The organism is Hydrogenophaga sp. (assembly GCF_030651625.1).
Taxonomy (GTDB): Bacteria; Pseudomonadota; Gammaproteobacteria; order Burkholderiales; family Burkholderiaceae_C; genus Hydrogenophaga.
The window spans coordinates 1-111,197 of sequence record NZ_JAUSCF010000035.1 but is presented as its reverse complement, the minus strand read 5'-3'; the positions used below and the strand labels follow the sequence as shown (position 1 = coordinate 111,197).

The following is a 111,197-nucleotide window of genomic DNA, read 5'->3' as shown; positions in this document are numbered from 1 at the left end:
TGATCACGCCCGCGCTTCTGCAGGAGTGGCTGCCTGCGCCAGATGCGGTGCAGGCGCTGGTGGAAAGCAGCCGCAAAGCCATCTCGCAGGTGCTGCACGGGCGCGACGACCGCCTGATCGTGGTGGTGGGTCCGTGCTCCATCCACGATCACGACCAGGCCATGGCGTACGCGCGCCAGCTGAAGGCACAGACCGATGCGCACGCCAGCGAACTGCTCATCGTCATGCGCGTGTACTTTGAAAAACCACGTACCACCGTGGGCTGGAAGGGCTACATCAACGACCCGCACCTGGATGGCAGCTTCGCGATCAACGAAGGACTGGAAATGGCCCGCCAGCTGCTGCTGGACGTGCTGGCGCTGGGCCTGCCGGTGGGCACCGAATTCCTGGATCTGTTGAGCCCGCAGTTCATCAGCGATCTGGTGAGCTGGGGTGCCATCGGCGCGCGCACCACCGAGAGCCAGAGTCACCGCCAGCTCGCCAGCGGCCTGAGCTGCCCGGTTGGCTTCAAGAACGGCACCGACGGGGGTGTGAAAGTGGCCAGCGACGCTATCCTGGCCGCGCAGGCGCCACACGCGTTCATGGGCATGACCAAGATGGGCCAGGCCGCCATCTTCGAGACGCGCGGCAATGCCGATTGCCATGTCATCCTGCGCGGCGGCAAGGCGCCGAACTACAGCGCAGACGATGTGAATGCGACCTGCGCCGTGCTCAAGGCCGGAGGGCTGCGTGAACAGGTGATGATCGATGTGTCACATGCCAACAGCAGCAAGCAGCACCGCAAGCAGATCGAGGTGGCGGCCGACGTGGCGAGGCAGATCGCCGCAGGTGACCACCGCATCACCGGGCTGATGATCGAGAGCCATATCAACGAAGGGCGGCAGGACATCGTGCCCGGCCAGCCGCTCAAGCAAGGCGTGAGCGTGACCGACGCCTGCATCGGTTTCGAGCAGACCGTGCCGGTGCTGCAAGCACTCGCCGATGCGGTACGGACAAGGAGGGGATGAACAGATCCAGCCTCGGGCTCAGGAAGCAGCATCATGGATCCTGCTCCTTGCATTGCAGTCCAGCAAGCATGCGAACATGGAAAGTTCAAGGACCGAAAGACCGACATGCGACTGCCCTGGCGAGCGAGCACCCCACCCACGTTGAACCTGGCACTGCAGGGCGGCGGTGCGCATGGCGCCTTCACCTGGGGGGTGCTCGATGCCTTGCTGGAGGACGGCAGGCTGGGCTTTGACGGGGTGAGTGGCACCAGTGCCGGGGCGATGAACGCGGTGGTGCTGGCCCAGGGGTTGATGACGGGTGGAAACGAAGGAGCTCGAGAGGCCCTGCGCAGCTTCTGGACGGCCGTTGCCAGCAGCCTGCCGTTTGAGGGTGCCGTACCCACGGCCGATGGCCTGGGCTTCCGGCTCGCCCCGGCCATGCGACTGATGCTGCAGTGGACACACTACCTGTCGCCCGAGCAGCTCAACCCCTTTGACCACAATCCGCTGCGCGATGTGATCAAGACGCAGATCGATTTTGAACAACTGCGCGTCCGTTCACCAGTGAGGCTGTTCATTGCGGCCACCGAAGCCAACACCGGCCGGCTGCGTCTGTTCCAGAACCCGGAGATCAGCCTGGACGCGCTGCTGGCCTCGGCCTGCCTGCCCCGGCTGCACCGCAGCGTGCTGATCGACGGCCAGCCACATTGGGACGGCGGCTATTCAGCCAATCCTGCCGTCTATCCGCTGCTGCTGGATTGCCAGGCTCGCGACACGCTGCTGATCTTGCTCACGCCACTGACCTGGGGAGACGCGCCCAAGTCGGCCAAGGACATCGATCAGCGCACGATGGAACTGGCTTTCAATGCCACGTTTCTACGGGAAATGCGCCTGATTGCCCAATTGGGCTCGCGCGCCCTGGACACCCCTCGGTGGCGCCGGGGCCAGCTGGAAAACCGACTGGCTCAGGCCCGGTTTCACGCCATCGAGCCCGGTGAACTGATGCGTGAACTGGGCTCTGAAACGAAGGCGGCGGCGGGGCAGCGCTTTTTCGAAATGCTGTTCACGCTGGGGCGGGAACACGGACAGCGCTGGCTTCTGGACCATTTTTCCGACGTGGGCGCGCACAGCTCGGCAGACTTGAAGCAGCTTTTCGGCTGAACTGCCAACCTCGTTGCGAGCAAGGGCATCCCCCAGCCAACGCGCGAAGGTGTCAAATCCGACAGGGGCGGTGCGATCAAGGATTTCCCGGTGGATAAAGTCGCGGATTTCAGGCGTACTTAATGAGCGCCACACAACACCACACAGGAGCAACCCATGTCGACATTCAACCTTCAGGGACGAGCGGCATTGGTTACTGGCGGGGCTCGCGGGCTGGGTGCGGGAATGGCCCGGGCACTCGCGCAGGCTGGTGCAGCGGTGATGATTGGCGACGTGCGGGTGGATGAGGGTCGTCAGGCCACGCGCGAACTGGGAGCGGCCGGAGGCGATGTCGCATTCATTGAACTGGACGTGACGGACGAGGCACAGTGGCTGGTTGCCGCCAACGCCATGCTGGAGAACTTCGGACGATTTGACATCCTGATCAACAACGCCGGCATCGAAGAGACCGCCTTGCTGGTCAACCTGGACCCCGAGGCCCTGCGCTGCATGCTGGACGTGAACATCGTGGGCACCGCCCTGGGCCTCAAACACGCGTTTCGGGTGATGCGCCCGGGCGGTGAAGCCGGCAAGGGAGGTGTTGTGGTGAACATCGCGTCTGTGGCGGCCACCATCGCATTTCCGGCGATTGCCGGCTATTCGGCCACCAAGTCGGCCGTGGACCGCCTCACCCGCGTGGCGGCCATGGAATCAGGCAAGCTGGGTTACGGGGTGCGCGTGAACGCCATTTATCCCGGTCTGGTGCCCACCGACATGGGCATGAAGCTCGCCAGCGACGTCGTGGCGGCCGGGCTGTTTGCCTCGCCAGCAGCGGCGGTGGCCGCCATCGTCGATCAGACACCGCTGGGACGCCTGGGCACGGTGGAAGACATGGCCGATGCCGTGGCATTCCTGTGTTCGGACGCGGCAAAGTTCATCACCGGCGTGGGCCTGCCGGTGGATGGGGGCATGGGCATGTGATACCACCCCCTGGGAGCTTGGCCGATCAAACGCCCGGCCAGCTCAGAAGACCCCGTTCAGCGCGGCTTGCGCGGCACCATCGGGCCGCGGCCCTCGATGTGGCGGAAGTTGATGCGGCCCTTGGTCAGGTCGTAGGGCGAGAGTTCAAGAGAAACCCGGTCACCCGCCAGGATGCGGATGTGGTTTTTCTTCATCTTGCCCGCTGAGTAAGCAATCAACTGGTGCCCGTTGTCCAGCGTCACGCGAAAACGCGTGTCTGGCAGCACTTCGTTGACGATGCCCATCATGTCAATCAGTTCTTCTTTGGCCATGGTGTTTTCCTTTTCCTGAAGTATCGGTCAGTTCGGTCGCACCGACAGGCGCGCTGTGTCGTGCACCCAGTCAATGCCTTGCGCGAGGGCGTAGTCGACCGCCGCGTCGTGTGTGGGAAATGCACTGTCAAAGCGCATGAGGCGGGCAGTGGATGCGCTGCCGCTGCCGCTGGCGATGGACACCTGCGCGGCAAACAATCCGCCCGGCAGTGGACGGGGGCAGGCCGCAATGCGGTACTTGCCCAAGGTGAGTGGCGAGAGTCTCGTCGTTTTAATCGTTGTCGTATGAATCATCAAAAAGCACTGAAGGGCTGGATTCGCAGCAACCGCCGCAAAACCGGATACGCCCACAAAAAACACATTGGCAGCCCCAGGCGCCGGGGTACCCTACTGAATCATCCGGATATGACGAGGTGTTGACACACCTCGCCAGAACCGGCGCACGAGCCTCGGCAGGGGCATCGGCGACAGGAGGGAGGTATTGCCACGGCGCCGGGCTTGCAAAGGCACGGGGCTGGCATGGCCCGCCATGGAGGGGCTTGACTGGCAAACCCTCTGCCGGGGTTCATGCATCGGTTCATCAAGACCCGGACGCGGCCAGTCGCTCAAGGCGAACCAGTTAATGTAACACCGGTGCGAAAAACGTGCCACCCCCCGTTGTTTACCAATACAACGGGGCTTCATCAACATTTCAGCGCAAATTGTTGATCCCGAGCCGCCTTGCGTCTCTCCCGGATTCGGTCCTGTTGCCAGGCCGTCAGCGGCTGGCGGGCCCAGGCATCCAGATGCACGATTTCGTCGTTCAGCGCTTTGCACTGCCTGGCTTTGGCACCGCTCCCTGTTGCCGTGGCCACGCTGGATGGCGCAATCGCTGAACTCGGTGGCCTCGCGGCACGCCGTTGTTCCTCTGCCTCATGGACCTGCTGTTCGAAAGGAATGCCCGCCGATACCGTGGCGTAGCGGTCCACTTGCGCCAGCCGCTGCCGACAAGGGGAGGCAGACCAGAAATAGCGGTTGTCGCTGGTCTTGCATCGCTCGATCGTCGTACGCCCAGCGCTTGACGATCCTGTCCAGCCGCTGTTGGGCATGAGGTTGACGGCCTCCACCTGGGCCAAGGCTGGGCAGTCCCCATCGGTGTAGCTGACCTGACCGTTGAGGGTGCAGCGCTTCATGGCCATGGTCTGAGGGACAGAGGGAGATAGCGGCGCCACAACAGCTTGCGCCGCATCGGGCGTGGGCAGCTGTGGCGAAACGGGAGGCACGGCAGGTGGCGCTGCGACAGGTACCAGAGTGGAGGTCTCCTGAAAACTGCGAAAACCAAACCATGCTGCGGCCACCAGCACCAGCACCAGAAGCATCCAAGGGTAAAAAGGCCGGGGCGCCGGCGGCGAGAACGGCTGCTCACCCGCACGGGATGCAAAGGACTTGCGGTCTTCAGAGGTCGTCATAAGGCTGCTATGAGACCCGGTGCGGTCAGGGTGCTCACACGTCGCGCCCCCGGCTGCTGCGCCAGATGGCGCGGATCAGCCACAGGCCACACACCACCGCCCCGGCAAAGCCCAGAAACCCGAACACCGGCAGACCAAACAGCGTGGGCCCACCTTGCACCGTCATGACGATGGACGAACCGATCACCAGTGAAGCAATGACCAGGGCCATGGCGAGGCGGTTGGCTGCGCGATCGATCTGGTCACCCACGCGCTTGAGGTGCGCCAGTTCGATGCCCACCTGCACGCGGCCGCGTCGTGCGTTGCGCAGCAGCCGCGAAACATCGTGCGGCAGCTGTTCGGCCACCGCCAGCGTGCGCCGCAAGGTGTGCCAGGCACGGGTGGCCATGGCCTTGGGCTCGTAGCGGGCGCGCACCACCTGCTGCAGCATGGGCAGGGCTTCGGTGGTCATGTGGAAGTCCGGGTCCAGGTTGCGACCCATGCCTTCGAGCGTGATGAAGGCCTTGATGAGCAGTGCCATGTCGCTGGGCAGGCCCAGGTGGTGTTCGCGCAGCAGCGCGGTCACGTCGGCCAGCATCTGGCCCAGGTTCAGCTGCGCCAGCGGCGTGCCGTGGTACTGGTCGACAAAGGCTTCGATCTCTGTCTCCAGCAATGCCGGCTGCACGATGTGATCGTCGCCGGCCCAGTCCAGCAACACGTCGGCCACGGCCTGGGCGTTGCGCTCGACCAGGCCCAGCAGCAGGGCAAGCAGTTCATCACGGCGCCGCTGCGAGAGGCGGCCGATCATGCCGAAGTCGATGAAGGCGATGCGGTTGTCAGGCAGGTAGAACACGTTGCCCGGATGCGGATCGGCATGAAAAAGGCCGTCTTCCACGATCATCTTCAGCACAGCCTGACTGCCCCTGCTCGCCAGCAGCTTGCGGTTCAGCCCTTCGGCGTCCAGGCGGCCCAAGTCGTGCCCTGGCACACCGTCGATGAAGTCCTGCACGTTGACACGCTCGGAGGTGTGTGCCCAGTGCACGCGTGGCACCACGATCCAGGGCTGGTCAGCGAAGTTGGCGGCCACGCGTTCGGCGTTCCTGCATTCGCTGGCCAGATCCAGCTCACGCTTGAGCGAGCGCGCGAGTTCACGCACCAGTTGCCGGGGTCGGTAAGGCTTGAGGTAGGGCAGCTCGGTCTCGGCCACCGTGGCCATGCGCTCCAGCAGGCGAAGGTCGGCTGCGATGATGGTGACAATGCCCGGGCGGCGGATCTTCACGATCACCTCGGTGCCGTCGTGCAATTGCGCGCGGTGGACCTGCGCGATGGACGCTGCGGCCAGGGGCACGGGATCGAATCGGGCAAACACGGTCTCGGGTTCGCCGCCCAGGTCTTCAGCCAGCTGGGATCGCAGCGTTTCCAGGGGCACGGCAGGCACATGGCTGTGCAGCTTTTCAAACTCGGCGATCCACTCGGGGCCGAAGAGGTCCGCACGGCCCGCCAGCACCTGCCCCAGTTTCACAAAGGCCGGGCCAAGCTCTTCGAGTGCCAGCCGCACCTGCACCGGCGGCTCCAGCCGGGCCAGGTCGGCCGCGTGGTCCCAGCGCAAGGCATGACCGGCTTTCTCCAGACTGTCTGCCAGGCCAAGCCGGCGCACGCTGTCACCAAACCCGTGGCGAATGAGCACACCCAGGATGGCGTTGAGACGCCCCATGTCGCGAGCGGCGCCCAGGGTTTCGATCAGCATGGCCGGATCATAGTGCCAGCCCGGGTGGTGCTCCTTTGCTCAGGGCACCGGCAAGAGTTGGGCTGTCTGGGTCAGGAAGGCCGGTGGCACTGGTGCGACCTTGCTGGTCTGCAGGTCGACGAAAACGATGCCGATCTTGCCGCGGGCCACCTCGCGGCCGGTGTCGACACAGTCCATGCAGTAAACGAGGTCGAAGCCGTAGCGGTTGAAGTCCTGCGGGACCATGCGCACCCGCATGGTTTCGCCGTGGAAGCCTTCGGACTTGTATTGCGCCACCAGGTCACCCACCACGATGGGACAGCCTGCCACATTCGATTCGCGGTAGCCGAGCGACTTGAAAAAGCGCACACGCGCTTCGGACACCAGGGTCAGCAGCTGCGCGTTGTCCAGGTGCCCACCCTGGTTCACATGACTGATGTAGATCTGGATGTCGGTCGCAAAAACGAAGCGATCGGGCAGGTCGAACTGGAGTCGGGGCATTTGCAAAAGGCCTTGGAGGCCGGGTGATTCACTTGCGGTCGGGCAGCTCGATCTTCACTTCCAGCACGTCCAGATTGTCCTGGCGGTCGAGCTGCACCTTGATGTCGTCTGGATTGATCTTGATGTACTTGCTGATCACGGCGACCAGTTCGCGCTGGAGTGCGGGCAAGTAATCGGGCTCAGAGGCGCTGCGGCCGCTGCGCTCGTGCGCCAGAATGATCTGCAGGCGCTCCTTGGCGACGCTGGCGGTCTTCTTCTTTTCGCCGAGCAGGAAGGAAAAAATCGACATGCGTCATTTCCCCCCGAACAGGCGCTTGAAGAAACCGGCTTTTTCGGCTTCGATGAAGCGCAGCGGTTTTTCGGCGCCCAGAAAACGGTCGATCACGTCGCTGTAGGCTTCGGCCACGTCGGTGCCCTTGAGGTGGATCGCCGGCATGCCCTGGTTGGATGCGGTGAGCACGTTTTCGCTCTCGGGGATCACGCCGATGAGCTTGATGCGCAGGATGTCCTGAATGTCTTCGAGCGAAAGCATCTGGCCGTCGGCCACGCGCGTGGGGTTGTAGCGCGTGATCAGCAGGTGTTCCTTGATCGGTTCCTTGCCTTCAATGGCGCGTTGGGTCTTGCTGCCCAGCATGCCCAGGATGCGGTCGGAGTCGCGCACGCTGGAGACTTCCGGGTTGGTCACGATGAGCGCTTCGTCGGCGTAATGCATGGCCATGAGCGCACCCGTCTCGATGCCGGCGGGCGAATCGCAGACGATGTATTCGAATCCCATCTCCGACAGGTCGGTCAGCACCTTGTGCACGCCCTCCTGGCTCAGTGCGTCCTTGTCACGTGTCTGGCTGGCGGCCAGAACGAACAGGTTCTCACACTGCTTGTCCTTGATGAGCGCCTGGTTCAGATTGGCCTCTCCCTGGATCACATTGATCAGGTCGTACACCACGCGGCGCTCACAACCCATGATGAGGTCGAGGTTGCGCAGGCCGACGTCGAAGTCGATCACGGCGGTCTTGTAGCCGCGAAGGGCAAGGCCGGAAGCGAAGCTGGCGCTGGTGGTGGTCTTGCCCACACCGCCTTTGCCGGAAGTGACGACAACGATTTTGGTCATGGTGAAAGGTCTTTCAGAATCAGGATGGGTGAGCGGTGAAGCAGCATCTGCCTCACACCGACAGAGGATCGATCACAAGCTTGTCGCCGTCCGGGCCCGGCACCAGCCGAACCTGGGCCGCCTTGCCCTGGATGCTCTGAGGCAAGGGTACTTCGCTGGTGCGGTAAATGCCGGCAATGGAGATGAGTTCAGGCGCCATGGCCAGTGCAAAGATGCGTGCGTCGCCGTTGCCACGGGCCCCGGCGATGGCCTTGCCGCGCAGCGGCGCATACACGTGGATATGGCCATCGGCAATCACTTCGGCGCCGGGGTTGACCATGGCCATGACCACCAGGTCGCGCCCGCGCGCATAGACCTGCTGACCGGAGCGCAAGGGCTTGTCGATGACAAGCGCGCCGGGTGCCGGCAATGGCTGGGCCACCGGCTCTGGCACTGGCTGCGGGGCGATGGGTTCGGGCGACTGGGCAGGAACAGCGCGCTGCAAGGTAGCGTCGGGCGCTGGGATGAGACCGGCATCCATGGCCTGCGCCATCTGGACATCGTCGCCGCCGCGCACCGCGATCGGATGGAGACGGTAGCTTCGCAACAGGGCCAGCAGGGCGGTGAAGTCGGTGTCGGCGCCGGGTTCGGCCTGCTGCAGTGGACCCAGGTCGATCACCATGGGGTCATGATCGAAAAAATCGGGGATTTCGCCGAACCGCTGGGCGAATTCGGCGCTGAGCCGGTTCAGATCGGCGGATTTGAGCAGCAGCGCCACCAGGGGAAGGTTGGCGCTTTTGATTTCGAAGCTGGTGGGCGCGTTGGCGGCGAGGGCAACGGACATGAGGCAAGGGGTCTCGGGAAGCCGACAAGGCTGGGGCAGCCGGCGGATGCGGCTGAACAGCCGTGCATCTTAGCAGCCGGGGTAAGCCACAGAAGCGCGATACCGTGACGGGTTGTGACAATGCTCAGGGACTGTCCGACAGGCAACAAGCTGGCGCTCACTTCATCGAAAAGACTTCCAGGCGCTGTCGATGAGCTGGCGTTCTTCTGCTGTGTCGAGCACCACACCCGCACCCAGGCGATCAAGCACCGTGGCCAGGGCATCGGCTTCGCCGCTGGCCGGGGCGAAGGCCGGCATTTCACCCAGCGGGCCGTTGGCTGGCCCACGGTCCAGCACCACGCGCGCCACCCACTGGCTGTCGACCCGGCAGGCCACCCCGTGCGCCAGACGGCCTTGCATTTCCTGCTCGAACTCGCGGCAGGCCTGCCCGTCTGCGGCGCGAAAGCTCGCGACCGGCATCACCTGCACCCCGCCCTGGACCAGTGTTTCGCCGCTCGGCAGGGTTTGCAAGGCACGCTGGAAGACTTGTGCCACATCGGAACCCGCGCTGGATTGCTGTCCCCACCAGTGACCGGTGGTCAGACCGACCGCCATGGCCAGGCAGGCCGCAGCGGCCATGCGTGGCCAGTAAGAAGGGGTGTTGGCAGCAGCGCGCGTTGCGTTCACCACCCCGGGGTCGGCAGCCACACGCGTCAAAGGTGGCGCGGCAGGAGAGGCCGACGCACCACCCATGGGGTGGTGGCGCACGGTATCGATCAAACGCTGAGGCACGGGTTCGTTGAGCAGGTCGTCCAGGCCCGGTGCCAGGTCGGCGCGCGTCTGGCGAAAGCGCTCCACCATGGCGCGTGCGTCGGCGTCGCTGGCCAGCAGGGCTTGCACCTCGCGGACCTGAGTGGCGTCGAGTTCGCCGTCGGCGTAGGCCATGAGGGTTTCAATGTCGGTCTCATTCATGGCTTGCCCTTCTAGCCCGCCACCTGTGGCGGACTCAGATTGTCCTGGAGTTGCAGCCGGGCGCGGGCGAGGCGGCTCATGACGGTGCCCACCGGAATCTGCAAGATCTTGGCCGCTTCCTTGTACGAACACGCCTCGACACAGACTAGCATCAGCACCTCGCGGTGTTCCGGCCTGAGCGCGTCAAGTTGGGCCAATACGTGGGCGAAGGTATCGCGGACTTCAGGGAGGCGGTGTGCGTTTTCGTCGGTCTGGAGCTCCAGTGCCGATTCGTCGTATTGCTCACCACGCACCTTGCGGCTGCGCAGGCGATCAAACCACAGGTTCTGGATGATGCGGAACATCCAGCTGTCCAGCCGGGTACCTGGGGACCACTGGTCGACGCGTTCCAGCGCGCGCTCGCAAGCCGCCTGCACGAGGTCATCGGCGTCCTCGCGGTGCGCGGCAAGTCCGTAGGCAAATCGCCTCAGTCGCGGTAAGAGTTCCACCAGTTCCTCGCGGAAATCGTTCATCATGAAAAAGATGTCTGTGGGTATAACGCGCGAGCCGATGGAATATTCCGGCCGCCAAAGACGTTGTATTTGCCAGCAATGCCGCTGGCACTGGCGGCGGAAAAATTATGTTTGTCAGTTTAGGGCCTGTTCCGATGACCCCTTTGCACTCCTTGAACATCGTGATGCTGTACGCAGCGCTGGCGCTGCTGCCCGCAGGACTGCAAACCATCTGGCCTTCGCTGCCGGATGCTGGCCTGTCTGCAGCTTGGGCAGATGATGACGACGACGACGACGACGACGATGACGACGACGACGACGACGACGACGACGATGACGATGACTCTTCGTCCCAGCCGCCAGTCATCAACATGGTGGTCAACAACGTGCAGGGCACCGAGGTGGTGCGTGGCGAGGTGATCGGCATCGACCTCACGCGGGCCCAGATCGCGGCGGTGGTGCAGCGCGGCTACACCATCATCCAGTCGCAGGCGCTGGGCCAGCTGGGCGTGAACTACACCCGGTTTGGCGTGCCCTCAGGCGTGAGCGAGTTGCAGGCGGTGGCCACGCTCAACAGCCAGGTCGCAGCCGACCGTTTTGACCTCAACCACACCTACCGGCTCACGCAGGCGATATGCACCGGCGAGCGTTGCAACGGTCGCCGGCTCGTGGGCTGGCCGGTGGACCAGACCGAGCGCTGCCGGGTGGTCGTGCGCGTGGGCATGATCGATACCGCTGTGAGCCCGAAAGCATCTGGTGTGGCTCGCGCCCGCCTGGTCACGCGTTCCTTCCATGGTGGCAGCCAGCGCTCAGACACCGGGCATGGCAGCGCGGTGGCTGCCCTGCTCTCAGGCAGTGCACACGCAGTGCCTGGGCTGCTGCCCTACAGCCGGCTGTACGCGGCAGACGTGTTCGCGCTGCTGGAAGACGGCCGGCAGATGACATCGGCCGCCTTCATCGCCAACGGCATCGACTGGCTGGTGAACTTCCGGGTCGAGGTGATCAATGTGAGTCTGGCAGGTCCCGCCAACCGGCTGTTGCAGCGCGCCATCGAACGCGCGGTGGCACGCAATGTCCTGGTGGTGGCCTCGGTGGGCAACGACGGCCCGCGCGCCCGGCCCGCATATCCAGCCGCTTACCCGCAAGTGATTGCCGTGACCGCTGTCGATTCCCGGCGCCGGCTCTACCCCCAGGCTGTGCGCGGCCAACACGTCACGCTGGCCGCACCCGGGGTGTCGGTGTACGCGCCCACCGAAGGCGAAGGCGGCTACCACACCGGTACTTCATTCGCAGCGCCTTTCGTGACCGCGAGCGTGGCGGTCCTGCGGGCCCAGGGCACCACAGACCTGCAGCGCATCAGCACGGCGTTGCAGGCAACAGCCACCGACCTTGGCGCGCGCGGGCGCGACCCCATGTTCGGCTGGGGGCTGCTCAGTGCCCCGCCCAAATGCCGCTGACACGTTGCCCTGCAAGGGCACTGAACCTGCTCGTGCTCGCCTTGTTGTGCTTTCTGTGCCCGCCAGCACGTGCCACGCAGGACCTGGCGTCGTCCATCCACGCGGCAGCTGCTCACCTGCACAGCAGCATTGCGCCGGACGGACGTCTTCGCTACCGACAGCACGCGCTCACGGGTCAGATCATCGAAGGACGCTACAACGTGCTGCGGCATGCTGGCAGCCTGCTGGCACTGGCCGAATACCACCAGACCCACGCACCCAGCCTGGCTCAGATCGAGGCCATCGACAGCGCCTTTGGCTTCTTGCGCAACTGCTGTCTGGCGCCCGCTGGAGTGGGCGATGAAACGGATGATCGTCTTGCCGTGTGGTCCCCTCCCGAACTGGTCGGAGGATCGCGCCGATACGCGGTAGCCAAACTGGGCGGTGCCGGGCTCACACTCGCCGCTCTCGTCCAGTGGCGGCTTGTAAGACCCGAGGCAGTGGCGATGGAAGAGATGCGCGCACTGGCCCGTTTCATCGTGTCGCAGCAGCGGGCCGATGGCGGCTTCCGGTCGCTTCACGCACACAGGTCCGGTCAGCACGATCCGCACTGGGAATCGCTGTACTACCCGGGCGAAGCTGCGCTGGGACTGGTTCTGTTGCACGAACTCGACCGCAGCGGTGGCTGGCTGGTGCCTGCCATGGATGCGTTGCGATACCTCGCACGGCAACGCGAAGGACAGGCCTCGCAGGCACCGGATCACTGGGCCTTGATCGCCACGGCCCGGCTGTTCGCTCAGCCAGCCACAGATCTGCAGCAGGCATTGCCGCCCGGTTTCTCCTGGGAGCACGCGCCTGGGCATGGGCATGTAGCCGTCAAAGCTTTGCTGCAGGTGCACGCGCAGGCGGTGGTCCGGCACATGCTGGGTGAACAGGGTCCGCCCACCGAAGCCTGTGCCATCGGTGCTTTCACAACCGATGGACGCACCACTCCCACCGCCACCCGCCTCGAAGGCCTGGTCGCCATCGCACCCTGGCTGCCACGCGCTACAGAGCGCGATGCGGCAGAACATCAGGCGGTGGTCGACGCCGTGGCTGCCGGCGTGACTTTTCTGCGGGCCGCCCAGCTCGCATCGGGGCTGGCTCGCGGTGGCTTTTCCCGGGTGTCGCCACGCTGCCCGACCACAGATGTGCGCGCGCATGAGGTTCGGGTGGACCAGACACAGCACGCCCTGTCGGCCCTGTTGGGACACCGCGCGCTGCTGAAGACCGGGGCCGGGGCGCCCTGAGGCCGGGGCAAGGCGCAGGCGCCTGGCTTCAGCTGCGTGGGCGCTGCTGCCCTATCGCAGGCATGCCAGGATCAGCGGCGGTGGTTTCCTCGGCGATGCAGGGACGGTAGTCGACACCGAACGCGCGCGCCATGTGCACCATGACCGCCGCTTCGGCGATGCGACGCTGTGCAAACTGAGGACCTTCGGTGAGCCTCTGCGAAAAGCCGAGCGAGAGTTTCCGGTCGCCGTCCTCCACCTTCAGGTCCATGCCTGCACGGCCGGAATGCACCACCACGCTGATCGCCGCAGCATGGGCCACCCGGCCTCCTCTGGAGGACACAAAATCGCCAGCAATCACGTCGAAGGAGCGTCTGGCGCCCAGGTCGAGCACCACCTTGGGAATCCATGCCTTGATGCCAGCTTCCTGACGACCCAGTTCCAGGTCGTCCTGGGTCCAGGCGCCCGACAACACCAGATGCGATGGGTTCCTCGGGTCGGCCCTGGAACCGTCTTCAGTGACGATGCGCACGTTGGCAGCGTTGAGCTTCTGCAGCGCGGTGAGCAACCACCACTTGCCTCCGCTGCTCAGGCGCCGTTCTTCGTAGTTGCGCGGCACGGTCTGGTCGGCGATGGGGTCGACATGCACCAGCAGGGGAGGACGGCCGCTGCGGTCAATGCGCTTGCCGAGACAGCTCAGACCGAGCGAGTAGTCGGTATCGACCGCTGCTACCTGACCCACCGGCAGCAACGCTGTTCCGTCGGACAAGGTGGCGCAACCACTGAGCAATGACACGGCCATGGCGGCGCCAATCAAGGGGATCTTTCTCATGTTGGAACTCCTGAACAGGTGGACATCGGAGTGGGTTATCCGCTCTCTGTGCCTACAACGTTTTCAGGGTCCGCGTATTCCCGGTCGCTGTCTCATTTGTTGCTGAAATGCGGCGAATGCTCAGAAAGATCCACCAGCAGGAACACCGTGTCCGTGCCCTTCTTGCCGCCGTTGTCGCTGGCCAGCAGCACCAGACCGCGCCCCAGATAGGCCATGCCTTCATAGTTTTCGGCCCCGCCTTCGCGGTCGATGTGCAGCAAGGTTTTCGCGACACATGGCGTGCGAACCTTGCAGGTATCCAGATCGGCAAGCCGCAGTGCATTGACCAGGCGCTTGCCGCTGCCAGATCGCTCCAGCACCAGAAGGTGGCCGCTCTCCATCACTTCCATCGCCTTCAGCCGTGCGTCATGAGGATCCAGCGCTTCAATGTTCCAGTGGCGATCCAGCGCGTGAATGCAATGGCCCTGCTGAGGATCTTCGCCACGCAGCGGCCGCTCGGGTGCCACGAGCAGGCCATGAACAGGATGCACCGCCACCGCTTCCAGCATGGTGTTGCGAGCCTGGTAGTTTTTTGCCTCCGCCAGGCCAGGTGGCAGCTCCAGTGATTCCAGCACCTTGCCGTCAAGGTTCACCCGCCAGACCCTGGGTCTGCCTTCGGTGGCCACGAGCAGTTCCACCTGCTGGGTGTTGACACCGGGCACCCGGCGCAATGTCAGTCCTTCGGCATCGAAGTCGGCCGGCTTGCCCAGGGTACCGTCCGCGTGCTGAAGAACCACGGCCGACGCTGCCACCACCGCACGCAACGTGCCGCCTTCAAGTTTCAGGCGAAAGCGGAACAGATGGCCGCTGTCTGACACCGCGTGCAGAGCCTGCTCGTGCGGGTCCCAGGCGAGCCCGGAAATCTCCGACACCAGAATGCCGTTCACCCGGGTGTTTGCCGGCAGCGACACACTGCTGAACGGGGTGTGCGTCTTCTGCGCTGCGGCAGAAGACGCAGGGTCTGCCATCACGGCCGGGGCAGACAGCAGGGCAGCCATCAACAGGAACACGCTCAAAAACACACCTCCAGCCTGGCGGTTGCCCGCCGGCACCCAGGGAAAGGGCACCTTGAATCAGGGATTCTGCAACGAAGCGTCCCGATGCGGCAGGGCATCGACCGTCTGGCCTTCGTCATGCGCCTGTACCGGGGCTGATTTCAAGCCATTCACACTTGGAAAAATGGTCTTGACAGGCCCCAGCTTGCGCAGCGCAGGCAGGAACTTGTTGTGTCGATCCACGTTTTGCAAAGCTGCCATGCCCACACAGTATTTGGAACAGCTTCTGGTGGGATGCTGGTGCAGGCTGCGCAAGATCTTGTCGGCCACCCCGTTCCCGTTGGACGACTTGGTCTCCACCACAAACACATCCGGACCGGTGGTGCAGGTTCTGTCATTGGCCTGAAACCGCAAATGGCAGTCGATGGTCATGCGTTCACCTCCTTCGCGTGCCACCAGGGTGATGCGCTGGTAGCGCATTTCGATCACCGGCGCCAGCCTGTGGGGAAAGGCCTCTCCGTACAGGGCTTCGTAGGAGTGGCAGATGTGGCTCCATGCGCTGTCGTCGAGCATTCCGTATTTATCCAGGCTGTATTTCAGGCGCTTCTTCACCGTGAGCCCGCGCTTGTCCTTGAGTTTGACCTCCACAAAACACAACTGGGCGTCGGTGTATTTCCGCACCCTGACCTTGCATCGACGGCGGCGCCCCTGGTGGTGGTCGAAGTAGCTGTGCAACGCTTCGTCGTCGAAGTAGCAGGTCTCGTAGGTGAAGGCACGTGTGCCGTCCATGTCGAGGATCTCGAAACGCGTGACGAGGTCTTCGATGGCCTGTTTCAGCACTTCAGACCGCACCACATATTTGTTGTCCAGCCGCTCCAGCATCGAGGCCTTGTGGTTGAGCTGGTCCAGCGAGATGGGGGCGAAAGGTGCCACCAGCCAAGGGTGCGCCGTGGGCATTTCCAAAGCGGACGGGTTGGTCGATATGGTCATCTCAGGCAGCCCGGTTGGATCGGTAGAACACATTGATGCGGGCCATGTCGTTGATGTAGTCCAACGCGGTAATCTGATACGACATGACTTCCACACCCAGGCGCGAAGACAGTTCTGCACGCATGGCTTCGGGGTCGGAGAGGGCGTGCGGGTCGATTTTGTCCAGCGTGAGCTTGATGCCGTCGGACGACCGCAGTACCGAAGGGTGATCGATGACCCAGGCGCCGAGCAGGATCAGCACCACCACCAGCGAGACGAAGGGCAGGGTGGTGCCCTGCACCGAACAGATCACTGCAATGGAGATGCTGCCGAAGAAGTAGGTGATTTCGGTCTTGCTGATCTGCTCGGAGCGCAGTGAGAAGAGCGCAAGGATGGCAAAGAGGCCGAAGCCGGCGGCGATGCTGAATTCCACCGTGGAGAGGATGGTGAGCACGGCGAACGCAAAGAGATTGAACATCGCAGCAGCCGTGACCAGCTCCTTGTCGCGGTAGCGCTGGTAGTACATGCCAAAGACGAGCAAGACCATGGCCAGCAGGTCGATGGCGAAACGGGCCAGCAGTTCAAGGTAGGGCAATGCAGACAAGGGGAAGGTCACGGGGGCGCTCCTGATGGGTTGAAAGCGAAACGCAGCGGTTCATGACGTTTCCGTGACAACACAACGCCAGCCACCCGGGTTTATTCCGGGCGGGGATGTAAACACTTGCAACACCACGGCACGGCCCGTGTACCTTTCCCCCAAAGTCTGTGTATAACTTTTTAACAACACCTATGTTATCCACAGACTGTGACTAAAGTGAGAGGTTGTCCCTGTGGGCGGTTTTCAGGACCGGGGGGGTCCACACAGGGTTGTGCGCTCGCCAAGTGCTTGTCAGGCTTGAAGAAAAAGGGCTTTTCCACAAAATGAAGCGCCTTCTACTACCACTACTAATTTGAATTAAAGCTATAGAAGAATAAGAAAGCCCAAGCGCCGAACCTCCTTTGCGCCCTGCCAGAAACCCTTTTGTCTTGAAAAAACGGGGTAGAAAATTCAAAGCGGATGGCTGGCAATCATGAAATCAGGGTCTTCCGCGAAGCGCTTGACTGTGAATCCCAGGCCCTTCATGAGCTTGAGCATGCTGGGGTTGTTGGCCAGCACCATCCCTTCGATTTCGGTCAGGCCCTTTTCCCGTGCCGCCTCCATGATGCTGAGCATCAGGCGCGAGCCCAGGCCCTTGCCATTGAAATCGTCGGCCACGACCAGCGAGAACTCGGCGCTGGCCTTGTCGGGGTTGGTGATGTAGCGCGACACGCCAACGATGCGCTCGGTTTCAATGGTTTCACCGCTGGTCCCCGTCTTGGTTTCACGGTGGATGGCCACCAGGGCCATTTCGCGGTCGTAGTCGATCAGGGTCAGGCGCGACAACATGGCCGGCGGAAGTTCGCGCAAGGCGGATACGAAGCGGAAATACCGGCTTTCCGGTGACAGGCTCTGCACCAGGTCCTGCAGCATCTGGGCGTCGTCGGGGTGGATGGGGCGGATGGTGTACTCCCCGCCCCCGCGCATGGGCCACACATGTTCGTAACGGGCTGGGTAGGGCAGGATCGCCAGGTGGCTGTGGTTGCGTGCGGCCGCTGGGGTGTTGGCGACCACGATGCGGGCATCCACCGCCACCGCACCAGCAGCGTCGACGATGATGGGGTTGATGTCCATCTCGCGCAGTTGCGGCAGTTCGCACACCATTTCGGACACCCGCAGCAGCACGTGTTCCAGTGCGTTGCGGTCGACGGCACTGGCGCCCCGCCATTCGCCCAGGGTTTGATTCACGCGCGAGCGCTGGATCAGCCGGCGCGCCAGGAACTGGTTGAGTGGCGGCAGCTCCATGGCGCGGTCGTTGATCAGTTCGATCATGGTGCCGCCTGCGCCAAAAGCGATCACCGGGCCAAAGGGATCGTCGGTGACCAGGCCGATGTAGAGTTCGCGACCGCGGTGGTTGCGCGCCATTTTCTGGATCGTGACGCCGTTGATGCGTGCGCCGGGTTGCAGCTTGGCCACGGTCTGCATCATGGTGAGGAACACATCGCGCACGCCCACGGCGTTCATGACGTTGAGCGCCACACCGCTCACGTCCGACTTGTGGGTCACGTCTGGTGAATCGATCTTGAGTGCCACCGGGTAGCCCAGCTGGGTGGCAATCATCATGGCCTCCACCGGATTGCGCGCCAGAATGGTCTGGGTGACGGGAATGTGGAAGGCCGACAACAAGGCCTTGGACTCCATTTCGGTGAGCACCTGGCGGCGCTCGGCCAGTACGTTTTCGATCAGCAACCTCGCGCCTTCGATGTCGGGCTGGGCCAGAGTGGACAGGGGTGGAGGCGTCTGCTGCAGCAGTTGCTGGTTTTCGTAGAAGCTGGCGATGTTGCCGAACGCGCCCACGGCGGCTTCGGGCGTGCGAAAAGAGGGGATGCCAGCCCCTGCCAGCACCTCGCGCGCTTCACCCACCGACGCGTCACCCATCCAGCAGCACAGCAACGGCTTGCCCAGATGGTCTTTCAGGTCGGCCATGGCGTGGGCCACCTCGGCGGCGTTCACGCCCGATTTGGGTGAATGCACCACCAGAACGCCGTCGACCGAGCGCTCTTTGCCGGCGGTTTCAATGGCGGCACGGTAGTGCGTGGCCGTGGCTTCTTCAGACAGGTCGATCAGGTCGGTCAGTGAGGCCAGAGGTGCCAGTTGGGCCTGAAGCGCCTGCGCGGTCTCTCTGGACAACACGCCAAGTTCGAGCTCGATTTCGCTGACCCAGTCGGCCGCCAGCACACCTGGCCCGCCGCCATTGGTGACGATGGCCAGGCGCTTGCCCACAGGCCGGTAGCGTGAGGCCAAGCACTTTGCAGCCGAAAACAGTTCCACGAACGAACGCACGCGCACCGCACCGGCCCGGCGCAGGGCGGCATCGAACACGTCGTCGCTGCCCACGATGGCCCCGCTGTGGGTCTGTGCGGCCTTGTTGCCGGCGGCTTTTCGACCGGCTTTGAGCACCACCACCGGCTTGGCGTTGGCTGCTGCACGCAAGGCGCTCATGAAGCGCCGTGCGCTGGAGATGCCCTCCAGATACACCACGATGCTGTGGGTGTGCGGGTCGGCTGCCAGGAAGTCGAGCACCTGCGCAATGTCCACACAGGTGTTGGGTCCGAGCGAGACCACGGTGGAAAAACCGACGCTGTTCTGGCTCGACCAGTCCAGGATCGACGCGGTGAGTGCCCCCGACTGCGACACCAGGGCCAGCGATCCCGCGGCCGCCAGGGGACCGGCCACGCTGGCGTTGAGCAGGCGCTGTGGGCGCTGGAAGCCCAGGCTGTTGGGCCCCAGCAGGTACATGCCGTGGCGCTGCGCCGTGCGGTGCATGGCGGTGGCCACATCGGCCGGTGTGCCGCTGCCGATCACCAGTGCCGCACGGCACTTGATGCGCCCGGCCACCTCCAGCGCTTCCAGGGCTTCGGCAGGCGGCAGGCAGATGATCGCGAGATCGGCCCGTGTCTGGGCCAGGTCGGCCAGGGTGCCGGTGGTGTGCACGTCCAGAAACACCAGGGTGCCGGCGAAACGCTGGGCCCGCAACGCATCCATGAGCTGTCTGGCCTGCGGGCCGGGCAACTCCGCATCGGTTGCGGAGCCGGTGAACACCGCAATGGTGTCGGGTTGAAAAAGAGGGGTGAGGTAGTGTTTGTCCATGGGGTTCGCTGGTTCGGCGCGCTGCGGGGGAAACGTTGGGCGAGAGTCCGTTGAAAGACAGAAGGCAGGATCGGTCAAACGCTTGTGCACCACATGATGCCCCCAGCTTGTGTCGGACGGCAACCGGCCTGGTTGCATCCGCAGGCCTGAGCCCATCAGAGGACGAAAAAAAGCCCCGGTGGACCGGGGCTTGAGCACCAAATACCTTTTCAGCTCTGAGGTGTGGCCGGGGTCTGCACGCCCATGCCACGGTGACCTTTGCCGTCATGGTGATGCTTGTGTCCACCTTTCTGGTGACCGCCTTTCATGCCGGCCCGGTGGAAGGATCCCATGCGCTGGCTGTCAAAGACCTTTTGCTGTTCGATGTTGAGGTTGGCGTAGAAGCTTTTGATGGCATCAAAACGCTGGCTCGTTGCGGCTTCGCGTTCGGCCATGCGGGCCTGCATCTTGTCGAGCCGTTCTGGCGTGGTCAGCTCTGACCAGTTGGTCCGCTCGCGCTGACCGCGTTGGACACGAGCAGCTTTGCTCGCCTCCATGCGCGCCACGAAGGCGTTCCACGCAGGTTCCTGTGCGGCGCTGAGGTTCAGATCTGCCTTGAGTTTGGCCTGTCGTTCGGCCATCCGGGCCTGCATGCGTTCGATCCGCTCGCTGCGGTCCATGCGGTGCGCACGGCGCTCGCGGTTGGGCTTGGCACTGTCGGTGGCAATGGCGTCCACGTTCTGTGTGACCTGAGCGGCTTGTGCCAGCTGGACCACCTCGGGTGCGATGTGGCTGCGATGGGCGAGGTGCTGAGCGTGCAGGTCGCTGTTCATGGCGCCTGGGTTGCTTGCGATGGCGGTGGCCGATACGCCAACGATTGCGGTTGCGATGGCGGCGATGACAAAGGTGCGTTGGGGAAACAGTTTCATGTTCACTCCTGTTGGGTTGAAGGTCTACCGCAAACTCGACAGGGTGTCGGGCTGTGGAATGGCTTCAGTGTGTCCGTCCCCTGTTTCCGCTTTGTGCGGTTGCGCTGCTGATATGTAAAGTTATGTGGCGGTTCTTGTCGGCAAGCCTGCACAGGCTCCTACCCGATGCCAGCGTGTCAATGATCCCGGTGCGCCGGATAAAGGGGGAAGCCGCGAAGCGGCGCAGGGTGTGCTCTGCCTATCCGGCGCAGCGGGTGTACTCTTTGTTCAGGTTGTCAAGGATCGGACAGTCAGGGCGGCTGTCACCAGGGCACTGGTGCAACAACTGGGACAGCGTGCGCCGCATGGTCTGCAGCGCTTCAATGCGCGCATCAAGGTCGCCCAGGTGTTTGCGAGCCACCTTTTTGACGCTGGCGCTGCTGCGCTGGCGGTCGTGCCACAGGCTGACCAGTTCGGCAATGGCGTCCAGGCCGAAGCCCATGTCGCGCGAACGCCGGATGAAGCACAGGGTGTGCACATCGCTTTCGTTGTACTGGCGGTAGTTGCTTCCGGTGCGTGCCACCTCGCCCAGCAGGCCCAGCGCCTCATAGTGGCGCAGCATCTTGGGCGAAATGCCGCTGAGCTGCGCGGCCTGACCGATGCTCACCGGCCAGGCAGGAACTTCCGGTGCCTGGTTCGTTTGCTGGCGTGTCTGCGGCCGTGTGTGAGCGACGGGGGTGGGTTTCATGTGGTGACGGTGTAACCCTCTTCGCGAATGACCTCGGCAATGGCCTGTGCTGGCTGATCGGACGCGACCTCCACTGTGTTGGCCGCGCGATCGATGCGCACTTCCGCTGTGGGGTCAAGGGTCTTGATGGCGGTGGTCACCGCTTTTTCACAATGGCCGCAGGTCATGCCCTGCACGTTGAAGGTCTGGTTCATGGCGTTCTCTTTGAAATCAAGGGTTGATTGGATAAAGCGTAGTTTCAGCCTTGACATGATGTCAAGGTCAAGCGCCGGCCTTGTCACAGTTGGCAACAAGCCTTGTCTTGACCTTCCCATGGGGGTAAAGCTTATGCTCTACCTATGGAATCTGTGATCGATCTGGGCATTGGTGGCATGACGTGCGCGTCGTGTGTGTCGCGCGTGGAGCGTGTGCTCAAGAAACAGCAGGGTGTGACGGGGGCCACGGTCAACCTGGCCACCGAGTCGGCGCGCGTCACATTCGAGGGCGAGACCGACTGGAAGAACCTCGCGCTGATCAAGCGCGCCGTGCGTGACGCGGGTTACGAAGCCCGCAGCCCTGAAGCCGCCGACGAAGCACCCCCCACCGGCCCCCTGGGCATCGCCCGGGATGCCTGGCCGGTGATTCTGGGCGTGCTGCTCTCCGCCCCCCTGGCCCTGCCCATGGTGGGCGACCTGTTCGGCAAGCACTGGATGCTGCCGGCCTGGATCCAGTTCTTGCTGGCCACGCCGGTTCAGTTCGTGCTGGGCGCGCGCTTCTACCGGGCAGGCTGGCACGCGCTCAAGGCCTACACCGGCAACATGGAACTGCTGGTGGCGATTGGCACCACGGCGGGTTGGGCGCTGTCCACCTGGTTGTGGTTGAGTGCCGAACCCGGTGAGATGGTGCACCTGTATTACGAGGGCGCGGCGGTGGTGATCACGCTGGTGCTGCTGGGCAAGTGGCTGGAAGCCCGTGCCAAGCGCCAGACCACCAGCGCCATTCGCGCGTTGCACGCGCTGCGTCCTGAAAAAGCGCACCTGATGCCCGATGGCATCAAGCGCACCGAAGCCGTTGACGTGCCGGTGGAAGAACTGTTGCCGGGCGACCGGGTGCGGGTGCTGCCTGGTGAGCGCTTCGCCGCTGACGGCACGGTGATGGTGGGTCAGACCCAGGCCGATGAATCGATGCTGACCGGCGAGGCCATGCCAGTGCCCAAGCAAGCGGGCGACTTCGTCACGGGCGGCGCCATCAACGGCGAAGGCGCGGTGGAAGTGGAAGTGCGTGCCATCGGGGCACAGAGCGTGCTGTCGCAGATCATCGCCATGGTGCAGGACGCGCAGGCCACCAAGGCGCCGGTGCAGCGAATGGTGGACCAGGTGGCGGCGGTGTTCGTGCCGGTGGTGCTGGTGATCGCCCTGGTCACGCTGGTGGTGTGGCTGCAGATGGGCGTGCCGGTGGAAGAGGCGGTGCGCAACGCGGTGTCGGTGCTGGTGATTGCCTGCCCTTGCGCGCTGGGTCTGGCCACGCCCACGGCCATCATGGCCGGTACCGGTGTGGCGGCACGGCACGGCATTCTGATCAAGGATGTGCAGGCGCTGGAGATCGCGCACCGGGTGGACACGGTGGTGTTCGACAAAACCGGCACGCTCACCGAAGGGCACCCCCGCCTGCGCCTGATCGAGGCCGCTGCGGGCGTGGACGAGGAGGCCGTGCTGCAAGCGGCGGCGTCGCTGCAAGCCCAAAGTGCCCACCCACTGGCCCGTGCGGTCATGGATGCCGCTCAGGCGCGTGGCCTGGTCCTCATTGAGGACGCCGCGCAAGATGTGCAGTCGGTGACCGGTCGCGGCACACAAGGCAAGGTGCAGGGCGCACTGCTGGCGCTGGGCAGCCTGCGCTGGATGGCCGAGCTGGGCGCGGCCATGGGTGGTCTTGCGGCGCGTGCGCAGGTGCTGCAGAACGAGGGTGCCACGGTCTCGGTTCTGGCCGCTGCCAATGGAGAGGGTGCCTGGGCGCCGCTGGCCCTGCTGGCCTTCGCTGACGAGCCCAAAGCCGGGGCCCTGGCAGCGCTGGAGACGCTGCGCGGGCAAGGCCTGCGGCTGGTCATGATTTCGGGCGACAACCGGGGCGCTGCCATGGCCGTGGCCCATACCCTGGGCCTCAAGGACGACGAGGTGATGGCCGAGGTGTTACCAGGCGACAAGGCCGCCGCGGTGCATCGCCTCAAACAGGGGACGCCGCTCGCGCCCCCCAGCGTGTCCATGGCCGAACAGGAAGGCCTGGCCCCGGAGGCCTGGACCACCAAGGGCGAGTTCAACCCGGTGGCCGATCGCGATGCGCAGGCGGCGCCTGTACCTGACCACAGGCGAGCCCATACCGTGGCCATGGTGGGAGATGGCGTCAACGACGCACCGGCGCTGGCTGCAGCCGATGTGGGCCTGGCCATGAGCCATGCGCAGGGAGGCGGTTCTGACGTGGCCATGCATGCGGCTGGCATCACGCTGATGCGGGGCGATGTGGCACTGGTGGCCGCCGCGCTGGACATCTCACGCCGCACGGTCAGCAAGATCCGCCAGAACCTGTTCTGGGCATTCATTTACAACGCCGCCGGCATTCCGCTGGCGGCGATGGGCTACCTGAGCCCGGTGATGGCGGGCGCGGCCATGGCGCTGAGTTCGGTGAGCGTGGTGGGCAACGCGTTGCTGCTCAAGCGCTGGAAGCCCCCAGCCCGTCGCTAGGAGCCTGCGCTCGGCCGGCTGTCCATCTGTGGGCAGCGGTGCTCTGCTTGCTTGATGTGCGTCAATGCCTGCGGCAAGCGTTTGCCTGAAGCTCAGGGCATGCGCCGAGCGTCGTCGTCATGATTGGCAGGCGCGTGGCGTGCGGCCCAGAACGGAGACAAGCTCATGAAACACGAAGCCTTGCGCGTGATACGCGACGAACACGCCACCCTGGCGGCGATGCTGCAATCGCTCACCCAGATGGTCAAGCGAGGGCCCGACCCTGAGGGCAAGGACCAGCACGAGTTGTACTTTGACGTATTGCGGGCGATGTTGTTCTACATCGACGAATTTCCGGAGAAGTTGCACCACCCCAAGGAATCGGACCTGCTGTTCCCGCGCGTGGCACGCGCTGCACCCCAGGTGATGGCCACCATCGACCAGCTGGAGCGCGACCACATCAGCGGCGAGGTAAGGGTGCGTGAACTCATGCACCTGCTCATGGCCTGGGAATACCTGGGCGAGACGCGGCGCCAGGCTTTTGAAGATGAAGTGACCCGGTACGTGGATTTCTACCTGCACCACATGCGGCTGGAGGAAACCGAGGTGCTCCCTGCAGCAGAAAAGCACCTCACCGACGCCGACTGGCATGCCCTCAACGCCGCGTTCGCCACCAACCTGGACCCGCTGAACACCCGCATCCCGCGTGATCCGCAGTTCGATCGCCTGTTCACACAGATCGTGATGCGTGCACCCGCACCCGTGGGCCTGGGCGACAGCTGACCGGCGTCGTCGCCGCCCCCCCTGGTGGCGAAAGCATTGCGTTTGAAGAGCGTGCATGATCGGGCGTCACAACGCCCTTCGCCCCGCCTTGACATCCCCACGCCCCCACGTCTCATCAGACACCGACGGCACCCCCTGGTTGCGACTCGCACTGGCGCTGTCGCTGGGCGCTGCCGTGTCATTGGGCATCACACGCTTCGCCTATGGATTGCTGCTGCCGCCCATGCGCGACGACCTTGGCTGGAGCTACACGCTCGCGGGTGCCATGAACACCTTCAATGCCGTGGGCTATCTGGTGGGCGCACTGCTCACGCCCTGGCTGATGCGCCGCGCGTCTCCCGGGGCGTTGCTGTTGTGGGGTTCGGTGCTGGCATCGGTCTTCATGGGCTTGAGCGGATTTTTCACCACCGCCACCCCGTTGCTTGCACAAAGGTTGCTGGCAGGGGTGGCCAGTGCCTTCGTGTTCATTGCTGGTGGGCTGCTGGCGGCCCGCCTGGGTGCCTTGCAGCCGCAGCGTGCGGGTTTTCTCGTGGGGCTGTACTACGGCGGTACCGGTCTGGGCATCGTCGTGTCGGCGCTGGGGGTGCCGCTGGTGCTCGCTGCCGCTTCCGGGCAACCCCACGGGTGGGCATGGGCCTGGTGGGCTCTGGCGGCGGTGTGTCTGCTGGCCACCGCGTGCATGTGGTGGCCAGCCAGGGTGCTTGCGCGCATGGAGGCCGCCCGTCCGGCCGCATCGATCGCCACAGCGGCTCACAACCGCGTGTTCCGGGTTCGCGACTTTGCTTTTGGTTTGCTGGGCTACGCGGGTTTCGGCGTGGGCTACATCGGCTACATGACGTTTGTGATTGCCCTGTTGCGTGAACAGGGCAGCAGCCCCAGCGCTGTCACTGCCTTTTACGCGCTGCTGGGTGTGGCGGTGCTGGCTTCCTCGCGCATCTGGGCCGGTCTGCTGGACCGGCACCACAACGGTCAGGCCCTGGCCCGCCTGAATGCCCTGCTGGGCCTGGCCGTCATCGTACCGGCGCTCACCGCATGGTGGCCGCTGCTGCTGGGCTCTGGCCTGCTGTTCGGTGCGGTGTTCCTGTCGGTGGTGGCATCCACCACCGCTCTGGTGCGTCACAACCTGCCGCCTGCGCAGTGGGCGGCAGGAATCAGCGCATTCACCATCGTCTTTGCAGCCGGGCAGATTGTCGGTCCCACGGTGGTCGGTTTCATTGCCGACGGGCCCGGCGGACTGGCGCGCGGCCTCGTGTTCTCAGCGCTGGCGCTCTGGGTAGGTGCCGCGCTGGCGTTGCGGCAACGGGCCTTGTGAGGCGAACAGCCGATGTGGCCGGGATTTCAGTCCCGGTAGCGTGCGAGGTGACGAGTCCTCCTTTCGGTCTGTTTGTATGGGTGGATGGAGTGGCGACCACGGAATTGGACCTTTCGGGACGGCTGCTGAGGGGTATCTTCCGGATCCAATGTCTGGACTCATGGTCCCAGCTTCCTCGTCATTCCCTTACAGAAATCGCACGCCATGGCCCTGGGACAGTTCGCCTACGCCAGCAACACCAACCGCTTCCTGGCTGCCTCGCCGTTGGCCGACCAGCCTTTTGCCGTGGCCGGCATACCCTTTGACGGTGTGGTGACCAACCGACCCGGTGCGCGCTTCGGGCCGCAGGCCATCCGCAGTGCGAGTCTGATGCTGTGCGACGGCATTCACCCGGTGTTTGATGTGTCCCCGCTGGATCATGTGGGTGACGCGCTGGACATGCGTTTGCCGAATGCCTCGCCACTACCGGAGGTGCGCCGCCATATCGAGGCGCAGGCGGCAGCTCTGATGGCCAGGCACCATTGCGTGTTCCTGGGTGGCGATCACTCCGTGACCTTGTCGCTGCTGCGTGCTGCCCGCGCGCAATATGGCCAGGGTGAACCGCTGGCCTGTGTGCATTTCGATGCGCACTGCGACACCTGGACCGACCATTTTGGCGAGCCCTCGGGTCATGGGACCTGGACGTATGAAGCGCTGCAGGAAGGCCTGATCCGTCCTGAGCAGACGGTGCAGATCGGCATCCGCTCCAGCGGTGAGCGGGCGGCGCGCGAGTATGTGGCCGATCAGGGCGGTCAGATTTTCACCGCGCGGTCCTTGCGAGGGCTGGACGGAGCGGGGCTGAATTCAGCCATCGAAGCCATTCGCACGCGCATCGGCCAGCGGCCGTGTTACCTCACGCTGGACATCGACGTGCTGGACCCGGCCTTTGCGCCCGGCACCGGCACGCCCGAGCCGGGAGGTTTGACCAGTTCGCAGGTGCTGACGTTTCTGGAATCGCTGGCCGACCTGAACTGGGTGGGTATGGACTGCGTGGAAGTGGCGCCGGCCTACGACCATGCCGAGCTCACCAGCAATGCCGCCGCCAGTTTCGTGTGGACCTATCTCAGCGGGCAGGTGGCCAAGCGGACGGGCCTGTTGCCATCGCGCGGAGCTTGAACATGTTCCAGCGTTCGATTGCGGATTCCGACACCCAGCTCAACCGGAAGAGCTATTACGAGGCCAGTGTGCAACGCCCCGCACCGGCGCCGTGTCTGCAGGAGCCCATCGAGGCCGATGTGGTGGTGGTGGGCGCGGGTTTTTCCGGCCTGTCTGCGGCGCTGGAAATGGCCCAGAAGGGGCTGAGCGTGGTGGTGCTGGAGGCGGACCGGGTGGGCAGTGGTGCCAGCGGGCGCAACGGCGGGCAGGCGATCGTGGGCTATGCGAGCGGTCTGGGACCATTTCAGGAACAGCTGGGTGCGGCCGATGCGCGGCGCGCCTGGGACATGTCGCTGGAAGCGCTGGACCTGATCGAGCAGCGCATGGCGGCTCACCAGATCGACTGCGACTGGGTCAGGGGTTATGTGTATGTGGCCGAGTCGGCCCGCAAGGCACGTGCATTGCGGGCCGAAATCGACGCCATGCAACAGCTGGGCGTGGCCTGCGACTGGGCCGAAGGCGCAGAAGTTCGCCGCCATATCGACAGCCCGCGCTATGTGGCTGCGGCGTACGAGAACCGCTCCGGCCATCTGCACCCGCTGAAGTACGCGCTGGGCCTGGCCCGTGCTGCACAGGCGGCAGGTGTGCGCATTTTTGAAGGCTCTGCCGTGACCGGGCTGCAGCGCGGCAGCCACTTGGTGGCCACGACCGCACAAGGGCAGGTGACGGCGCGCTTTGGTGTGCTGGCGGGCAACTGCATGCTGCCGGAGTTCGGTCCACAGGTGGCGCCGGAAATCGCACCGCGCATCATGCCGGTGGGTACCTACATGGTGAGCACGCAACCGCTGGACCCGGCGCTGTGCGCGCGATTGATTCCCTCAAATGCGGCGGTGTGCGACAACAATTTCGTGCTCGACTACTTCCGCTTCAGTGCCGACCACCGCATGCTGTTTGGTGGCCGGGTGAGCTACACGACGCGAACGCCGGGCGACCTCGAAGCCACCATGCACGAGCGCATGGCCCAGGTGTTTCCAGACCTGCGCGGCATGTCCGTCGAACATGTGTGGGGCGGGTTCGTGGACATCAGCATGAACCGCGCGCCGGACTTCGGCCGGCTGGGTGACAATTTGTATTACTTGCAAGGTTTCAGCGGACACGGCGTGGCGCTGACCGGGCTGGCGGGGCAACTGGTGGCTGAAGCCGTGGCCGGTCAGGCTGGTCGGTTCGATGTGTTTGCGCGTTTGCAGCACCACCACTTTCCAGGCGGCGCACTCTTGCGCACGCCCAGCCTGGCGCTGGGTATGTGGTGGCACCGCTTGCGCGATATGCTTTAAAGAAAGCCCGGGAGCCTGCGCGGCAGCGAGCGCTGCCAGTGACTGGCAGCGCCCCCTTCACGCTCACTGGCGGGGTTCGCCCTGGTCGTTCACCGTGATGGTGCGGCCCGCCGGGGCCTCGGCCATCTGGATGTTGTGCTGGCGGCCCCGGAATTCGTAGGACACATCCCAGTACGCAGGTTGTGCGCCACCCGGCAGGTTCTCGCAGCGTTGCACGTCCTGCGTGCCAGCCGGCTGGCCGTTGCGGCCGTACTGGGAACCCAGGGCGGCGCCTGCAACCACGCCACCCACGGTCGCGATGTCCTTGCCGCTGCCGCCGCCCACCTGGTGACCCAGTATGCCGCCGAGGAGCGCGCCGGCGATGGCGGCGGGCACATTGGCTTCACCGCGCACCTGGGGCAGGCGTTCCTGCTCCACCCAGCAGCGCTGACCGGAGGTGGCCAATACCGCGCGTGCGGAGGTGATGTCGGCTTCGAAGAGGCGCTCGCCACGGCGGCGGCGGCTGTCGTAGACCGGCACGGGTTCGGGTGCGTAGCGGTTGTTGGCAACGCGGGCGTCCCAAGCCACTTCGCGCAGTGAAGAGATCTGACCGCTCAAGCCCATGGCTTCCAGCGAAGGGTAGCGCCCGGGGCGCAGCACCACACAGCGGCCGCGAAACTGGGCGTTGTCGCAGACTTCCCAGCGTTCGCCCAGCACCACGGCCGATTCGGCGCGGTCGTTGAAACCCGTGCGCTGCAGGTTGGGCACGTTGGCTTCGGTGGTGTAGGTCTGGCCGCGAAAGTTCTCTCGCGCATAAAAGGTGAGTTGCGCCGCCACCGGTTCCGGTGCGTAGCGGTTGTCGGCGATGCGCTCGTTGTCGGGCAACGCACGCGCGGAGGCCACGCGGCTGGTCAGGCCCATGGACGCTGGCGTGGGGTATCGCCCCGGACGCAGCACCATGCAGTTGCCGCGGAAACGGTCTTCATCACAGACCTCCCAGCGCTTGCCCTTGGCCACCACCGCGGACTCGGCATCCTGGTTGAAGCCCTGGCGTCCCATGTTGCGCACCTGTTCGGTGACGACCAGGGATTGGCCCGCGAAGGCCGGGCCCTCATAAAAGGACGCTTGCGCGACCGCCTGTGTGGCGAAAGTGGAGGTGGCCATGGCTACGGAAGCCATGAAAAACTGGAACGAAGGGGTTCGAACACTCATGATGATTCTCCTGAAGGTGGGCCGAGACTGCGAGCTTTGTGAAAGTCCGTCTGTGCGCTGTCACACACTCCAAATATCACGCTGCTGGCCGGTTTGGACAGGGGTCTGGACGGTCGCGATTCCCCGGTTCTTCTCCTGCTGGCGTGGGTGTTCTCAATCAGGTGTGCAGGCGCTGATCGCCAGAAAGCCGACCGAATGGCGCCGCAAACCGATCAGGCCAGCGCAGTACCCAGCTCGCGCTGCACGGCCGCGGCCAGCAGCGGACCGCAGCGACGGATGTCGGCCAGTGGCGCGTAGCCGTAGCCGATCACCAGGCCCTTGAGGTCGGTGCGCTGCAGGCAGTAGGCTGAGAGCGGGCGCACCGTCAGGCCCTGCTGCGCGATGCGCTGGGCCAGGGCCTTGTCGTCCGTGTGCGCGGGCAGGCGCAGACACAGGTGCAGGCCCTGTTCGGCGCCGCTGATGCTCGGGCCTTTGCCAGAGTCTGACAGCACGGGTTTGAGTGCGGTGAGCAGACACTGCCGCCTCTCGGCGTAATTCTGTCGGGCGCGGCGCAGGGCGCTGGCGAAGTGGCCCATTTCAATGAATTCGGCCAGCGCGGCCTGCACCGGCATCTGGCCTGGGCGGTTCAGGTCATAGTGCGCCTGCTTGAACGGCTCCACCAGCGGCTTGGGCACCACCAGGTAGCCCAGCTTCAGCCCGGGGTACATCACCTTGGAGAAGGTGCCCATGTAGAGCACGCGGCCGTCGGGGTCCAGGCCTTCCAGGCTGGAGATGGGTGGGCCGCTGAAGCGGTATTCGCTGTCGTAGTCGTCTTCCAGCACCCAGGCGCTGTGCCGGCGTGCATTGGCCAGCAACTGGTGGCGCCGGGGCAGCGACATCACCGCGCCCGTGGGGTACTGGTGCGACGGCGTCAGGTAGATCAGCCTGGGTGGGTAGTTGTCGTCGCCCATGTCGGGGCAGATGCCCTGATCGTCCACCGGCACGGGGTGGATGGTGAGACCGCTGGCCATGAAGGCCTTGGCCGCGCCCCAGTAGGCGGGGTCTTCCACCCAGACGGTGTCGCCGTGGTCGGCCAGCAGGCGGGCGCAGAGTTCAAGCGACTGCTGGGTGCCGGTGGTGACGATGACCTGGTCGGCATCCAGGTGCACGCTGCGGAATACGCGCAGGTAGTCGGCGATGGCCCGGCGCAGCGGTGCGTAGCCGCCCGAGGTGTTGTAGTCTAGCATGTCCGGGTAGGTCATGCGCCAGTGCTTGTTCTGCAGCCGCTGCCACAACGTGAGCGGGAAGGCGCTGAAGTCGGCAATGCCGGGAGTGAAGGGTTGCACCTCGAGTTCGGTGGCGCAGAAGCGGCTGGTCAGGGCCAGCCCCCTGGCGGACAGGCGACCCTGCGGCACGGTGCTGGCGCGACCGGCCGAGCGCCGGCCGTTCTGCCCGGGCGCCGCACGCGGCACGCTGTCGTTCACATAGGTGCCACTGCCCACCCGGCTGGCGAGATACCCCTCCACACTGAGCTGGTTGATGGCGGCCACCACTGTGTTGCGCGAGAGTTGCAGATCCTGCGCCAGATCGCGGCTGGAAGGCAGGCGCTCGCCCGCGCCCAGCTTGCCGTCGAGCATGGCGCGGCGCAGCGCTTCGTAGAGCTGGCGGTGCAGCGGCAGCGCATCGTTGGCGCCCAGACGGTTCATCTCACTCAGCAGAAATTCAGAAAGCATGGGCTGGCGGCTTATTCGATTTGCAAATCGGAGAGTGATGCCCGATCAAGGCGCACCGTGGAACCGGCTTTGCCGGGCCACCAATGCGGTCCCCCTTTCCAAGGGGGGAAGACGCGTGAGCGGCGCAGGGGGGATTTCTAAAATGGCACCATGAGGTGGTGCCAACTGGCTCCGATTGTGATCCAATTTGGCGTTCAGAATCAAGTGTTGAGTCCACCCCAGCCACCGGAGCGAGCACCGCGACGAGTGCAGCAACGCCCATCCAAGGGCACCGAGGATCCGGCTCTGCCGGTCCCTTGAGGGGGGCGCGCGCAGCGCGGCGGGGGTGTTTCTTTGTTATTGGGATGGTTCCGAAGGAACAACAATGTCTTTTTCATGCATGGTCTGGCTACCGGCCGACCACCGCCTCATGGGCGATCACGGGCACCAGATGCCGTTTCTGCTGCTGGGCGACAAGTACGCACGGGCGGTGAAGGAGGGTGCGCAGGCCCAGCCGGTGATGTTCCCGCTGGCCGATGTCGACCAGATCGGTGAACTGCTGTCGCTGGTCGACGGCGTGATGCTGACCGGCTCACCCTCGAACGTGCATCCTTCCCACTTTGAAGAAGAAGTGGCCGACCCGAGTTTGCCGATGGATCCGGCGCGCGACCTGCTCACGCTGGCGCTGGTGCGGGCCTGCGTGCAGGAGGGGGTGCCGCTGCTGGGCGTCTGCCGGGGTTTTCAGGAAATCAATGTGGCGCTGGGCGGCACCTTGCATCAACGGGTGCACGACGTGCCCGGCCTGATGGACCACCGCGAACCCAAAACCGCTCCTCCTGACGAACAGTACGCTCCCCGCCATGCCGTGCGCTTCGTGCCGGGCAGCCCGTTTGCGGAATGGGCCGGGTCGGAGGCAACCGAGGTGAATTCGCTGCACGGACAAGGCATCAACAGGCTGGCGGAAGGCCTGGACGCCATGGCGCATGCCCCCGACGGGCTGGTCGAAGCGTTTGCAGTTCGCGGTGCGCGCACTTTTGCGTATGCTGTGCAGTGGCATCCCGAATGGCGCTGCCGCGACACCCCGTTTTACGCCGCGATCTTCGAGGCCTTTGGACGGGCCTGTCGCCAGCGCATGAGTCTGCGCCTGCAGGCGGCCGATCTGGCCCGGCACTGAAGCCACAGCAACGCAGTTCAACAAGACACAACAGAAGACAACACACCATGGAAGAACGGCGTATGAATGCCCCCCAAAATTTCAATGATCTGGAGCAGTGGCTCAACCGCAACCGCGTCACCGAAGTGGAATGCCTGGTCCCTGACCTGACCGGCGTGGCGCGCGGCAAGATCCTGCCGCGTGAGAAGTTCACCGAAGACCGCGGCATGCGGTTGCCGCACGCCATCGTGGCCATGAGCGTGACGGGTGAGCAGCCTGCCAGCGGCGCGTACTTCGATGTGATCGAGCCCACCGACCGCGACATGCAGCTGCGGCCCGACCCGAGCACGGTGCGCATCGTCCCCTGGGCCACCGACCCCACCGCGCAGGTGATCCACGACTGTTTTGACCATGCCGGCAAGCTCGTGCCCTACGCGCCGCGCAGCGTGTTGCGCAAGATCTGCTCTTTGTACGAAGCCGAGGGCTGGGACCCGGTGATCGCACCCGAACTCGAGTTCTACCTGACCGCCCGCAACACCGATCCCAACACCCTGCTGCGCCCGCCCGTGGGCCGCAGTGGCCGCGCCGAGACCTCGCGCCAGGCGTACAGCATCGACGCGGTGAACGAGTTCGATCCACTGTTTGAAGAAATCTACGATTACTCGAACAAGATGGAGCTCAACGTGGACACGCTGATCCACGAGGTGGGCGCCGGGCAGATGGAAATCAACTTCTTTCACGCCCATCCGCTGGGTCTGGCCGACGAGGTGTTTTTCTTCAAGCGCACGGTGCGCGAAGCCGCGTTGCGCCACGACATGTACGCCACCTTCATGGCCAAGCCGATTGCCGGTGAACCCGGCAGCGCGATGCACATCCACCAGAGCATCGTCGACAAGAACACCGGCAAGAACATCTTCAGCAATCCGGATGGCAGCGCGTCAGAGGCCTTTTTTCACTACATCGGCGGTCTGCAACGCTACATCCCGGCCGCCATGGTGCTGGTGGCGCCTTATGTGAACAGCTACCGGCGCCTGAGCCGCCACACCGCCGCGCCCATCAACATCGAATGGGGCCACGACAACCGTACCGTGGGCATCCGGTCGCCCATTTCATCCGCAGAGGCGCGCCGGGTGGAAAACCGCGTGATCGGCGCCGATGCCAACCCGTATGTGGCCATGGCCATGACGCTGGCCTGCGGCTACCTGGGCATGAAGAACAAGATCAAGCCCAAGCCCGAAATGAAGGGCGACGCCTACCTGGCGCCTTACTCGCTGCCGCGCAGCCTGGGCGAAGCGCTGGACTGGTTGCGCCGCGAGACCGACCTGCACGACATCCTGGGCAAGGAGTTCGTGACCATTTACACCGAAATCAAGGAACTCGAATTCGATGAGTTCATGAAGGTGATTTCGCCGTGGGAGCGTGAGCATCTGCTGCTTCATGTGTAACCCCCCGCGCCGCAGAGATTGACACCCACCCCCGCGCCGCACCTTCGGTGCGTCACCCCCTCGAGGGGGCAACACCTGCGGTCTGGCAGAGCCAGTCCCGCGGTGTTTCTGGATAACTTCCCTTCTTTCGGAGATTGCTCATGAGTTCCACCCTGATCGCCCCTCCCGCGCTGGTGCGCCGTGCCGAGCAGCACGACACCCAGGCCATTCAGGCGCTGGACAGTGCGCATTTCATGCACCCCTTCACCTCGCACGGTGACCTGGCGGGCATGGGTGCCCGTGTGATCACGCGGGCTGACAACATCTATGTGTGGGATTCCGAAGGCGCGAAGATCCTGGACGCCATGAGCGGGCTGTGGTGTGTCAACGCGGGTTACGGGCGCAAGGAATTGGCCGACGCGGCGTACCAGCAGATGATGACGCTGCCGTTCTACAACAGCTTCTTCAACACCACCAACGTGCCCGCGGTGCAGCTTGCGACCAAGCTGGCCTCACTCGCACCCAAGGTCGGGGGTCGCAGCTTTGAACATGTGTTCTTCTCCAGCAGCGGGTCGGAAAGCAACGACACCAACGTGCGCATGGTGCGCCGCTACTGGGATCTGCTGGGCCAGCCCCAGCGCAAGGTGATCATCAGCCGCCACAACGCGTACCACGGCAGCACCATGGCGGGCGCTTCGCTGGGCGGCATGAGCGGCATGCATGCCCAGGGCGATTTGCCGATTCCGAACATCACCCACATCGAGCAGCCACACTTCTGGGACCACGCCTTGCCCGGCGAGAATGCGGCCGACTTCGGCCTGCGCGCGGCGCGCTGGCTGGAAGAAAAAATCCTGGAAGTGGGGGCGGACAAGGTGGCCGCCTTCATCGCCGAGCCGGTGCAGGGCGCAGGTGGCGTGATCATCCCGCCCGCCACCTACTGGCCCGAGATCCAGCGCATCGTGGACCGGTACGGCATCCTGCTGATCTCCGACGAGGTCATCTGTGCGTTTGGCCGCCTGGGCCACTGGTTTGCCTACGAGAAGTTCGGCTACCGGCCCGACCTGATCACGTTTGCCAAGGGGGTGACCAGCGGCTACATCCCGCTCGGCGGGGTGATGGTGGGCGACCGCGTGGCGAAGGTGCTGATCGAGCAGGGCGGTGAGTTCAACCACGGCTACACCTACAGCGGCCACCCCGTGGCCTGCGCGGTGGCGCTGGCCAACCTGGAGCTGATGGAGCGCGAAAACCTGCCGGGGCACGTGAAGGAAGACATCGGCCCCTACCTGGCCGATCGCTTTGCCGAGCTGAACGATCACCCACTGGTGGGCGCGGCCGAGACCTGCGGCTTTGTGGCGGGTCTTGTCATCGCAAAGAACAAGGCAACCCGCGAAATGTTCGACCCCGCCCTGGGCGTGGGCATGATCTGCCGCGGCCACTGCTTCAAGAACGGGCTGATCATGCGCGCCGTGGGCGACCGCATGATCATCGCGCCGCCGCTGGTGATGACGCGCGAGCAGATTGACGAAATGATGGGCCTGATCCGGTTGTGTCTGGACGCCACGCTGGACGATCTGCGGGTCGCCGGCGAGTTGGGGTAAACCACGCTCTGCGCCGCTGCATGCCTACCTTCCTTTTTTGCCCGCAGCAGCACTGGGGAGCCATGGCCAGACGCTGATTCTTTGATACAGTGCTTCGTGCCCCATGTTGGGGACAAAGCTGGTCTGCAATTTGCTTGATCGGTTGGGCGTGCCGGTTCTGAAGCGCCATCGTTTTTCGGATTTCCGGGCTCACTTTTTCATTTATTACTTACCCCGTTTGGAGACGTTTCATGATGAAGAAACACGTGTTGGCCCTGGCCATCGCCGCCATCGTTCTGGTCGCCTGTGGCAAAAAAGAAGAACCGGTTGCCACCCCGGCGGAGACCACACCCGTTGCTGCCGCGCCCGCCGCACCTGCCGGGCCGGTGCTTGACGATGAAAAAGTCCTCAACATCTACAACTGGCCCGACTACATCACTGAGACCATGATTGCCGACTTCGAGAAGGAGTTCGGCATCAAGGTGAACTACGACACGTTTGAGACCAACGAAGCGCTGCACGCCAAGCTGGTGGCGGGCAATTCGGGCTACGACATCGTGATTCCGACCGCCGGTTTCGGCAAGAAGCAGATCGACGGCGGCCTGTATCAGGAAATCGATCGAAGCAAGATCAGCAACTACGGCAACCTGGACCCCGAGTTCATGGAAAAGATCGCCGGCGTGGACCCCGACAACAAGCACTTCGTGCCATGGGCCTGGGGTTTCACCACGGTGGGCATCAACAAGCAGAAGGTCGAGGCGGCACTGGGCGGCATGCCCATGCCTGAAAACGCGTGGGACCTGGTTTTCAACCCCGAGTACTCCAGCAAGCTGCGCTCGTGCGGCATCATCTACCTGGATTCACCCAGCGAAATCCTGCCGCTGGCGCTGCATTACGTGGGCAAACCACCTTACAGCGAGAACCCCGAAGACTTCAAGGAAGCCGGAGCCATGCTGGCCAAGGTGCGCAAAGACGTTCGCCTGTTCTCCAGCACCATGATCGATGACATCGCCGGTGGCAAAGGCTGCGCGTTCGTGGGCTGGTCGGGCGACATCAACATCGCCGCCGACCGCGTCAAGGAAATGGGCGGCAAGGACGAGATCGTGCCCCTGCTGCCCACTGGCGGCGGTCTGGTGTTCATCGACACCATGGCCATTCCGAAGGATGCCAAGCACCCGAACAACGCCCATGCCTTCATTGACTTCTACCTGCGCGCCGAGAACGGTGCCGCCATGGCCAATGAAATGAACTATCCCACCGGCAACAAGGCCTCGCTGCCCCTGATCAACGATGAGGTCAAGGACAACAAGACCATCTTCCTTTCCGACGAAGACACCGAGCGACTGATTCCCACTGGCGGTTTCTCCAACGAGATCGGCAGCACGCTCAACGACACCTACAACGCTTTCAAACGCGGTCGTTAAGCGCGCCTGCCAAGGCTCAGGGCTGTTCATCCAACCGGGCTGAACAGCCCTTTTCTTTGTCTGACTCACAAGAAACGGAATCCGACATGGCAGATGCAGGTTTTCTGGTCACCGAAAAACTCGTCAAGCGCTTTGACGAGGCGGTGGCGGTCGACGAGGTGTCGCTCTCGATAGGCAAGGGTGAGATCTTTGCCCTGCTGGGCAGTTCGGGGTGCGGCAAGTCCACACTGCTGCGCATGCTGGCCGGCTTTGAGAAGCCGACTTCCGGTCGCATCCTGCTCGGCGGGCAGGATGTGGCGGACCTGCCACCCTACGAGCGGCCGGTGAACATGATGTTTCAGTCGTATGCGCTTTTTCCGCATCTCAACATCTGGGAGAACGTGGCCTTCGGTCTCAAGCGCGAAGGACTGCCCAAGGCGGAGATCCAGCAGCGCACCGATGAGATGCTGGGCCTTGTGCAGCTCACGCCGTTTGCCAAGCGCAAACCGCACCAGCTCTCTGGCGGTCAACAGCAGCGCGTGGCGCTGGCGCGCAGTCTGGCCAAGAAACCCAAGCTGTTGCTGCTGGATGAGCCACTGGGCGCGCTGGACAAGAAGCTGCGCGAGCAGACCCAGTTCGAGCTGGTCAACATCATCGAGAGCGTGGGTGTGACCGTGGTGATGGTCACGCACGACCAGGAAGAGGCCATGACCATGGCGGGCCGTATTGCCATCATGAGCAAGGGCCGGGTGCTGCAGGTGGGTTCACCGGAAGAGGTCTACGAACACCCGGCCAACCGTTTTGTGGCCGATTTCATCGGCAACGTGAACCTGTTCGAAGGCAAGCTGGTGGTCGATGAGGTCGATCACTGCGCGGTGGAAACGAAGATCGGCCTCGTGCATGTGGGGCACGGGGTGCCTGGCACGCTCCATATGCCGGTGGCGGTGGCGGTGCGACCCGAAAAGATGGAGATCAGCAAGACCCTGCCGAGCGACGTGGGCCCCAACCTGTTCAAGGGCAAGGTCAAGGAAATTGCCTATTTCGGCTCTTACAACACCTACATCGTGCAGGCGGGCGACGGTTCGCGCCTGAAGATCACGGAGGCGAACACCTCGCGACAGGATCTGTCGGACATCACATGGGAAGACGAGGTGTACTTCTGGTGGGGGGATCGCGCGGGCGTGATTCTTAGAGACTGACACTTGTCAGTCTCCCCCCGCGCCGCTTCGCGTCACCCCCCAGAGGGGGGCAACGCTGGCGGCCCGGCAAAGCCGGTTCCGCGGCGTTCTGGTTTTTGGGTCATTGCGCTCGATAGGTTGTCGTTCTCTGGAGGTCTCTGATGGGTATTTCATCACTTCCTGTTCCTGGCAGGCGCTTCGTGATCGGCGTGCCTTATGCATGGCTGATCGTCTTCTTCTTTCTGCCGTTCCTGATCCTGCTCTACATCAGTTTTGTGGACATGGGCAGCGACATCCACCCGTTCAAGCCGATCTGGGACACCACGAGCGGGGTGCTCAAGCTCAAGTACGAGAACTACCTCTCGATCTTCCGCACGCAAGAGGGCGCTCCGCTGTTCCGCACGCTGTATGTGGACGCTTACCTGCGGTCGATCTGGTATGCGCTGGTCACGGCGGTGCTGTGTCTGGTGATCGGCTATCCGTTTGCCTATTTCATTGCGCGGTCACCGGCGAGCATCCGACCCGCGCTGCTGCTGATGGTGATGTTGCCGTTCTGGACGTCGTTCCTGCTGCGGGTGTACGCATGGAAGGGCCTGCTGAGTGACAACGGGGTCATCAACCGTTTCATGATGACCATCGGCCTCACAGGCGAGCCGATCCAGATGCTTTACACCAACGTGTCGATGCTGGTGGGCATGACGTATGTGTACCTGCCGTTCATGGTGCTGCCGCTTTACGCCAATCTGGTGAAGATGGACTTCCGTTTGCTGGAGGCGGCCTACGACCTCGGTACCACGCCTTTCAAGGCTTTCTGGCTGATCACCGTGCCACTGTCCAAGGCCGGCATCGTGGCTGGTTTCATGCTGGTGTTCATTCCCTGTGTGGGCGAATTCGTGATTCCGTCGCTGCTGGGCGGGCCTGAGAACCTGATGATTGGTCGCGTGGTCTGGGACGAGATGTTCACCGCCAACGACTGGCCCAAGGCCACCGCGCTGGCCGTGGTGATGATCGCGCTGATCGTTGTACCGCTGGCGATTTATTACCGCTCTACTGCAGAAGAGAAATAGCTCCCCCCGCGCCGCTTCGTGTCACCCCTCAGGGGCGATGCGAGTGGCCCGGCAAAGCCGGCTCCACCGCTTCCCTGGACAAGTCACTGCTGTCGATCGACGTTATTGAGGACCTGCGATGAAAGTTCTTCTGGAAAAACACTTTGGCAAGTTCTGGCTGGCGGTGGTGTTTGCGTTTCTCTACCTGCCGCTGCTGTTCATGATTGTGTTCAGCTTCAACAGCACGCGGCAGGACGCGCGTTTCACCGGTTTTTCTTTGCGCTGGTACGAGGCCCTGATGCGCGACACGAGGATCGTGGAAGGTTTCTGGCTGTCGCTCAAGGTGGCCACCGTGACCGGGTTGCTGTCGGCCGTGCTGGCCACGTTTGCGGCGTTTGTGCTGGTGCGCTACCGGCGTTTCCCTGGTCGTACGGTGTTCAGCGGCATGGTCAATGCGCCGCTGGTGATGCCCGAGGTGGTGATCGGGCTGTCGCTGCTGTTGCTGGCAGTGGGTGCGCAAAATGCTTTCGGCTGGCCGCAGCGCGGCATGCTCACCATCATCCTCGGCCACACGTTGCTGGGCATGGCCTATGGCATGGTGGTGATCCAGAGCCGCCTGATGGAGATGAATCGCAGCATCGAAGAAGCCGCCATGGACCTCGGCGCGCGACCCATGCAGGTGTTTTTTCTGATCACGCTGCCCAACATCTTCCAGGCCATTCTGGCGGCGTTTCTGCTGGCTTTCACGCTGTCGTTCGACGACGTGGTGATCGCCGAGTTTCTATCGGGCCCCGGCGTGAACACCCTGCCGCAGGTGATCTTCGGTTACGCCCGGCGCGGCATCAACCCGACCATCTACGCCGCGGCCACACTGCTGATCGTGACCGTGACCATCGTGATCGTGGCTTACGCGGTGTGGGTGGCGCGCAGCACGCGCAGGCGCGAACGCGAGATTGCGGCAGCGTTGAAGAGTTGACACCCCGGGGTTCGGTACACCCCCCTGCGCCGCTGACGTGGTTTCCCCCCGGCGCGCCTTCGGTGCTTCGAGGGGGACGGCAGCAAGGGTCGGCGGAGCCGGCCCTTGCTGCCCCTGGACTGGGGGCACTTCGCGTCGGTGGCTGGATGGGTTCGCCTCCTTGGCCAGTGCCAGCCTGCGCTCTACCGTTGCATCAGCCCAGCAACGATTTCACCGTTCGTTGTGAGCGCGTGAGTTCTTTGACCGCCACTTCCAGCCCCCGCTTGGCCCCTTCGGCGCTCACCCGGTCGAGCTCCTCGTCCCAGCCCTCCATCTTTTCCAGGCCGTGCTTGTTCATCTGCATGCCAATGGCGTTGACGATGGCGCCGAAGACCGTGGTGGACAGCGCGTCCAGCGCGGCCGACTCCATCAGGTTGTGAACGCCTTCAAAGCGATCGTTGAGGGCCAGTTTCAGCGCCGAAGCCGGCAGGAAAGGGGAGACGATCTCGAAGAACCACGCGGCCGACTGGCACTGTGGTGCGATCCGCCCCAGTGCGTCTCGCGCGGCCACGCCGAGCAGGTAGAAGCGCTCAGGCCGAAAATCCACCAGGCTGGGCAGCGTCTCCACCAGTGAAGGCGTGAGCAGCACGATGCGCTGGCCGGCACGGCGCATGGCGGCTTGCTGGCCCTTGGGCGCCAGCCAGATGGCCACGTTGCGAAAGAAGGCCAGGATGTCGCGGTAGTTGTTGCCACCGGCGGTGCGCAAGCCGCGCAGGTTCACGTTGAACCAGTGGTGCCATGTGGCGTCCACGGCCACGCGCCCTTGGTTGGCTGCCGGCAGGTGACCATCCCACACCCCCAGCAGGCCGAATTCCCGAGGGTCCGAGATCACGAAGCCTCCCTTGTTGCGTCCCACCACATTGCGTCCCCGGGCAATGATTTCCACCGGCACACCACCGGTGAATTCCGAGGCGAAAGCGGCGGCCGGCGTGATGCAGTCGCCCTCGTGCGGATGATCGGGCATGACCGTGATCGCGCCACGTGGTCCGCACAGGATGGGGTGGGGATACTTCTGCCGGAACCACCAGGGTTTCCAGAAGGGGTGGGTGTAGCGGTAGTTGGGAAAGATCGGCTGTGGAACGGTGTCGCTTTCGCTGTTGCTGGGCAGCTGTTGGGTGTCGTTGCGGGTGAGGTCGGTGTTGTCGGGGGCCTGGATCATGCCGGCCGGTGGTGGTGGCGAATTGAACCACCACTTGCGCATGGAGCGCACGCGTTTGATGCCGCCGCACAGGCCCAGGCCCAGGTCTTCGTGGTCGCCCATGGCCAGCACCCCGCCGCCGCCATCCATGAAGGCATGGATCGTGTTCACTTCTGCGGCGGAGAGGTATGGCGCCCCCGGCGTGAAGCCGAACAGCCAGACTTCGTCGAAGCTGTTGAGCGAACCGGCGGTGAACCGGAAATTCTCGAAGCCGGGTGTGATGCCTGTGGTGGTGTTGCGGTGCGCCTTTGTGAAGCTGAAACGGGCGTAGCTCGGGTGTTCGTCGTGTGTCGGATCGAAGGCGTCCTGCAGGGCTAGTCCCAGGGAGAAGCCGGCCAGCGGGTCGGTCGAATAGGAGTTGCCGTCGCAGACCACCAGCACCTTGATCTGGGCCGGGCCCCAGCGAAGATCCGGCCACACGGGAATGTCCCATCGGAAGGGTGGATCCTGAAAGCGCTCGGGAAATCGAGGCGGGAAGAAGGGGTCGAACGGGTTGGGGATGTCGAATCCGGGTGTGGGCATGGTGTCTCTCCTGCTTGTGTGACGCGCCGCAGCATGGACGCAGGTCCATGAAACGCCGGTTCGTGGCGCACGTCATCCATCGACAGAGGGACTGCTGCCGACCTTCATCGCCTGGTTGGGGGAAGGTCTTTGTGCGGGCGCGGCGGGCGCCCCACTGGATGGCTGGCACACAAGGAAATTGGATGTCGTCAGCCCCCATACAGGGGTGTAGCATGGAGCCAATTCCTGAAACCCGACCACGCATGGCCCATGACCGACCCCACCAGCTCCCTCACTTTCGACGGCCGCGCCGTCATCAACGGCGAACGCGTGGCCGCGCGCGATGGCCAGACCTTTGATTGCCTCTCGCCCGTGGATGGTCGCCTGCTGACGCAAGTGGCGCGCTGTGGCGAGGCCGACATCGACGCCGCCGTGGCCGCTGGCCGTGCGGCCTTTGAAGACCGCCGCTGGTGCGGCATGGCACCGGCGCAGCGCAAGCGCGTGATGATCAAGTTCGCCGAGCAGCTGATCGCCCATGCCGACGAGCTGGCCCTGACCGAGACGCTGGACATGGGCAAGCCGGTGAAGTACGCACGCAGCGTGGACGTGAACAGCGCAGCCAACTGCATTCGCTGGTATGGCGAAGCGGTGGACAAGGTGTACGACGAGATCGCGCCCACGGCCAGCACGGCGCTGGCGCTGATCACGCGCGAGCCGGTGGGTGTGGTGGGCGTGATCGTGCCCTGGAACTACCCCATGATCATGGCGGCCTGGAAGATCGCGCCCGCGCTGGCCGCCGGCAACTCGGTGGTGCTGAAGCCTTCGGAGAAGAGCCCGCTGACCGCGCTGCGCCTGGCCGAACTGGCGCTGGCCGCCGGCATTCCACCCGGTGTGTTCAACGTGGTGCCGGGCTATGGCGCCGAGGCCGGCAGCCCGCTGGCACTGCACATGGATGTGGACTGCATTGCCTTCACCGGCAGCACCCGCGTGGGCAAGCAGATCCACGTGATGGCCGGGCAGAGCAACCTCAAGCGCGCCTGGACCGAACTGGGCGGCAAGTCACCCAACATCGTGTTTGCCGACTGCCCGGATCTGGACAAGGCGGTGGAAGCGGCGGTGGGCAGCATCTTCTTCAACCAGGGCGAGAGCTGCAACGCGCCTTCGCGCCTGTTCGTGGAAGCTTCGATCAAGGACGCTTTCCTGGAGAAGGCGCTGAAGCTGGTGCCTCAGTACCAGCCTGGCAACCCGCTGGACAAAGGCACGGTGATGGGTGCCATTGTCGACAAGGTGCAGATGGACACGGTGCTGCGCTACATCGAGAGTGGCAAGGCTGAGGGCGCGAAGCTGCTCGCCGGTGGTGAGGCGGCCATGCCCGTGGCCGGTGGCAACTACGTGCTGCCCACCATCTTCGACGGTGTCACCAACACCATGACGATTGCGCGCGAGGAGATCTTTGGCCCTGTGTTGTCGGTGCTGAGCTTCACCGACGCGGCCGACGTGGTGCAGCAGGCCAACAGCAACATCTATGGCCTGCAGGCCGCGGTGTGGACGCGTGACATCAACAAGGCCCACGGCGTGGCGCGCGCGCTGCGTGCGGGCACCGTGCATGTGAACTCTTACGACGAAGACGACATCACAGTACCGTTTGGCGGCTTCAAGCAGAGCGGTGTGGGGCGTGACAAGTCGCTGCACGCGTTTGACAAGTACACGGAAACCAAAACCACCTGGATCAGGATCGATTCGCCGGTGTAACCGGCGCCCCCCGCGCCGCTTCGCGTCACCCCCCAGAGGGGGGCGGCACTGGCGGCCTGGCAAAGCCAGTTCCGCGGTGCCCTTGGACAAGACACTTCGCACCACCCAGTGCGCTTTTACTGGAGACTTCGATGAACGCCCCACAGAAATCCGAGCAATTGAACGCCCCACACACCAACGCCGCCTGGCACCAGCGAAGGCTCGACGCCACGCCGCGGGGTGTGGGTGTGTTCGGTGACTTCTTCATTGAACGCGCAAAGAACGCCGAGTTCTGGGACATTGAAGGCCGGCGCTTCATTGACTTTGCGGGTGGCATTGCCGTGCTCAACACCGGCCACGTGCACCCCAAGGTGCAGGCCGCCATTGCGGCCCAACTGCAGCGCTTCACGCACAGCTGCTACCAGGTGGTGCCCTACACCGAATACGTGGCGCTGGCCGAACGCATCAACGCCATGGTGCCGATTGACGGGCCAGTGAAGACGGCGTTTTTCTCCACCGGTGCCGAGGCGATCGAAAACGCGATGAAGATCGCGCGCTCAAGCACCGGACGCAGCGGCATCATTGCGTTTGGTGGTGCGTTCCACGGGCGCAGCATGTTCTCGGTGGCCATGACCGGCAAGGTGCAGCCGTACAAGGCCGGCTTCGGCCCGTTCCCGCCCGAGATCTACCACGTTCCCTTCCCGTGTCATTGCAGCTCGCTGGACGACACGAAGAAGGCCATGGAGCAGCTGTTCAAGTGCGACATCGAGCCTTCTCGCGTGGCGGCCATTGTGTTCGAACCGGTGCAGGGCGAGGGCGGCTTCAACCCGATCCAGCCTGCGGCCGTGAAATGGCTGCGCGAGTTGTGCGATCAGCACGGCATCCTGCTGGTGGCTGACGAAGTGCAGACCGGCTTTGCGCGCACCGGCAAGATGTTCGCCATGGAGCACTACGGTGTGAGCCCCGACCTCATGACCCTGGCCAAGAGCATGGCCGGTGGCACCACCTTGTCGGCCGTGTGCGGCAAGGCGGCGGTGATGGACGGCCCCGCGCCCGGCGGCCTGGGGGGTACCTACGCCGGAAACCCGCTGGCCATTGCTGCCTCGCACGCGGTCCTCGATGTGATGCAGGAAGAGAAATTGCCTGAGCGCGCGCAGCTGTTGGGCGATCGCCTGATCGCCCACCTGACGGCGAAGAGAAAAGCCCATGCCTGTCTGGCCGATGTGCGCGGGCTGGGCGCGATGGTGGCCTGCGAGTTTGTCGAGCCCAAGACGGGCGCCCCCGACGCCGATCTGACCAAACGCGTTCAGATGGCCGCACTCAAGCGCGGGCTGCTGTTGCTGACCTGTGGCGTGTACGGCAACGTGATTCGCTTCCTGTTCCCGCTCACCATCGAAGACGCGGTGTTTGACGAGGCGATGGACGTACTGGACGCGGCGCTGGTAGAAACGCTGACCTGACCCTTTACGCCTCCCAAGGCCGGATCATCCGGCCTTTTTTTGGCCTGCCCACGGAGCCCGTATGTCCCCGGATCTCGACGATCGCATGAGCCAGCTGCGCGCCCAAGGCGTGCACACCGTGATGACCACCTTCACCGACCTGCACGGCGTGCCCAAGGGCAAGCTGATACCGCTGGAAGGCTTGCCACATGCGGTGGCTGTGGGTGCTGGTTTCTCCGGCCCCAGCATCTGGGGCACCGGCCTGCCACGCATGGGTCCGCGCAGCGAATACATGGGCCGCGTGTTGCCTGAAACGCTGCGCCCCTGGCCGTTGCTGCCCGGGGTGGCTCACGCTGTGTGCGACGGGTTTGCCGGCGGTCAGCCGCTGGACACCTGTTCGCGCCAGGTGCTCAAGCGTCAGGTGCTCTGTCTGGGCGAACGCGGATGGACGCTGTGGGTGGGCATCGAACCCGAGTTTTTCCTGCTCAAGCGCACCAGCGATGGCGGCTGGGTGGTGGGCGACGATCTGGACCGGCTCGACAAGCCGTCCTACGACCTGGAGGCCATCACCCGCAACTTCGGATTCCTGGACAGCATGCGTAAGCACCTGAGCGCACTCGGCTTCGAGCTGCAGCAGATGGACCACGAAGACGCCAACGGCCAGTACGAGATCAATTACCGCTTCGATGAAGCGCTGGCCGCTGCCGATCGCTATCTGTTGTTCAAGCTCACTGCGCAGGCGGTGGCGCAGCAGCACGGCCTGTATTTCTCCACCCGGCCAAAACCTTTTGCCCATGCGCCGGGCAGCGGTCTGCATTTCCACCTGAGCCTGACCGACCGACATGGAAAGGCCCTGATGGCAGACCCGGCCGGCCCCATGGGCCTGAGCGAGACAGGGCAGCGCTTCGCTGCCGGCCTGCTGCACCACGCCGACGCCCTGTCGGCGTTTTGCGCTCCCCTGGTCAACAGCTACAAACGCCTGGCCGTGAGCGAGAGCACTTCCGGCACCACCTGGTCGCCGGTGTGGAAGGCCGCGGGCGACAACAACCGCACCTGCCTTGTTCGCAGTGTGGATGGACGCATCGAATGGCGCCTGCCCGATGCGTCGTGCAATGTGTACGCCGCGCTGGCGGCCACGCTGGCGGCCGGTCTGGCGGGTATCGATGGTGCACTGCCACCGCCGACGCCGTGCGGCGACGACCTCTACCTCCGACACGCGCACGGCGAACCCCTGCCACCACGGCTGCCGGCCAATCTGAGTGCTGCACTGGACGCGCTGCAGGCCGATGCGGCATTGCGCGCGGCGGTGGGGGAGAACTACTGCGAGCAGTTCCTGCAGATCAAGCGAGCGGAATGCAGCTCCGGCAACCTCAGCGCAGAGAGCTGAACCGTCCTGGTTTCGTCGTTTGCAAGGAATGAAATCGCGGACCGTTTGAAGGGAAGGCCACCCCCACTCCCGAACCCGCGTTGCCGTGTGGCCGGGCTGAGCAGCGCAAGGAACCGCGAAACGGCCCGGACTTCGGATCGCCTTTGTCTGGCGCAACAAAGAAAGAGCTGGTCGGCTGCCAGGCCGAGACCCGACCAAGCAAATTCTCCGAAGAAACAAACCAGGGAGAGCCCCCGCCCCATCCCTCCCCCAGCAGAGAAGGGAGCGAAGGCGCGGTCGCGGAGCAAGGGGCCGGCGGCGCTCCATGGCTTTTCTGGATAATCGCGAACCTTGAGCACACCCGCACCCACCAGGACCTGGACCAAAACCGCCGAACGGCCCCTGCGCAGCGCCGCCAAGTCGCTGGGGGTCTACCTGTTTGCGCATTTCGTGGGCGTGCCCGTACCATGGCGCGCCGTGCGGCAGACCGATGGCAAGTCTCTGCTGGCGTACGAACACGAACGTTTGCTGGCCTTGGCGGCGGCTGGCGAGCATGTGCCGGTGGTGGTCGCCTTCGATGGCGATACGATGGTCACCGGCGATGTGGGAACGACCCTTGAGCACCTGCTGCACCGCATCCCGGAAGCCGACCGCCTGCCGCTGATGTGCGCGGCCAGCGCCGACCTCGCGGGCTTTCACGCGCGCGGGCACTGGCACGGGGGTGCCCAGGCGCGCAATGTCACCTGGGACGGCCACCGGTTTGCGCGCATCGACTTCGAAGAACGCCTGTATCCAGGCCTGCCACTGGAAACGGTGCAGCGCTACGACGCCTTGCAACTGGTGCTTTCACTCGCCCGTTTTCTTGACCCCCTGGGACCGGCGGCCGTGCTGCAGGTACTCAATGCCTACCGCGAGGCCTGGGCCATCGCCCGGCCGGAAGCCAGCCCTGCCCAGAGCCTGCAAGCCTTTCTCCAACCCCTGCTGCCTCGCCTGCGCCGCATCGCCCGACTGGCCGCCTTGTCCACCCGGCTCGATGGTTCCCGCGAACTCATCCGCCTGCGCACCGTGCTGGATGGCATGACACAGTTCGTGAGCGCACAGGAGTCCACTTGACAAAGGCACGCAGCCACCCTGCCGGTGCACAGACCCGCAACGAAAAAGGTCTTCTTCAAGCCGCGTCAGCGGCGCAGGAGGGTGTTACTCCCTGTACCCGGGGTCCAGCCGCTCCACCTTGCGCAACAGTGCCGGCCAGGCCAGCTGAGCCCCTTGCCCGGCAGTGGCCACACGCATCACGTCGGCCATGCCACTCAGAATGCTGGGATCCACCTGGGTGAGTGCCGTACCGCCTGCAAGCGCGTCCACCTGGATGCGACAGGTGTTCTCGAAGGTGTACATCGAGAGAAACGCGTCAGCGATGGTGCGGCCGACGGTGAGCAGGCCGTGGTTGCGCAGCACCAGGTAGTTGGCCTTGCCCAGGTCGGCCTGCAGGCGCGGTTTCTCCTCGGGACGGAAGGCCACGCCCTCGTAGTCGTGGTACGCCAGCGAAGACAGCACAAAGGTGCTTTGCTGGCTGATGGGCAGGATGCCGGCCTTCTGCGCACTCACGCCCACGCCGGCACGGGTGTGGGTGTGCAGCACGCATCCGGCTTCAGGCCGGGCTTCGTGCACGGCGCTGTGGATCACGAAGCCAGCCGGATTCACCGGGAAAGGCGAGTCGATCAGCTTGTTGCAGGCCATGTCGACCTTGACCAGGCTGCTGGCCGTGATTTCGTCGAACATCAGGCCGTAGGGATTGATCAGGAACTGGTGTTCCCCGCCGGTCACGCTATCAGGCAGCTTGGCGCTGATGTGGGTGAAGACCAGATCGCTCCAGCCGTAGGCGGCCACCAGCCGGTAACAGGCGGCGAGATCGCAGCGCAGCGCCCATTCTTCGGCGCTGACGGTTTCCTTGAGAGACGGTATGTGCATGAGGTTGCCTTGGTGACGTTCGCAGGAATGAACGCGTTCGGTCAGCGCCGGAAGCGGCCGTTGGCGTCCACGATGGTGATCTCGGCCCATGCGGTGCCGTGGTGGCGGTCCGGGCCGAAGCTGAGCATGTTGCCACCGAGCGACCAGTTGCGGATGCTGTGGATGGCCTGGATGATGCTGTCGGGGGAGACCCTCGGGCTTGCCCGGCGCAGCGCCTCCAGCAGAAATTGTGCGCCCAGGTAGCCGCCATAGCTGCTGTAGTTCACGGGCACCTTGGCGGCCTCGGCCAGTTCGTTGAATTCGCGGGCCATGGCGTCGACCTTGCGCCAGGGCGAGGGCACGATCTGCGTCATGGCCAGGCCATGGGCTTCGTCCCCCAGCGCGGCCACCGAACTGGCGGCCACCGACAAGGTGTAGACCGGCACGTTCAGACTGGCCCTGGCCGCCTTCACAAACCCCACCACCGAGGGCCCCACCGCGATCATCAGCACCGCCTTGGGTTTGGCCGCGGCCAGGGCCTTGGCCGCGTCTACGGCGTTGCTGCCATCCACCGCCAGCGGCGCGCGTGCCACCAGTTTCACACCCAGTTCCTTGGCAGCGGTCTCGACCACGGGCATCATCAGTTCACCAAAGGCGTTGTCCTGGTACGCCACGCCAACCGTGTCCATGTGGATGGTGGCCAGGGTGCGCAGGGAATGCTCTACCTCGTCCTTGAAGCTGGCCTGCGAGGTGAAGAAGGTGGGATGCGGGCGAAGCCTCAGGACGTGGGCGCCGGTCCAGCTGCCCACCAGAGGCATGCGTGTCTGGGCCAGATACGGCAGCACGGCGGCCACCCCGGCGGTACTGCCCAGGCCAGTGAGTGCCACCACTTTGTCGCGTTCCACCAGCAGCTTCACGTTTTCTACCGTGCGGGCGGTGTCGTAGCCGTCGTCCAGCAGCACCAGCTCCACAGGGCGCCCGGCGATGCCACCGCGCTGGTTCACGGTGTCGAATGCCAGCTTCTGCCCGGCCAATGGACCCTGGAAGGCACCTGCCACAGGTCCGCTCAGGGGTGCGCTCTGGCCAATGCGAATGGGGCCGCTCTGGCTGTGTGCGAGCGTGGGCAGTCCAAGGGCCGCCAGCGCTGCGCCAGCACCAAGCAGCCGGCGCCGATGAATGAGGATCGGTGGGTGAACTCGCCGAGCGTTGAGGGATTTGTTTGCCATCGTGTTGTCTCCTGCTGTGACCAGAATCTGTGTTCTGTGGCCAATGGTGACCTCACACACCAGGTTCGGGAGTCGCGGCGATGACATGGCGTGCCCCAGTCGCGTGCACTTTTGCACGGTGCACTGTTCAGCGCACGCATGGAACGATCAACGGTCGCCCGAGCGGCGGCAATGCCGTACAGGTCAACCCTGGCGTGCGGATGGCTGCTGAGGCCATTTGCGCTTTGCGCATTGCGGCCCATTCCGCAGTCGGGCCCACCCATTCACGGGGACAAGATCGGCTTCGCCCTATTTCTTCATGGCGCAGGTATTGAAGCCCAGCAGGGCGTATGGCGGACACCAGCCCATCAGACCCGTGAGCAGGGGCACCACGCCCACATAGGCCCAAAGCCCCAGTGTCCCGGTGGCGGCCGCGGCAATCAGGGCGAGGCCGATGGTGATGCGCAAGATGCGGTCGATGCCGCCGACGTTTTTCGTCATGTGAATGCTCCGGTGCTTGAGGTGCATTCCGGCGGTGCCGGAACGGCCCACAGGGTGTGGGGTGTCCTTATTTGAGCGCGCATCGGTGGCGAGGTCTGTGACCGAGGTCACCAATCCGAATCAAGTGCGCGGCAGCGCCCATCAGCGCGGCTGAAGGGCAGCGAGTTCGCGCAGGGCAGCGCTGTTGCGCACGGTGATGCATTCCCGTGAATGCTCAATCAGACCTTCGCGTTCGAAGCGGTGCAGCAAACGGGTGACGATCTCGCGCACCGTGCCCAGCTCGTCGGCCAGGGCCTGGTGTGTGGTGTGGCGTTGCGGGCCATGGCCGAGCAGTGCAGCAGCGAGGCGGCTGTCCAGACGCTGAAAGGCAACGGCTTCGATCAGCGTGGTGAGATCGATCATGCGTTGTGCGAACAGACCCAGGACAAAGTGGCGAAACGCCGGATCTGCCATGCCGGCCTGGAAGTCATTTGGCGGCAGCAGCACCAGAGCGGTTTCCTGGGTGGTGACGCCCCGGGCGCTGAGCGGCCGTCCTGCAAACAGACCTGCAGACGACGCCAGGCACATCTCGCCTGGCTGCACACGGTACAGCTCCAGCTCACGTCCGTTGGCAGCGCTGCGCGAGACCCGCACCTCGCCCGCAAGTAACAGGGGGAAGCCCTGGCAGACGTCGTTTTCGCGAAACAGCGGCGTGCCTGCCGGGCAACGCACCACCGGCAAGGAGGGCAGCAGATCGGCCATGGCACCCATGGCCGGGTACAGCGAGAGCAGATGGCCTTTGGGAGATGCAGACATGCGATGCATTGTAGGAGGGGTGTGGAGCCTGGCGAGCGCAGCAGGATCCGAATTAAATGGCTTGGTTCATTCGATTTATTTGAATATTGGCTTCAAGCCTGTTCACCGCTCAGGGGCTTCCGCCTTTCTAAACTGAAAAAATGTTTTCAGTTGTCCAGTCCCGATTCCACCCCTTGTCTGTGGCCCTGCATTGGCTGCTCGCGTTGGCGTTGGTCGGCATGTTCGCGCTGGGTCTGTACATGGAAGGCTTGCCGTTTTCACCCCAGAAGCTGAAGTTGTACAACTGGCACAAGTGGGCAGGCGTGTTGGTGCTCACTCTTTCCTTTGCCCGCTTGATGTGGCGCATCACGCATCGGCCACCCGTATTGCCCCTGGCAGTGGAGCGTGCCATGCCGGCCTGGCAACGGTTCGCACACCATGCCACCCACGGCGGTCTGTATCTGTTGTTTTTCGCTGTGCCGCTGCTGGGCTGGGCCTACAGCTCGGCCGCCGGCTTTCCGATCGTGGTGTTCGGTGTGTTGCCGCTGCCGGATTTTGTGCCTGTGAGCGAAGGATTGGCCGACGCGCTCAAGCCGCTGCACAAGTACGCTGCATACGCCATGGCCGCCATGGTGGTGCTTCATGTGGCTGGGGCGCTCAAGCACCACTTCATTGATCGCGACGGACTGCTGGGGCGAATGGCCTGGGGCAGTCGCTGAGCGGCCGCGGGCCATCCTGTTTTCCATCCGAAAGAACCCCATGCATCTGTCCACACGTACCCTGTTTTCTGCTGCTTTTGTCGCTTGCAGCCTGTTTCCGCTGGCCGTACAGGCCCAGCAGCAGCTGGTGCCAGCCCAGAGCGAGATTCAGTTCGTGAGCCGGCAGATGGGGGTGCCGGTGGAAGGCAGGTTCCGCAGCTTCGATGCCAAGGTGGCGTTTGACCCGGCCAAACCCGAGACCAGCAGCATCGCCTTCACCGTGGACACCGGCAGCGCCACCCTGGGCGTGCGCGAGACCGACGCCGAACTGCCGAAGCCGACCTGGTTCAACGTGGCGCAGTTTCCCCAGGCCACGTTCCAGTCCAGCGCGGTCAGGCGCGTGGACGCCACGCGTTTCGAGGTGGCTGGCAAGCTCAGCATCAAGGGCGTGAGCAGCGACGTGGTGGTGCCTGTGACCCTCGCGCAGAACGGTGCCCAGACCGTGGCCACCGGTGCGTTTCCCATCAAGCGCCTCACCTTCCGCATCGGCGACAAGGAGTGGTCCGACACCTCCATGGTCGCGGACGAGGTACAGGTCAGGTTCCGGCTCACGCTCGCCGGAGTCAGCAAGCTGTGACCTCCCGGATTGCCATGCCCCCTGTGCCCGCTTCGCGTCTTCTCCGAGGGGGAACAGCCCTGGTGGCCTGGCAGAGCCAGTTCCTCGGTGGCCCCTGGTTTGAAGCCACGCGCGCCGCAGATTCATTTTGATGCCTTTCCTTTCTTACCAACCTGGAGTTCTTTCCCATGCGCAAATCCCTGACCTTGCTGGCTGCTGCGGCCGCCGCTGTCACCCTGTCGACCGGCGCCTTCGCGGCCGACTACGCGATCGACCCAACGCACACCTTCGCCACCTTCGAGATTGGCCACTTTGGCGCCAGCGTGAACCGCGGCCGTTTCGACAGGAAGGAAGGCACGGTGCAGTTCGACCGCGCCGCCAAGACCGGCAAGGTCGACATCAGTTTTGACGTGGCCTCCGTGAACACCGGCACCCCCGCATTCGACAAGCACCTCACCAGCGCCGACATCCTCAACGCCGAAGCCCATCCGAAGGCGCGTTTCGTGTCTGACAGGTTCCGCTTCAACGGTGACAAGGTCAGCGAGGTCAGCGGCCAGCTCACCCTGTTGGGCAAGACCCAGCCTGTCACCCTGAAGGCCAACCAGTTCAACTGTTTCGAAAGCCCCATGCTCAAGCGCGAAGTCTGCGGTGGCGACTTTGAAGCCACGATTGACCGCACCGCCTTTGGCGTGAACTACGGCGTGGACTGGGGTTTCCCGAAAAATGTGCGTCTGGTGTTGCAGATCGAGGCTGTTAAACAGTAACTCCCCCCTGCGCCGCTGACGCGGCTTCCCCCCTCTCTGGCGCCTTCGGCTTGGAGGGGGGACGGCGCCTTGGGCCGGCGGAGCCGGACCCTCGTCGCCCCTGGTTTACATGCACCTCGAGCAGGGTGGAGTACCTGCTCCCCCCTGCGCCGCTGACGCGGCTTCCCCCCTCTCTGGCGCCTTCGGCTTGGAGGGGGGACAGCGCCTTGGGCCGGCGGAGCCGGACCCTCGTCGCCCCTGGTTTACATGCACCTCGCGCAGGGTGGAGTACCTGCTCCCCCTGCGCCGCTGACGCGGCTTCCCCCCTCTCTGGCGCCTTCGGCTTGGAGCAAGGGGAGACGGCAGCTTGGCTCGGCGGAGCCGTCCCTTGCTGCCCCTGGAGTCAAGGAATTGCGCTCCGGAAGGGGAGTTTCTTTCTCCCTCTGCCCTCTGGGGAGAGGGTGGGGTGAGGGGCTCTTTGGGTGAGGTGGCTTCTGTTTCATGAAGAGGCCGCAGCCATCGGGCGCACCCCGTTTTTCCTGGCCATCAGGCCCGCCTCGTGCGGGCCTTTTGCATGGTGCTGGTACAAACACAGTCATGACCGACCACTTCGATTCTTTGTCCTGGGAAAACCGCACCGTGATCGTACCGGGCGAGGGTGTGCTCTGGAGCGAAGCCACTGGCCCCGTCGATGGCTTGCCGGTGTTGCTGATCATGGGGGCGATGAATCCGGGATTGGTGTGGCCACCGGGGTTTGTTCGGGCGCTGGTGGAGGGTGGCTGTCGTGTGCTGCGGTACGACCACCGGGACACCGGACGCTCGTTTGTCAGCGACCCGGCGCGGCCGCCTTACACCCTGGATGCATTCACCTCGGACGGCTTGCGCGTGCTGGACGCCTGGGGGCTGGGTCGGGTGGCGGTGGTGGGCTGGTCGATGGGTGGCTACATTGCGCAGCAGTTGGCTCGAGGCGCCCCGCAGCGGGTGAGTCACCTGGTGCTGCTCGGCAGCACGGCCGACCACCGGCCCTACATGGCGGGCGTGATGGGGCGGCCAGCCCCCGATGCCGATTTGCCGGGGCCGGCACCGGGATTTGTCGAGCGGCTGTGGGCGCTGTCGGCGCAGGCGGGGAAGTCCTCGCCCGAAGACAGCGCGGTACTGGGCTGGGAGATTTTCCACGGCGGTTCGTGGCCGTTTCCGCATGACCGGGTTCGGACCCAGATGCGCCAGGCCCTGGCCAATGGGCACCGACCTGAAGTTGCGCTGCGGCATGCCCAAGCGGTGGGCCTGTCTCCGCCGCGCACAGCTTGGTTGCCGGATCTGCGCGTGCCGACCCTCGTGCTGCACGGGGCACACGATCCTTGCCTTCCATTGCCCCATGGGGAGGCACTGGCCCATCTGATTCCGGGGGCGAAACTGGAGGTGCTGGACATGGGGCACATCCTGCCCGAGGCGCTGGAGGACGTTGCCGCTCGCAGCGTGTTGCAATTCATTTGCCCTGACAAGGCCGGGTAGCGCGCTCCAGCTGCTTCAAATAGTGCAGCGCATGGGTGCGGTGTTCACCGCACATCTCCCGGTGTGGGCGCAGTGAAGCGCACACGGCCGGTCGTGCAGGCAAGCCGAAGAGTCGGCATTTCCGTGATTCGTCCAGGTGCGGACAAGGCATTCCCGCGGGCTTGCCATCTGGCAGGCCAGGCATGGGGCTGGAAATCGAAGGCGCGATGCAGCAGGCTGCACAACCCGGTCGGCAATCCATGTCAACAGGGGTCCGGACTCATGCGAACCTTTGAGCTGCCCAGAGCACTTGCTGCACCACGCCGTGCACCGCATTGCGGTGCGCTTCGGTGGCGAGCGAACCGTCCGGGTCGAATGCTTCGCCGGCGCGGGGCAGGGCGTACTGACGCGGAGTCACCCAGCATTGCAGGTTCATCAGCAGCGGTGTCAGGTGGCTGAGGCTGCGCACGCCGCCCAGTGCACCAGGTGAGGTGGCCAGCAGTCCCACCACCTTGCCGTCGAAGGGCTTGGTGCCGCTGCACCAGTCGGGGTCGCCCTTGATGGGGCTGGAGACCCAGTCGATGGTGTTCTTCAGCAGGCCGGTGTAGCTGCCGTTGTATTCGGGTGAGCAGATGATCCAGGCAGGGTGGGCGTGAAAGATCTCCTTGAGCCGAACCACGTCGCGTGGGGTGCCTCTGGCTTCCAGATCGGCGTTGTACATCGGCACGTCGAAGTCGGCCAGTTCCAGCCGGGTGGTGTGAGCGCCTTCGGCGGTGGCCATTTGAGCGACCGCACCGGCGAGGCGGCGGTTCCAGGATTCGGTGCGGGTGCTGCCCGCGAAGACGAGGAGGGGAATGGGTGTGCTCATGCCCGCATTCTGGCATCGACTCGACACAGGTTTCCTGCGTAAACACGGAGCAGACGACCGTCATGTCCGGCTGGCCGTGCACGGCCAGAAGGCAATGGTGGGACAATTGCAGGTTGCCCGCCCGGGCCACCCGGTGTGGCTGCAAAGGTTTCACGTGAAACACCGTCCTTTTTGCCTATCGGGCCACCGCGAACAGCGGCGCCCTGGAGCACCAGCCATGTTGTACCCACAGGAATTTGACGTCATCGTTGTTGGTGGCGGTCACGCCGGCACGGAAGCGGCGCTGGCTGCAGCCCGCATGGGTTGCACCACGCTGCTGCTGACCCACAACATCGAAACCCTGGGCCAGATGAGTTGCAACCCCAGCATTGGCGGCATTGGCAAGGGACACCTGGTGAAGGAGGTGGACGCACTGGGCGGTGCGATGGCGCTGGCCACCGACGAAGGGGGCATCCAGTTCCGCATTCTCAACAGCAGCAAGGGCCCGGCCGTGCGCGCCACCCGGGCCCAGGCAGACCGCATTCTGTACAAGGCCGCCATCCGCCGGATGCTGGAAAACCAGCCCAGGCTGTGGCTGTTCCAGCAGGCGGTGGACGACCTGATGGTGGAGGGTGACCGGGTGGTGGGGGCGGTCACACAAGTGGGTATCCGTTTCCGCAGCCGGACGGTGGTGCTGACGGCCGGCACCTTCCTCGATGGCAAGATCCATGTCGGGCTGAACAACTACAGCGCCGGCAGGGCCGGGGACCCGCCAGCGGTGAGTTTGTCGGCACGGCTCAAAGAGTTGAAGCTGCCTCAGGCGCGCCTGAAAACTGGAACACCTCCGCGTCTGGATGGCCGCAGCATTGACTATTCCAGATGCCTGGAACAACCTGGCGACGGCGTGCCTGGCGGCCTGAACCCCGATCGCCCGGTGCCCGTGTTCAGCTTCATGGGCAGCACGGCCATGCACCCGCAACAGGTGCCCTGCTGGATCACGCACACCAACGAACGCACGCACGAGATCATCCGCTCGGGTTTTGACCGCAGCCCCATGTTCACCGGCAAGATCGAGGGCGTGGGCCCGCGCTATTGCCCGAGTGTGGAAGACAAGGTGAACCGGTTTGCCGACAAGGACAGCCACCAGATCTTTCTGGAACCGGAGGGTTTGACGACGCACGAGGTCTACCCCAATGGCATCAGCACCAGCTTGCCATTCGACGTCCAGTACGCGCTGGTGCGCAGCATGGCGGGGCTGGAGAATGCGCACATCCTGCGCCCGGGCTACGCCATCGAATACGACTATTTCGACCCTCGCTCGCTCAAGAGCAGTTTCGAGACCAGGCAAATCCAGGGGCTGTTCTTCGCCGGTCAGATCAACGGCACCACCGGTTACGAAGAGGCGGCGGCCCAGGGCCTGTTCGCCGGGCTTAACGCCGCGTTGCAGGTCAAGGGCGAAGCGGCGTGGTTGCCGCGCCGCGACGAGGCCTACTTGGGTGTGCTGGTGGATGATCTGGTGACCCAGGGCGTGACAGAGCCCTACCGCATGTTCACCAGCCGGGCCGAGTTCCGGTTGCAGCTGCGCGAGGACAACGCCGACATGCGACTGACCGAAACGGGGCGGACGCTGGGCCTGGTGGACGATGCCCGGTGGGATGCGTTCAGTCGCAAGCGCGATGCGGTGGCAAAGGAAACCGAGCGGCTGAAGGCCACCTGGGTCAATCCCCGAATTCTTCCGGCGGCCGAGTCGGAGCGGGTACTGGGCAAGGCGATTGAACACGAGCACAACCTGTTCGATCTGCTGCGCCGACCGGGTGTGCCCTATGCCGCGCTGGTGGGGCTGGATGGTGGCAAGTACATCGGTTCCGATGTTTCACGTGAAACACTCGGTGATCTGCTGGAGCCGGTGGTGGAGCAGGTGGAGATTGCGGCCAAATACGCAGGCTATATCGACCGGCAGAAGAGCGATGTGGAGCGTGCATCGCATTACGAGGGGCTGAAGTTGCCAGCTGATCTGGACTATCTGCAGGTCAAGGCCCTGTCGTTCGAGGCACGCCAGAAGCTGGCCCAGCACCGTCCTGAAACCCTGGGACAGGCCTCACGTATTTCCGGTATCACGCCGGCCAGCATCTCGCTGCTGTTGATCCACCTGAAGAAGGGGGGCTTCAAGGGATTTGCCACCGTGGCGGTCGAGACCGAAGGGTCGTCGGCATGAATCAGGACATGGGTGTGTCCGGCGCCAGTCGGGAGGTGTTGGTGGGCGGGTTGCAGGCGTTGGGGCTTCGTCTGGGTGACCCTCAGGTCGACGCCTTGATGGCCTACCTGGGATTGCTGCAGAAATGGAACAAGGTCTACAACCTCACAGCGGTGCGCGACCCGGCCGAGATGATGACCCATCACCTGCTCGACAGTCTGTCCGCGATCGAGCCTCTGGTGCGCCAGGTGGGCGAACGAACGGTACAGTTGCTCGATGTGGGTTCCGGCGGTGGTCTGCCTGGTGTGGTGATTGCCGTGGCCTGTCCCTGGATCAACGTGACCTGCGTCGACACTGTGGCCAAGAAGGCGGCGTTCATCCAGCAGGTGGCTGCCACGCTGAAGCTGCCCAATCTGCGCGGCGTGCATGCCCGAGTGGAAAGTCTGAATGCCATGGCAGGACAGGGGTTCGATGTGGTGTGTTCGCGTGCTTTTGCCTCACTGGTGGACTTCGTACACTGGTCGCAGGGCGCTTTGTACCCGGGTGGTGTGTGGATGGCCATGAAGGGCAAGCACCCGCTTGATGAACTGACGACCCTGGCCGCAGAAGCCCCTGACGTTGACGTGTTCCACGTGGAACAACTTCATGTACCCGGCCTGGCGGCTGAACGCTGCATTGTGTGGATGAAGCCCGGCGCCCCCGCTGTCGCTTGACCGTCACACCCGGCTCGCCCGCCAGCCCTTCACGTAAACTCGACCCTTCACTTCTGGGGGCATTCCATGCTGGGTGTTGCTGATTACGGCGCTTTTGTCGTCGCCATTGTCGTGTTTCTGGCCATTCCGGGCCCAGGCAACCTGGCCCTCATCACGTCCACCGGCAAGGGTGGCGTGCGCGGCGGGCTGGCGGCGACGCTGGGGGTGATCGCAGGGGATCAGGTGTTGATGTGGATGGCGGTGGCCGGTGTGGCGGCGCTGCTGACCACCTATCCTGCGGCATTCAGCGCTGTACAGTGGCTGGGTGCCGGTTATCTGGCCTGGCTCGGCTTCAAGATGATGACGGCGAAGCCCGGTGACGCACCGGTGCTCAACATCCGCCCACGCCAGTATTTCCAGCAAGGGTTGGCCATCACTTTGCTCAATCCCAAGGCCATCGTGTTCTACATGGCCTTCTTCCCGTTGTTTGTGGACCCGGCCCGCCACCAGGGCCTGATCACTTTTGGCGCCATGGCGGCCACGGTGGCCGTGCTTACCTTCTTCTACGGGTTGACGGCGGTGCTTCTCACCCATTTCCTGGCCGAACGCATGCGGGCCCGACCAGTGATTGGCCGCTCGCTTGAAAAAATCGCCGGAGTCTTCCTCATTGGTTTTGGCATCAAGCTGGCACTTTCGAAATGAGCACGCAACCCATGCAAGCACCGGATTCCACAGCCGCCGTCCCAGGCGCCCACAAGCGCTGCTGTGGATCGCGAGGACTTGCCTGATGGCCAAGATTTTCTGTGTCGCCAACCAGAAGGGGGGCGTAGGCAAGACCACCACCACCGTCAACCTGGCCGCAGGCCTGTCCAAAATTGGCCAACGCGTGCTGATGGTGGATCTGGACCCCCAAGGCAACGCCACCATGGGCTCGGGCGTGGACAAGCGCAGCATGGCCCTCTCGGTTTACGACGTGCTGCTCGAATCTGCCCTGGTGAGTGAAGCTGCAGTTTATTCGGAGAAGTGCGGTTACCACGTGCTGGGAGCCAACCGCGAGCTGGCGGGTGCCGAGGTGGAGCTGGTGGACGTGGAGCGCCGCGAACGTCGCCTGAAGCAGGCGCTGGCTGCCGTGGATGCCGACTACGACTTCGTGCTCATCGACTGCCCGCCCAGCCTGAGCATGCTCACCCTCAATGGCCTGTGTTCGGCGCATGGGGTGATCGTGCCCATGCAGTGTGAATATTTTGCGCTGGAAGGACTGACCGATCTGGTCAACACCATCAAGCAGGTGCATGCCAACCTCAACAAGGACCTGCAGATCATCGGTCTGCTGCGCGTGATGTTCGACCCCCGCATCACCCTGCAGTCGCAGGTCAGCGACCAGCTCAAGGCGCACTTTGGCGAGAAGGTGTTTGACACCGTCATCCCGCGCAACGTGCGACTGGCAGAGGCCCCGAGCTACGGACTGCCTGGCGTGATCTTCGACCCCTCAGCGCGCGGCAGCCAGGCGTTCATCGGTTTTGCTGGCGAGATGGTCGAACGCATCCAGAAGATGTGAGGGTGGATTGTTTCACGTGAAACCTCACAATGTCCTCATTCTCCCCGGGTGGAAAGACAGCGGTCCGGACCACTGGCAGAGCCAGTGGGAAACACAGCACGGCTACCGCCGCGTGGACCAACACGACTGGATGCGCCCGCGCCGGGGCGACTGGATCGCGCGGCTGGAGGAGGTGCTGCTGACCTGTGACGAACCAGCGGTGCTGGTGGCGCACAGCCTGGGGTGCCTGCATGTGGTGGCCTGGGCGGCGCATTCGAAAAACACGACCCGCGTGAAGGCCGCCTTGCTCGTGGCGCCGGGTGATGCGGAGCGAGAAGACATGCGACCTCTGTTGCCGAGCTGGTCGCCGATTCACATGCAAACCCTGCCTTTCGCCAGTGTGCTGGTGGGCAGCCGGAACGACCCGTACTGCAGTTACGGGCGAGCCGAGGCGTTCGCTGCAGCGTGGGGATCACGCTTCATCGATCTCGGTGACCGAGGGCACATCAATGCCGAATCGGGGTTGGCCGACTGGCTCGAAGGCCAGGAACTCCTCAACAATCTGATTGCCAAGAAAGACTGAAAGCACCATGGTCACCAAGAAACCCAAAGGCCTCGGCCGCGGACTCGAAGCCTTGCTGGGACCCAAAGTGGCAGAAGCCGCATCGCCCGATGCGCAGGAAAACGAGCGCAATGCCACACCCACCAACCTGGCATTGACCGAACTGGTGCCAGGTGTGTACCAGCCGCGCACCCGCATGGACGAGGGGGCGCTGTACGAACTGGCCGAATCCATCAAGGCGCAGGGCATCATGCAGCCCATCCTTGTGCGCAGGCTTGCCGCTGGCGCGAACGCCGGAAAGTACGAGATCATCGCGGGCGAACGGCGTTTCCGGGCCTCCCGCCTGGCCGGGCTTGACAGCGTGCCGGTGCTGGTGCGCGACGTGCCCGACGAAGCCGCCGCCGCCATGGCACTGATCGAGAATATCCAGCGCGAAGACCTCAACCCGCTGGAAGAAGCCCAGGGTCTGCAACGTCTCGTGAAGGAGTTTGGACTCACTCACGAGCAGGCGGCCCAGGCCGTGGGCCGCTCACGCAGCGCCGCCAGCAATCTGTTGCGTTTGCTGCAGTTGGCCGAACCGGTCCAGACCATGCTTATGGCCGGTGACCTCGACATGGGTCACGCCCGCGCCTTGCTGGCACTGGACAAAGCCAGCCAGATCACCGCAGGCAACCAGATCGCAGCCCGGAAAATGTCGGTGCGCGAAGCCGAAAGCCTGGTCAAGAAGCTGGGGGCCGAGTTCGCATTGGCACCGCAGAAGCTCAAAAAAGACAAATCCCGCGACATCCGACGCGTGGAGGAGGAACTGTCGGACCTGCTGACCGCCGAGGTGGAGGTGCGGGTGAAGAAGCGCGTCAAGCGCCACGGCAGGGTGGAAGAGCAGGGCGAGCTTGCGATCCAGTTTGGTTCGCTGGACGAACTCAACGGGTTGATTGAAAAACTCAGAAAGAGCTGAAGCCCTCCCGCGGCGTGTCGCGCGTCCCTCGGCGGGATGCTTCGTTCGAACGACCTAGGAGCCTGCGCGTCTTCAATGCCAGGCTTCTCGCTAGGAGGGCAGACGGGGGCGTTGGTCCGACCTGCGAACCAAAAACAAAGCCTCCCGCAGGAGGCCTTGTCTCAAAGTGGCCGTGGTCCTCACATCAGGCGCCCGGAGCCAGGATCCACCACCCCATGGGCTTCGTCTTCTGGGGGGCGCCGTGCAGCGTGCCGGTCAGTTCACCCTCAGTTGACCACCACGGCCCAGGCCGCCCTTGACATCTTGTGCCTTGTAGTTGCGCAGGGAAATCACCATGTTGTTGTAGGCGTCTGTGAACGCCGCCACAGTGGCTTTGCCAGCCGGGGTGCGCGAGAAGCCACCCAGGGTGCCGCCGGCGCTGGGGCCGAAAGCACCCAGCGCCGCACCATAGTTGGTGGCGGTGGCGTTGCCTTCCGAGATCGCGATCTGCACGCCCGAGCGGATGTCCAGCAGCGTCATGGTCACGACCGAAGCCTTGCTTTCCAGGCCGCCAGCGATCACACCCAGGTTGCGGTTGCGGGCGCCCAGCAGGCCACCCAGGGCACCGGCCATGGCGCCGGTGGAGTCGTTGTCGATGATGACAGCAGGCTCAAGGTAGTAATCGGCCGCCACGCGCTGACCTGCCTGCTGGTTGGACCCGGCGCGGAACTCGCCGGAATTGCGCTGGCGATCGGTGATGGAGCTGATGCGGCTGTCGGTGCGGGCGTTGCCGATGGCGGTGATCACGAAACAGTTGGACTGCTGCACGGCCAGACGGATCAGCGGCTCGATGGTGGTGACCTGGGTCTCTCGGCCAAAGCTCCCATACCACTCTTTGCCACGGCCGTCGTCCACAGCCAGTGTGCCAAGCGGAGCGGCGCAACGCTCCAGGGTGGAGCTGGCGTTGACGCTCGAGCTGCCGGCGGCGGCGCCGGTGGTGGCGGTGCTGCTGGTGCCGGTGCTGATGGTGCCGCCGCCCGGGGTCACGCAACCTGCGAGAGCCAGGGTACAGGCCAGAGCGGTCCAACGGACCCAAACGGTTTTGGAGTTCATTTTGAAAAGCCTTCTTTGATGAGTGACAGAGAGAAAAGGGAAGTCGGTGGTTTCAAAGGGTGTCAACAGGCCCCATGGCTCAGCGGTGGTACCAGCCGCGCGGACCCCAGGTCCAGTAGTAGGTGTAGCCCGAATGCCAGTGGCCGTACCAGCCCTTGCGGCGAGCTTCCCGCCATTGGTAGAGACGTTGCTCGTCTTTCTTGGCGGCACGCGCTTCGGCGAGCAATTTTCCAGCTTCCTTGTTGCCTTGGGAGGCGGCCAGGGACAGCCAGGCTTCTGCCTCGATCGGGTCGGGGCCCATTTCTTCCAGGCCCATCAGGTAGAAGCGGCCCAGTGCCAGCTGGGCGGGCACCACGCCACGCTCGCCCGCGCTGCGCATCCATCTGAGTGCCTGGTAGCTGTCGCGGCGCACACCGTCACCGCGGAAAAATCGCAACCCGAGATCGAAGGCCGCGCGCGGATCCTGTTCGGCCAGCCCGATCAAGGCAGCCAGCCGCTGCTCGGCTTGCAGGTCTTCGGCTTCGGGCTGGAAGGTGGCGGAGTTTCGGGGGCGGTCTGAACAGCCGCTGTCGTCGCAGATGCGCACGGTGGGGACGTCGGCATTTTGGGCAGACACCGACGCCGCGACGAGGAAAACGATACCCAGATACCTTTTCATTTGCACACCCCCGCCTCGAACCACCGTTTTTAATAGGCGCAAAGTTTACATCTTTCGCCCTCTTCGCTCAATCGGCGCAGGGGATTTGATGCACCTTCTGGCGCCCCTGTCGTCCTTCTGTCGGGGGATGTCCGGGGCTGTGGCAGGGCTGTTCGCGGGTGGTGCCACCTGGAATGGGAAATGGGGGCACCCGGTACTCGCCACCTGTGCAGCCATCCCGGAAAAGGCCAGCTGCGGGCGGTTGGGTGCGGTCGCGCAGGCCGTCAGGCTGAACCGGAACTCACCCCAAGGGGCAGGGCATGCTCACAGCGAGAAGATCTTGCCCGGGTTCATGATGTTGTCTGGGTCCAGGGCGCGCTTGATGGTGCGCATCATGTCCACCGCGCCGGTGCCCGCCTCGGTGAGCAGGAAGTCCATTTTGTGCAGTCCCACACCATGCTCGCCGGTGCAGGTGCCCTCCAGATTGAGCGCGCGCGCCACCAGCTTGTGGTTGAGCTGTTCGGCCAGGGTGTGTTCTTCGGGCTTGGTGGGGTCGATCAGGTAGCCGAAGTGGAAATTGCCGTCGCCCACGTGGCCCACCAGGAAGTAGGGCAGGCCAGCGGCGTCGGCCTCGGTCACGGAGTCCAGCAGGCAGTCGGCCAGGCGGCTGATGGGTACACAGGTGTCGGTGCTGATGGCGCGGCAGCCGGGTTTGCTCTGGATGGCGGCGAAGTAGGCGTTGTGCCGCGCGGTCCACAGTCGGGTGCGCTCCTCGGGTGTGTCGGCCCACTCGAACGCGTTGCCGCCGAAGTCGGTGGCGATCTCCTGAACGGTTTCGGCCTGCTCCTTCACGCTCGCGGGCGAGCCGTGGAATTCCATCAGCAGCATGTTCTCTTCGCGCAAACCCAGCTTGCTGTGCGTGTTGACCATGCGCACCGTGTTGTGGTCGATCAGCTCGCAGCGCGCGATGGGCACACCCAGCTGGATCACCTGGATCACGGTGCGCACCGCCGCCTCAATGCTGGGGAACGAACATGTGGCGGCAGAGATGGCCTCGGGCAGCGGGTAGAGCTTGAGCGTGACTTCGGTGATGACACCCAGCGTGCCTTCACTGCCCACCATCAGGCGGGTGAGGTCGTAGCCGGCCGAAGATTTCTTGGCGCGTGTGCCCGTGCGGATCACCTCGCCCTGGGCCGTCACCACTTCGAGGGCCAGCACGTTCTCGCGCATGGTCCCGTAGCGAACGGCATTGGTGCCGCTGGCGCGCGTGGCCGCCATGCCGCCAATGGACGCATCGGCACCCGGGTCGATCGGAAAGAACAGGCCTTCGCTTTTCACCGCTTCGTTCACCGCCTTGCGTGTGACACCTGGCTGCACCGTCACGGTGAGGTCCTCGGCATTGACCGACAACACGTTGTTCATGCGACTCACGTCAATGCTGATGCCGCCTTGCACGGCGAGCAGATGGCCTTCGAGCGAAGAACCCACGCCAAACGGAATCACCGGCACCTTGTATTTCGCGGCCAGCGTGACCGCATCGGCCACGTCTTGCGTGCTTTGGGCGAACACCACGGCGGCGGGCGGAGGCACCTCGTACACCGACTCGTCGCGTCCGTGCTGTTCACGCACCACCAGCGCGGTGGAGCACTGGGCGCCAAAGCGCTGCTGGAGGTCGGCAATGAATTCGTCGGGGGTGGCGCGCTGGTGCACGTCGGGCGCCAGATGGCTCAGGGCAGTGGGGGCGTTCATGGGAGTCTCCGGGTCGCGTTGGATTGCAGCCAGCCAGTTTACGCCGTGCCCGATGGGACGGGGGCTTTTTGGACCTCCCGCGGCGTCGGTTCAGGTGCGCCCGGAGCGACGGGTGGTGGTGTTCAATGGCACGGTGCGCGTGTTGGAATGCAAGGCGGCTGCGGCGCTCGTGTTCAGCGTGTGAGGGTGCGCGCCGACCCGGTTGACGGGCGAGGTCGGGGCGGTCGACATGCCGGCCAGTCCCAGGGTGAAGGCGGCAATGATCTGCACGCTGCGGGCTTCGAAATCGGCGAGGCGTTGGCGGGATCGGGCCATGGTTTCGGTCTCCTTTTGTGGGGTGATGAACTCGCATTAAGGACGCGCCGGATGCGCCAGACCAGCGCTTTTTCCTCTTGTTTCGCGACGTACATGCGTTTGAATCTGCTCACAACTGGCAGCGGGCTGGTGCGGGAGGGGCAGCGGCACCTTCACAGGTCCCATGCCCTTCGCGCTGCCGCGCGCGCAAGCTTCCCGCACAATCGATGGTGAGATCAACCAACCAGAAGCAGCCATGGCCAACCGACTCACGCAGATCGCCACCCGCACCGGTGACGCCGGCACCACCGGCCTGGGCGACAACACCCGCGTTTCCAAGAACAGCCTGCGCGTGCACGCCATGGGCGATGTGGACGAGCTGAATTCGCACATCGGCGTGCTGCTGTGCGAAGACATGGCCGACGACGTGCGCAACGTGCTGGTGGAAATCCAGCACCAGTTGTTCAACCTGGGCGGTGAGCTGTCCATCCCCGGGTTCGAGCTGCTCAAGCCCGAAGCGGTGCTGGCACTCGACGAAGCGCTGGGCACCTACAACGAGCAGTTGCCTCGTCTGCAGGAATTCATTCTGCCCGCAGGCAGTCGCGCTGCCAGTCAGGCCCACGTGTGCCGCACCGTCGCGCGTCGGGCCGAACGTGCCGTGGTCGCGCTGGGCAACGAAGAGGCCCTGAAAGACACCCCGCGCCAGTACCTCAACCGGCTTTCCGACCTGATGTTCGTGCTCGCGCGTGTGCTCAACCGAATGAACGGCGGAGACGATGTCTACTGGAAAAGCGAGCGCATGGCGAAGCTGGGAGCGGATTGATGCCCTGTAGCGGTTTGCACCGGTGTCTGGCTGGCGGGCTGCTCTCCGTCTCGCTCACCACGCCCCTGATGGCGTGGGCCCAGCCTGACACTGGCAAGGTGGTTTTCGTGTGCGAGGCGGTGTACCTGCCAGCACGCAGTGTCTGGGTGCGAACGGTCGGTATCGACTACGACCAGAAGCGCGTGCTGTCGGTGACGATCGATGGTGTGCCCGTCTACTCCTTCAATGTGCGTGACACGCTCATCCTCACGGCGCTGGACAACGAGCGCATCCAGATCGACACGGCCAGCCAGAGCTGGAGCAGTGATTTTCGCGGCCTGGCCACATCGCAGGGCCGTTGTGAACGGGCGCGCAGCCAGCCACCGCCCGGCACGCCGACAGACTGATCGTCGGTCCGCCAACGGGACTGGCTCCGGCAGGCTGTGCCGCTCTTGCGCGTTCAGATCTTCAGCGACGAGGTGTCGGGTCGCTGCCCGGAGTGCAGGCGGATGCGCAGCGACACGTCGGTGCGTGAATCGGCAAACTCCACGGCCTGTTCGGCCGTGATTTCTTTGCGAAGGTACAGGTCGTAGAGCGACTGATCGAAGGTGGCCATGCCCTGTTCGGTGCTCTTGCCCATCGCTTCCTTGATGTCGTCTGTCTGACCCTTCTGGATCAGGTCGGAGATGTAGGGCGAGAGCAGCATGATCTCCACCGCTGGCACCAGCCTGGCGTTCACGCCGCGCAGCAGTCGCTGGCCCACCACCGCCTTGAGGTTGAGCGACAGGTCCATCAGCACCTGCTTGTGTGCCGTTTCAGGGTAGAAATTCAGCACGCGCTGGATCGCCTGGTTGGCGTTGTTGGCGTGCAGGGTGGACAGGCACAGGTGCCCGGTCTCGGCGTAGGCCATGGCATGTTGCATGGTCTCGCGGTCGCGGATCTCGCCGATCATGATCACGTCGGGTGCTTCACGCATGGCATGACGCAGCGCCTCGTCGAAGCTCTGCGTGTCCAGCCCCACCTCGCGCTGATCGACGATGGCTTTGGCGTGCGCGTGCTCGAACTCCATCGGATCTTCCACCGTGAGGATGTGGCCACCCACCGTGTGGTTTCGGTGGTCGATCATGGACGCCAGCGTGGTGCTTTTGCCTGAGCCGGCCGCGCCCACCACCAGCACCAGTCCGCGCTTGAGCTGTGCGAGTGTTTTCACGATCGGTGGCAGCCCGAGCGCATCGATGGACGGCACCTTTGCGCTGATGTGGCGCACCACCACCGCCACGTCACCCCGCTGGCGGTACACATTGACGCGGAACCGACCGAGCCCCTCCAGTGCGATGGCAAAGTCGCATTCCATCGACGATTCGAATTGCCTGACTTGCGCTTCGCGCATCACCGAGTAGGCCAGTTGCTGGGTGTTGGCGGCCTGAAGATCGCTCTCGGGCAGGCGCATCAGAATGCCTTGCACTTTCACGGCCGCCGACGTTCCTGCGGAGAGGAACAGGTCGGAAGCGCCGTGGGCCACCATCATGGAAAGGTAGTGCCCAAGGTCGTCTTTCGGTGGTGGCAGTGGCTGGCTCATGGGTTGTCTGTGTTTTTGCGCCAGGAATATTCAAGGCTCGTTCGGTGTTGCAGTGTGCATGGTCTGATACTCAAAGATCGTCCTTACCTTGTTGCCAGTACGGCCATTGTGATGCGCGATACACAGGTGAGTTCGCCCGCATCGTTGCTCATGTCGATTTGCCACACTTGCGTGGTGCGGCCGATGTGCACTGGCCGCGTGATGCCGGTGACCCAGCCGCTGGTGGCACCCTTGATGTGGTTTGCATTGATGTCCAGCCCCACCACGCGCTGGCCCACCGGGCTGCTGTAGGCTGCGCCGCACGAGCCCAGGGTTTCGGCCAGCACCACGCTCACGCCGCCATGCAGCAGCCCGTAGGGTTGCCTGGTGCGCGTGTCCACCGGCACGCGCGCTCGAATGAAGTCGTCGCCCACCTCCAGGAACTCGATGCCCAGATGCTGCACGGCGGTGTCGATGTGGCTTTCGGTGAGGATGGCGCAGGAGACGGGCTTTTTCCAGATGATCATGGCGTTCGGTGCATTGCGGATGAGGGTCAAAGACCCATCAACTGTAGCGAACGCACATGGCCATGCCCGGCACCGGGGCTCACCCGGGTGGATGGGCAGGTCAATGGTGGCTGGTCAACCCTTGCGCCGCAGCGTCACCACGGTGCCAGAGGGCGTTGGCAGCGCCCAGTGTGACGGCAGTGCGTGCAGCACGGCTCGCGCATCCAGCGAGCGGATGGGTACCGCATTGTCCATGGGAATGCGGTCGTGCGCCTGCAGGGCCATGTAGCGCAGCGCGCTCACGCGCAGAAACGATGAAAAGTTGCCCACCTCGCCGCGTGCAGCCACCAGCTCGTCGTAGAGCTTTTCGATCAGCTGCACCACCGTCATGCCGTCGCGTTCGCCGATTTCGGACAGCACGTCCCAGTACAGGTTCTCCAGCCGGATGCTGGTGACCACACCGTGCAGCCGCACCGAGCGCGTTCGGCTGGCGTAGCTGTCGGGGGCGGCGCTGATGAAGACTTCACACATGGTGGGACTCCCGCAGGAAAAAAGGTTGCCCTATTGTGAGTGGCTTGGGACCGTGCGTGGGGAGGCTGGATGTCAATTTCGCATGGTACCCAGGCGCCATCCGGGTTGCATGAAGTGGCCCAGGCCAGGCAAGGCGACGCGGGGGTGTTTCATCCTGTTCAGTGGGTGATCTTCGTGCCCAGCACGGCCAGAAACTGCGCGATCCACGCCGGGTGAGCCGGCCAGGCGGGCGCGGTGACAAAGGGCCCGTCGGTCACCGCCTGATCGACCTCGATGTTGGCGTAGGTGGCACCCGCCAGCTCGACCTCCACCTGGCAGGCCGGGTAGGCCGAGATGGTGCGTCCCCTGATGTCTCCCGTGGCAGCGAGCAGCTGCGCACCGTGGCACACGGCAGCCACCGGCTTGCCGCTGCTGGTGAAGTGCTTCACCAGCGCCACCACGCTCGCATGCATGCGCAGGTACTCCGGTCCGCGCCCGCCGGGAATCACCAGGCCGTCATAGCTCTCCGGCTTCACTTCGGCAAGCGTGGCATTGAGCGTGAAGCGGTGCCCCGGCTTTTCGCTGTAGGTTTGCGCACCCTCAAAGTCGTGAATGGCGGTGTGGATGAAGTCACCCGCCTTTTTGTCGGGCGCCACGGCATGCACCGTGTGGCCCACCGCCTGCAGCGCCTGGAACGGCACCATGGTTTCATAGTCTTCGCAATAATCGCCACAGATCATCAACAGTTTCTTGCCCATGTGGGTCTCCTGAGTGGGTGGAACATGGGCCATTGTTGAAGGCGGTGCGGTGGGCGGGGTAACAGCCGATTACTGCAGGCATGGGGGTTTGCCCTGAGGTGATTCACCGGTCCAACCCGGTCCGAAGACAGGTCCCTGTGGTGCGAGACCCACAAGACCCGCACCTCCCGCAGACCACCACCCTTCACAAGCAACACACCGAAGGCCGGGCAGGGGTGGAATGACTCGACAGAACTTGGACTGGTAAAGCAAAAATGCCGGAACGCTAGGAGCCTGCGCGGCCAGGCAGTGCTTGACCCACCTTGCATGGAGTCAGCTGGGCTGGTGAGCGGTGGTCTGCTCCACTGCGCGGGCATAGATGGTCAAGAGGTGGTCGATCTTCTTTTCCCAGTCGAACTCGCGCTCCACCTTGGCGCGCCCTTGTTCGCCCAGCCGGCGTCGCAGAGCGGGGTCGCGCGCCAGACAGATCAGGGCTTGGGTCATTTCGTGCGCAACGAAGCCAGGCCCTTCCGGGGGAATCAGGATGCCGCAGGAGGCATCAAGATAGTCGGCTGGCCCGCCCCAGTGGACCGCGATGACGGGAAGACCGGCGGCCATGGCCTCCAGAACGACAGCGCCGCCACATTCACGCACGCTGGGCAGCACCAGGCAGTCCTGGGCTTGAAGCCGCTCGGCGGCATCCACCTGGCTCATCCAGCCAGCAAAATACACCTTCGATTCGGTTTCACCGTCAGACGCAAGGATGCCCAGCGCCTCAGCGTGTCGCTTCAGTTGCGCAAGCAGGGGCCCGTCACCGATGACAAGCAGTGACATGGCTTGCTGTCGACAGGCTTTTGAAAATGCGTCCAGGAGAATGTCGACCCGCTTGACGTCGACCAGCCGACCCATGAAAACATAACGGGTGTGACTGGCGGCATGAGAAGGCTGCGTGGGTGAGCGCGGCTGCCACAGATGCAGATCGACGCCGTTTTCCACCATGGTTTCGACGCAGCGACTGTGGCCCGATGGCAGTGCCACGCGGGTTCTTTCGTTGGCCACCAGGATGATGGCCGCCTTGCGTTTGCCCGGTGCGAGTGCGTTGAGGCCATGCGACAACCAACGCATGGCGCGCAGGAGAAACCGCGTGAAAAACGAATCACCGGACCGGAAGGCAGCCGGAAAATCCATGCCGCCGTTCAATGGGCCGATCACCACGGGGGCACCCAGGTCGTACAACAGCGAGGGCTCCTTGGGGGAGACGGGGATGGGCTGGTGGACAACGTCAATCGCCAACTCCTTGACCAACCGGCGGGTTTGCCTGCGCTGATTGGCCTGGGTGAGCAGGCGGGAGAGGTAGCCTGTGGTGAGGTACTCGATGCGGGCAGGCAGTCGCCTGCCCAGCCGCCAGAGAAGACGATGAAGCTGCCAATCTTCAACATAAAGCACCTGGTCTGCGACATCACTGCCCTCGAATTCGGACCTCACGCGTGCGTGTGTGAACAGCCAGGTGGCAATTCCTCGCCGGCGCAGATGCTCGTAAAACTGCATCGGCAAGGCCGCTTCGCCACCGTACCGCCGTGACGCGTTTTCCGCCACGATGAGAACGCGCAACCCCGAGTGGTCTGAAGGCGATGTCATGGCTGTCTCAATGTGATGGAGCGCGCGCTGGCCGCTCGCTCTGCCAACTGGTGTCCCAGCCGGATCATGGGTCTTTCGACAAAGCGATAGCTGGCTGCGGCACACGCGAGAGACGCGATCAGCGCCACCGGCAGGGTCTGAACAAGCGGCAGGTCCCGGTGTGGCAGATCGACGAAGAACAGCATTTGCCAGATGTACAGGCTGTAGGAGTGGCGGCCGATCCAGCGCATGCCCGTCCACTCCAGCGGCCGGCTGGCCCAGTGCGAGGGATGAAGGACCGTGCAGATGATGAGCAGGGGCAGCACCAGGGCGACCAGCGTGCGGCGCAATGGCATGCCTGGCCACACGATCATCAGGAACGCAGCGATGCCAGCCAGCATGAGCACCCGAGGCACCGTCAGGTGTTGCTGCAGCCACTGCCGCCGCTCATCGGCCCGGAGCATCACGGCGAGGAAGGCCCCCCACATCAGTGCGTCGACCCGGTTCTCGGTGCGGAATTCGGCATTGAAACCCTGATAGAAGTGCCATTCGTGCGTGACCCAGCGGGCGACGATGCAGGTCAATGCCAGACCTGCCAGCACCTGGGCGGCGCGGCGGGGCAGGAGCCACAGCAGGATCCAGGGGATGACGAGATAGAAGTGCTCTTCGACCGCGAGTGACCAGAAATGGCTTGAGTACCAGCTGCCCGTATCGATGTAATTGCGGAAGAAAAAAAGCGAAGCCACCAGCTCGTCGTTGTTGACCTTCGGCAGCAGATCCATGCCCCGCAATGCGATCAGGCAGGCCAGGTAAACGGCAATGGGAGGAATGATTCGGAAGACCCGGCGCACATAGAAGCTGCCGAGATGGACGCTGCCAGAACGCTCTTTTTCACTCAGCAGCAAGGTCGATATCAGGTAGCCACTCAAGGCAAAGAAGATGTCGACGCCTATGCCGCCGTGACCCAGCAGGCGAATGGCGATTTCCATGCCTGGCCACTGCTGTTCTCTGAGGTAACTGATGGCATGGTTGCCGATGACCAGCGCGACCGCCACAGCGCGCCAGCCGTCCAGCGTCGGAATGTACGTGTCATTCGCGCGCGCACTGTGGGTAGCCGGACGGGACAACATGGTGAAGGGCCTTTGTCTGGGCTTGGTGGGGCCATGTCATCCGTGGTCGACGATCAGCAAACCATTGAGCAGTGCACCCAGGAGAATGCAGAGCGTGCGCCGGAAGCTGCCGTCAAAACGGTAGGTCTTGAGGTCCCGGTCATCGAGGTGTGACAGGTAATTGTGCGACCGGTTGTCCTTCAGGAGCTGGACATCCTCGTGTGGAACCAGCTTGCTGGTCCGGAAGCCGGCCTCGCCAAGCAGGCGCTGCCATTCGGACAGTCGCAAACGGTTGACGTAGCTCGACCGGTTCCAGGCGATCCAGCGCCAGACACGCGCCGAATGGCGGAGGCAGTCGTATTGCTTGCCCCGGTGGAACATGTGATAGTGATCGCGCAGGTCGACGCGGCAAATGAGCGTGCCACCCGGGCGAAGCACCCGATGGATTTCCTGGAGCATGGCCTGTGGATCGCGAAAGTGCTGCATGCAGTAACAAGCCCAGACCATGTCCACGCTGGCGTCTGCGACGGGTAGGGTGGCGCCGTCAAACAGGCGATAGTCCACGCCACGCTGCTGGGCGGCCTCCTCGGAGTGGTAGGCGACGATGTCGGCGGCAATCACGTACCTTGCACCACGCTCGCGTGCGAACTGAAGGGTCTCCAGCGTCTTGCCCGGACCCAGTTCCAGGATCACAGCATCCCGAATGTCTGCCATGCCTTCGAAAAACCGGAGGAGTTCCCGCGCCTGCTCTTCATTCCCGTCCATGCCCGTGACATGGGTCGGGAGCACCAGGCGCCGCATCCATGGAATGGCCAGCAACAGGTTGATGGCCATTGATTTCGCCATGGTCAGCAGTTGCCGCAAGCCTGAGAGGGGGGTATGCAAAGTGGGGTTCTCCGTGGTCATGGGTGGGGGGTGTTGCCTGCTGGTGCTGCGGAACGGGCCTTCCGCCCGGCTTGTTCACTCCGGCCGCTCAGCGGTGCATTCACTTGCGGGGTGTGCTCGCCCGCAGTGTGTGATGAAGGCGCCAACTGGTTCAGGAGGTTGGTCAGGGCCTGGAATTCGCGCGCGTCGCAGGCATAGAAGGCTTCTGCGTACCGAACACGGTGCTGAAGACCGCGGTATCGGTTGAGCCCCAGCACGCCGGCGGCATAGTCCCGGTCCGCCATCTGGGACGCGTACATGCGGATGAGGTCCTCTTTCTCTGCGGCTTGCTCACTGATGTCGATCATGATGTTGGGCCAAAGGGCGGTCCAGACCTCATAGGCATGCATGCGTCCTTTCCAGTCAAGCTGGACCGCTGCGTCCCCAACCGCCAGGGCACAGGCCTGGTGATCGGCGTGTCCGTCGCCAGGAAATGGGCAATAGATGATGTCCGGTTGAAACGACAGGATCTGGTCAACCAGCTGTTTTTCCAATGTGGTTTCGTATCGAACGAGTCTGCCGTCGGGCAAGTCCAGCCGGACCACCGACTCAAATTGCATGGCATTGGCCACCTGTTCGGACTCGTCGCGACGAAGCCTCTGCAGCCGACGCGCCAGATCGGCATCGGCGAGCCCAGCCGTGCTGTCCGTGGCAAAAACCACCCGTGTCTGGCTTCCCAGTTGCCGGTGTTGCAGCAACGTGCCGCCACAGGGAATCACCTCGTCGTCGGTATGTGGGGCGATGACGAGTACGCGAGACCGGACCGGCACATGCAGGGTGGAGGGGAGCCGGTGGGTCGCCCGTTTGAGGGCCACCAGCATCCGGCGTGCGGTGTGCCGCCGGATGGCGTGTTCCACGCGGCGCTGGAGAGCCTGCAAGAGGGGCGGCATGGGCGGACCTCAGGTGGCGCCGGGTCAGGGCGTGGGAAGCCAGTGCCCTGCATCCCTCTGGGGATCGAAGTGCAACGGATTCTCTGGGCTGGCTTGAGCGAAGGTCCGCTTGCAGCTGCCGATGGCATCCGCACGGTCCACGTAGGTCCAGAAGGTCTCGCAGAACGACTCGACCATGTAGCTTTTGCACTGGGTGAGAGAGGGATTTCTGGGGTCGACCTGCGAGGCCTGGGAGACAAAGTCCCAGGCCACCGTTTGCAGGGCGCTGGCCTGTGCCCCACCGATCCCGGCGGGTGCCCACGCCCCGATGGGCGAACGTCCGTAGATGGTGGCATAGGAGACCAGGGCCACGTAGTAGGCACCGGCACGCGTGAGGTGCACGTCATCCGTGAAAAGCTGATTCACCGTCGCCTGGACACTGGCCTGAGTGAGGCCAGGCACCTGTTTGCGCGTCGCCTGTTCGACCAGTTCGGCCAGCGCGGCACCTGCCGGTATGTGTCGCAGGCGGTCCGGTCGGCCTTCGTGGGCCAGAGAAGTGTTGACCCGTTGGGCAACGCATTGCCAGGCCTGATCGGCTGCGCGCTCGTAGCGGGTCCAGGGTTGCGGATCGGCCTTGTTCTTGATGCCCAGCCACGATGCGTAAAGGTGGGTCTGCACAGACGGATTGGCCTTGTAGGCCTGCTCATGGAAGTGCCGCAGGTGCCGAATGGTGTCTTCCCAGATCATGGCGCCCACCAGATCGTGCCTTTCGGTGATCAGCAGGACGCTGTATCGGTCTCCCCCGATGGCTTTGCCCTCTCGAAGCTCGGCGATGACATCGGTGTTCGTGCCCCCGCGATTCTTGCCCTGGCGGTAGCCCGACCAGTTCCCCTGTCCGTGGGTCCGCGCCCTGATGGTGGAGCCCAGGAGGATTTGCTGGTTGTAGCGCCCCGGGGTGCCCTGACTGGCGGCGATCTGGAGTATGTCGTCGGCGATCGGGTTGTCGGTCAGGCTGTGGCCAGAAACAAAAAGGCGCAGGTTGCCAGGGGGCGGAGGAGGTGACTTGCGTGCAGCCTGCGCTGGTTCCGATGCGAGGGACAGGGTCGGTGCCTGTGCCAGCACGGCCACACCCAGACAAACCAGCAGCTTGGCAAGGATGGAAACTGAAAAGTGCACAGGTGATTTATTCATGGGTGTGGTGGGGGTCGACGCCAGACGGATGAAAGATTCAGCGGTGGGGTGGTTCTTGCCAGTTCGGGGGAGCGCCGCAAACACGAGCACCCATTAAGAGAACGAAACCCCTACCTGACCTTGAGTTGAGTCAAAGTATGTATGAAAAAGTGTGAATTGGAAACGCTGTGTCCCACCCTGAGGGGATGAAACACCAGCGGCAATGGCCACGGCCATGCTGAACCCGTCCTGCGCGGTGGGCGTGCCGGTTGCGGGCGGTTTGCAGCGCTGAGAATCCTCGCGATACGACCCGGTATCGCTGCGTCTTGCGCCTTGCATTCATCCCGCAACCGGGCTCGCACCTTCACGGGGACTTGATCAGCGTCGCCTGACTCAGCGCTTGCGGCTGAGCAACCAGTACAGGAAGATGGCGCCGAAGGTGGCGGTGCCGATGCCACCCAGGCCAAATTCACCGAATTTGAGCGTGTATTCGCCGGTGCCCAGGATGATGGGAATGGCGGCCACCAGCAGGTTGCGGTTGTCCGAAAAATCGACCTTGTTGTCGACCCAGATCTTGGCACCGGCGATCGCGATCAGGCCAAACACCACGATGGACACACCGCCCATCACGGCCAGTGGAATGGCCTGGATGAGTGCGCCGAATTTGGGGCTGAAGCCCAGCACGATGGCGATCACGGCGGCCACCACGAACATGGCGGTGGAATAGATTTTGGTGGCGGCCATCACGCCGATGTTTTCGGCGTAAGTGGTCACGCCCGTGCCACCCGATGCGCCGCTGACCATGGTGGCCACGCCGTCACCAATGAAGGCTTTGCCCAGGTGCGGATTGAGGTCGCGCCCGGTCATGGCGCTCACGGCCTTGATGTGGCCCAGATTCTCGGCCACCAGAATCAGCGCCACCGGTGCGATCAGCAGAATGGCCTGCATCTCGAAAACCGGAGCGGCAAACGTGGGCAGGCCGAACCAGGGCGCACTGGCAATGCCCGACACGTCAATGGGTTTGCCCAGGCCAAGCCCGTTGGTGAGCACCGCGTAGATCAGGCTGGCCGCGATCAGGCCGACCAGGATCAGCAGGCGCTGCGTCATGCCTCGCGTGTACACGGCCACCAGGCCCACGCTGATGAAGGTCACCGCCTGCATCCAGGCGTCAAACCCGGTGGGCGCCATGTTCTTGATGGGAATGGCCGCCAGGTTCAGGCCGATCACGGCAACCACCGTGCCGGTCACCACCGGTGGCATGAGCCGTTCGATCCAGTGCACCGCTGCGCCTTGCTCCACTTCGTCCACGACCATTCCGGCCATGGGTACGGACCGGGTGTGCTTGACGTTGGTCGCATGCACGATGAAGCCGATGATCGTGTAGACCAGGCCGCAGATGACGATACCGCCCAGCGCCACGCCCAGGTTGGCATTGGGGCCGGGGCCTGCATAGCCGCTGGCCGCGATCACCACACCGATGAACGCAAAGCTTGAACCCAGGTAGCTGGGTACCTTGCCACCGGTAATGAAGAAGAAGATGAGCGTGCCGATGCCGCTCATGAGAATGGCCACGTTCGGGTCAAAGCCCATGAGCAGTGGCGCCAACACCGTGGCACCAAACATGGCGATGACGTGTTGCACGCCCATGACCGTGGTCTGGGGCCAGGGCAGGCGTTCGTCCGGCGCGATGACGCCGCCGGCGTCCAGCGTGCTGGCGGGTTTTTCGGTCCACTGAAACAGGGCCATGAGAATCTCCATTGCTAAGGTGGCGGCGATTCTGCACGTTTCGTGCCCGCCCCACCAGACGGACCGGCGGCACGGGTTCGGCGCTGTCTTTCAGGCGACGCGGAAGAAGCGCATTTCCACCCGGTCGGGGAAGCGCGCCCCGGTGCCGATGAACAGGCTCTCCGTCATCCAGGCCAGCGCCGGGTGCGACACCTCGAAAGTGGGCGCACAGCGGAAGTAGATGGCGGCCGGGTCCACCGGCTCGCCGCGAACCAGCCGTGCGATGTCTTCCGGCGAACCCCGACGCAGCGCGCGGTTCTGCACGAACACGTGCGCACCGGCCCATTCGGTGTCGTCCAGCTGAAGCAGGTAACGGGCGTCCAGGTCGGCACTCGTGGCACTCACCACCAGCTGAAAGTCCGCCCCGCCAGCCATCACGCGCCCATTGATGCGCCCGCTGACCGTGCCGCCGGTGATGGGGATGATGCGGCGCCTGCCGCGGCTGTTGAGACCGACGACGTCGCCGGCTTCGATGGGCGTGGCGACGTGAACAGTGAGTTCCAGAGCGGGTTCGAGTGTGGGGGCGGCAAGCATGTCGGCATTGTAGGAAAGACGGTTTCCATCGTGCTTGCCCGCTGGCGACTGCACAACCGGTTGCGCCCTGCTAATCTGCGTCTCAAGAGACAGGCCATGCTCCAACCGGCTCCCACAACAAGCGATGCCATGAACACTTCATCCCCCGACCACATTCCCCAGATCCGCCTCTACCAGAACTGGCTGGCCGAACACCACGACCTGCACTTCGACCATTACGATGCACTCTGGCGCTGGTCCACCACCGATCTGGATGCCTTCTGGCAGAGCATCTGGGACTACTTCGACATACAGTCGCCCACACCGCACACCGCTGTGCTGGCGAACAACGTGATGCCTGGCGCGCAGTGGTTTCCCGGTGCGCGGGTGAACTACGCGCAGCAGGCGTTGCGGCATGTGAAGCCGGCGCACGAAGCGGGTTTTGCAGCGGTCATCAGCCGAAACGAAAAAGGCCGGCAAGTGGAGCTGAGCTGGCCTGAGCTGCAGCGCCAGGTGGCCTCGCTGGCGCTGCATCTGCAGGCGCAGGGCGTGAAGCCAGGCGACAAGGTGGCGGCGTACCTGCCCAACGTGCCGGAGGCCATGGTGGCTTTTCTGGCCACGGTGAGCATTGGCGCGGTGTGGAGCATCTGCGCGCCCGACATGGGCACCCACGCCGTGCTCGACCGTTTCCGGCAGATCGAGCCGGTGGTGCTGATCGCGTGCGATGGCGTCACCTACGGCCACAAGGACTTTGACAGGCTGGGCGTGGTGGCCGAACTGCGCGCCGCCCTGCCCACGGTGCGGCACGTGCTGCTGCACACCAACCTGGCCGAAGATGAGGCCGCGCGCGAACATGCGTTGCAGGTCTTGGCGCCTTGCACGGACTGGACCGAAGCCGTATCGCGTGACGATGCGGACACCGCGGCTTTCGAGCCCGTGTGGCTGCCCTTCGACCACCCGCTGTGGATCGTCTACAGCAGCGGCACCACCGGCCTGCCCAAGCCCATCGTGCATGGTCATGGCGGCACGCTCATCGTGGCGCTGGCTCTGAAGATTCTGCACAACGACGTGGGCTGCAGCTACCACGCCAACAGCTGGGGCGAGCGCTACCACTGGTACAGCTCCACCGGCTGGGTGATGTGGAACGCACAGACCAGCGGCCTGCTGGGCGGCACCACCTGCGTGATCTTTGATGGCAATCCGGGGGGCTCAAAGGAAAAGCCAGACTGGACCACGCTGTGGCGCTTCGCTGCAGAAACGGACGTGACCTTCTTTGGCGCGGGGGCGGCGTTTTTCGCGAACTGTTTGAAGGCGGGGGTGGACCTGTCTGCGTGTGGCGATCTGTCGAAAGTGCGGGCGCTGGGCAGCACCGGGTCGCCATTGTCGGAAGAGGCGCAGAACTGGGGGACAGAGCAGTTTCGGCGTCTCAGGGTTGTGGCCGGAGCGAACGACGATTCGCCGCCGGGCCGCCCCAAGGCGAATCAGCCCCCTCGGGGGGCAGCGACCCGCGCAGCGGCGGAGCGTGGGGGCAATATCTGGTGGTGCAACATCTCAGGCGGCACCGACTTTGCGGGGGCGTTTATTGGCGGCAACCGCGAACTGCCCCAGACCCCCGGCCGCATGCAGTGCCGGCTCATGGGCTGCGCGGTGGAGGCCTGGAACGAGCAGGGGCAGCCGGTGATCGACGAGGTGGGCGAGCTGGTGTGCGCGCAGCCCATTCCGTCCATGCCGCTTTACTTTGTGGGCGACACCGACAACCGGCGCCTGATCGGCAGTTACTTCGACATGTATCCCGAGGGTCACGGTCGCCGTCCCGGCGGTGGCAATCTTGAAAAGGACGCTGGCGCCGTCTGGCGCCATGGCGACTGGCTGCGCATCCACCCGGACGGCTCGTGCGTGATCTACGGCCGATCGGATGCCACGATCAACCGCCACGGCCTGCGCATGGGCACCAGCGAGCTCTACAGCGCGGTGGAGGCGCTGCCCGAGGTGCTCGACAGCATGGTGGTGGATCTGGAGTACCTGGGCCGCGAGAGCTACATGCCGCTGTTCGTGGTGCTGCGTCCCGGCGTGGCGCTGGATGCGGACATGAGGGCCCGCATCGTGGACGCGATCAAGACCGCGTTGTCGCCGCGCTTTGTGCCCAACGACGTTTTCCAGGTCGAAGAAATCCCGCGCACGCTCTCGGGCAAGAAGCAGGAACTGCCCATCAAGAAGCTGTTGCTGGGCCAGCCGCTGGAAAAAGTGATCAACAAGGAGGCCATGGCCAATCCGGGTTGTCTGGACTGGTACGTGCAGTTTGCCGCCTGTCGGGCGGTGGGCTGAAGCGTTGCGGCAGTCTCCCGCGCGACCGAAATACCCCTTCAATCGGGTTGACCCGCTTTCCCCCGAGCGCGCATGGGGCTATTTTCAGAGGCCCGGGGCGCCATGCCCGAGCCGATCAGCCCAACAGGAGACACCCATGACCCACCCCAAGCCCTCCCTGAATCGCCGCCAGGTACTGGCTGCTGCCGCTGGCGGTGCCGCCGCCGTTGGTGCGCCAGCCCTTTTCAGTTCCAGCGCATTCGCGCAAGACAGGTTTCCTTCCCGAGCCATCACCCTGATTGCGCCCTGGCCCGCCGGTGGCGCCAGTGACGGAGTGATGCGCGCCATCGCCGAGAGCGGCAGCCGCGCGCTCGGCGTGCCGATCGTGGTGGACAACCGACCCGGCGTGGGCGGTACGCTGGGAGCCGCGGCCATGGTCAATGCCAGGCCCGACGGCTACACGCTCACCCAGTTGCCGCTGGGCATCTACCGCCTGCCTCACATGCAGAACATGCCCTTTGACCCCATCAAGGACCTGACCCATGTGGTCTGTCTGGTGGGCTACACGTTCGCCATCACCTGCACGCCGGATGCGCCGTTCAAGACCATCCAGGAAATGGTGGCCTACGCCAAAGCCAACCCGGGCAAACTGGAATACGGCCACACCGGCACGGGCACCACGCCGCATCTCGCGGTGGAAGAGTTCGCCGAAAAGGCCGGCATCAAGCTCAACCCCATTCCCTACAAAGGCTCGGCCGAGCTGGTGCCCGCGATCCTCGGGGGCCATATTCGGGTGATGAGCGGCACACTGGACGTCGCCCCGCATGTGGAAAGCGGCAAGCTTCGCCTGCTGGCGACGCTGGGCAGCCAGCGCGCCAAGGCGTTCCCCAACGTGCCGACCGTCAAGGAAAGCGGCTGGGACACCATCAGCGAGTCGCCCTTCGGTATCGGTGGGCCGGCCGGCATGGACCCTGCCGTGGTCAAGGTGCTGCACGACGGGTTCCGCAAGACACTGGAGGATCCTGCGCTGATCAGCGCGCTGGACAAGTTCTACATGCCGGCCATCTACATGAACACGGCCGACTACACGGCGTATGCCCAGCGCACCTTCCTGGCCGAGAAGGCCACGGTCGAGCGCCTGGGGCTGGCCAAGAAGACCTGAACTGCGACCATCCAATGCATTCTTCCTGCCAAGGCACCTTCGGGTGCCTTTTTTATGGGTGCATTCAGGCGCGTCAGCGGTCTTCGGTGTGCCGGTGCTGGTGGTGAAGGTCCGGTACGTGGGCATGGCGGTGGTGCAAGGACTCGTGCCGGTGAAGGTGGCTGTGGGCCTCCGTGGGCATGGGATCGTGCGTGTGGAGGTGGTGGCCATCGCCGTGCACATGGGCGTGCTCGTGTTCCATCGCCTCGTGGGTGTGGTCGTGGTCGTGCCGCTCGGCCAGGTGCAGCACCACGCCCAGCAGCATCAGGCCCGCCGCAATACCCATGCCCAGGGTGGCGGCTCGCTCGCCCGCCAGCACTGCGGCGGCGGCCCCCAGGAAGGGCGCAAACGCAAACACCGAGCCGGTGCGCGCCGCTCCGATGCGGCGCTGCGCCAGCAAATAGAACCGCAGGCTCAGGCCGTAGCCCATGGCACCCAGCGCCAGCAGCGCTCCGGCGGTCGCCCAGCCTGGAGTGGCCTCGCCGGCCGCGGCAGCCAGCCCCACCGTGGCCACCGTCCCCAGACTCGCCTTGATGCCCACCACCTGCGCCGGATCGCGATCGGCCACCCCGCGCGACAGCGCGTTGTCCAGACCCCAGGCGACGGTCGCCAGTGCCACGGCCGCCAGCCCCAGGCCTTGCAGCCGGTCCAGCGGTCCCTGGTCGATCACCAGCACCGCGCCACCGAGCAACAACAGGGTCACCGCGGCCCACACCCGCCGATCCAGCATCTCGCCATACAGCCAGCGGGCGAACGCGATGGTGCAGACGGCTTCCAGCGTGAGCAGCAGCGACGCGCTGGTGGCGGTGGTGTGCTGCAGGCCCCAGGCCAGGGCTACCGGCCCCATCACCGCGCCCAGCAGTGCCATGGCACAGAGGCGCGCCGCATCGCTGCGCTGCACCCGGGCCTCCTGCCTCGCAGGCACGCGCGTGAGCCATGCCACGCCGGCTGCGCCGGCGTAGAGCAGGGCGGCGGTGGTGAACGGTCCGATCCCTTCGCCCGCCAGTTTCAGCAGCGGCGTGGTCAATCCGAACAGCACCGCAGACAACGCGGCCAGCAGACCGCCCTGCAGCGCCGGCCAGCGAGCAGCGTTCATGGGCTTGTCTCCAATCTGAAAGCGACGGGGCCGGCAGGCGCGGGAGCGGCAGGCGCTTTGCTCATGTCCGCCGCGCCCATGGCTCAGACCATGCGTTTGATGGCGCTGTACGAACCGCGGACCTTCAGGGTGATGGTCACGGTTTGCTGGCCCCTGTTGCGCCAGAACCAGCCGTGCGTGCCGTCAAACGCGGCCAGCAGTTCCCCGTGCTCGCCGGTGGAGTCACGGCCTTTGCCATACCCGTGGTAGAAGCCCCGGGGCGCGTTCACCGGGTCGCCGTGCACGTCGAAGTTCACCCCACCGCCGGCGGACGCCCATTCGAAATGCACCTCGGCGCCTTCACGCATGCTCAGCTTGTATTCGGCAGCCTCGCCGGGCCGCAGCGTGACGCTCACTTCGTCGCTGCGCATGGCCGACTCGGCGGCGGGGGGTGCCGTCGATGATGCCGCGGCCACCGGTTCGGCGGCGGTGACAGGTGCAGCTGAAGGATCCATTACTGGCGGCACCTCCGGGGTGGGCGCAGCCGTCTCAGTGGCAGCCTCGCGGGCCAGCGCCTGCTTGATCTCGCCCATGGCCGTGAGGCCCAGCGCACGACCCACGCCGGTGGGGTCGATGCCGTATTCGCTGGGCAGCACCACGGCCACGAGCAGCACGAGCGCGCCGATGGCGGCCAGGGTGGTGGACTTGAGCAGCTGGGCCGTGCTGGGCAGCTCGGCGCGTTGGGGCAGGTCGGTGTTGTACATGCGGTGATTCTTCAGGAAACAAAATAACCGGTGATCTGTAAACCCACGAGCACGAAGCCCGCAGACATCATCACCACATTGGCGGTGTAGGCGTGCTTGAAAAAGCCGTCGGTGCGGCGCCAGAAACCCATGGCAATGAGGATGCAAGACAGCGCCAGCAACTGGCCGATCTCCACCCCCACATTGAAAGACAGCAGGTTGGGCAGCAGGCCATCACGCGACATCTCGTACTCCTGGATCTTGGTGGCCAGGCCGAAGCCGTGGATCAGGCCGAACACCAGAGTGGCCAGCCGCGTGTCGGGCTGAAAGCCAAACCAGCGCTGGAACGCGCCGAGGTTGTCCAGCGCCTTGTACACGATGGACAAGCCGATCACCGCATCGATCAGGTAGCTGTTGATCGAGGTGCCGAAATAGACCCCCGCCAGCATGGTGGTGGAATGGCCCACTGCGAACAGGGTCACGTACAGCGCGATGTCCTTGAGCTTGTAGAGGAAGAAGACGACCCCGAGCAGGAACAGGATGTGGTCGTAGCCGGTGAACATGTGCTTGGCACCCAGGTAGGCGAACGGCATCAGGTGCACGCCCGTGATTTCCTGGATGTAGCCCTTGTCGCCTTCGGCCACCGCATGGGCCAGGGCGGCCGAAGAGAACAGTCCGGCGGTGAGACCCAGCGCCATGCGCGCCAGGGGTGGTGAGAGTGTGCTCATAGGTACTTGGTGATGTCCTTGAACTCGGCCAGGGCGTTGCGCGCCTGCCGGGGCGTACCTTCTACCGCATGTTCCAGACAATGGTCCAGATGGTCGTGAATCAGCAGCTTTTTTGCTGCGCTGACGGATTTCTCCACGGCGTGAAGCTGCTGTGCAATGTCGGCGCATTCGCGGCCCTGTTCGAGCATGCCGATCACGTTGAACAGGTGACCGTGGGCGCGCTTGAGGCGCTTGATCAGGTCGGGGTGGGAAAGGTGTCTGTGTTCGATCATGAGTGCATTGTGACCCATCCTCCTGGAGAGGATAAAAACCCTTCAGACTTGCTGCCGTCTGGCTTCATTCATCCTGCCATGTGGCGCGTGGCGGGTATCTGGCAGCGAAGTTTCAGCGCGGCCCTTCGCCGCCATGGCAGACGCAGGCCTCACCATGTGCGGCCGAGACCAGTTCATGCAGAATCCCGCAGGGCTGACCATCGGTGGCACCGGCACAGCGCGAGCGCAACTGCAGCAACTGCCGCTCCAGCGCCCGCATGCTTTTCAGGCGTGCCCGCACGCGAGCCAGCTGGTCGTCCACCAGGTGGTTCACGTCGTCACAATGTTCGTCGGGATCGTCCACAAAACCGAGCAGCCGCTTCACGTCGGCCAGCGGCATGTCCAGCGCGCGGCAGTGGCGGATGAAGGACAGCCGCTCCAGGTGCGCGCCCTCGTAATTGCGGTAACCGTTGTCACGCCGTGCCGGTTCGGGCAGCAGGCCCTGTTTTTCGTAGTAGCGGATGGTCTCCACATCCACGCCCGTGGCGCTGGCCAGTTCCTTGATCTGCATGTTGGGTGGCTCCCGGTTGAAAAGAGATGTTGACACTGTAGTGACTACAGGGTTTCCAATCAACTGACTGAAAGGAATCACCATGTCGGCCCCATGCTGCGAACACGACACCCCCAAGCCCGGCGCCATCGCCAACCTGGCCCGCTACCGCAAGATCCTCTGGATTGCGTTGCTGGTCAACGCCGTTATGTTTTTCGTCGAAATCAGCGCAAGCCTGCAGTCCGGTTCGCTTGCGTTGCTGGCCGATGCGGTGGATTTTGCCGGTGACGCGCTGAACTACGGCGTGTCGCTCGCGGTGCTGGCCTCGGCGCTCGCGTGGCGCGCACGCGCGGCCATTCTCAAAGCTGTCAGCATGATGGGCTTTGGCCTGTATGTGCTGGGGGCTGCGCTGTGGTCGGTCTGGCACGGCGAGGTGCCGCAGGCACTGACCATGGGCGTCGTCGCGGTGCTGGCGCTGCTGGCCAATGTGGGCGTGGCCTGGATGCTTTACGCGTTTCGTGAAGGTGACGCCAACATGCGCAGCGTGTGGCTGTGTTCTCGCAACGATGCCATCGGGAATGTGGCCGTGCTGATGGCCGCTCTGGGCGTTCTGGGTACCGGTTCGGCCTGGCCTGACCTGCTGGTGGCCAGCCTCATGGCGGCGCTGGCGCTGCACGGCGGCTGGTCGGTGCTCAGGCAGGCGAGGGCTGAAATTGGGCAGGCGCGCGATGAGGAGGAGCGCCATGGCCATGTTCACTGAACACCCGTCCACCGCTAGCTTTGATGTGCCTGTCTTTGCCGAACTGATCCACCGGGCCAAGACCGCCAGGGATGCTGATTTGCAGGCGCAAGCCTGGCTGGCACTGGAGGCCGCGCACGTGGTGGGTCAGCGCCACTTCGGGCCACACGTGGAATCGCATGTGCTCATGCTGGGTTTGGCGGTGCGCACGATGGACTGGCCCGAGGCTGCGGGGCAGTTGTTCAGGCTGGCCCTGGTGCCGCTGGGGCACCTCACGGGTCGCCTGCCGCTGGGCAACCCGGGGCGGTCCACGGTGAGTGCCTTCAAGCCCCTGCCGGTTCGCCCCGAACTGAACGCGTTGATCGAGCAGGCGCGTGCGGCGGGGTTCGCTTCCGGTGATGTGGGCAGATAGGGCTTGAGCTTCACCGAATAACCGGTTCAGTTCGCGACCACCGCTGGCCACGCGCGCTGCGCAGGCCGCATCTGCTCAAACGCCCGCGCCATCTGCAGCACACCCAGGTCGTCAAAACGCCGCCCGGCAATCTGCAGGCCCATCGGCACGCCGTTCTGGTCGTACCCGCAGCCTACCGAAATCGCAGGCTGCTCGCTCATGCTGAACGGCACCGTGAACCCAATGTGGTCCATGGCCTGCTCCACCTTGTTCGTGGGGTAGGCCCACTCGGCCAGGAAACTGGTGTTGGGCGACACCGGTGAGAGCACAAAGTCAAACGGCAAGGTGGCGGCCACCGTGTTTGCCCGGATCTTCACGGACGCGCTGTAGGCCTGAAACGCCTGCTCGCCACTGAAGCCCAGGCCACCCTCGGCCCAGGTGCGCACGATGGGCAGCATGCGCGAGCGCTTGTCAGCCGGCAGGGCCATCACGTCACAGCCCGAGCGGATGCGCCAGAAGCGGTCCATGCCGTGCAGCATTTCGTCGCTCATCCAGGGCCGCATCGGTTCCACGCTGGCGCCAGCGGCTTCGAACAGACGCGCAGCGGCGCTCACTGCATCCACAACCTGCGGATCCACCGGCATGCCGCAGCCTGCGTCCAGCAACAACCCGATGCGAAGGTCCTTGAGATCGCGCTGCAGGTCCAGCCAGGGGATCTGCGCTGGCGGCAGGCTCATGTGGTCGCGCGTGTCCGGTTGCGAGAGCACCGCCATCATCAGTGCCGCGTCGGTCACGGTACGCGTCATCGGCCCCGCACAGCGGCCCATGTAGGGCGGGTCGATGGGCACACGCCCCAGGCTGGGCTTGAAGCCCACCACACCACACCACGCGGCCGGCAGCCGCACCGAACCACCGATGTCGGTGCCGATGTGCAGCGGCCCATAACCTGCAGCGGCCCCAGCACCCGCACCCGCGCTGGAGCCACCGGGGTTCATGGCCGTGTTCCACGGGTTGCGCGTGAGCGGATGAAAGCTGGACAGGCCGGACGACAGCATGCCGTACTCCGGCATGGTGGTCTTGCCCAGGAACACCGCACCCGCTTCACGCAAACGCGCCGCAGGCGGCGCATCCTGCGCGGCAGGCACCAGATCGGTTGCGGCCGTGCCCAGCGGCATGGGCACGCCACGCGTGGCAATGTTCTCCTTGATGGTCACAGGTACTCCATCGATGCTCACACCCCCGCAACGCAAAGGCTCACCCGCACGCCAACGCGCTTCAGACTCACGCGCCATCACCATCGCTCCCTCAGGGTCGAAAGCGTAAGTCGCCTTCAGCACCGGCTCACATCGCTCGATGTGGGCCAGCACCGCTTGCGCAACTTCCACAGGCGACAGACGCCCAGCGGCATAGGCAGCCACCATCTCGGTGGCAGACAGGTTGTGGAGGGCTTGTGTCATGGGCAGATGGATTGAGGGTGGAGACAGGCTGCTGTATTTCGCAAACAGGTTGTACCGCGATAAAGCGCAACCCGCCACGCTTGACGTGCCTTATTCCAGAGGTACCGCGGAACCGCCCTTCGACAGGCTCAGGACTGGCCTCTGGTGTCGCCCCCCTTCAGGGGGGTGCCGCCGCAGGCGACGCGGGGGGTGACCTCCTGCCTGCCCCTCACCCCAACCCTCTCCCCAGAGGGGCGAGGGAGCAAGGTACTGTCTCCGGCGAGGGGGCGTTCTTCCAGAGCACCCGTGGAACTGGCTTCGCCAGGCCACTGGGTGCGCCCCCCTTCAGGGGGGTGACGCCGCAGGCGGCGCGGGGGGTGTTCCTATCTCCTGCTCACGAGAACAATGCCCACCGCCACCCCCACCAGCGCCACCACCAGTTGCACCGTCAGCGGCTCGCCCAGCAGCACCACACCGAACACCAATGCAAACACGGGGGTGAGGAAAGTGAAGGTGCTCATCTGTGTGGCCGGGTAGTGGCGCAGCATCCACATCCAGGTGAGGTAGCTGATGAAGGCGCCCACCACGGTCTGCAGCGCCACCGAAACCCAGGCCAGCGTCGAATACCCGAAGCCCCAGGACTCACCCAACGCGAGCGACAGCACCGGCGCCACCAGCGCGGTCACACCCAATTGATAGAACAGCGTCTTTTCGGCGCTGGCGCCAGAGAGCCGGGTGGCGCGGATGGTGAGGGTGGTCAGCCCCCACAGGATGCCGGCGGCCAGCCCCATGGCATCGCCTTTCCACTGGCCGGCCACAGGCGAGTGCTGCAGGAAGCCTTCGCTGAACGCGATGGCCACCGCCATAAACGCCAGTGTCAGCCCGATCCACTGGATGCGGCGCAGGGCTTCGCTGGGGATCACGCGAGGTAGCAGCAGCGCCACCACGAACGGGCTGGTGTAGAGAAACACCGTGAGGCGCGACGCACTGGTGTGCATCAGGCCCAGGTAGATGAAACAGAACTCGCCGGCAAACAGCAGGCCCGCGAGCAGGCCCGCGCCCAGCGTGCCGTCGCGTTCGAACAGCTTCACACCCCGCGCCAAGCACCAAAGCCAGAGCAGGGCGGTGGCACCCACCATGCGCAGGGAGGCCTGCCACAGCGGCGGAATCTCCTGCACCGCGAACTTGATGAGGATCTGCTGGAAACCCCAAAAGGCGCAGCACGCCACCAGCAGGGTGACGGCGAGCGTGTCGAGGTGTGTCTTGCGTTGGAGGGCGATCATGGCCAGCGATGTTAGGGCAAGGCAGGCGCGTTGCCTGTGAGGTGCGCGACGCGGATGCCTTGGCTCAGAAGAGAGCCGGCAGACGATCCGACTGGAGCGTGCGCATCGCCTTCAAGGCGAACGCACCGGCATCACATGCACCTTGTCCATGGCCAGCCGCACCCAGCATCGCGCACCCGCCACCAGACGCTGGCGCTGCGCGCCTGACAGCGTGAGTCGCAGTGGCGCACCCGGCACGGCCGCGAGTGCCAGCGTTGCCAGCGTGATCTCGCCCAGATGCCTGGCTTCCACCACCTCTGCAGCGAAGTCGCCAGGTGCATGGGCACCCGGTGCCAGCAGCGTGATGCCGTCACTCGGGATCACCCAGGTCACTTCCTGGCCATCGGGCAGCCTGCCTTTGTCGCGCACGGTGAGCACCGGGGCGTCTCCCCGCATGCCTTTGCTCGTGGTCGCCACCCAGCGCATCCGCCCCATGCCCGTCGTCCCAGCTTTGCCCAGCCAGACACCCTGGAAGCGATTGTGGATACCGACCAGGTCGGCGACACGGGCGTTGCGCGGCGCGTCGTGGATGCTGGCTGGCGTGCCGGTCTGCAGCACGCGGCCGGCGTCCATCACCACCAGCCGGTCGGCCAGCATGCGGGCCTCGTTCAGGTCGTGGGTGACAAGAATGATCGGTATCTCCAGTTCGCGTCGAAGATCGGCCAACAACCGGTACAGGCCCTGGCGGTTCATCTGGTCCACCGCAGAAAAGGGTTCGTCCAGCAGCAGCAGGCTGGGTTCGCGCGCCAGTGCGCGTGCCACGGCCACGCGCTGCTGCTGCCCACCTGAGAGGGCTGCGGGACGGCGGTCCTGCTGGTCGGCGCTCAGGCCCACATGATCCAGCCAGTGGCGGGCTTGCCGTGAGCGTTCAGTGGGGGGCAGGTGCAGCAGTGACAAGGTCACATTGCCCTGCGCGCTCAGATGTGGCATCAGCGCGTAGTTCTGGAACACCAGGCCCACGTGGCGACGTTGCGGTGGCAGCCAGATACCCTGCTGCGTGTCGCACCAGACCTCGCCACCCACCACCACCTTGCCGCTCTGCGGGCGCATCAAACCGGCCAGTACACGCATCATCGAGGTCTTGCCCGCGCCCGATGGCCCCACCAGCGCCAGCAATTCACCCGCTTCGCAACGCAGGCTGCTGTGCAGGGACATGGGCAGGTCTTGCGCCACCTCGGCGAAGAGCGCCCGGTCGGTGAGGCTCATCTGCGCACCGCCAGTCGTGCCGACGCGAAGAACGACGCGCCCACCGCCACCAGCGAGAACACCAGCAGCAACAGTGCCATCTGGTTGGCACCGGCCAGATCAAAAGACTGCACCTTGTCGTAGATCGAGATGGCAATGGTGCGCGTCTCGCCCGGGATGCTGCCACCCACCATCAGCACCACACCGAATTCACCGAGTGTGTGCACGAAGGTCAGCACGCTGGCCGACAGCACGCCCGGCCAGGCCAGCGGCAGCTCCACACGCCAGAAGGTCTGCCAGCCCGATAGACCGCTCACCGCGGCCGCCTCGGCCAGATCGCGCGGAATGGCCTCGAACGCGCGCTGCACCGGTTGCACCAGAAACGGGACATTGAAGATGAGCGAGGCAATCAGCAGGCCCAGAAAGTTGAATGTCAGTTGCACGCCGAAGGTGTTGGCCAGCCACGCGCCCAGGGGCGATGCACCGCCCATGGCCACCAGCAGGTAGTAGCCCAGCACGGTGGGTGGCAGCACCAGGGGCAGCACCACCACCGCTTCAATCCAGGCCTTGCCGGCAAACCCGGTGTAGGCCAGCCAGCGCCCCAGCCACACACCGGCAGGCAGCAACACCAGCAGCGTGACCGCGGCCAGTTCCAGCGAAAGAATCAGCGCCTGCCAGTCCATGGGGTTCGTGAAAGTCGGTCAGTGCTTGGGCATCGCGAAGCCATGGCGCACCATGATTTCTTGTGCGGGGGCAGTGGAAATGTAGTCATAAAAAGCACGCGCTTCTGGTGGCGCACCCTTGACCAGCACCATGCGCTGCTTAAGGGGTTGGTGCCATTGCTCGGGGATCAGCGCAAAGCTGCCCAGCCTCGCCACGGTGGGTGCCAGCGCCAACGAGTAGGCGATGATGCCACCCTGCGCCGAGCCGGAGGTGGCGAACTGCGCGGCCTGGGAAATGTTCTCGCCCAGCACCAGCTTACCCTGCAGCCCGTCCCACAGCTGCTGGTGCTTGAGCGCTTCCATGGCCCGCGCACCGTAGGGTGCGTGGTCGGGGTTGGCGATGGCGAACTTCTGCAGCCGGCCGTCTCTCAGCGCAGCCGCCAGATCCTTAAGCTCACCGTCTGCCTTCAAGGGCGAGCCGTGCGGCACCATGATGCCGATGCGACCGACCGCATAGGCGCGACCCCGGTCTTCCGTCTTGCCGGCGTCGGCCAGTTCGTAGACGAAGTTTTCGTCGGCCGACATGAACAGATGAAACGGCGCCCCTTGCAGGATCTGAGTCTTGAAGTTGCCCGATGAGCCGAACACGAGGCGCAGCTTCTGGCCGGTGGATTTTTCGAACTGGGCCGCTACTTCTTCAATGGCGAACTTCAGGTCCGATGCTGCGGCGAGCGTCGGCACGGTCTGGGCGCTGGCGGAATGCAGCGCGGCCAGTGACAGCAGAAGACCAGCTGCACTGCGGGCAAAAGCAAAGTGAGTTGATCTCATGGCGAGGTTCCGGGTGAGGTACATGGCAATACGCGGGATGCTTCGAACTATTTCAGTTTCGATATCGTTTGACGAGTATATCGACGGTAATTCACAAGGCGACTTTCGTTCAGCCGGCCTGGCATCGCTGCGCGACAATACGCGGCATGTTGAAGCCCACACTCAGTACCTCACTGCTGGACGCCAAAACCCGGTTTCGGGTGCAGCTCAAGCACGCGGTGGCCATTGGTCCGGGTAAGGCAGATGTGCTGCAGGCCATCGCGGAGACCGGCTCTATTGCGGAAGCGGGTCGTCGGCTTGGCATGAGCTACCAGCGTGTGTGGTCGCTGGTGAAATCCATGAACCAGGATTTCTTCGAACCGCTGGTGCTGACCCAGCGCGGCGGCTCCGCCGGCGGCGGTGCGGCGCTCACGGAGGCCGGCGCCCAGGCGCTGAATCTGTACCGTGCCATCGAGCGCGATGCAGAACGCGCTGTGGCCAGGCGGCTACCCAAGCTGGTGGCCATGATCCGGCCAGAGGCGGGCGGATCGGTTTGAGTCCGTCCCCCAGCATCGGCCTTGCGGGTGTTCAGCCGGGCTGAGCCAGCCGGCGCAGTTGGCGCTTGAGCCTGGTGATGTCGGCAGCGCTCAGGCCCCGCAAGGTGTGCGCCTCGTGCTCGCGCGCTTGTTCGATCAGGGCAGACGCCTTCTTCTGCCCCGCGGGTGTGATTGTCACCAAGGTACGCCGCTGGTCAACCGGATCGCCCAGCAAAGCCACCCAGCCCTGGGCCGCGAGGCGCTGGACCAGCTTGGTCACGGTGGGCTGCTGGCTCAGCACTTCGTGTGCCAGTTGCCCCACCGGCAAACCAGGCTGACCGCTCAGCGTGGCCAGCACACGCCATTCCAGCGAGCTCAGGCCGGCTTCGCGCACCACCGCCTCGAAGTCCTTGAACAGCGCGTGATTGGCCTGGCCCAGCAGGTAGCCGAGGTAGTCGTCAACAAAGCGACCGTGGGTCGTCATGCGGCAGGGAGGAGGTCGTTGAAAGGCTCGGCCACGGCCCTTAGATACCTTCCACGGCTTCAGGGCAGGCCAAGCATGTCCCAGAGGGAGCGAGAGAAGTGTCTCCATCCAGGGGTATCAAGGGTCCGGCTCCGCCGGCCCAAGATGCCGTCTCCCCTCCAGGCGCCCCAAGGGCGCGCCAGAGAGGGGGGAAGCCGCGCAGCGGCGCAGGGGGGTGTCCCATCACAGCGGGTGCTCGGTGTAGAACCGCCCACCGTGGTACAGCAGCGGCGCTACGCCGGGGCGGTGGCCACAGCGCTCCACCTCACCCACAAAAATCACATGGTCGCCCTCGGCGTACTGGCTGCGGTTGAAACACTCGAAGCTGGCCACCGCACCTGCCAGCAGCGGTGCACCGTTGACGCCTTCCGTGAAGCTCACCCCTGCCCAGCGGTCCGCCACCGGTGAGGCGAAACGCTCGGCCAGTTGCTGCTGGTCGGCCGCCAGCACATTGATGGCGTAGTGCCGGCCATTGGAAAAAGCCGACATGGACCCCGCCACAGTAGCCAGGCTCCATAACACCAGTGGAGGGTCAAGCGAGACGGAGTTGAAGGAACTCGCGGTCAGTCCCACCAGTTCGCCCGTGCTTGTTCGCGCAGTCACGATGGTCACGCCGGTGGCGAACATGCCCAACGACGCTCGAAATTCGAGCGAGGAGAAATCAGGGGGCCGCGCCTGATGGCCGGCTTGACGGGCTGGGGACATGCGTGGAATTTATATGAAAATTCATGAATAATGACAACATCCGTACCAATGTCCCTGTTGGTCGACGGTCACCGGAAGAGGAGACAGTATGCTGCAAGAGCGGGCCGAACCGGCCTGGATCGCCGCCTTCGAAGAGGTCCTGCGCCGATGCGCCCTACAAACGGGGGACACGGTTGCCATTCTCGGTGAAACACAGAGCCGTCCCATCTTGATGGAGCTCGCCCGCCTGGCCGCCGCACGCACGGGTGTGCAGGTTTTCACGATCACCCTGCCTTCCGTGTTCTCCACCGCCGAGCCCGTTGCCCGCTCTACCGGCGCCAGTCCGGCCATTCAGGGTCTGGCGCCCGTGATTGCGGCACTCTCAGGCTGCACCCTGGTGCTCGACTGCACGGTCGAAGGACTGATGCACGCACCCGAGTTGCCCGCCATCCTGAAAGGCAACGGGCAGACCCAGCCGCGCATCGTCTACATCAGCAACGAACACCCTGAAGCGCTGGTGCGCCTGCTGCCCGACGACGCCACAGAGGCCCGCGTCAAGGCCCACGTGAAGCGCTTGCGCAGCGCCACCCGCATGCGCGTCACATCGGCTGCCGGCACCGACCTCACTGTTCGCCTGCAGGGCGCCACGGTGGGTGGCAACTGGGGCAGCACCACCCGCCCCGGCACGCTCACACACTGGCCGGGCGGACTGGTGCTGGCCTTCCCCGCGCAGGGCACGGTCAATGGCACGCTGGTGCTGGCCGAAGGCGATGTGAACCTGACTTTCAAGCGTTACATCGAACGGCCCATCGTGCTGACCATCGAGAACGACAGCATCACGCGCATTGAAGGCAGCGGGGTCGATGCAGAACTGCTGCGAGGTCACTACGCTGCGTGGGCCGAACTGGAGGGCTTCACCGCCGGGCCGCCCCAAGGTGAAGCGAGCCCCCTCGGGGGGCAGCGACCCGCGCAGCGGCGGAGCGTGGGGGCGCCGTCTTATTCAGTGAGCCATGTCGGCTACGGTTTGAACGAGCAAGCCCGCTGGGACAGCATGGCCCTGTACGACAAACGCGACTTCAACGGTACCGAGCTGCGCGCCATCGCCGGCAATTTTCTCTACAGCACCGGTGCCAATGAAGTTGCCGGCCGTCACACGCGCGGTCACTTTGATTTTCCAATGCGCAGCTGCACCGTCACTCTTGACGACAGCGTTGTCATCGCTGCGGGCAAGGTTTCCGAATGAACGGCCTGCCCACATTCACCGTCCTGGGTGATGGCCCAACCGTGCTCATGCTGCACGGCATCGGCGGCGGCCACCTGGCGTTCGCACCGCAGGTGGAAACGCTGGCCAGTGCCGGCTACCGCGCTGTCGCCTGGGACATGCCCGGCTACGGACGCAGTGCACCCATCGAACCCTACACATTCAAAGGCCTGGCCCAGAGTTGCATCGACCTCATTGATGCACTGCAATGCGCCGACGTGATTCTCTTGGGCCACAGCATGGGAGGCATGGTGGCGCAGGAGGTGATCGCGCGTCGGCCCGACAAGGTCAGCCGCCTCGTGCTGGCAGGCACATCGGCCGCGTTCGGTAGGCGCAGCGATGGCCGCTCGGCCGAGTCGTGGGCGCGCCAGTTCATCGGTCAGCGGACCGCGCCGCTGGACGAGGGAAAGACCATGGCAGACATGGCGCGCCTGTTGGTGCCGCAAATGGTGGGGCCTGGCTCGCTGCCCGAAGGCGCGCGCCTGGCCGAGCACTGCATGGCCGGTGTGCCCGCAGCCACCTACCGTCGTGCGCTGGAGTGCCTGGTTACCTTCGACCGCCAACGCGCCCTGGCGGACATCCGCGTGCCCACACTGCTCATTGGCGGCGAGTTCGACCGCGTGGCGGCACCTGCCGTGATGGGCCAGATGGCCGACGCGATTCCCCGCTCACGTTTTGAACAGATCAACGGCGTCGGCCACCTGATGAACCTGGAAGCGCCCGAAGCATTCGATGCGCTGGTACTCGACTTCCTGAACGAACCCGCGCCGCCACCACTGGCCGACGCGCACTGATCACATGCTTTGCCCACGAAGGTGACACCATGAACATGCCTTTGCCCTCCGCCACTTCCACGCTGGACTTCACCCCAGCCGTCGGCGACATGCCGTTCACGCCGCTGCAGCGTGAGCTGCTCTCCACCGCCCATCGCCTGGGCCGTGACAATTTCGCCGCGCGCGCAGCGCAATGGGACCGCGAAGCCAGCTTTCCCTTTGCCAACTACGACGACCTGCGCGAAGCCGGTTTCCTCAAGCTCTGCGTGCCCACGGCGCACGGCGGCCTGGGTGCCGACTACCCCACCTACATGATGGTGGCCGCCGAGATCGGCCGCTTCTGCGGCGCCACCGCGCTCACCTGGAACATGCACATCTGCAGCACCATGTGGACCGGCGTGCTGGCCGACGGGATTCCCATGACCGACGAACAGCGTTCGGAACATGCCGCACGTCGTGAGTTGCACTTTGGCCGTATCGTCAACGACGGCGCGCTGTACGCCCAGCCCTTCAGCGAGGGCACAGCCGCTGCGGCCGGCCGTGCACCGTTCGGCACCAGCGCGAAGAAGGTCGATGGCGGCTGGCTCATCAACGGCCGGAAGATCTGGGCCAGCCTTTCGGGTGCGGCCGACTACTACGGCATCCTGTGCACTGAAGACAAGGGCGACGATCACCCGGACGCGCGCGACACGCTCTACATCAGCGTCCCTGCTACGGCGGAAGGCCTGAGCATCAGCGGCGACTGGGACCCCATGGGCATGCGCGGCACCGTCAGCCGCAACCTCACCTTCAAGGATGTGTTCGTCACCGACGCCGAACAGCTCATGCCGCGCGGCATCTACTTCAAGGGCGCGCAGACCTGGCCCGCCATGTTCTTCACGCTCGCGCCCACCTACCTGGGTCTGGCGAACGCCGCCTACGACTTCACGGTGAAGTATCTGCGCGGCGAGGTCGAAGGCGAGCCCCCGGTACAGCGCCGCCAGTACCCCACCAAGCAGATCGCGGTGGCACAGATGCGCATCCAGCTGGAGTCGATGAAGAGTCTGTTCACCCGCGCCATCACCGAAGCCCGGCCAAATCCCACGAAAGACCAGAAGCTGCGCCTGTACGCCGCCCATCACAGTGTGATGGAAGGCGCCAACGACATCGCCCGCCTGGCCATTCGCACCTGCGGTGGCCAGAGCATGTTGAAGCACCTGCCCCTGGAACGCCTGTACCGCGACAGCCGCTGCGGCGCCCTCATGCTGCCGTGGACGGCCGAGCTCATCGTTGACCGCATGGGACGGGAGACGCTGTACGAGGCCGGGGAGCAATAAGCTCCCCTCGCGCCGCAGGATCAGAATTTCCCCCGCGCCGCCTTCGGCGTCACCCCCCTCGGAGATGGGGGCACACCCTTGGACCGGCGAAGCCGGTTCCTTGGGTGTTTTGGGCTGGAGGCACTTCACGCCGGCGGGGCCTGTCCCTGCACGGCTTGCGCAGCGCTTGTTCCTCTACAGAAACCACGGGCTTGGTTTTCTCCCGCCCTGTCCGAGCCCTACCCTTCCCTTCGGACTGAGCCTGTCGAAGCCCCCGCGGATTGTTCGACCAGGCAGCACTGACCACGCACACTCACTCAGACGGGGTCAATAGAATCGGCGCATGTCTGAACAGCGCCGACTTCACTTTCCGCTCCGTTGTGTGGTGTCGGGCTTGCTGTCGTTTGCGATATTGACACCCGCCTGGGCAGAGATGGACCGCCCGGTGCGGGGACCTGGCCATCCGCTGGCCGACATTGCCACCAGCAGCCCCTGCGCCGACTGGGTGCTCCATTTGCCCAATGTGCGCATGCCCTTGTGCAAGGCCGCCGAATTGCGCCCCACGGTCGGGCGTTCGGTGCAGGGGCGTACCTTGTACCACCGCGATGTGATCGCGCCCGATGCACAGATAAGGGTGCTGGTGGTTGGGGCCATGCACGGCGATGAGCTGTCGTCGGCGTCGCTCGCACTGCACTGGATTCAGCGCGCGATCGAGACGCCTGCCAATGCCCACTGGCGCTTCCTGCCGGCCCTCAATCCCGATGGGCTTCTGCGCCGGCCGGCGCGCCGCATGAACGCCAACGGCGTGGACCTGAACCGGAACTTCCCCACCCCCAACTGGGCGCGCGACGCGACGGTCTACTGGGAGCAGCGCACGCGCAAGGACCCACGCCGTTGGCCCGGACCCTCTCCACTGTCCGAGCCGGAGTCGCGCTTCCTGCACGACGAGATGACCCGTTTCCAGCCGCACCTCATCGTCAGCATCCACGCGCCCTATGGTGTGCTCGACTTCGACGGCCCGGGCACGCCACCCCCGAAGCTTGGCCGGCTCTATCTCGACCAGGTCGGCATCTTTCCCGGCAGCCTGGGCAACTACGGCGGCGTGCACCAGGGCATGCCGGTGGTCACCATCGAATTGCCGAGTGCGTTTCGCACGCCGCTTGAGGCCGAGATCCGACAGATGTGGCTCGACATGCTGCGCTGGATGAGCGAACGCATCCAGCCCGATCCACCAGAGGCACCGGTGCTGCAGGTGAAGGCTCGCAAGCAGGGCTGATACCCTACGGCGGGCATGCGCCAACGGCGTTGGTCTGCTTTGCTGCTCCATGCCCTGGACAGCGTTTGTGGGATTTGTTCCTGACCTGGCTGCGAAGCGGTATGAGCGCCCGAAAACAAGCCCGCGCCATGCGGGCTTGTCCCGGTTTGTGAGCAGCGCTCAGCGGATGGCCTGAATCGCGCCTGACTCGATGCCGGCCCAGTATTTGTTCAGCTCGCGTTTGACAATGGGCATCATGAAATAGAGCCCGACGATGTTGGCCAGCGCCATGGCGAAGATCATGGAGTCTGAAAAATCGATCACCGGGCCCAGGCCCATGCTGGCACCGACCACCACAAACGCCAGAAACATCAGCTTGAAGGTGAGCGCCGACATGAAGCTGTCTCCCAGCAGATAGGTCCACGCCTGCAGGCCGTAGTAGGACCAGGTGATCATGGTGGAGAAGGCGAACAGCACCACCGCCAGTGCCAGCACATACGGAAACCACGATATGGCGCTACCGAACGCTGCCGAGGTGAGCCCCACGCCGCGCGCATCTCCCGCCAGCGCCGTCACACCGCCAGCGTTCACGTGGCCGGTGATCACGATCACCAGTGCGGTCATGGTGCAGATCACCACGGTGTCGATGAAGGGCTCCAGCAGGGCGGCAAAACCTTGCGACACCGGCTGGTCGGTCTGCACCGCCGAGTGGGCGATGGCCGCCGAACCGATGCCGGCTTCGTTGGAGAACGCCGCACGCTTGAAGCCCTGAATCAGGGCACCCACCACGCCCCCGGCAACACCCTCCGCAGAGAAGGCACCACCGATGATCTGACCGAAGGCCCAGAGGATCTGGTCGGCGTTGATGATCAGCACGATCATGCCGGCCGTCAGATACAGCAGGGCCATGAAGGGCACCACCTTTTCGGTGACCTTGGCGATCGAGCGAATCCCGCCAATGATCACCAGACCCACCAGCACCGCCATGATCAGGCCGAAGATCCAGCCCTGTCCCGCCAGGATGCTGGTCTCGCCTCCGGTCACACCCACCACCTGCTGGAAGCTCTGGTTGGCCTGAAACATGTTGCCGCCGCCAATGGCACCGCCCACGCAACACACGGCGAAAAACACCGCCAGCACTTTGCCCAGCCCCGGATGACCCAGTTCGGCCATGCCCTTGGAAAGGTAGCGCATGGGCCCGCCGGCCACGATGCCGTCGGGCTGCTTCACATCACGGTACTTCACGCCCAGCGTGACTTCGGTGAATTTGGAGGCCATGCCCAGCAGGCCGGCCAGGATCATCCAGAAGGTGGCACCGGCACCGCCAATGCCCACCGCCACCGCCACGCCAGCGATGTTGCCCAGACCCACGGTGCCAGAGACGGCCGTGGTGAGTGCCTGGAATGGTGTGACCTCGCCTTGCATCTTCGGGTCGGAGTAGCGACCGCGCACCACCTGGATCGCGTGCATGAAGCCACGGATCTGGATGAAACGGAAATAGAAAGTGAAGATCAGTGCCGCCAGGATGAGCCAGCCCACGATCAGCGGGAAGTCCGTGCCGGCGACCGGTACCGAATAGAAGATGGCGCCTGCCACGGCATCCGAATAGGGCTGTACGGCCGAGCTGATGCGCTCGTCCATCGTGGGGGCGGACGCCTGTGCCTGGGCGCTGGCGTGGGCCAACAGCACGGGGGCCGCGAGCAGCAGCGCACATCGGCGCCGGTCAAGTGGGGTGCTGGTCATGTTGTCTCCTTGGGGTGGTGGAAAAGAGGCGTCTGGTGCGCCTTTTGTTGCAGTCTTCGGATGCTGCAGTTGCAAAAAGGCCGGTCCTCGCATGTTGCGAAGACCGGCCTTCCTGCGTGAATCAAGCGGGACGGGCGGGCGATTCGGTGTTCAGCACCCCTGGCGCGGGGATACGTGTTTGGCTGGTTGCATTCATGCCATGGAAGCGGAAATTCATGGCGGGCTGTTCGCCACAGATGAGCTCGGCCAGCGCCTTGCCCGAGCCCGCGCCATGGGTCCAGCCCAAGGTGCCATGCCCCGCATTGACCCACAGTTTGCCCAGCTTCGTGCGCCCGATCAAGGGGATGTTGGTGGGCGTCGCGGGTCGCAGGCCGGTCCAGAATTGCGGGTCGCCGCCTTCTTCGGGCGTGCGGGTGTCGGCCACGCCGGGGAACACTTCTTCAATGCGCCGCACCAGCATCTGGCAGCGCTTTCTCGCCAGCGGCGTGTCCAGCGAAAGATCGAACCCGCCCAGCTCGATCGTGCCAGCCACCCGCAACTCGTTGCCCAGGCGCGACATGGCGATCTTGAGCTGGTCGTCGATCATGCTGACCTGCGGCGCGCGATCGGGCCGAAGCAGCGGCAAGGTGGCACTGTAGCCTTTGCCGGGATAGATCGGCACGTGCACGCCCACCTGCTTCAGCAGCGGCGCAGAGTACGATCCGCAGGCCACCACGTAGGCGTCGGCCTTGAGCACGCGGGCCAGGCCGCTGGCGCGGTCGCGCACGCGCACCTGCTGCGCGGCGCCGGCAGCCACTTCAATGCGCTCGATGTCGTGGCTGTAGAGCATCTGTGCACCCCGTTCGGCACACAGCGTGGCCAGATGCTGGGTGAACACCCGCGCGTCTCCAGATTCATCCGACGGCGTGTAGGTGCCGCCCACGATGCGCTCGGCAAAGGCGCTCAGTGCCGGTTCGATTTTCAGCAGTTCCTCGCGGTTGATCACCCGGCGTTTCACGCCGAATTTCTGCATCACGGCCGCTGCACCAGCGGCGCCGTCGAACGACTTCTGGTCGGTGTAGTAGTGGGCAATGCCGCGTTCCAGCCGGTGGTATTGCATGCCGGTTTCAGCCACGATGGCTTTCAGTGCCTCGTGACTGTAGGAACCCAGCGCCACCAGTTGTGCCACGTTGCGTTCGAAGGCCGCGTCGTTGCACTGACCCAGGAACTGCAGGCCCCAGCGCCATTGGGCCGGGTCGATCTGCGGCCGGAACAACAGTGGCGAAGTGGCAGAAAACATCCACTTCAGCGCCTTCAATGGCGTTTCGCGGTTGGCCCACGGCTCGCAGTAGCTCACCGAAATTTGCGCCGCATTGGCAAAGCTGGTTTCCAGCGCCGCGTCGGGCTGACGATCCACCACCGTGACATGGTGACCCCTTTGCAGCAGGTGCCACGCGGTGCTGATTCCGATGATGCCTGCGCCCAGAACGACGACCTGCATGACAAACTCCTGAAACAAAGAAGGGGGAATACCTGCTGCAGGAGTATGCAAATAACGCGTTCTTTGGTGAAGCGAAATTAAACTAAAATGCCCGGCATCAGATTCACTAATAAATGAGAGGGCAACCGCTGTCGCCTGGGGTCACCAATACCGGGCCGTGAGATTGCCCGCTTGCGCAGCGACCCCTGCCCAAACCGCCATGAGCACCTACGATCCCGATGCCCTCGAATGCCTGGCCGCCATCATCGAGGAGGGCGGTTTCGAGCGAGCCGCACAGCGGCTGTCCATCACCCAGTCGGCGGTGTCGCAGCGCCTGAGGGCGCTGGAGGCGCAGGTCGGTACTGTGCTGATCGTGCGCAGCCGACCGCTCAAGCCCACACCGGCAGGGCAGCTCATGCTCAAGCACGCCAAGATGATGCGGTTGCTGCGGGCCGATCTGGAGAAAGACCTGAAAGAGCTCGCCCCCAGTTCAACGGGGCGGGGGCGCGAGGAAGAGCGCATTTCTGTGGCCATCAACGCCGACAGCATCGCCACCTGGGCCTTGCCCGCTCTCAACCGCCTGGCGGTGGAAGGCTTGCCGATCGAAATCATCACCGATGACCAGGAAGTCACGCACGAGTGGCTGCGCGAAGGCCAGGTGCTGGGCTGTGTGACCACGCTGGCCCAGGCCTTGCGAGGTTGCCGCATGGACGCGCTGGGCATCATGGACTACGTTGCCGTGGCCAATGCCGGGTTTGCGGCCGAGCACCTGCCCAACGGCCTGAGCGCCCACAACTTCCACCGTTTTCCTTTTGTGGCGTTCAACCGCAAGGACCACCTCCAGAACGAGTTTGTGACCCGGGCGTTCGGACTGGCGCGGGTGGTGCTCAAGCAGCTTTTCGTGCCCTCGTCCGAAGGGCAGATCCGGGCCGTTCGGGCGGGATGGGGTGTGAGCGTGCTGCCCGAATTGGCGGTGCGAGGACTGATCGAAAGCGGTGAGCTGGTCAATGTGGCTCCCAAGCGAGCATTGGGCGTGGCATTGCACTGGCACTGCTGGAACCTGCATTCCGACGTGCTGGATGAACTGAGCACAGCGCTGCGCACCGCCGCGGTCCAGAGCCTGCGCCAGCCCGCATGAAAAAGCCCCGCTGTGCGGGGCTTCGTTGTGCAAGGATCGGTGTTTACTTCGGCATGATCACGCTGTCGATGACGTGGATCACGCCATTGCTGGCCGCCACGTCGGTCGCCACCACGTTGGCCGCGTCGACTTTGACACCACCCATCGTGCTCACGGTCAGCTCGGAACCCTGAACCGTCTTGACCTGTCCGGCTTTCACGTCGGCGGCCATCACCTTCCCAGGCACCACGTGGTAGGTCAGCACGGCGGTCAGCTTGTCCTTGTTGGCCAGCAAGGCGTCCAGATCGGCCTTGGGGATCTTGGCGAAGGCTTCATCGGTGGGTGCGAACACGGTGAACGGGCCTGGGCCCTTGAGCGTGTCCACTAGGCCGGCGGCCTGAACGGCGGCCACCAGCGTCTTGAACGAGCCCGCTGCCACAGCGGTGTCGACGATGTCCTTGGCGTGCGCTGCCGACAGGGCACCAAAAGCGATCAGGGAAGCAATGAGGGTCTTTTTCATGGGAAGTCCTTTGAGACAGGGTTGAAGAATCAGGGAAACGCGTGATCGGATGAGTCAGGGTCCAGACGCAGTGGCGCTTGTTTGTGTGCAAGCTCGCTCAATCAATTCATCTGGTGAGTTGAAATGTAGTTCATCAAGTATGAAAAGATACCGAATAGTCTGTAACATAACCTATCGGTGGGGTTATCGACCTGGCCGTCGATTTCGGGCACAATCCTTGCAATTCATAAAGGTCCGTCATGGTCAGTGCCGTCCTCAAGTCCCCTTCCGAATCCGCCCCCAAACGCAGCTTCCGCCAACAGATGCACCTGGCCAGGGAAGACGCCATCGTGTCTGCGGTGAACCGCCTGCTGGCCGAAAAGGGCTTCGAGTCCATGACCGTGGACGAGGTGGCGGCCGAGGTCGGCATTGCCAAGGCCAGTCTCTACAAACACTTCCCCAGCAAGGAAGACCTCGCTGCCGCGGCCATGGTGCGGGTGATGCAGCGCGCACAGGCATTCCTGGACGGGCTGGACACCAAACGCGCGCCGCTGGATCTGTTGCGCGAGGTTGCGCGATGGACGATGGAGGTTCAACTGGCCGGCGAGATGCCATCGCTGCCCAGCGAAAATTCCAGCCTGCGCGCTGCGCTGACCACCAACAAGGCTTATGTGGACGGGCTGATGGATGTGAGCGATCGGCTTGGGGCCTGGATCACCGCAGCACAGGCCAGTGGCGGCCTCAACGCTGCACTGCCACCGATTGCGGTGCTCTACACCCTTTACGCCAGGGCGTGCGACCCTGTGCTGGGCTTCCTGAAGGGTTCAGGCCAGTACAGCAACGAACAGATCATCGAGATGGTGCTGTCCACTTGTTTTGATGGTCTGAAAGCCAGGTAGCGCGTTCTCGAGGGCTTCAGCCAACGGCAACCAGAGGCGTTTCAACCGCCTCGTGCGATGAAAGTTGCGGCTGGCAGCGCGATGGCACGCCGGATGCTCAGCAGGCAGGCCGCTTCCCATCCGGGGAATTGCAAGAACCGACTCCACAGGTCCAAGGGTTCGTCCTCACTTCGGCGGGAGGCCTCCAGGCGGCGCAGGAGGCCTATCTCACCAGCAGAACCGGCACCTTGCACTGGGCCAGCACCTTGGTCGCCACCGAACCCATGACGAGGTTGCCGAAGGCACCGTGGCCGTGGGAGCCCATCATCAACAGGTCGAATTTGCCCGCATTGGCGATCTTGGCAATCATTTCGCCGGGCGATCCGACCTTGTGCACCACCTCGACATTGATCCCGTGGCGTTTGAGAAACTTGACCACCGGGGCAGAGACCTTTTCGGCCTCGTCGGCATAGAAGCCGTTGGCGATCTCGGCTCCGACAGCGGCCCTTGCGCGAGGCGGCAGAGGGGTCTGCACGGTGACCAGGGTGTAGCTGTGGGTCGCGCCCAGCCACTCATCGTGCGTAGCCAGGTAGGCCAGCATCTTTTTGGTGAAACCACTGCCGTCTACGGCGAGCAAGATCTTCATGGTGTGTCTCCTGAACAGGTGGAATGGCTGCCAGTGTAGGGGGCTGGTGCGCCGGCGCTTTGCGCTGGCGCAAAGTCCGTGCCGGTGCGCCTGATACGGGGAACCTCGATGAGCTGCTGCATCTGGAACCCCTTCTGCTCATCCTTGTCGGCATAGCCCAGCGGGTTGGCCACGATGCGGCAGCGCCCCACCTGCCTGTCTTGCGGGCAATGCAGGTGGCCGTGCAGCCACAGATCGGCCAGGGACAGCCAATCGTCGAGCCCATTGCAGAATCCCGCTGTTCCGGGGCGCAAACCATACCGGGGATCTGCGCTGTGCAACGTGGGCGCAAAGTGGGTCACCACCACCGTGGGACCTTCAAACGGGCGCTGCAGGGCCGCGTGCAACCAGTCCTGGCATTCCAGCCCCAGGGCGCGCATGGCTTCGGCGTCAAACAGGCGCCCATGGCGGTGGCTGGCCACTTTGGACAGGTAGAAATTGGCCGCTCGAAAGGCCTTTTCCCGTTGTTGATGACGGTGGGTGAGCGGATCGCTGGTGCGGCGCATGGCCTTTCCCCCGGAATTGGCCCGCGAGCCATCAGCAGGGGGTCTTTGCAGGTTGAGGTCGCCCAGCGCGTCGAAGTCGCTCCACAGGGTGGTACCGATCCAGCGCACGCCTTCGATCTCAAGCGTTTCGCGTTCCAGCCAGGTTATGCCCAGCCGGTCGCAGGTCTGCCGCAACTGGGTATGTGCTTCATCGACATCAAGTGCGTCGTACTCATGATTGCCGGGCACAAAAAGCACCGGCACCGGCCAGCCCGCGTACCGGGGCAGGGGCGAGAAACGCTGCAAGCCCCAGTCAGGTTCGTCCATGACGCTTCCATCGTGCCGCGCCTGGTAGGAGCCAATGTCGCCCGCCAGCACCAGCAGATTCGCGCCTGCGGCCGGTTCGGCCTGGAACTCGCGGTTGGCTTCGAGGTGGAGGTCGCTCAGCAGTTGCAGTTTCATGTGTTCATTGTGTGGCAGGGCGCTCGGCCAGTGCCGACGCAATGGCAAACCCCCGTGCCGATGCCATCTCCACCGCCAGCCGCAGCCACCGGTGCGCACTCTGGTGTTCGGCCTGCCGGTGCCAGAGACTGTCGACATGCACGGGCGGCACCGGCAGGGGCAGTTCGCAGAGCGCCAGCTCGTCCTCCATGCCGGTCGCGCCCACAAAATGCCGAGGCAAGACCGTGAGCAGATCGGTATTGGCCACCACACGCCCCGCTGTGAAAAACTGATTGACTGTGAGCACCACGCGGCGCTGCCGAGACAATCCTGCCAGCGCCTCGTCCACAAACCCAAAAGGACGACCTGAAAAGCTCACCAGAAGATGGCGCGCGGCGCAGTAGGCGTCCAGCGTGAGCGGCCCCTGGGCCAAGGGGTGACCGCGCCGCATCACCACCACGTATTCCCCGTCGTATAGCCGCTGATGAACGAAGCGGGGTGTGCTCTCCTTCAGATGCAGGGCGCCCAGTTCTGCCAGCACCCCCGGGAAGTGTCCGATGACCAGATCGGCTGCGCCCGACTCCAGCAGTTCCCGCGGATCACGGGTGGTCAGGGGCAATATCCGCAGGCTCACGCCCGGTGCCTCATTCTCCAGAATGTCCACCAGACCGGGCACGATCTTGGCAGCGGTGGCATCGGCCATGGCCAGCACGAAGGCGTTGGATGCGGTCCGAGGGTCGAATTCGCCCGGCGCCAGCGACACGCGCAACTGGTGCAACGCATCCCGAACCGTGGGCCACAGCGACAGTGCCGTCGGTGTCGGCTCGACCCCGTAGCCCGAGCGCCTAACCAGATCGTCGCCCAGTGCTTCCCGCAGGCGGCGCAAGGCGTTGCTGACCGCCGGCTGCGTCATGGAGAGGTTGTGCGCCGCCCGCGTGAGGTTGCGTTCGGCCATGACCTCGTCAAACACCCGAAGCAGGTTCAGGTCAAGTGTACGGAAGCTGCGTTCATTAATCACCCTTGTGAATATAAGTCATCACAAAGATAAATTGGCAAACATTCAGGGTTAACCCTAGTATTGCGCTGTCCAAAAGACATTTGATTTCAAGGAACCGCCATGAGCACCACTGCCCCCAACCCTGTCCTGACCCTTCGTCCCTTGCGTGCCAAAGCGTCTGTCACCGCTGCAGCCAGCACAAGACAGACCGAAAACGCTCGCGGTCTGGCCGCGATGCTGCTGGCCGCCGTGGTGGCCGCCATGGTGGTGCTGGCAGACCGGCTCATCAACATCTGGGCCGATGGTCATCTGTTCCTCGCCTGGGTGGCGCTCTGGGTGGTGGTGTTTGCCGGTATGGCGCTGTTTGCCGGCACCGCCCGCTCCGTCGCCTTGCGCACCGTACGGTCCCTCGACGGCTGGTCGCAGACCATTGCCCAGGCCCGCGCAGACGCCCGTCTCTGGAGCATTGCCCAGAGCGACCCCCGTCTGATGCACGAACTGCAGCAAGCCGTGGTGCGTGAACGCGCCGAAAGCAACGAGTCTGTGGCATCCCGCACCGCCGCTTGCGATTTCAGCGAAGCCCTGGCCCCGCTGGGCATGAGCACCGAAATGGCCGCGCCGGCCACCGCGGGGCGCACCGGCTGGAATGGTTTCATTGAGCGCCTGACCGAGCAACGCAGCCGCAACATCCACCTGTACTACATCTGATAGCAACCCTACGGCCGCTCAGGTCCCAACAAAAAAGCCACCGGGTTCCGGTGGCTTTTTTGTTGTCTTGCGGGGTTTGTCGATGGCTCTGAATTTGCACGCCGCGTGCGCTCAGGCGCAGGCGGCTGTGTCCAGGCCCAGTTGACGGGAATGCTTCAGGCTGCGAGCCGCTTTTCCAGGTCCGCCCGGGTGGTGAGCAGCGCCGCTGGCAGGCGGTGGGCCAGTTGTTCGAACAGGGCGTCGTGCAGCTTGAATTCTTCAAGCCAGGCGCTCCTGTCGATGTGGGTCACGGTTTCGAACTGCTCGGGCGTGAATCCCAGTCCGCTCCAGTTGATCTCGCTGTAGTCCGGGGCGACACCGAACATGGTTTCCTGGCCGGGGGTCTGCCCCTCGATGCGGTCGATCATCCACTTGAGCACGCGCATGTTCTCGCCAAAGCCCGGCCAGACGAACTTGCCGGCCTCGTTCTTGCGGAACCAGTTGACGCAGAAGATCTTCGGCAGAGCCGCACCTTTGGACAGCAGGGTTTGCTCCATGTCCAGCCAGTGCTGGAAGTAGTCACTCATGTTGTATCCGCAGAAGGGCAGCATCGCGAACGGATCGCGGCGCACCACTCCCTGGGCACCAAACGCGGCGGCCGTGGTTTCCGAACCCATGGTGGCGGCCATGTAGACACCTTCTTTCCAGGTGCGCGCCTCGGTCACCAGCGGCACCGTTGTGGAGCGGCGGCCACCGAAGATGAAGGCATCGATGGGCACGCCAGCAGGATCGTCCCAGGCGCTGTCCAGTGCCGGGTTGTTGGTCGCGGCCACAGTGAAGCGGGCGTTCGGGTGCGCGGCCTTGGCGCCGGTCTGCCTTGCGATTTCGGGCGTCCAGTCCTTGCCCTGCCAGTCGATCAGGTGCGCGGGCACCTTGCCCGTGTCCTGCTCCATGCCTTCCCACCACACGTCGCCGTCATCGGTCAGTGCCACGTTGGTGAAGATCACGTCGCGGTCCAGGCTGGCCATGCAGTTGGGGTTGGACAGGGTGTTGGTGCCGGGAGCCACGCCGAAATAGCCCGCCTCGGGGTTGATGGCATACAGCCTGCCGTCGTCGTGCGGTTTGATCCACGCGATGTCGTCGCCAATGGTGGTGACCTTCCAGCCGTCAAATGCGGCAGGGGGTACCAGCATCGAAAAATTGGTCTTGCCGCAGGCACTGGGGAAGGCCGCTGCCACGTGGTACTTGCGGCCTTGCGGGTTGGTCACGCCCAGGATGAGCATGTGCTCGGCCAGCCACCCCTGCGTGCGACCCATGGTGGATGCAATGCGCAGCGCAAGACACTTCTTGCCCAGCAGCGCGTTGCCGCCGTAGCCGGAGCCGTAGCTCCAGATTTCCTGTGTTTCAGGGTAGTGGACGATGTACTTGGTGGTGGGATTGCACGGCCACGAAGTCTGGTCGGTTTCCCCTTCAGCCAGGGGGGCGCCCACGGTGTGCATGCAGGGCACGAAAGTGCCATCGGTGCCGAGCACGTCGTACACCGCCTTGCCCATGCGGGTCATGAGGCGCTGGTTCACTGCCACGTAGGCGCTGTCGGTCAGCTCGACGCCAATGTGGGCGATGTGCGAGCCCAGAGGTCCCATGCTGAACGGCACCACGTACATGGTGCGGCCGCGCATGCAGCCTTCGAACAGCGGGCGCAGGGTAGCCCGCATGTCGGCGGGGGCCACCCAGTTGTTGGTCGGGCCGGCGTCTTCCTGCTTTTCGGAGCAGATGAAGGTGCGATCTTCCACGCGCGCCACGTCGGATGGATCCGAGCACGCCAGGTAGCTGTTGGGTCGCTTGGCTTCATTGAGTTTGCGGAAGGTGCCTGCGTCCACCAGCTGCTGGCAAAACGCGTCGTATTCGGCCTCGCTGCCGTCGCACCAATGGATACGCGCAGGCTGGCACAGGGCGGCCATGTCAGCCACCCAGGCGATCAGGCGCGCGTTCTTCACATAGGGGGGGGTGTTGAGGTCGAGGCCCTGCATCACGGGTGAATTCATCGAGGAAGCTCCAGAGTTTGTAAACCGGTGTGCACGAGCGACGCCAGCAGCCGTCTGCGGCCCTGGGGCCCGAGACGGCTGCAATGGTGTCCCTTGTGCGAAAAGGACGGTCGGCGCTTGGGGCTGCGGTGCGGTTTGCGGTGCAGCAAGATGGCAAAAAGCGGGTTGGTGGTCCCGGGTTTTGGTCCGCGTGTCGGCCAGTTACCTGGATTTTATGAAAGCGGCCGGTCAGTTACCGGCAAGTTACATGCAAAACCTGCATAACGTAATGCTTTTAACGGTTTTCGCGCAATCAGGAGACAAAAAAGCCGAAAACCCGCGAAGGCTTTCGGCTCTTGGTTCTGTGAGGGGCTTCAGGCCATGAAGATAGCGATAAAGGCCAGCAGAAACATCAGTACGGCGCCAGCCACTGGCAGCACGATCGGCATCAGGGGAACGATGGACTCCACCACGTCCTGGGGCTGGTCGTGAGGGGTTGCGTGGTCTGGCTTGGACATGGCTTCTCCGGATCTGTGAAACAAAAACTGGCGAGATTTTACGGGAGAAGCCTGGCCGCTGGCTTTTCAGAGCAGCGCGTAGGTGGTGCTGGCCCGGCAGACGCTCTGCCCATCCGTCTCGCTGCAGATGTCGATCTCACCGAAAGCGAGAGTGCGCCCCGCGCGGATCAGCCTTGCGGTGACCAGGGCATTCTGGCCGGACAAGGGCTTCAGGAAGCTGGTGTTGATCTGCACGGTGGTCATGGGTCGCTGATTGCCCAGCCGCGTGACGATGGCCAGGACCATGGCCGTGTCCGCCGCCGACATGAGGGCCTGACCGCACACCGTGCCGCCGATCCGGCTGAGCTGATCGCTGTGTGGAAGGCGCAGGGTCGCTTCGCCATCGTCGAACGACACCACCTGCAGCCCCAGTGATCGCACCCAGGGCGCGAACCAGTCCGTCAGGGCTTGTTGCAACATTTCATGGGTCACGCTGGGGTGCAGGGATGTCATGGTCTCGGAAGGTCAGGTTGTGAATCAGCCAGTGGCCGATCGGTGGTGCAAGGCCCTCAGGCGCCGAGCTTCAATTGTCGCGACGGAGCTTGGAAAGCCAATGATCCATCAGCTTGCCGGCCGCCTCGCGCCCGCCCAGCCCGAACGACAGCGCCACCGCCACCGCCACCGCACCCAGCGTGAGGCCAAAGGCCAGGTTCACGATGTCGTCGGCAATGCCCATGGCGCGCAGACCCATCGCAATCACCAGCGCCAGGATGGCAAACCGCGCAATGCGGGCGAGGCCCTTGGTGTTGGCACCGCTGGCGCGGTCAATGGCGTCGTAGGCCACATTGGCGAGCCAGAAGCCAATCACCAGGATGGCCGAACCCAGCAGCACATGGCCACCAAACTCGATGAAATTGGCGACGATGTCGCTGACCTGGGTGAACCCGAGCTGCCCTGCTGCTTCCACGGTGGCGAACAGCATCGCAAAAAACAGCACCACACGGCCCACGAAGGTGGAGGGGCTGGTGGTCTCAAAAGCATGGGCCATGCCCACGCGTTGTGGCAGCGTGTCAAAGCCCAGCGCCGCCAGCAGGCCTGCGAGCAACTTGCTGGCGAATGAGGCCACCATCCAGGTGATGACCAGAATCAGTGCCGCCGCAATGATGTGAGGCACCGCCTCGAGCAGCATGGCGAGCATGCGGGTGGCGGGCAGGGAGATGGCTTCGATTCTCAATGCATCGAGTGCGGCAATCAGAGAGGGCACAAAGACCACCACAAAAACCAGCGTGCCCACAACGCTGGAGAGCTTGACCGAGTCGTTCAGCCCCGCCTTGCCCCCAAGCTGGTCGATGCCGGCTGTGCGTGTCAGGTTGGCTGTGAGGTTGCGCAGCACGGTGGCCACGATCCAGCCCACGCCGCCGATGATGACGGCGGCCACTGCGTTGGGCAGCATGTCCAGCGTTTTGCCCACCATGGCGCGCAGGGGATCAAGCAGGCCTTGCATGTCCAGAGCGCCCAGCACCGCCGGCACGAACAGCAGAATGACCAGCCAGAACAGCGCACTGGCCAGGCCCTCGCTCATGGGCGACATGTCGGCGTGTTCGCTGAGCTTTTCATCCAGCGTCGTCTTGTCGAGCAAGCGTTGCGTGACCCCTCGCACCACACTGGCCACCAGCCAGGCCACCAATGCCAATATGAGTCCGCCGATCAGTCGGGGAGCGTATTCAAAGAGTTGCGTGGTCAGCGCAGCGAACGGACCAGACACCTGCGCCAGGTTCAGCGAGTTGAAGACCGCCGCCAGCGCCAGCAGGATCACCACCCAGAACAGGCCCAGCGCCACCGCACCTTCAATGTCCACCGATGCGCCGGTGAGCTTGCCAAAGCGGTGGTTCACGCCCACGAAACCCAGGCTCTTGCGTGTGGCCGCTCGCACGCCCACCGCAATCAGCCAGCCAATCACCAGAATGGCCAAGGCTCCCAGCAGCTGGGGAATGTGGCTGCCCAATGTGTTTTGAAGCGAGTCCCACATGGCATTCATGTTCACGTTCTTCTCCTCAGTTGGTTGCCGATGCGCTGCATCATGCAGACCGAGGTACCGTCCGTCAACCGGTGAGGCGGCATGTTCAACGCCGATCGCGGCCCGAAGGTCACCGAAACCGGAGGGATGATGTTCGATCGATGCAGATTCAAAAAAGAGCGCGTGCAGCCAAGTTCGCCAGGCAGCACTTCGAGAGCGAAGGTGAATCAGTCCAGAGATGCCGTGGAACCGGCTTTGCCGGGCCACTGGCATTGCTCCCTTGGGGCGGTAACGCGAAGCGTTGCGGGGGTGTTTCCAATGCCTCCTTAGTGAAGTGCCTCATTCCAGAGATGCCGTCGGGCCGGCTTTGCCGGACGACTGGTATCGCCCCCTTGAGGGGGTGACGCGCGAAGCGCGGCGCGGGGGTGGAGTCTTTATCCCGTGCGTGCAGCCACAGTCTTGTAAACCCCGCAACCCACGTAGAGCTCGTCAACCTTGACCACGTAAGACATCTTGCCCTGAATGGCCCCGGTGACCGGATTGGCAATGTCATACTCCACCCAGCCTGGCTCCACTTCCGCTTGCGCCACACTGTTCTCCAGCAAAGCCTGACCGTCCACGCCCGCGATGTCCTGCACCCGACTGCCCACCTTCTCGGGCTTGCCACCGAACGCCCGGTAGACGCCCTGCCGGTCAAGCGCAAAAACGTACATGTCGCGGTCATGAAAGCCCTTGGCTGGCTCGGTCAGTTCACGTACAAAAGCATCTCGAGCGCTCCGGTTGCGGTGCTCGATCGCC

General features: G+C 64.2%; 110 protein-coding genes (1 of these 110 running past the window's edge). 45 read left to right on the top strand and 65 right to left on the bottom strand.

The features are described from left to right. From Q7V46_RS17330 to Q7V46_RS17320, 3 genes are all read left to right on the top strand, one after another. Positions 1-1,007, top strand: partial view of a 3-deoxy-7-phosphoheptulonate synthase gene (locus Q7V46_RS17330; protein WP_304914815.1) — the 3' portion only. The gene continues 88 nt to the left of window position 1, outside the view; only the last 1,007 of its 1,095 coding nucleotides appear in the window; its start codon lies beyond the left edge, outside the window; its stop codon occupies positions 1,005-1,007. A 33-nt stretch (positions 1,008-1,040) separates the two neighbouring features. Beyond that, positions 1,041-2,147 carry a patatin-like phospholipase family protein gene (locus Q7V46_RS17325; RefSeq protein ID WP_304914814.1) on the top strand — a complete coding sequence of 369 codons (1,107 nt, stop codon included), beginning with the start codon at positions 1,041-1,043 and terminating at the stop codon, positions 2,145-2,147. A gap of 156 nt (positions 2,148-2,303) precedes the next feature. After that, a complete protein-coding gene (locus Q7V46_RS17320; protein ID WP_304914813.1) occupies positions 2,304-3,107 on the top strand; it encodes an SDR family NAD(P)-dependent oxidoreductase in 804 nt (267 codons plus the stop codon). A gap of 56 nt (positions 3,108-3,163) precedes the next feature. Here the strand turns inward: Q7V46_RS17320 and infA are convergent, their stop codons facing one another. From infA to Q7V46_RS17270, 10 genes are all read right to left on the bottom strand, one after another. Next, positions 3,164-3,418 carry a translation initiation factor IF-1 gene (gene infA, locus Q7V46_RS17315; RefSeq protein ID WP_056265133.1) on the bottom strand — a complete coding sequence of 85 codons (255 nt, stop codon included), beginning with the start codon at positions 3,416-3,418 and terminating at the stop codon, positions 3,164-3,166. 27 nt (positions 3,419-3,445) lie between these two features. Then, positions 3,446-3,712: a hypothetical protein gene (locus tag Q7V46_RS17310; RefSeq protein WP_304914812.1), complete on the bottom strand. Its 267-nt coding sequence runs from the start codon at positions 3,710-3,712 to the stop codon at positions 3,446-3,448. 389 nt (positions 3,713-4,101) lie between these two features. Continuing rightward, on the bottom strand, positions 4,102-4,866 hold the full coding sequence (locus Q7V46_RS17305; protein ID WP_304914811.1) for a hypothetical protein: 765 nt from the start codon (positions 4,864-4,866) through the stop codon (positions 4,102-4,104). Between the two features lie 34 nt (positions 4,867-4,900). Further along, a complete protein-coding gene (locus tag Q7V46_RS17300; protein ID WP_304914810.1) occupies positions 4,901-6,592 on the bottom strand; it encodes an AarF/ABC1/UbiB kinase family protein in 1,692 nt (563 codons plus the stop codon). Positions 6,593-6,631: 39 nt separating this feature from the next. Beyond that, on the bottom strand, positions 6,632-7,072 hold the full coding sequence (locus Q7V46_RS17295; RefSeq protein ID WP_304914809.1) for a thioesterase family protein: 441 nt from the start codon (positions 7,070-7,072) through the stop codon (positions 6,632-6,634). A gap of 28 nt (positions 7,073-7,100) precedes the next feature. Continuing rightward, positions 7,101-7,361: a cell division topological specificity factor MinE gene (minE, locus tag Q7V46_RS17290; RefSeq protein ID WP_069048370.1), complete on the bottom strand. Its 261-nt coding sequence runs from the start codon at positions 7,359-7,361 to the stop codon at positions 7,101-7,103. Positions 7,362-7,364: 3 nt separating this feature from the next. Continuing rightward, entirely contained in the window at positions 7,365-8,180 is an 816-nt protein-coding gene (gene minD, locus Q7V46_RS17285; RefSeq protein ID WP_304914808.1) for a septum site-determining protein MinD, read from the bottom strand. 52 nt (positions 8,181-8,232) lie between these two features. After that, positions 8,233-9,003: a septum site-determining protein MinC gene (gene minC, locus Q7V46_RS17280; protein ID WP_304914807.1), complete on the bottom strand. Its 771-nt coding sequence runs from the start codon at positions 9,001-9,003 to the stop codon at positions 8,233-8,235. 162 nt (positions 9,004-9,165) lie between these two features. Further along, the gene (locus Q7V46_RS17275; RefSeq protein WP_304914806.1) at positions 9,166-9,954 is read right to left on the bottom strand and encodes an anti-sigma factor; all 789 of its coding nucleotides are present in this window, start codon (positions 9,952-9,954) and stop codon (positions 9,166-9,168) included. A gap of 11 nt (positions 9,955-9,965) precedes the next feature. Further along, positions 9,966-10,469, bottom strand: coding sequence for an RNA polymerase sigma factor (locus tag Q7V46_RS17270; protein ID WP_304914805.1), 504 nt, complete (start codon positions 10,467-10,469; stop codon positions 9,966-9,968). 131 nt (positions 10,470-10,600) lie between these two features. On the opposite strand from Q7V46_RS17270, the gene Q7V46_RS17265 reads away from it, so the two are divergent. Both Q7V46_RS17265 and Q7V46_RS17260 read left to right on the top strand, forming a co-directional pair. Beyond that, on the top strand, positions 10,601-11,902 hold the full coding sequence (locus Q7V46_RS17265; protein WP_304914804.1) for a S8 family serine peptidase: 1,302 nt from the start codon (positions 10,601-10,603) through the stop codon (positions 11,900-11,902). After that, the gene (locus tag Q7V46_RS17260; protein ID WP_304914803.1) at positions 11,893-13,170 is read left to right on the top strand and encodes a hypothetical protein; all 1,278 of its coding nucleotides are present in this window, start codon (positions 11,893-11,895) and stop codon (positions 13,168-13,170) included. The genes Q7V46_RS17265 and Q7V46_RS17260 overlap by 10 nt, the downstream gene beginning before the upstream one ends. Before the next feature lie 28 nt (positions 13,171-13,198). Here the strand turns inward: Q7V46_RS17260 and Q7V46_RS17255 are convergent, their stop codons facing one another. The 8 genes from Q7V46_RS17255 to Q7V46_RS17220 all read right to left on the bottom strand — a co-directional run bounded on the left by Q7V46_RS17255 (position 13,199) and on the right by Q7V46_RS17220 (position 21,540). Continuing rightward, positions 13,199-13,981, bottom strand: a complete 783-nt coding sequence (locus Q7V46_RS17255; protein ID WP_304914802.1) for a hypothetical protein — start codon at positions 13,979-13,981, stop codon at positions 13,199-13,201. A gap of 92 nt (positions 13,982-14,073) precedes the next feature. Then, on the bottom strand, positions 14,074-15,087 hold the full coding sequence (locus tag Q7V46_RS17250; protein ID WP_304914801.1) for an esterase-like activity of phytase family protein: 1,014 nt from the start codon (positions 15,085-15,087) through the stop codon (positions 14,074-14,076). Positions 15,088-15,093: 6 nt separating this feature from the next. After that, the gene (locus Q7V46_RS17245; RefSeq protein WP_304914800.1) at positions 15,094-16,005 is read right to left on the bottom strand and encodes a polyphosphate polymerase domain-containing protein; all 912 of its coding nucleotides are present in this window, start codon (positions 16,003-16,005) and stop codon (positions 15,094-15,096) included. A gap of 1 nt (position 16,006) precedes the next feature. Further along, the gene (locus Q7V46_RS17240; RefSeq protein WP_304914799.1) at positions 16,007-16,600 is read right to left on the bottom strand and encodes a DUF4956 domain-containing protein; all 594 of its coding nucleotides are present in this window, start codon (positions 16,598-16,600) and stop codon (positions 16,007-16,009) included. A 432-nt stretch (positions 16,601-17,032) separates the two neighbouring features. Next, positions 17,033-19,711 (bottom strand): bifunctional acetate--CoA ligase family protein/GNAT family N-acetyltransferase, encoded by a 2,679-nt coding sequence (locus Q7V46_RS17235; protein WP_304914798.1) that lies wholly within the window; start codon positions 19,709-19,711, stop codon positions 17,033-17,035. Positions 19,712-19,920: 209 nt separating this feature from the next. Then, the gene (locus tag Q7V46_RS17230) at positions 19,921-20,619 is read right to left on the bottom strand and encodes a Spy/CpxP family protein refolding chaperone (protein ID WP_304914797.1); all 699 of its coding nucleotides are present in this window, start codon (positions 20,617-20,619) and stop codon (positions 19,921-19,923) included. Positions 20,620-20,857: 238 nt separating this feature from the next. After that, a complete protein-coding gene (gene cueR / locus Q7V46_RS17225) occupies positions 20,858-21,346 on the bottom strand; it encodes a Cu(I)-responsive transcriptional regulator (RefSeq protein ID WP_304914796.1) in 489 nt (162 codons plus the stop codon). After that, a complete protein-coding gene (locus Q7V46_RS17220) occupies positions 21,343-21,540 on the bottom strand; it encodes a heavy-metal-associated domain-containing protein (protein ID WP_304914795.1) in 198 nt (65 codons plus the stop codon). Before Q7V46_RS17220 ends, cueR begins: the two co-directional genes overlap by 4 nt. A gap of 144 nt (positions 21,541-21,684) precedes the next feature. Here Q7V46_RS17220 and Q7V46_RS17215 point away from each other — a divergent pair, with 144 nt between their 5' ends. The 5 genes from Q7V46_RS17215 (at position 21,685) to Q7V46_RS17195 (ending at position 28,602) form a co-directional block, all read left to right on the top strand. Further along, the gene (locus tag Q7V46_RS17215) at positions 21,685-24,060 is read left to right on the top strand and encodes a cation-translocating P-type ATPase (protein WP_304914794.1); all 2,376 of its coding nucleotides are present in this window, start codon (positions 21,685-21,687) and stop codon (positions 24,058-24,060) included. 165 nt (positions 24,061-24,225) lie between these two features. Further along, entirely contained in the window at positions 24,226-24,822 is a 597-nt protein-coding gene (locus Q7V46_RS17210) for a hemerythrin domain-containing protein (RefSeq protein WP_304914793.1), read from the top strand. A gap of 55 nt (positions 24,823-24,877) precedes the next feature. Further along, the gene (locus Q7V46_RS17205; protein WP_304914792.1) at positions 24,878-26,134 is read left to right on the top strand and encodes a YbfB/YjiJ family MFS transporter; all 1,257 of its coding nucleotides are present in this window, start codon (positions 24,878-24,880) and stop codon (positions 26,132-26,134) included. 204 nt (positions 26,135-26,338) lie between these two features. After that, the gene (gene speB, locus Q7V46_RS17200; protein WP_304914791.1) at positions 26,339-27,289 is read left to right on the top strand and encodes an agmatinase; all 951 of its coding nucleotides are present in this window, start codon (positions 26,339-26,341) and stop codon (positions 27,287-27,289) included. Positions 27,290-27,291: 2 nt separating this feature from the next. Continuing rightward, positions 27,292-28,602 (top strand): FAD-binding oxidoreductase, encoded by a 1,311-nt coding sequence (locus Q7V46_RS17195; RefSeq protein ID WP_304914790.1) that lies wholly within the window; start codon positions 27,292-27,294, stop codon positions 28,600-28,602. Positions 28,603-28,665: 63 nt separating this feature from the next. Here Q7V46_RS17195 and Q7V46_RS17190 read toward each other — a convergent pair whose 3' ends face one another. Both Q7V46_RS17190 and Q7V46_RS17185 read right to left on the bottom strand, forming a co-directional pair. Further along, positions 28,666-29,793: a beta/gamma crystallin-related protein gene (locus tag Q7V46_RS17190; protein ID WP_304914789.1), complete on the bottom strand. Its 1,128-nt coding sequence runs from the start codon at positions 29,791-29,793 to the stop codon at positions 28,666-28,668. A 212-nt stretch (positions 29,794-30,005) separates the two neighbouring features. Next, a complete protein-coding gene (locus Q7V46_RS17185; protein WP_304914788.1) occupies positions 30,006-31,505 on the bottom strand; it encodes a PLP-dependent aminotransferase family protein in 1,500 nt (499 codons plus the stop codon). Positions 31,506-31,869: 364 nt separating this feature from the next. Between Q7V46_RS17185 and Q7V46_RS17180 the strand changes: the two genes are divergently transcribed. The 7 genes from Q7V46_RS17180 (at position 31,870) to Q7V46_RS17150 (ending at position 40,241) form a co-directional block, all read left to right on the top strand. Next, the gene (locus Q7V46_RS17180) at positions 31,870-32,658 is read left to right on the top strand and encodes a gamma-glutamyl-gamma-aminobutyrate hydrolase family protein (protein ID WP_304914787.1); all 789 of its coding nucleotides are present in this window, start codon (positions 31,870-31,872) and stop codon (positions 32,656-32,658) included. 62 nt (positions 32,659-32,720) lie between these two features. Beyond that, positions 32,721-34,082, top strand: a complete 1,362-nt coding sequence (locus tag Q7V46_RS17175) for a glutamine synthetase family protein (RefSeq protein WP_304914786.1) — start codon at positions 32,721-32,723, stop codon at positions 34,080-34,082. A gap of 140 nt (positions 34,083-34,222) precedes the next feature. After that, positions 34,223-35,659, top strand: coding sequence for an aspartate aminotransferase family protein (locus Q7V46_RS17170; RefSeq protein WP_304914785.1), 1,437 nt, complete (start codon positions 34,223-34,225; stop codon positions 35,657-35,659). 233 nt (positions 35,660-35,892) lie between these two features. Continuing rightward, positions 35,893-37,062, top strand: a complete 1,170-nt coding sequence (locus tag Q7V46_RS17165) for an extracellular solute-binding protein (protein WP_304914855.1) — start codon at positions 35,893-35,895, stop codon at positions 37,060-37,062. Between the two features lie 86 nt (positions 37,063-37,148). Further along, positions 37,149-38,240, top strand: a complete 1,092-nt coding sequence (locus tag Q7V46_RS17160; protein WP_304914784.1) for an ABC transporter ATP-binding protein — start codon at positions 37,149-37,151, stop codon at positions 38,238-38,240. A 140-nt stretch (positions 38,241-38,380) separates the two neighbouring features. Continuing rightward, a complete protein-coding gene (locus Q7V46_RS17155; protein WP_304914783.1) occupies positions 38,381-39,286 on the top strand; it encodes an ABC transporter permease in 906 nt (301 codons plus the stop codon). A gap of 118 nt (positions 39,287-39,404) precedes the next feature. Beyond that, positions 39,405-40,241, top strand: coding sequence for an ABC transporter permease (locus Q7V46_RS17150; protein ID WP_304914782.1), 837 nt, complete (start codon positions 39,405-39,407; stop codon positions 40,239-40,241). A 193-nt stretch (positions 40,242-40,434) separates the two neighbouring features. Here Q7V46_RS17150 and Q7V46_RS17145 read toward each other — a convergent pair whose 3' ends face one another. After that, a complete protein-coding gene (locus Q7V46_RS17145) occupies positions 40,435-42,000 on the bottom strand; it encodes a hypothetical protein (protein ID WP_304914781.1) in 1,566 nt (521 codons plus the stop codon). Between the two features lie 249 nt (positions 42,001-42,249). Between Q7V46_RS17145 and Q7V46_RS17140 the strand changes: the two genes are divergently transcribed. From Q7V46_RS17140 to Q7V46_RS17125, 4 genes are all read left to right on the top strand, one after another. Further along, positions 42,250-43,731: an aldehyde dehydrogenase gene (locus Q7V46_RS17140; protein WP_304914780.1), complete on the top strand. Its 1,482-nt coding sequence runs from the start codon at positions 42,250-42,252 to the stop codon at positions 43,729-43,731. A 131-nt stretch (positions 43,732-43,862) separates the two neighbouring features. Beyond that, the gene (gene gabT / locus Q7V46_RS17135) at positions 43,863-45,170 is read left to right on the top strand and encodes a 4-aminobutyrate--2-oxoglutarate transaminase (RefSeq protein ID WP_304914779.1); all 1,308 of its coding nucleotides are present in this window, start codon (positions 43,863-43,865) and stop codon (positions 45,168-45,170) included. Positions 45,171-45,231: 61 nt separating this feature from the next. Next, the gene (locus Q7V46_RS17130) at positions 45,232-46,536 is read left to right on the top strand and encodes a type III glutamate--ammonia ligase (RefSeq protein WP_304914778.1); all 1,305 of its coding nucleotides are present in this window, start codon (positions 45,232-45,234) and stop codon (positions 46,534-46,536) included. A gap of 330 nt (positions 46,537-46,866) precedes the next feature. Next, complete coding sequence (locus Q7V46_RS17125; RefSeq protein WP_304914777.1) at positions 46,867-47,628, top strand: hypothetical protein; 762 nt, start codon at positions 46,867-46,869, stop codon at positions 47,626-47,628. Positions 47,629-47,712: 84 nt separating this feature from the next. Here Q7V46_RS17125 and Q7V46_RS17120 read toward each other — a convergent pair whose 3' ends face one another. From Q7V46_RS17120 to Q7V46_RS17105, 4 genes are all read right to left on the bottom strand, one after another. Next, positions 47,713-48,483, bottom strand: coding sequence for a class II aldolase/adducin family protein (locus Q7V46_RS17120; RefSeq protein ID WP_304914776.1), 771 nt, complete (start codon positions 48,481-48,483; stop codon positions 47,713-47,715). 41 nt (positions 48,484-48,524) lie between these two features. Then, positions 48,525-49,688: an ABC transporter substrate-binding protein gene (locus tag Q7V46_RS17115; protein ID WP_304914775.1), complete on the bottom strand. Its 1,164-nt coding sequence runs from the start codon at positions 49,686-49,688 to the stop codon at positions 48,525-48,527. Positions 49,689-49,976: 288 nt separating this feature from the next. Continuing rightward, the gene (locus Q7V46_RS17110) at positions 49,977-50,168 is read right to left on the bottom strand and encodes a DUF2892 domain-containing protein (RefSeq protein WP_304914774.1); all 192 of its coding nucleotides are present in this window, start codon (positions 50,166-50,168) and stop codon (positions 49,977-49,979) included. A gap of 141 nt (positions 50,169-50,309) precedes the next feature. Continuing rightward, entirely contained in the window at positions 50,310-50,963 is a 654-nt protein-coding gene (locus tag Q7V46_RS17105; RefSeq protein WP_304914773.1) for a Crp/Fnr family transcriptional regulator, read from the bottom strand. Between the two features lie 140 nt (positions 50,964-51,103). Between Q7V46_RS17105 and Q7V46_RS17100 the strand changes: the two genes are divergently transcribed. From Q7V46_RS17100 to Q7V46_RS17085, 4 genes are all read left to right on the top strand, one after another. Next, positions 51,104-51,661, top strand: coding sequence for a cytochrome b (locus Q7V46_RS17100; RefSeq protein ID WP_304914772.1), 558 nt, complete (start codon positions 51,104-51,106; stop codon positions 51,659-51,661). A 40-nt stretch (positions 51,662-51,701) separates the two neighbouring features. Then, positions 51,702-52,277 (top strand): YceI family protein, encoded by a 576-nt coding sequence (locus Q7V46_RS17095; RefSeq protein WP_304914771.1) that lies wholly within the window; start codon positions 51,702-51,704, stop codon positions 52,275-52,277. A 167-nt stretch (positions 52,278-52,444) separates the two neighbouring features. Beyond that, on the top strand, positions 52,445-53,020 hold the full coding sequence (locus tag Q7V46_RS17090; RefSeq protein WP_304914770.1) for a YceI family protein: 576 nt from the start codon (positions 52,445-52,447) through the stop codon (positions 53,018-53,020). 576 nt (positions 53,021-53,596) lie between these two features. Beyond that, entirely contained in the window at positions 53,597-54,511 is a 915-nt protein-coding gene (locus Q7V46_RS17085) for an alpha/beta fold hydrolase (RefSeq protein ID WP_304914769.1), read from the top strand. Here the strand turns inward: Q7V46_RS17085 and Q7V46_RS17080 are convergent. Together Q7V46_RS17080 and Q7V46_RS17075 are read right to left on the bottom strand one after the other, a co-directional pair. Next, positions 54,486-54,752: a YkgJ family cysteine cluster protein gene (locus tag Q7V46_RS17080; protein ID WP_304914768.1), complete on the bottom strand. Its 267-nt coding sequence runs from the start codon at positions 54,750-54,752 to the stop codon at positions 54,486-54,488. The two genes, Q7V46_RS17085 and Q7V46_RS17080, sit on opposite strands and share 26 nt — an antisense overlap. Before the next feature lie 18 nt (positions 54,753-54,770). Continuing rightward, positions 54,771-55,358 carry an NADPH-dependent FMN reductase gene (locus Q7V46_RS17075; protein WP_304914767.1) on the bottom strand — a complete coding sequence of 196 codons (588 nt, stop codon included), beginning with the start codon at positions 55,356-55,358 and terminating at the stop codon, positions 54,771-54,773. 217 nt (positions 55,359-55,575) lie between these two features. Between Q7V46_RS17075 and mnmG the strand changes: the two genes are divergently transcribed. The 6 genes from mnmG to Q7V46_RS17045 all read left to right on the top strand — a co-directional run bounded on the left by mnmG (position 55,576) and on the right by Q7V46_RS17045 (position 61,277). Then, the gene (gene mnmG / locus Q7V46_RS17070; RefSeq protein ID WP_304914766.1) at positions 55,576-57,552 is read left to right on the top strand and encodes a tRNA uridine-5-carboxymethylaminomethyl(34) synthesis enzyme MnmG; all 1,977 of its coding nucleotides are present in this window, start codon (positions 55,576-55,578) and stop codon (positions 57,550-57,552) included. Then, a complete protein-coding gene (gene rsmG / locus Q7V46_RS17065) occupies positions 57,549-58,244 on the top strand; it encodes a 16S rRNA (guanine(527)-N(7))-methyltransferase RsmG (RefSeq protein WP_304914765.1) in 696 nt (231 codons plus the stop codon). The genes mnmG and rsmG overlap by 4 nt, the downstream gene beginning before the upstream one ends. 66 nt (positions 58,245-58,310) lie before the next feature. Next, entirely contained in the window at positions 58,311-58,925 is a 615-nt protein-coding gene (locus tag Q7V46_RS17060) for a LysE family transporter (RefSeq protein WP_304914764.1), read from the top strand. An 85-nt stretch (positions 58,926-59,010) separates the two neighbouring features. Next, complete coding sequence (locus Q7V46_RS17055) at positions 59,011-59,781, top strand: ParA family protein (protein ID WP_304914763.1); 771 nt, start codon at positions 59,011-59,013, stop codon at positions 59,779-59,781. 16 nt (positions 59,782-59,797) lie between these two features. Next, positions 59,798-60,343, top strand: coding sequence for an alpha/beta hydrolase (locus tag Q7V46_RS17050; RefSeq protein ID WP_304914762.1), 546 nt, complete (start codon positions 59,798-59,800; stop codon positions 60,341-60,343). Positions 60,344-60,350: 7 nt separating this feature from the next. Continuing rightward, positions 60,351-61,277, top strand: coding sequence for a ParB/RepB/Spo0J family partition protein (locus tag Q7V46_RS17045; protein WP_304914761.1), 927 nt, complete (start codon positions 60,351-60,353; stop codon positions 61,275-61,277). A 255-nt stretch (positions 61,278-61,532) separates the two neighbouring features. Here Q7V46_RS17045 and Q7V46_RS17040 read toward each other — a convergent pair whose 3' ends face one another. The 4 genes from Q7V46_RS17040 to Q7V46_RS17025 all read right to left on the bottom strand — a co-directional run bounded on the left by Q7V46_RS17040 (position 61,533) and on the right by Q7V46_RS17025 (position 65,070). After that, positions 61,533-62,369, bottom strand: a complete 837-nt coding sequence (locus Q7V46_RS17040; protein ID WP_304914760.1) for a hypothetical protein — start codon at positions 62,367-62,369, stop codon at positions 61,533-61,535. Between the two features lie 79 nt (positions 62,370-62,448). Continuing rightward, positions 62,449-63,027 carry a tetratricopeptide repeat protein gene (locus Q7V46_RS17035; RefSeq protein WP_304914759.1) on the bottom strand — a complete coding sequence of 193 codons (579 nt, stop codon included), beginning with the start codon at positions 63,025-63,027 and terminating at the stop codon, positions 62,449-62,451. A 303-nt stretch (positions 63,028-63,330) separates the two neighbouring features. Further along, complete coding sequence (locus Q7V46_RS17030; RefSeq protein ID WP_304914758.1) at positions 63,331-64,755, bottom strand: FAD-binding oxidoreductase; 1,425 nt, start codon at positions 64,753-64,755, stop codon at positions 63,331-63,333. A 90-nt stretch (positions 64,756-64,845) separates the two neighbouring features. Further along, positions 64,846-65,070, bottom strand: a complete 225-nt coding sequence (locus tag Q7V46_RS17025; protein ID WP_304914757.1) for a hypothetical protein — start codon at positions 65,068-65,070, stop codon at positions 64,846-64,848. Positions 65,071-65,305: 235 nt separating this feature from the next. Here Q7V46_RS17025 and Q7V46_RS17020 point away from each other — a divergent pair, with 235 nt between their 5' ends. Both Q7V46_RS17020 and Q7V46_RS17015 read left to right on the top strand, forming a co-directional pair. Further along, the gene (locus tag Q7V46_RS17020) at positions 65,306-65,872 is read left to right on the top strand and encodes a cob(I)yrinic acid a,c-diamide adenosyltransferase (RefSeq protein ID WP_304914756.1); all 567 of its coding nucleotides are present in this window, start codon (positions 65,306-65,308) and stop codon (positions 65,870-65,872) included. Next, the gene (locus Q7V46_RS17015) at positions 65,872-66,258 is read left to right on the top strand and encodes a hypothetical protein (protein ID WP_304914755.1); all 387 of its coding nucleotides are present in this window, start codon (positions 65,872-65,874) and stop codon (positions 66,256-66,258) included. The genes Q7V46_RS17020 and Q7V46_RS17015 overlap by 1 nt, the downstream gene beginning before the upstream one ends. Before the next feature lie 53 nt (positions 66,259-66,311). Here the strand turns inward: Q7V46_RS17015 and Q7V46_RS17010 are convergent, their stop codons facing one another. The 11 genes from Q7V46_RS17010 to Q7V46_RS16960 all read right to left on the bottom strand — a co-directional run bounded on the left by Q7V46_RS17010 (position 66,312) and on the right by Q7V46_RS16960 (position 77,170). Next, the gene (locus Q7V46_RS17010) at positions 66,312-67,430 is read right to left on the bottom strand and encodes a PilT/PilU family type 4a pilus ATPase (protein ID WP_304914754.1); all 1,119 of its coding nucleotides are present in this window, start codon (positions 67,428-67,430) and stop codon (positions 66,312-66,314) included. Positions 67,431-67,513: 83 nt separating this feature from the next. Further along, complete coding sequence (locus Q7V46_RS17005; RefSeq protein WP_304914753.1) at positions 67,514-67,936, bottom strand: hotdog fold thioesterase; 423 nt, start codon at positions 67,934-67,936, stop codon at positions 67,514-67,516. 114 nt (positions 67,937-68,050) lie between these two features. Next, complete coding sequence (locus Q7V46_RS17000; protein ID WP_304914752.1) at positions 68,051-68,446, bottom strand: ribbon-helix-helix domain-containing protein; 396 nt, start codon at positions 68,444-68,446, stop codon at positions 68,051-68,053. Between the two features lie 158 nt (positions 68,447-68,604). After that, a complete protein-coding gene (locus Q7V46_RS16995; RefSeq protein WP_304914751.1) occupies positions 68,605-69,183 on the bottom strand; it encodes a DJ-1/PfpI family protein in 579 nt (192 codons plus the stop codon). Between the two features lie 312 nt (positions 69,184-69,495). Next, positions 69,496-70,800 (bottom strand): glycosyltransferase family 4 protein, encoded by a 1,305-nt coding sequence (locus Q7V46_RS16990; RefSeq protein WP_304914750.1) that lies wholly within the window; start codon positions 70,798-70,800, stop codon positions 69,496-69,498. Continuing rightward, on the bottom strand, positions 70,797-71,909 hold the full coding sequence (locus Q7V46_RS16985) for an acyltransferase (RefSeq protein WP_304914749.1): 1,113 nt from the start codon (positions 71,907-71,909) through the stop codon (positions 70,797-70,799). The genes Q7V46_RS16990 and Q7V46_RS16985 overlap by 4 nt, the downstream gene beginning before the upstream one ends. Positions 71,910-71,945: 36 nt before the next feature. Continuing rightward, entirely contained in the window at positions 71,946-72,794 is an 849-nt protein-coding gene (locus Q7V46_RS16980) for a class I SAM-dependent methyltransferase (RefSeq protein WP_304914748.1), read from the bottom strand. Next, positions 72,791-73,702, bottom strand: a complete 912-nt coding sequence (locus Q7V46_RS16975; protein WP_304914747.1) for a PIG-L deacetylase family protein — start codon at positions 73,700-73,702, stop codon at positions 72,791-72,793. Before Q7V46_RS16975 ends, Q7V46_RS16980 begins: the two co-directional genes overlap by 4 nt. A gap of 24 nt (positions 73,703-73,726) precedes the next feature. Beyond that, the gene (locus Q7V46_RS16970; protein WP_304914746.1) at positions 73,727-74,872 is read right to left on the bottom strand and encodes a hypothetical protein; all 1,146 of its coding nucleotides are present in this window, start codon (positions 74,870-74,872) and stop codon (positions 73,727-73,729) included. 372 nt (positions 74,873-75,244) lie between these two features. Continuing rightward, positions 75,245-76,597, bottom strand: coding sequence for a solute carrier family 23 protein (locus Q7V46_RS16965; protein WP_304914745.1), 1,353 nt, complete (start codon positions 76,595-76,597; stop codon positions 75,245-75,247). Between the two features lie 90 nt (positions 76,598-76,687). Further along, the gene (locus Q7V46_RS16960; protein ID WP_304914744.1) at positions 76,688-77,170 is read right to left on the bottom strand and encodes a DUF3237 domain-containing protein; all 483 of its coding nucleotides are present in this window, start codon (positions 77,168-77,170) and stop codon (positions 76,688-76,690) included. A 129-nt stretch (positions 77,171-77,299) separates the two neighbouring features. Here Q7V46_RS16960 and Q7V46_RS16955 point away from each other — a divergent pair, with 129 nt between their 5' ends. Both Q7V46_RS16955 and Q7V46_RS16950 read left to right on the top strand, forming a co-directional pair. Continuing rightward, a complete protein-coding gene (locus Q7V46_RS16955) occupies positions 77,300-79,474 on the top strand; it encodes an acetoacetate--CoA ligase (RefSeq protein ID WP_304914743.1) in 2,175 nt (724 codons plus the stop codon). A gap of 136 nt (positions 79,475-79,610) precedes the next feature. Next, positions 79,611-80,615, top strand: a complete 1,005-nt coding sequence (locus Q7V46_RS16950; protein ID WP_304914742.1) for a tripartite tricarboxylate transporter substrate binding protein — start codon at positions 79,611-79,613, stop codon at positions 80,613-80,615. Positions 80,616-80,688: 73 nt separating this feature from the next. On the opposite strand, the gene Q7V46_RS16945 is transcribed toward Q7V46_RS16950, so the two are convergent. The 5 genes from Q7V46_RS16945 to cadR all read right to left on the bottom strand — a co-directional run bounded on the left by Q7V46_RS16945 (position 80,689) and on the right by cadR (position 84,022). Beyond that, the gene (locus Q7V46_RS16945; RefSeq protein ID WP_304914741.1) at positions 80,689-81,750 is read right to left on the bottom strand and encodes a DMT family transporter; all 1,062 of its coding nucleotides are present in this window, start codon (positions 81,748-81,750) and stop codon (positions 80,689-80,691) included. A gap of 83 nt (positions 81,751-81,833) precedes the next feature. Further along, positions 81,834-82,493: a transmembrane anchor protein gene (locus tag Q7V46_RS16940; RefSeq protein ID WP_304914740.1), complete on the bottom strand. Its 660-nt coding sequence runs from the start codon at positions 82,491-82,493 to the stop codon at positions 81,834-81,836. An 11-nt stretch (positions 82,494-82,504) separates the two neighbouring features. Next, entirely contained in the window at positions 82,505-83,170 is a 666-nt protein-coding gene (locus Q7V46_RS16935; protein ID WP_370690377.1) for a HupE/UreJ family protein, read from the bottom strand. Positions 83,171-83,196: 26 nt separating this feature from the next. After that, positions 83,197-83,472 carry a metal-sensing transcriptional repressor gene (locus Q7V46_RS16930; RefSeq protein WP_304914738.1) on the bottom strand — a complete coding sequence of 92 codons (276 nt, stop codon included), beginning with the start codon at positions 83,470-83,472 and terminating at the stop codon, positions 83,197-83,199. 112 nt (positions 83,473-83,584) lie between these two features. Next, the gene (gene cadR, locus Q7V46_RS16925; protein WP_304914737.1) at positions 83,585-84,022 is read right to left on the bottom strand and encodes a Cd(II)/Pb(II)-responsive transcriptional regulator; all 438 of its coding nucleotides are present in this window, start codon (positions 84,020-84,022) and stop codon (positions 83,585-83,587) included. 82 nt (positions 84,023-84,104) lie between these two features. Between cadR and Q7V46_RS16920 the strand changes: the two genes are divergently transcribed. Further along, positions 84,105-84,761 (top strand): cation transporter, encoded by a 657-nt coding sequence (locus Q7V46_RS16920; RefSeq protein WP_304914736.1) that lies wholly within the window; start codon positions 84,105-84,107, stop codon positions 84,759-84,761. After that, positions 84,745-85,152 carry a DUF3703 domain-containing protein gene (locus tag Q7V46_RS16915; protein WP_304914735.1) on the top strand — a complete coding sequence of 136 codons (408 nt, stop codon included), beginning with the start codon at positions 84,745-84,747 and terminating at the stop codon, positions 85,150-85,152. The genes Q7V46_RS16920 and Q7V46_RS16915 overlap by 17 nt, the downstream gene beginning before the upstream one ends. A 26-nt stretch (positions 85,153-85,178) precedes the next feature. Here Q7V46_RS16915 and Q7V46_RS16910 read toward each other — a convergent pair whose 3' ends face one another. The 5 genes from Q7V46_RS16910 to modA form a co-directional block, all read right to left on the bottom strand. Beyond that, a complete protein-coding gene (locus Q7V46_RS16910; RefSeq protein ID WP_304914734.1) occupies positions 85,179-86,588 on the bottom strand; it encodes an amidase in 1,410 nt (469 codons plus the stop codon). Between the two features lie 362 nt (positions 86,589-86,950). Next, entirely contained in the window at positions 86,951-87,850 is a 900-nt protein-coding gene (locus Q7V46_RS16905; protein WP_304914733.1) for a DMT family transporter, read from the bottom strand. Positions 87,851-87,961: 111 nt separating this feature from the next. After that, a complete protein-coding gene (locus Q7V46_RS16900) occupies positions 87,962-89,095 on the bottom strand; it encodes an ABC transporter ATP-binding protein (protein WP_304914732.1) in 1,134 nt (377 codons plus the stop codon). Then, positions 89,092-89,757: a molybdate ABC transporter permease subunit gene (gene modB, locus Q7V46_RS16895; RefSeq protein ID WP_304914731.1), complete on the bottom strand. Its 666-nt coding sequence runs from the start codon at positions 89,755-89,757 to the stop codon at positions 89,092-89,094. The genes Q7V46_RS16900 and modB overlap by 4 nt, the downstream gene beginning before the upstream one ends. Positions 89,758-89,775: 18 nt before the next feature. Further along, positions 89,776-90,564 carry a molybdate ABC transporter substrate-binding protein gene (gene modA, locus Q7V46_RS16890; protein ID WP_304914730.1) on the bottom strand — a complete coding sequence of 263 codons (789 nt, stop codon included), beginning with the start codon at positions 90,562-90,564 and terminating at the stop codon, positions 89,776-89,778. Between the two features lie 146 nt (positions 90,565-90,710). Here modA and Q7V46_RS16885 point away from each other — a divergent pair, with 146 nt between their 5' ends. Continuing rightward, entirely contained in the window at positions 90,711-91,100 is a 390-nt protein-coding gene (locus tag Q7V46_RS16885) for a winged helix-turn-helix domain-containing protein (protein ID WP_304914729.1), read from the top strand. A 31-nt stretch (positions 91,101-91,131) separates the two neighbouring features. On the opposite strand, the gene Q7V46_RS16880 is transcribed toward Q7V46_RS16885, so the two are convergent. After that, a complete protein-coding gene (locus Q7V46_RS16880) occupies positions 91,132-91,563 on the bottom strand; it encodes a MarR family winged helix-turn-helix transcriptional regulator (RefSeq protein WP_304914728.1) in 432 nt (143 codons plus the stop codon). A 222-nt stretch (positions 91,564-91,785) separates the two neighbouring features. After that, positions 91,786-92,307 (bottom strand): flavin reductase family protein, encoded by a 522-nt coding sequence (locus Q7V46_RS16875; protein ID WP_304914727.1) that lies wholly within the window; start codon positions 92,305-92,307, stop codon positions 91,786-91,788. 88 nt (positions 92,308-92,395) lie between these two features. On the opposite strand from Q7V46_RS16875, the gene Q7V46_RS16870 reads away from it, so the two are divergent. The 4 genes from Q7V46_RS16870 (at position 92,396) to Q7V46_RS16855 (ending at position 96,891) form a co-directional block, all read left to right on the top strand. Next, complete coding sequence (locus Q7V46_RS16870) at positions 92,396-93,529, top strand: peptidase M29 (protein ID WP_304914726.1); 1,134 nt, start codon at positions 92,396-92,398, stop codon at positions 93,527-93,529. Then, the gene (locus Q7V46_RS16865; protein ID WP_304914725.1) at positions 93,526-94,341 is read left to right on the top strand and encodes an alpha/beta fold hydrolase; all 816 of its coding nucleotides are present in this window, start codon (positions 93,526-93,528) and stop codon (positions 94,339-94,341) included. The genes Q7V46_RS16870 and Q7V46_RS16865 overlap by 4 nt, the downstream gene beginning before the upstream one ends. A gap of 35 nt (positions 94,342-94,376) precedes the next feature. After that, positions 94,377-95,636, top strand: coding sequence for an acyl-CoA dehydrogenase family protein (locus Q7V46_RS16860; protein ID WP_370690376.1), 1,260 nt, complete (start codon positions 94,377-94,379; stop codon positions 95,634-95,636). A 322-nt stretch (positions 95,637-95,958) separates the two neighbouring features. Beyond that, a complete protein-coding gene (locus tag Q7V46_RS16855; protein ID WP_304914723.1) occupies positions 95,959-96,891 on the top strand; it encodes a M14 family zinc carboxypeptidase in 933 nt (310 codons plus the stop codon). Between the two features lie 159 nt (positions 96,892-97,050). On the opposite strand, the gene Q7V46_RS16850 is transcribed toward Q7V46_RS16855, so the two are convergent. Together Q7V46_RS16850 and Q7V46_RS16845 are read right to left on the bottom strand one after the other, a co-directional pair. After that, entirely contained in the window at positions 97,051-98,613 is a 1,563-nt protein-coding gene (locus tag Q7V46_RS16850) for a sodium:alanine symporter family protein (protein WP_304914722.1), read from the bottom strand. A 121-nt stretch (positions 98,614-98,734) separates the two neighbouring features. Then, a complete protein-coding gene (locus Q7V46_RS16845; RefSeq protein WP_304914721.1) occupies positions 98,735-100,093 on the bottom strand; it encodes a D-amino acid dehydrogenase in 1,359 nt (452 codons plus the stop codon). Between the two features lie 199 nt (positions 100,094-100,292). On the opposite strand from Q7V46_RS16845, the gene Q7V46_RS16840 reads away from it, so the two are divergent. Next, a complete protein-coding gene (locus Q7V46_RS16840) occupies positions 100,293-101,210 on the top strand; it encodes a LysR family transcriptional regulator ArgP (RefSeq protein WP_304914720.1) in 918 nt (305 codons plus the stop codon). Between the two features lie 43 nt (positions 101,211-101,253). Here the strand turns inward: Q7V46_RS16840 and Q7V46_RS16835 are convergent, their stop codons facing one another. Continuing rightward, on the bottom strand, positions 101,254-101,709 hold the full coding sequence (locus Q7V46_RS16835) for a fasciclin domain-containing protein (protein WP_304914719.1): 456 nt from the start codon (positions 101,707-101,709) through the stop codon (positions 101,254-101,256). Positions 101,710-101,948: 239 nt separating this feature from the next. Between Q7V46_RS16835 and Q7V46_RS16830 the strand changes: the two genes are divergently transcribed. Next, positions 101,949-102,587: a TetR/AcrR family transcriptional regulator gene (locus tag Q7V46_RS16830; protein WP_304914718.1), complete on the top strand. Its 639-nt coding sequence runs from the start codon at positions 101,949-101,951 to the stop codon at positions 102,585-102,587. A gap of 202 nt (positions 102,588-102,789) precedes the next feature. Here the strand turns inward: Q7V46_RS16830 and Q7V46_RS16825 are convergent, their stop codons facing one another. The 3 genes from Q7V46_RS16825 to Q7V46_RS16815 are packed head-to-tail and all read right to left on the bottom strand — an operon-like array spanning position 102,790 to position 105,195. Continuing rightward, positions 102,790-103,212, bottom strand: a complete 423-nt coding sequence (locus tag Q7V46_RS16825; RefSeq protein ID WP_304914717.1) for a universal stress protein — start codon at positions 103,210-103,212, stop codon at positions 102,790-102,792. Continuing rightward, positions 103,209-104,198: a metallophosphoesterase gene (locus Q7V46_RS16820; RefSeq protein ID WP_304914716.1), complete on the bottom strand. Its 990-nt coding sequence runs from the start codon at positions 104,196-104,198 to the stop codon at positions 103,209-103,211. The genes Q7V46_RS16825 and Q7V46_RS16820 overlap by 4 nt, the downstream gene beginning before the upstream one ends. Positions 104,199-104,202: 4 nt before the next feature. Beyond that, the gene (locus tag Q7V46_RS16815; protein ID WP_370690374.1) at positions 104,203-105,195 is read right to left on the bottom strand and encodes a LysR family transcriptional regulator; all 993 of its coding nucleotides are present in this window, start codon (positions 105,193-105,195) and stop codon (positions 104,203-104,205) included. Positions 105,196-105,294: 99 nt separating this feature from the next. Between Q7V46_RS16815 and Q7V46_RS16810 the strand changes: the two genes are divergently transcribed. Further along, positions 105,295-105,882 carry a hypothetical protein gene (locus tag Q7V46_RS16810; RefSeq protein WP_304914715.1) on the top strand — a complete coding sequence of 196 codons (588 nt, stop codon included), beginning with the start codon at positions 105,295-105,297 and terminating at the stop codon, positions 105,880-105,882. Positions 105,883-106,037: 155 nt separating this feature from the next. Here Q7V46_RS16810 and Q7V46_RS16805 read toward each other — a convergent pair whose 3' ends face one another. From Q7V46_RS16805 to Q7V46_RS16785, 5 genes are all read right to left on the bottom strand, one after another. Then, complete coding sequence (locus Q7V46_RS16805; RefSeq protein WP_304914714.1) at positions 106,038-107,906, bottom strand: phosphoenolpyruvate carboxykinase (GTP); 1,869 nt, start codon at positions 107,904-107,906, stop codon at positions 106,038-106,040. Positions 107,907-108,259: 353 nt separating this feature from the next. Further along, entirely contained in the window at positions 108,260-108,403 is a 144-nt protein-coding gene (locus Q7V46_RS16800; RefSeq protein WP_304914713.1) for a hypothetical protein, read from the bottom strand. A gap of 66 nt (positions 108,404-108,469) precedes the next feature. Continuing rightward, entirely contained in the window at positions 108,470-108,895 is a 426-nt protein-coding gene (locus tag Q7V46_RS16795) for a PaaI family thioesterase (RefSeq protein WP_304914712.1), read from the bottom strand. A 70-nt stretch (positions 108,896-108,965) separates the two neighbouring features. Next, positions 108,966-110,420 (bottom strand): mechanosensitive ion channel, encoded by a 1,455-nt coding sequence (locus tag Q7V46_RS16790; protein WP_304914853.1) that lies wholly within the window; start codon positions 110,418-110,420, stop codon positions 108,966-108,968. A gap of 413 nt (positions 110,421-110,833) precedes the next feature. Then, on the bottom strand, positions 110,834-111,197 hold a 364-nt coding region (locus Q7V46_RS16785), incomplete at its 5' end, for a cache domain-containing protein (RefSeq protein ID WP_304914711.1).

Bases quoted from the DNA above. Each gene is read 5' to 3' on its own strand.
- Q7V46_RS17060 (WP_304914764.1), top strand. From the start codon at position 58,311: ATGCTGGGTGTTGCTGATTACGGCGCTTTTGTCGTCGCCATTGTCGTG.
- Q7V46_RS16880 (WP_304914728.1), bottom strand. From the start codon at position 91,563: ATGACGACCCACGGTCGCTTTGTTGACGACTACCTCGGCTACCTGCTG.
- Q7V46_RS17275 (WP_304914806.1), bottom strand. From the start codon at position 9,954: ATGAATGAGACCGACATTGAAACCCTCATGGCCTACGCCGACGGCGAA.
- Q7V46_RS17300 (WP_304914810.1), bottom strand. From the start codon at position 6,592: ATGCTGATCGAAACCCTGGGCGCCGCTCGCGACATGGGGCGTCTCAAC.
- Q7V46_RS16850 (WP_304914722.1), bottom strand. From the start codon at position 98,613: ATGACCAGCACCCCACTTGACCGGCGCCGATGTGCGCTGCTGCTCGCG.
- gabT (WP_304914779.1), top strand. From the start codon at position 43,863: ATGAACGCCCCACAGAAATCCGAGCAATTGAACGCCCCACACACCAAC.
- Q7V46_RS17320 (WP_304914813.1), top strand. From the start codon at position 2,304: ATGTCGACATTCAACCTTCAGGGACGAGCGGCATTGGTTACTGGCGGG.
- Q7V46_RS17105 (WP_304914773.1), bottom strand. From the start codon at position 50,963: ATGTCTGCATCTCCCAAAGGCCATCTGCTCTCGCTGTACCCGGCCATG.
- Q7V46_RS16905 (WP_304914733.1), bottom strand. From the start codon at position 87,850: ATGATCGCCCTCCAACGCAAGACACACCTCGACACGCTCGCCGTCACC.
- Q7V46_RS17245 (WP_304914800.1), bottom strand. From the start codon at position 16,005: ATGACCATATCGACCAACCCGTCCGCTTTGGAAATGCCCACGGCGCAC.
- Q7V46_RS16865 (WP_304914725.1), top strand. From the start codon at position 93,526: ATGAACGGCCTGCCCACATTCACCGTCCTGGGTGATGGCCCAACCGTG.
- Q7V46_RS17145 (WP_304914781.1), bottom strand. From the start codon at position 42,000: ATGCCCACACCCGGATTCGACATCCCCAACCCGTTCGACCCCTTCTTC.
- Q7V46_RS16965 (WP_304914745.1), bottom strand. From the start codon at position 76,597: ATGGCCCTGTTTCAGTGGACCGAAAAACCCGCCAGCACGCTGGACGCC.
- Q7V46_RS17110 (WP_304914774.1), bottom strand. From the start codon at position 50,168: ATGACGAAAAACGTCGGCGGCATCGACCGCATCTTGCGCATCACCATC.
- Q7V46_RS16860 (WP_370690376.1), top strand. From the start codon at position 94,377: ATGCCTTTGCCCTCCGCCACTTCCACGCTGGACTTCACCCCAGCCGTC.
- Q7V46_RS16990 (WP_304914750.1), bottom strand. From the start codon at position 70,800: ATGACATCGCCTTCAGACCACTCGGGGTTGCGCGTTCTCATCGTGGCG.
- cadR (WP_304914737.1), bottom strand. From the start codon at position 84,022: ATGCAGATCAAGGAACTGGCCAGCGCCACGGGCGTGGATGTGGAGACC.
- Q7V46_RS17260 (WP_304914803.1), top strand. From the start codon at position 11,893: ATGCCGCTGACACGTTGCCCTGCAAGGGCACTGAACCTGCTCGTGCTC.
- Q7V46_RS17075 (WP_304914767.1), bottom strand. From the start codon at position 55,358: ATGAGCACACCCATTCCCCTCCTCGTCTTCGCGGGCAGCACCCGCACC.
- Q7V46_RS17180 (WP_304914787.1), top strand. From the start codon at position 31,870: ATGTCTTTTTCATGCATGGTCTGGCTACCGGCCGACCACCGCCTCATG.
- Q7V46_RS17165 (WP_304914855.1), top strand. From the start codon at position 35,893: ATGAAGAAACACGTGTTGGCCCTGGCCATCGCCGCCATCGTTCTGGTC.
- Q7V46_RS17090 (WP_304914770.1), top strand. From the start codon at position 52,445: ATGCGCAAATCCCTGACCTTGCTGGCTGCTGCGGCCGCCGCTGTCACC.
- Q7V46_RS16845 (WP_304914721.1), bottom strand. From the start codon at position 100,093: ATGCAGGTCGTCGTTCTGGGCGCAGGCATCATCGGAATCAGCACCGCG.
- rsmG (WP_304914765.1), top strand. From the start codon at position 57,549: ATGAATCAGGACATGGGTGTGTCCGGCGCCAGTCGGGAGGTGTTGGTG.
- Q7V46_RS16995 (WP_304914751.1), bottom strand. From the start codon at position 69,183: ATGGGCAAGAAACTGTTGATGATCTGTGGCGATTATTGCGAAGACTAT.
- modB (WP_304914731.1), bottom strand. From the start codon at position 89,757: ATGGACTGGCAGGCGCTGATTCTTTCGCTGGAACTGGCCGCGGTCACG.
- modA (WP_304914730.1), bottom strand. From the start codon at position 90,564: ATGAGATCAACTCACTTTGCTTTTGCCCGCAGTGCAGCTGGTCTTCTG.
- Q7V46_RS16870 (WP_304914726.1), top strand. From the start codon at position 92,396: ATGCTGCAAGAGCGGGCCGAACCGGCCTGGATCGCCGCCTTCGAAGAG.
- Q7V46_RS16835 (WP_304914719.1), bottom strand. From the start codon at position 101,709: ATGAAAAAGACCCTCATTGCTTCCCTGATCGCTTTTGGTGCCCTGTCG.
- Q7V46_RS16910 (WP_304914734.1), bottom strand. From the start codon at position 86,588: ATGACACAAGCCCTCCACAACCTGTCTGCCACCGAGATGGTGGCTGCC.
- Q7V46_RS17265 (WP_304914804.1), top strand. From the start codon at position 10,601: ATGACCCCTTTGCACTCCTTGAACATCGTGATGCTGTACGCAGCGCTG.
- minD (WP_304914808.1), bottom strand. From the start codon at position 8,180: ATGACCAAAATCGTTGTCGTCACTTCCGGCAAAGGCGGTGTGGGCAAG.
- Q7V46_RS16930 (WP_304914738.1), bottom strand. From the start codon at position 83,472: ATGATCGAACACAGACACCTTTCCCACCCCGACCTGATCAAGCGCCTC.
- Q7V46_RS17040 (WP_304914760.1), bottom strand. From the start codon at position 62,369: ATGAACTCCAAAACCGTTTGGGTCCGTTGGACCGCTCTGGCCTGTACC.
- Q7V46_RS16985 (WP_304914749.1), bottom strand. From the start codon at position 71,909: ATGTTGTCCCGTCCGGCTACCCACAGTGCGCGCGCGAATGACACGTAC.
- Q7V46_RS17170 (WP_304914785.1), top strand. From the start codon at position 34,223: ATGAGTTCCACCCTGATCGCCCCTCCCGCGCTGGTGCGCCGTGCCGAG.
- Q7V46_RS16970 (WP_304914746.1), bottom strand. From the start codon at position 74,872: ATGAATAAATCACCTGTGCACTTTTCAGTTTCCATCCTTGCCAAGCTG.
- Q7V46_RS16950 (WP_304914742.1), top strand. From the start codon at position 79,611: ATGACCCACCCCAAGCCCTCCCTGAATCGCCGCCAGGTACTGGCTGCT.
- Q7V46_RS17005 (WP_304914753.1), bottom strand. From the start codon at position 67,936: ATGATCATCTGGAAAAAGCCCGTCTCCTGCGCCATCCTCACCGAAAGC.
- Q7V46_RS17160 (WP_304914784.1), top strand. From the start codon at position 37,149: ATGGCAGATGCAGGTTTTCTGGTCACCGAAAAACTCGTCAAGCGCTTT.
- Q7V46_RS16935 (WP_370690377.1), bottom strand. From the start codon at position 83,170: ATGGCGCTGGGTCTCACCGCCGGACTGTTCTCTTCGGCCGCCCTGGCC.
- Q7V46_RS17020 (WP_304914756.1), top strand. From the start codon at position 65,306: ATGGCCAACCGACTCACGCAGATCGCCACCCGCACCGGTGACGCCGGC.
- Q7V46_RS17205 (WP_304914792.1), top strand. From the start codon at position 24,878: ATGATCGGGCGTCACAACGCCCTTCGCCCCGCCTTGACATCCCCACGC.
- Q7V46_RS16875 (WP_304914727.1), bottom strand. From the start codon at position 92,307: ATGTCCCCAGCCCGTCAAGCCGGCCATCAGGCGCGGCCCCCTGATTTC.
- Q7V46_RS16960 (WP_304914744.1), bottom strand. From the start codon at position 77,170: ATGCTTGCCGCCCCCACACTCGAACCCGCTCTGGAACTCACTGTTCAC.
- Q7V46_RS17100 (WP_304914772.1), top strand. From the start codon at position 51,104: ATGTTTTCAGTTGTCCAGTCCCGATTCCACCCCTTGTCTGTGGCCCTG.
- cueR (WP_304914796.1), bottom strand. From the start codon at position 21,346: ATGAAACCCACCCCCGTCGCTCACACACGGCCGCAGACACGCCAGCAA.
- Q7V46_RS16840 (WP_304914720.1), top strand. From the start codon at position 100,293: ATGAGCACCTACGATCCCGATGCCCTCGAATGCCTGGCCGCCATCATC.
- Q7V46_RS17310 (WP_304914812.1), bottom strand. From the start codon at position 3,712: ATGATTCATACGACAACGATTAAAACGACGAGACTCTCGCCACTCACC.
- Q7V46_RS17230 (WP_304914797.1), bottom strand. From the start codon at position 20,619: ATGAAACTGTTTCCCCAACGCACCTTTGTCATCGCCGCCATCGCAACC.
- Q7V46_RS16855 (WP_304914723.1), top strand. From the start codon at position 95,959: ATGTCTGAACAGCGCCGACTTCACTTTCCGCTCCGTTGTGTGGTGTCG.
- Q7V46_RS17025 (WP_304914757.1), bottom strand. From the start codon at position 65,070: ATGGCCCGATCCCGCCAACGCCTCGCCGATTTCGAAGCCCGCAGCGTG.
- Q7V46_RS17010 (WP_304914754.1), bottom strand. From the start codon at position 67,430: ATGAGCCAGCCACTGCCACCACCGAAAGACGACCTTGGGCACTACCTT.
- Q7V46_RS16795 (WP_304914712.1), bottom strand. From the start codon at position 108,895: ATGACATCCCTGCACCCCAGCGTGACCCATGAAATGTTGCAACAAGCC.
- Q7V46_RS17000 (WP_304914752.1), bottom strand. From the start codon at position 68,446: ATGTGTGAAGTCTTCATCAGCGCCGCCCCCGACAGCTACGCCAGCCGA.
- Q7V46_RS16955 (WP_304914743.1), top strand. From the start codon at position 77,300: ATGAACACTTCATCCCCCGACCACATTCCCCAGATCCGCCTCTACCAG.
- Q7V46_RS17215 (WP_304914794.1), top strand. From the start codon at position 21,685: ATGGAATCTGTGATCGATCTGGGCATTGGTGGCATGACGTGCGCGTCG.
- Q7V46_RS17190 (WP_304914789.1), bottom strand. From the start codon at position 29,793: ATGAGTGTTCGAACCCCTTCGTTCCAGTTTTTCATGGCTTCCGTAGCC.
- Q7V46_RS17150 (WP_304914782.1), top strand. From the start codon at position 39,405: ATGAAAGTTCTTCTGGAAAAACACTTTGGCAAGTTCTGGCTGGCGGTG.
- Q7V46_RS17015 (WP_304914755.1), top strand. From the start codon at position 65,872: ATGCCCTGTAGCGGTTTGCACCGGTGTCTGGCTGGCGGGCTGCTCTCC.
- Q7V46_RS16900 (WP_304914732.1), bottom strand. From the start codon at position 89,095: ATGAGCCTCACCGACCGGGCGCTCTTCGCCGAGGTGGCGCAAGACCTG.
- infA (WP_056265133.1), bottom strand. From the start codon at position 3,418: ATGGCCAAAGAAGAACTGATTGACATGATGGGCATCGTCAACGAAGTG.
- Q7V46_RS16825 (WP_304914717.1), bottom strand. From the start codon at position 103,212: ATGAAGATCTTGCTCGCCGTAGACGGCAGTGGTTTCACCAAAAAGATG.
- Q7V46_RS16915 (WP_304914735.1), top strand. From the start codon at position 84,745: ATGGCCATGTTCACTGAACACCCGTCCACCGCTAGCTTTGATGTGCCT.
- Q7V46_RS17140 (WP_304914780.1), top strand. From the start codon at position 42,250: ATGACCGACCCCACCAGCTCCCTCACTTTCGACGGCCGCGCCGTCATC.
- Q7V46_RS17195 (WP_304914790.1), top strand. From the start codon at position 27,292: ATGTTCCAGCGTTCGATTGCGGATTCCGACACCCAGCTCAACCGGAAG.
- Q7V46_RS16885 (WP_304914729.1), top strand. From the start codon at position 90,711: ATGTTGAAGCCCACACTCAGTACCTCACTGCTGGACGCCAAAACCCGG.
- Q7V46_RS17270 (WP_304914805.1), bottom strand. From the start codon at position 10,469: ATGATGAACGATTTCCGCGAGGAACTGGTGGAACTCTTACCGCGACTG.
- Q7V46_RS17295 (WP_304914809.1), bottom strand. From the start codon at position 7,072: ATGCCCCGACTCCAGTTCGACCTGCCCGATCGCTTCGTTTTTGCGACC.
- Q7V46_RS16810 (WP_304914715.1), top strand. From the start codon at position 105,295: ATGAGCACCACTGCCCCCAACCCTGTCCTGACCCTTCGTCCCTTGCGT.
- Q7V46_RS17325 (WP_304914814.1), top strand. From the start codon at position 1,041: ATGGATCCTGCTCCTTGCATTGCAGTCCAGCAAGCATGCGAACATGGA.
- Q7V46_RS17155 (WP_304914783.1), top strand. From the start codon at position 38,381: ATGGGTATTTCATCACTTCCTGTTCCTGGCAGGCGCTTCGTGATCGGC.
- Q7V46_RS17210 (WP_304914793.1), top strand. From the start codon at position 24,226: ATGAAACACGAAGCCTTGCGCGTGATACGCGACGAACACGCCACCCTG.
- Q7V46_RS16790 (WP_304914853.1), bottom strand. From the start codon at position 110,420: ATGAATGCCATGTGGGACTCGCTTCAAAACACATTGGGCAGCCACATT.
- Q7V46_RS17235 (WP_304914798.1), bottom strand. From the start codon at position 19,711: ATGGACAAACACTACCTCACCCCTCTTTTTCAACCCGACACCATTGCG.
- Q7V46_RS17030 (WP_304914758.1), bottom strand. From the start codon at position 64,755: ATGAACGCCCCCACTGCCCTGAGCCATCTGGCGCCCGACGTGCACCAG.
- Q7V46_RS17035 (WP_304914759.1), bottom strand. From the start codon at position 63,027: ATGAAAAGGTATCTGGGTATCGTTTTCCTCGTCGCGGCGTCGGTGTCT.
- mnmG (WP_304914766.1), top strand. From the start codon at position 55,576: ATGTTGTACCCACAGGAATTTGACGTCATCGTTGTTGGTGGCGGTCAC.
- minC (WP_304914807.1), bottom strand. From the start codon at position 9,003: ATGTCCGTTGCCCTCGCCGCCAACGCGCCCACCAGCTTCGAAATCAAA.
- Q7V46_RS16920 (WP_304914736.1), top strand. From the start codon at position 84,105: ATGTCGGCCCCATGCTGCGAACACGACACCCCCAAGCCCGGCGCCATC.
- Q7V46_RS16805 (WP_304914714.1), bottom strand. From the start codon at position 107,906: ATGAATTCACCCGTGATGCAGGGCCTCGACCTCAACACCCCCCCCTAT.
- Q7V46_RS17080 (WP_304914768.1), bottom strand. From the start codon at position 54,752: ATGGATTGCCGACCGGGTTGTGCAGCCTGCTGCATCGCGCCTTCGATT.
- Q7V46_RS16975 (WP_304914747.1), bottom strand. From the start codon at position 73,702: ATGCCGCCCCTCTTGCAGGCTCTCCAGCGCCGCGTGGAACACGCCATC.
- Q7V46_RS16830 (WP_304914718.1), top strand. From the start codon at position 101,949: ATGGTCAGTGCCGTCCTCAAGTCCCCTTCCGAATCCGCCCCCAAACGC.
- Q7V46_RS17130 (WP_304914778.1), top strand. From the start codon at position 45,232: ATGTCCCCGGATCTCGACGATCGCATGAGCCAGCTGCGCGCCCAAGGC.
- Q7V46_RS17175 (WP_304914786.1), top strand. From the start codon at position 32,721: ATGAATGCCCCCCAAAATTTCAATGATCTGGAGCAGTGGCTCAACCGC.
- Q7V46_RS17055 (WP_304914763.1), top strand. From the start codon at position 59,011: ATGGCCAAGATTTTCTGTGTCGCCAACCAGAAGGGGGGCGTAGGCAAG.
- Q7V46_RS17120 (WP_304914776.1), bottom strand. From the start codon at position 48,483: ATGCACATACCGTCTCTCAAGGAAACCGTCAGCGCCGAAGAATGGGCG.
- Q7V46_RS17045 (WP_304914761.1), top strand. From the start codon at position 60,351: ATGGTCACCAAGAAACCCAAAGGCCTCGGCCGCGGACTCGAAGCCTTG.
- Q7V46_RS17185 (WP_304914788.1), bottom strand. From the start codon at position 31,505: ATGCTTTCTGAATTTCTGCTGAGTGAGATGAACCGTCTGGGCGCCAAC.
- Q7V46_RS17255 (WP_304914802.1), bottom strand. From the start codon at position 13,981: ATGAGAAAGATCCCCTTGATTGGCGCCGCCATGGCCGTGTCATTGCTC.
- Q7V46_RS16800 (WP_304914713.1), bottom strand. From the start codon at position 108,403: ATGTCCAAGCCAGACCACGCAACCCCTCACGACCAGCCCCAGGACGTG.
- Q7V46_RS16945 (WP_304914741.1), bottom strand. From the start codon at position 81,750: ATGAACGCTGCTCGCTGGCCGGCGCTGCAGGGCGGTCTGCTGGCCGCG.
- Q7V46_RS17115 (WP_304914775.1), bottom strand. From the start codon at position 49,688: ATGGCAAACAAATCCCTCAACGCTCGGCGAGTTCACCCACCGATCCTC.
- minE (WP_069048370.1), bottom strand. From the start codon at position 7,361: ATGTCGATTTTTTCCTTCCTGCTCGGCGAAAAGAAGAAGACCGCCAGC.
- Q7V46_RS17305 (WP_304914811.1), bottom strand. From the start codon at position 4,866: ATGACGACCTCTGAAGACCGCAAGTCCTTTGCATCCCGTGCGGGTGAG.
- Q7V46_RS17220 (WP_304914795.1), bottom strand. From the start codon at position 21,540: ATGAACCAGACCTTCAACGTGCAGGGCATGACCTGCGGCCATTGTGAA.
- Q7V46_RS16940 (WP_304914740.1), bottom strand. From the start codon at position 82,493: ATGTACAACACCGACCTGCCCCAACGCGCCGAGCTGCCCAGCACGGCC.
- Q7V46_RS16820 (WP_304914716.1), bottom strand. From the start codon at position 104,198: ATGAAACTGCAACTGCTGAGCGACCTCCACCTCGAAGCCAACCGCGAG.
- speB (WP_304914791.1), top strand. From the start codon at position 26,339: ATGGCCCTGGGACAGTTCGCCTACGCCAGCAACACCAACCGCTTCCTG.
- Q7V46_RS17095 (WP_304914771.1), top strand. From the start codon at position 51,702: ATGCATCTGTCCACACGTACCCTGTTTTCTGCTGCTTTTGTCGCTTGC.
- Q7V46_RS16980 (WP_304914748.1), bottom strand. From the start codon at position 72,794: ATGACCACGGAGAACCCCACTTTGCATACCCCCCTCTCAGGCTTGCGG.
- Q7V46_RS17085 (WP_304914769.1), top strand. From the start codon at position 53,597: ATGACCGACCACTTCGATTCTTTGTCCTGGGAAAACCGCACCGTGATC.